Source organism: uncultured Tateyamaria sp. (genome assembly GCF_947503465.1).
GTDB lineage: Bacteria > Pseudomonadota > Alphaproteobacteria > Rhodobacterales > Rhodobacteraceae > Tateyamaria.
On sequence record NZ_CANNDN010000001.1, the window covers coordinates 1,231,234 to 1,345,280 of the forward strand.

The window sequence follows — 114,047 nt, forward strand, 5'->3', positions numbered from 1 at the left end:
CCGAAGACCACCGGAGCGACGGGACGGCCCCAGCGGGCAAAGACATAATCGCCTGTATCGCGGGTAAAGAGCGCTTCGATCTCGTCCGATTGCATCATTAACCTTTGATTAATCAAACAGATCGCCGGAGGATTTCGGCGGGGTCAGGCCCAGATGCCGCCACGCGCGCTGCGCCAGCATCCGGCCGCGCGGGGTGCGCTGGATCAGGCCCTGTTGCAGCAGGTACGGCTCGATCACCTCTTCCAGCGCGTCGCGGCTTTCGCTGAGGGCGGCACTGAGGGTTTCGACACCCACGGGACCGCCGCCATAGTGATCGGCCATCAGCTTCAAGTACCGTCGGTCCGCCCCATCAAGCCCCAGATGATCCACGCCCAGACGTGTCAGGGCGGCATCGGCCAGGTCGCGCGTGACGCGGCCATCGCCATCGACCACGGCAAAGTCCACGACGCGGCGCAAGAGCCGCCCGGCGATGCGGGGCGTGCCGCGCGCGCGGCGGGCAATCTCGCGCGCGCCGCCTTCGTCCGCGGGCGCACCGAGGGTGCGGGCGTTGCGGTCGACAATCGTGAACAATTCGTCCTCGGTATAGAATTGCAAACGCGTGGGGATGCCGAACCGGTCGCGCAGCGGCGTGGTCAGCAGGCCCATGCGGGTGGTGGCCCCCACCAGCGTGAAGGGCTGGAGTTCGATGCGGACGGTGCGGGCGGCGGGGCCTTCGCCGATCACGAGGTCCAGTTCGAAGTCTTCGAGCGCGGGGTACAGCACCTCTTCCACAGCCGGGTTGAGGCGGTGGATTTCATCGATGAAGAGGACATCGCGGGCTTCGAGATTGGTGAGGATCGCGGCAAGGTCGCCTGCCTTGGCCAGCACCGGGCCGGACGTCATGCGGAAGTTCACGCCCAGTTCGCGCGCCATGATCTGGGCCAGCGTCGTCTTGCCCAGACCGGGGGGCCCGTGAAACAGGGTGTGGTCCATCGCCTCGCCCCGCTGCTTGGCCGACTGGATGAAGACGCGCAGATTGGCGCGCGCTTCGGCCTGGCCCACGAAGTCATCCAGCACTTGCGGACGCAGGGCACGGTCAAAGCCGGCCGCATCATCGTCGGGCAAGGGCGCGCCGCGCAAGGTGGGGTCGGAAGCGTCGGTCATTGTGCTTTACTCATGAGGCAGGCGTGCCGTCTGCCCACCTCTATCCTTTCGGGGCCAGGAGTTTCAACGCGGCACGGATGAGCGCGGGCGTTTCGGCGTGCGGGTCCGCGCCTGCGGCCTGGGCCACGGCGGCGGCGGCATCGGAGGGGCCATAGCCGAGATTGCCAAGGGCCGAGAGCGCGTCGGCCTGCGCCGAGGATGGTGGCGCGCTGACGGGCATCGGTTCGATCACCTCGGCCTCTGCCGAGGTGTCGCCGGTGGCGTCAGCCACGGTGCCGCCCATGGCCATCACGCCGGGGGCCTTGTCCTTGAGATCCAGGACCACGCGTTGGGCGATCTTGGGGCCGATGCCCTTGGCCGCCTTGACCGCGTTCCAGTCGCCCAGTGCGATTGCGCGGCTGACCCCGTCCGGGCCGAGCGTGCCCTGGATCGCAAGTGCCGCCTTGGCCCCCACGCCCTGCACGGACATCAGCAGGCGGTGCCATTCCTTTTCCGCGAGGGTCTGGAAGCCGAAGAGTTGCATGAGATCCTCGCGCACCACGAGATCGGTGAACAGCGCGCAGGCTTGCCCCACGGGGGGCAGGGACGCGAGCGTGCGGTCGGAGCAATAGACGATGTAGCCGACGCCGCGCACGTCGATCAGGATGTGATCGGGGGCCTTGTAGTCGATGCGGCCGGAGAGCTTGCCAATCATGCGCGTGCCCGTGCCACGGCGGCGGCCAGCCCCTGCCCTGCGCCGTGATGGGCGTGGCAGATGGCGATGGCGAGCGCGTCAGCGGCATCCGGTCCGGCGATGTCGATGCCGGGCAATTGCACGCGGACCATATGGGCAACCTGCCGTTTGTCGGCGTGGCCCACGCCCACCACCGTCTTCTTGACCGCGTTGGGGGCGTATTCGCCGACGCTGAGGCCGGCGCGGGCCGGGGCCAGCATGGCGATGCCGCGCGCCTGACCGAGTTTCAGCGTGCCTGCCCCGTCCTTGTTCACAAAGGTCTGTTCAACGGCGGCGGTCTGGGGGCCGTGGTCGCGGATCACGGTGCTGATCTGGTCAAAGAGGCTGAGCAGTCGTTGCGCCAGATCATCGCCCGCAGAATTGCAGATGCCGTTGGCGACATGCCGCAGACGCGGGCCATCGGCATCGATGATGCCCCACCCCATGTGGCGCAGCCCCGGGTCGATCCCCAAAATTCGCATGATGTACCGCCCTCGCCCAAGTTTTTGTGGCTTTTGAGATGCAGTAGCACGAAAGGCGAACATCCGCCAAGGGTTAACGCGGATGGTGCGTTTGCGACATGCACGTTTCCGTTTTCGACACGGGACCGGGAACACGGTCTGTTTCCGCCCTTTTCAGGTCCGAAATCGACGCCGGGCATGGTCGCATTTTTCCAAGTATTCCAGCGCGTTAACCTTGGGCCGGTGCCATGCAGAATTTGCATGGCACATATGATTTTTGATGGCTTGCGGGGTGTTTTCATCGTGCCTAAATGCGCAGCACAACGCCGATGAGATCGGCATACCATATCGAAAAAAGGACTGCTGCAATGGCTGCTTTCGACACCACCCGCCCCGCATATGGCGCTGCACCTGTTGCCGGCCAATTCAAAGGCTTTGTTTCCAAGCTGGTTGCCCAAGTGGTTGCCTGGAACGATGCCCGTGTGACCCGCAACGCCCTGAACGCGCTGACCGACCGTGAACTTGACGATATCGGCCTGGTCCGTGGCGACATTGATGATGTGGCCAACGGCCACTGACCCAAGGCGCATGTCAGACAGCTGAGCCGCGCGAGAGGGCTGTTCAGCGACATACCGGAAGGCGTCCCAACTCTCCCCAGTCTTGGACGCGCTGTGACCCACAGCGAAAGCCGCGGACCTGAGCACAGGTACCGCGGCTTTTCTTTGGAGGGTGGTCTGTCTTACTTTACGAGTGGATCAAGGACGCCCGCGATGTACGAGCTGGCCGGGTCGATCTGCATCAGCTTTGCGCCCATCTGTTCCAGCTGCGCGCCCTGCTGCAGCTTGGCCACGCGTTCGTTGTAGGTGATGTCCCCCAACGACGCGAGCATCAGCGCCTTGAACACGAAGAACCCGGCCACGAGGGCGACGAGCCCCCTGAGCGGGAACCCGCGGCGTGCGCGGCGCTTGGGTTTGACGACAACCAGGCCGTCGCGTTGCATCCGCGTGACATAGCCGTTGGCCATGGCCGCGTGTTTGCGGCCAAGCGCGGTCAGTCGATTGTGAAAGTCCTGCTGGGTCTCAACCATGGGCAGCCTCATGAACTTCAAACCAGCCCCCACCGGTTACAAGAAGGCAAGATGCGCCCCAAATGTGGCAAAATCTGGGCAAATGCGTCGAAAGCCGCTAAAAAAAGCGATCAATTATGGCTTTCTGCGCAGTGTCAGCGTGGTCCATTCACCAATCTCTTCGCGGTGGGTCAGATCGTTTCCATTCCGGACATAGTGCGCTGCCACATCGTCGGCCTGTTCGTTCAGAATGCCCGACAGAATCGCGTATCCTTGCGGCGCAAGCCGCGCCGAGAGGTCCGGGGCCAGCGCAATCAGGGGCCCCTTGAGGATATTGGCAAAGATCAGGTCGAAGGGGCCTGCGAGGTCCGGGTGATCGAAGCCCGCGGCCTCGGCCAGGGACACGCGCCCTTCCATCCCGTTGGCGACCAGGTTGGCACGCGCCACATCCACCGCCTGGGCGTCGATGTCGCTGGCGATGATGTCCGCCGGCCAGAGCGCGGCCGCCCCCATCGCAAGCACCGCCGTGCCGCAGCCGATATCGGCCACCCGGTCCGCCGTCACGCCCGCATCCACCAGCCGGTCCAGCGCCTTGAGGCAGCCCAGCGTCGTGCCGTGGTGGCCGGTGCCGAAGGCCATCGCCGCCTCGATCAGCAGCGGATGCTTGCCGGGCGGCACCTTGTCCGCGTCATGGGAGCCGTAGACGAAGAAGCGCCCCGCCTCGACCGGGGCCAGTTCGCGTTTGACATGGGCGACCCAATCGGTTTCGGGCAGCTCGGACACGGTAAAGGGTTTCGCGCCCATGGCGGTGGTCAACAGCAACAGGGCGGTTTCGTCTGGCCGGTCGGTGAAATACGCGCCCACTTCCCAAAGCCCGCTTTCGTCTTCGACCTCGAACACGCCGATGCCCGTCGGCTCTGGTGTCAGGTGTTCCAGCGCGGCGCCCAAGGCATCGGCCTGGGCCTTGCCGGTGAGCGTGGTGAGGGCGGTCCATGTGGGCATCAGCGTCTCCGGTATCTGTCGGCATTGGGCCAGGGGCGGGGCGGCGCGGCCGGGATCTGTGTCTGCGGCCCCAGCCGCGCCACATAGCGCCAGCCCCAGGCTGCCGCAAGTACACCCATGATGGCCCCGGCCACCGCTTGCCCATAGATCACCCCTGCCGCCCCGAAGGGCGCCACGAGCAGCGTCGCTGCGGGCCAGGACAGTGCGCCGTCCTTGACCCAGTTGACAAGTGTCGACCAGGCAGGCCGCCCCAGGCTGTTGAACGCCGCGTTCGACACAAAGAGTGCGCCCACAAACACAAAGGCCCCCACACCCAGGGACGTGAAGGCGCGCAGCACCTCGGCCCCCTGCCCGGTCAGCCCAAACCCGGAAATGACCAGGGGGGTCAATGACCACAAGAGCGCCCAGGCCACCAGCGTGTAGATCACACAAAACACCAGGGCGTCCCGATAGGTGCTGCGCAATCGATCATAATACCCGGCCCCGAAATTCTGGCCGAAAATGCCCCCGATGGCCCCCGACAGCGCAAAGATGCCGCCAAAGGTCAGTACCGTGAGCCGCCCCACCACGGCCCAGGCCGCCACGGCATCATCCCCGAACGGGGCCATGACCGCCGTCAGGATGTAGTTGCCCGCAGGCGTGGCCATCTGGGTTGCGATACCCGGGATCGCGATGCCCATGTAGGGGCGCCAGGTGCTGCGCACCGCCTCCCATCCGGGTCGCGCGATCAGATCGTGCTGGTAGGCGGCGAAGAACAGAGCGAGCCCCATCAGGCTGAACCGGAACAGGACAAGCCCCAGCGCCGCGCCATCCAGCCCCATGCCCCAGACCACGATAAAGATCGGGTCCAGCACCATCAGCACCATGCCGGAACACAAGGTCACATACATGGCCTTGGCCCCGAACCCTTCGGCCCGCAGTGTGCCCGAGGCGGTCAGCGCCACGGCCATGGGCACGAGCGAAAAGATGGTCTGCCCCAGATACCGTGCCGACAGCCGTGCCGTTTCCCCCGTGGCCCCCGCCATGGCGACCAGATCGTGACGAAAGGCAAAGACCAGCGTGGCGATGGCCGCCTGCACCACGACCGAGATCGCAAGGGCCGCCCCCGCCTGCCGCCGGGCGGCGGCGCGGTCGCCTTCGCCGATCCGTCGGGACACAAGTGCGGTGGCCGCAATCATCAACCCGACCCCGGAGGAGACGGAAAAGAACTGGATCGCGTAGGCAAAGCCGATGGCAGCCACCAGTTGCGGCTGCCCCAGTTGCGAGATCCACAGCAGGTTCGCGGCGTCCACCAGGAAGACGAATGTGATGCCAAAGGCGCCGGTGCCCGTCATGCGGACCACGTGGCCCATGGTCGACCCTGTCAGAAAGCGCCCTTGGGCCACGTCACTCCGCCGGGGTTGGCAGGGCAGTGCCCAGCCGCGTCTCGGACCCCGGCACCGGGTGGCGCGGGATCAAAAGCGCAAGGCACAGCGACGTGGCCGCCATTCCGGCCGCCAGCAGGAACACGGCCCCCGGCGAAAAAAGCCACAACAGGCCAAGCGGCACCGGCAGGCCCACCGCAGCGATGTGGTTGATGGTGAAGGCCACGGCCGCCGTTGGCGCGATATCCTGCGGATCCGCGATTTTCTGGAAGTAGGTTTTCAGCGCGAGGGCCAGGCCGAAGAAGATGTGATCCAGCACGTAGAGCGCGGCCGCAATGACCAGCCCCCAGCCCATGAAATAGACCCCGCCATAGGCCAGAAACACAAGCACGAGCCCGGTATATTCAAACACCAGCGCCTTTTGTTCGCCAAACCGGGCGACGATGCGGCCCAGAAGCGGGGCGACGATGATGTTGACCATCAGGTTGATGAGGTAAAGCGCCGTCAGCTCGTGCACCTGAAACCCGAACTTTTCGACCATCATGAACCCGGCAAAGACCATGAAGATCTGCCGCCGCGCCCCGGACATGAATTGCAGCGCGTAATAGAGCCAATACCGCTTGCGCAGCACGAAGGTTTTCAACTGGGGTGTGGGCGCCTCGAATTGGGGGTAGGCCAGCATCGCAAAGATCGCGATGGCCGCCGTGATCCCACCGCCCACCATGTAGACGGCGTTGTAGGTCAGGCCCAGCGGCTCCCATAGCACCATGATGACAAAGTAGACGAGGAAGGTGGCCGTGGACCCCGCCGCCAGCAGCCAGCCCAGCATTTGCGGCGCGCGGTCCTTGGGCAGCCATTGCAATTGCAGCGACTGGTTGACCGTCTCGTAATAGTGAAAGCCGATGGAACTGATGAAGGTCAGTGCGAGGATGCCGCCCATCTGCGGAAACTGCGCCGTGAGCGCCGTGGCAATCCCCAGCATGACAAGCGAGATCAGGCCAAGCACCTGTTCGCGCATGACCATGATCACCACGATCACACCCACCGCGAGGAACCCCGGCACCTCGCGGATCGCATGCAGAAGGCCGATGTCGGCACCGTCGAAATTGGCCGCCTCGACCACGAAATTGTTCAACAGCGCCAGCCAGACCGAAAACCCGATGGGCATGGCAAAGGCCATCAGGAACAGGAGCGCCGTCGGGCGCCGCCAGCGCGGCAATGTGCGCGCATCATCCAATGTGATGTACTGGGCCATGCCTGCGCTTTACGCCTTTTGCCGGGCCTTGGCGAGGGGGGCGTTTGTGCGGCAGGGCGCAGGATACCTGCGCGGGGTTGCCACCGCTTGGCGCAAGGTTCGGGTTGCAGCATGGCGGTCGCGGCGCGACATTGGGCGTATGAAACGCTGTGATGTGCAGACCCGGTTTGGCGATCTGACCCTGACGGAAGAGGATGGAAGGATCGTGCGCCTGACCTGGGGTGTGTCGGGCCGTGCCGACCGGTCGGACACGCTGGATGCCGCGATGGCGCAGCTGCGCGCCTATGATGCGGGCGCGTTGGAACGGTTCGACCTGCCGCTGCGGGTGCGCGGCTCGCAATTTCAGCGCGATGTGTGTGCCGCGATGTCGGCCATCCCCTTTGGACAGACATGCACCTATGGCGATATCGCCAAGGCCTTGAACGTGCCGGCGCAGGCCGTGGGGCAGGCCTGTGGTGGCAACCCCATTCCCATCATCATTCCCTGTCACCGGGTGATGGGGGCCAAGGGGCTGACCGGGTTTTCAGGCGCCGGCGGGGTTGAGACCAAGGTGGCCCTGTTGCGCCATGAGGGCGGGTTCCTGATCTAGCGCTGCGGGATCAGTTGCTGTGCGATCCCCGCGAACACCAGATACAGCGACGTGACCACCAGCCCCCAATGCGCCCAGCTTTCGGGGTGGAAATCGACCCATGCCGCCCAACCCGCAAAGAAGGTCCACGCAAGCGCCATCGGCAGTGTCAGCCAGCGCCAGCGTTCGGTGCGCACGGGGTGCACGAATTTCAGCGGCAGGAACATGCCCACGGCCAGCACCGTGACCAGGGTCAGCGAGACCCAGAAATTCGGTTCAAGCGCGAAGATCACGAGCACCACCATGTTCCAGCATCCTGGAAAGCCGGAAAACGAGTTGTCCTTGGTCTTCATCCGCGTGTCCGCAAAATACATCGCGGACGCGAAGGTGATCAGGATGATCGCCACCCAGCCCGTCCAACCGGCCATCAGGCCAGACGAGAACAGCGCAAAGGCCGGAATGAAGACATATGTCAGGTAGTCGATGATGAGGTCCAACAGCACGCCGTCAAATGCGGGGGCGTTGGTCTTGACGTCGTATCGGCGCGCGAGGGGTCCGTCGATCCCATCGACAAAGAACGCCACAACCAGCCACAGGAACATCAGGTCCCATTTGGCATCTACCGCAGCCAGCATCGCCAGCATCGCAAAGACCGCCCCGGTGGCGGTGAGAAGGTGAACGCCCAGGGCGCGCATTTGCAGTGTCATATACCCGTCATGATCCATGATGCGGTGGGTTGCAAACGCAAAACCGCGCCGACGGGCAGCCGACGCGGTTCGGTGCAGGGGCCGGTGGCCCGTGTGCTGGCTACTGGCCCAGGCGCACCTCTTCCAGTGGGTAGCCCAGGTAATCCTGTGCCTCCCACCCGGCGTGGCAGTCATGGCAGAAGCTCTGCTTGACCTTCATCACCTTGCCGTTGGGTTGCAGCCCGGCATAAAGCCAGCCTGCTGTGTCTGGCGCTTCGTCCGCACCGACCTTGGTCATGATGAACAACGGGCCGGGCCGTGCGGCTTTCTTCTTGATCGAGACCGTGATCGATTCCTTGGCCAGGACCGATCCCACCGGCATTTCGAACCCCTCTTCCTCGAACTTCAGGTACTGGTCCGCCGCCACATCATTGGCGTAGGTGTTCAGAAGGCGGTTGCCATGCGGGCCCGCAACGGCAGGACGCGTGGCTGTTGCGGCCCAGCTGCGATAGGTGGTGCCGATCTCGTCGCCTTCCTTGGCATAGCCGGTCGCCATCTTGTCCTGCAGGCAGGTGTAAAGCACACCGATCTGTGCCTCTGTCAGGTCAAAGGCGTCCTCGACCGTGATGGCGTTGCAGTCTTCCGCGCTGGCGGCCCCTGCGGCAAGCGTCAAGACGGCTGCGTATGTGAATTTGCGTAGCATGGTCGGCGTCCCCTCCGGATTGGTTAGTATGCATTGGTATGCTGAACCAACTGCGCCCCGGCGCATAGGCTTGCCCCTGTCACGTTTGCTGCACGTTTGCGTGATGGCTGCGGCCTTACGCCTTTGGATGGGCCTTGGCGTAGACCTCCATCAGGCGCACCGTGTCCACTGCCGTATAGGCCTGTGTGGTCGACAGGGATGCGTGGCCCAGAAGTTCCTGGATGGCCCGCAGGTCACCGCCCGCATTCAACAGATGCGTGGCAAAGCTGTGGCGCATGGCATGCGGCGTGGCGCTGGCGGGCAGGCCCAGTTGCATGCGTGCATTTGCCATGACCTTCTGGATGGCGCGCGGCGCCAGCGCCCCGCCCCGGATCGCCCGAAACAATGGCCCCTCCGCAGGCAGGTTGAACGGGCACGCGGTCGTGTACGCCTGCACGGCGTCACGCGCCGCATCGATCACCGGCACGATCCGTTCCTTGCCGCCCTTGCCCGTGATGCGCAGGACCTGTGGCAGGGGCGCCTGCCCCGCCGTCAGCGACAGCGCCTCGGAAATCCGCAGACCGCAGCCCCACAGCAGGGTCAGCACCGCCGTGTCCCGCAGACCGACCCATGGCTTGTCCGATTGCAGCGGCGCGATCTCCAGCACCTCTCGGGCGGCGCTTTCGTCCAGTGGGCGTGGCAGTTTCTTGGTGAACTTGGGCGCGCGGGTGCTGAGCACGGCCGTGGGTTCGAACCCTTCGCGCGGGGCCAGCCATTTATAGAAGGATTTGACCGCCGACAGTTTCCGCGCAAGCGACCGGGCACCGACACCCCCTGCCCGCATGTTGGCCATCCATGATCGCATGTCGCGTATGTCGATGCGCGCAAGCGCACCCAATCCCTGGCTCTGGCCGGAATGCACGGTCATAAAGGCGAGGAATTCGGCGATATCGCGGCTGTAGGCCGAAATGGTATTCTCTGCGGCGCCATTTATCGCGCCCTGGTGCGCCAGAAACAGGTCCAACGCGTCGCGGGCGGCGGGGGAGATCAAAGCACTGCTGGACGTCTCTGCCATATCGCGCATCGAAAAGAACCCGGTCGCGCCGCTGACGCGGCGGGGTATTTTCGATCCCTTTCGGTCCTGACGTAGAGCGGGCTCATCCCAGCCAGCGCCGCATGGCCCGTTCGAAGACCCCGGTGAAAAAGCCCAGAAGGTCGGTGCCCTGCTGCGGGCCGAACATGTGCGGGTCTTCGGCCCCCATGACCAACAGGCCGGGCAAACGCCCGTCGCCGAAATCGAGCTTGAGGCACGCCTCGGACCGGATCCAGGTGGCATCGTCGCCATAAATCTCGGTGTCTGCGTCCTGCACCTGGCGCAGCGTGACCTGGCGCACATTGCCGCCGCGCCCGTCGGTCAGGTAGTCGTCGATAAAGCCCGGTTCTGCCACGCTGAGCACGTCGCCGAGCCGTTGCACCGCAGGGTCATTGTCGTTCTGAACCGATTCCAGCACCAGCTTGACCGCATCCACCCGCAGGATTTCCGCAACCTCTCCGCCCAGGTCCTTGAGGAACGGTTCGAATTCGAGCGGGTCCAGCATGCGCAGGATGGCGCGGTGGATCTGGTTCGTGCCGGCCAGGTTTTCATAGGCCGCCGCGATGACCGACCGGTGCGTGTCTTCGAGCCGGTCCAGCCGCGCCTCGAGCCGTTCCATCGCCAATCCGCGCAGGTCAACGATGTTGCCACCCATTGCCCGTTCGTTGGCCGCGATCAGCGCATGCATCAGGTCCTTGTCATCAAGGATGACATCCGGACGGGTGATAATCGCCTCTCGCAGGGCGTCGTCAATCTTGGGCTGGCTGCTCATACCGTACCTAAACTTTTTCTTGGCGCCGCTTATAACACGGCGATTCCGCGAAATCTGCCCCGAACTTGGAATAATTGTTCGGACTTTGCGCGCCTGTTGCGCCGGTGACGTCACGACCGGGGAAGTGCGCCTGCAACTTCCCCGTGAATCGCACCCGCCCGCCTGTCATATCCCGCGCATGACAAGACCACACGAAGCCACCACTCACGGGTCCGCGCCCCGACTTTTCCCCCTGGGGCCGGATGCGCTTCGCGTGTTGCTAAGGCGAGCCGGAAACGCCTGAGTTACAGGATTTTCTGACCCGTCTTGGCCCAGTCCTTCATGAAGGCATCAAGGCCCTTGTCCGTCAGCACGTGGTTGGCCAGTTTCTTGATCACGTCCGGGGGCGAGGTGATGACGTCCGCCCCGATCTTGGCGCAATCCTGGATGTGGTTCACCGACCGGATGGAAGCCGCCAGGATTTCCGTCTCGAACCCGTAATTGTCGTAGATCGTGCGGATGTCTTCGATCAGTTCCAGACCGTCGAGGTGAATGTCATCGAGACGCCCGATGAAGGGCGAGATGAAGGACGCCCCCGCCTTGGCCGCGAGCAGCGCCTGGTTGGCGGAGAAGCACAGCGTGACATTGACCATCTTGCCCTCGCCCGACAGCACCTTGCAGGCCTTGAGCCCGTCCCACGTCAGCGGCAGCTTGACGGTGATGTTGTCCGCGATCTCGGCCAGCTTGCGGCCTTCGGCGATCATGGCGTCGGCCTCGAGCGCCACTACTTCGGCGCTGACCGGGCCGTCGACCAGATCGCAGATTTCCTTGGTCACTTCGAGGATGTCGCGCCCCGATTTCAGGATCAGCGACGGGTTGGTGGTGACACCGTCGACCATTCCGAGGTCATTGAGTTCGGCGATGGCGTCAATCTCGGCTGTGTCTACGAAGAATTTCATGTGCGGCCCCCTTAGATGGCTTGGCGTTTGCTTGGGATGGCTTTACCTCAGGATGCGTGAAGACTGAACCCCTCATATGTTGGCGCTAACATGATCCCGTCCTTTTATGACGAGGGCGCGTTGGTGGCCGTGCTGACCACGCAACCGCTGGACCGGGCGCTGGATTACAGGGCCCCCGAGGGCGGGTGCCACCTGGGCGCGTTTGTCGAGGTGCCGCTTGGGCCGCGCAAGGTGCTGGGCGTGGTGTGGGGACCGGGCAAGGGCGACTATGATTATGCCAGGGTGCGGTCGGTTCTGCGGGTGCTGGATGCAGCCCCGATGCGGGATGAGATGCGCAGTTTTCTGGAAAAGGCGGCCGCCTATACGCTGACGCCGATGCCTGCGATGCTGCGGCTGGCCACCCGCGCGCCGGGTCTGGGCGACCCACCGTCGATGCGCAAGGTATACCGGCGTGGCGCGTCGGAGCCGGACCGGATGACCGATGCCCGCCGCCGGGTGCTGGAGTTTCTGGGCGCATACGGGGATTTGGCGTTCACCTTGAAGGAACTGGCTGACCTGTCGGGTGTGACCGCGTCGGTGATCAAGGGGCTGGTGAAACAGGGTGCCGTTGCCGAAGAGGACAGCCCCCGCGACCTGCCCTTTCCGCCGATGGATCCCGGGCGCGACGGCAAGGCGCTTACGGAAGATCAGGCGCAGGCGGCGACGCATATCGCATCCGCCGTTGCGTCGGGGACCTATGGCACCACGCTTTTGCGGGGCGTGACCGGGTCGGGCAAGACCGAAGTGTATCTGGAGGCCGTCGCCGCCTGCCTGCATGCGGGGCGGCAAGCGCTTGTCCTGTTGCCTGAAATCGCGCTGACGGCCGAATTTCTGAAGCGGGTCGAGGCGCGATTTGGCGCACGGCCCGCCGAATGGCATTCGGGCGCGACCATGACCGAGCGGCGGCGTATCTGGCGGATGGTCGGGCACGGCAATGCGCAGTTGGTGATCGGGGCCCGGTCCGCCCTGTTCCTGCCCTACCGGAACCTTGGCCTGATCGTGGTCGATGAAGAGCATGACACCTCCTACAAGCAGGAGGACGGGGTGCTCTACAATGCGCGGGACATGGCGGTGTTGCGCGCCTCGCTGTTGGGGGCGCAGGTGGTTCTGGCCTCGGCCACGCCGTCGCTGGAGTCGTGGGCCAACGCGGAAAGCGGCAAGTACACGCGGCTTGACCTGGAGGCGCGCTTCGGCCCGGCGGTCATGCCCACGATGCAGACCATCGACATGCGGGCCGAGAAGCTGCCGGGCAATCGCTGGGTGTCTGAGGACTTGAAGCGCGCGGTCGAGGCGCGGCTGGCCGCCGGCGAGCAGGCGATGCTGTTCTTGAACCGCCGGGGCTACGCGCCGATCACCCTGTGCCGTGCCTGCGGCCATCAGGTGGGCTGTGATCAATGCGACGCGCGCATGGTCGAACACCGGTTCCTGAAGCGGTTGATGTGCCACCAATGTGGCGAGACGAAGCCGTTGCCGACCGTCTGTCCGTCCTGCGGGGCCGAGGACCGGATGGCCCCCGTGGGGCCCGGTGTGGAACGGCTGGGCGAAGAGGCGGTGGAGCTGTTTCCAGACGCCCGCGTGGCGGTGCTGAGTTCGGACATGTACGGATCGGCCCGTGCGTTGAAGGCCGAAATCGAGGCCATTGCCGAGGGTGGGGCCGATGTGATCATCGGCACGCAACTGGTGGCGAAGGGGCACAACTTTCCGAACCTGACGCTGGTTGGGGTGATCGACGCCGATCTGGGCTTGCAGGGGTCCGACCTGCGCGCGGCGGAACGCACATTTCAGTTGATGCGGCAGGTGGCAGGCCGGGCGGGCCGGGCCGAGAAGCCGGGCACGGCGATGTTGCAGACCTATCAGCCGGATCATCCTGTTATCCGGGCCATTCTGGCGGGGGACGAGGACGGGTTCTGGCGGGCCGAGGCCGCACAGCGCGACGCGGCAGGGGTGCCGCCTTATGGCCGGATGGCGGGCATTATCCTGAGCGGGCCCGATGTGGCGCAGGTCTTTGACGTGGCCAATGCGCTGGCGCGCAACCCGGCCCCGTTGACCCGCGTGGGCGCACAGGTCTTTGGCCCGGCCCCTGCCCCGATCGCACGGGTGCGCGGCCGGCACCGGGTGCGGATGCTGGTCAAGGCAGGCAAAGGCGTGGCCTTGCAAGGGGCCATCGCGCAGTGGATCAGCCAGGTGCGCCTGAAGGGTGATCTGAGGCTGGCCGTCGATATCGATCCCCAGAGCTTCTACTGATCCCAAGGACGCGCTGGCGCGCGACGACATGTTTCAGGGGGCTCTGCCCCCGGCCTGCGGCCTCCCCCGTCGTATTTTCAGTCGGAAGAAGACGGAAGGCCAAGCCGGATCGGGCCTTTGGCCGTTGTCGGGTCGACACCGACGCCCCCTTGCGTGACCGTGACCTGCCCCTGTCTGGCCAGGGTCCGGGCGATGCGGCGGATGTCCGGCATCAGGGGGCGCCAGTCTTCGGACACGGCGCGGGCCACTTCGGACGGGCACATCGTCTTGCCCGTCCCGCGTGCGTGGACCGCGTCAAGGATCGCGGCCCGGATCGTGGCGTCATCCGTCATGGGCCGGTATGTAAGGCGCGGATCTCTGTTGCCTAGCCCAGCGCGTCGTTGCAGCGCCCGCAGACGCCCGGATGGGCGTGCAGGCCGACATCCGGCAGCACCTTCCAACACCGGGCGCATTTCGTGCCTTCGGCCTTTTCGAACACCACGCCCAGATGCGGGACCTCGGGTAGGCGGAATGCCTCGGCCGGGGCCGGATCGGTGGTGACGCTGATCTGCGAGGTGATGCAGATATCGGCAAAGGGCAGCTCTTGCAGCGTCGCGGCAAGCTCTGTGTCTTCGACATGCACGACCGGGGCCGCTTCGAGCGACGCGCCGATCACCTTGTCCGTCCGCTGGATTTCGAGCGCTGCGGTGACCGCCCGCCGGGCGCCGCGGATGCCCGTCCACTTGGCGGCCAGTGCATCATCGCGCCAGGTGGCGGGTGTGTCGGGGATGTCCGTCAGGTGGACCGAGCTGTCATCGCCGGGGTTCCGTTCGAGCCAGACCTCTTCCATCGTGAAGACGAGGATCGGGGCCAGCCACGTGGTGAGCCGGTGATAGAGCAGGTCCAGCACGGTGCGCGCCGCGCGCCGTTCAGCCGTGTCGCCGTCGCAATAGAGCGCGTCCTTGCGGATGTCGAAATAGAAGGCCGACAGGTCCACGGTGGCGAACGTGAACACGGCCGAGAACACGCGCTGGAAATCGAAGGCCGCGTAGCCGTCGCGCACGGTCTGGTCCAGTTCGGCCAGCCGGTGCAGCACCCAGCGTTCCAGTTCGGGCATGTCGGCCGGATCGGTCCGGTCCGTTTCGGTGAAGTCCGACAGCGAGCCGAGCATGAACCGCATCGTGTTCCGCAGCCTCCGGTAGCTGTCGGCCACGCCCTTGAGGATCTCCGGCCCGATCCGCTGGTCGGCGGTGTAGTCCGTCTGCGCCACCCAGAGCCGCAGGATGTCCGCCCCGTATTGCTTGATCACTTCCTCGGGCACGATCGTGTTGCCAATGGATTTCGACATCTTGAGGCCCTTTTCATCGAGCGTCATGCCGTGTGTGACCACGTTGCGGTAGGGCGCGTGGCCCGTGGTGCCCACCGATTGCAGCAGGGATGAGTGGAACCAGCCGCGGTGCTGGTCCGTGCCTTCCATATAGACGTCGGCGGTGCCATCCTCTGACCCGTCGGCGCGGTCGCGCAGGACAAAAGCGTGGGTCGAGCCGCTGTCAAACCATACGTCGAGGATGTCCGTCACCTGTTCGTAGTCGTCGGGGTTCACGATCCCTTCGAGGAAGCGTTGCTTGGCCCCTTCATCGTACCAGGCGTCTGCCCCTTCCGCCTCGAACGCGGACGTGATGCGGCGGTTCACCTGGGGGTTGCGCAGCAGGAAGTCGTCATCCGTGGGCAGCGCGCCCTTCTTGGTGAAGCAGGTGAGCGGCACGCCCCAGGCGCGTTGGCGCGACAGCACCCAGTCGGGGCGGCTTTCCATCATGGAATGCAGGCGGTTGCGGCCCGATTTGGGCGTCCAGTTGACGTTGTCGATTTCCGTCAGCGCGCGCTGCCGGATGGTTGTCCCATGCGTGTCCTGCCCGTCGCCGACCGGCTTGTCGATGGCGGCGAACCATTGCGGTGTGTTGCGGTAGATCACCGGCGCCTTGGACCGCCAGGAATGGGGGTAGGAGTGCTTGATCTTGCCACGGGCCAGCAGCCCGCCCACCTCGGCCAGTTTGTCGATGACGGCGGCGTTGGCGTTGCCTTCCTTCCCGTTGGGTTTCAGGATCGCCTTGCCGCCGAAGAACGGCAGGTCGTCGCGGAAGCGCCCGTCGGGGTTCACGTTGTAGGTGATCACCTGTTCGAGCATGCCAAGCTCGCGGTAAAGCTCGTATTCCTCCATCCCGTGGGACGGGGCGCAGTGGACGAACCCGGTGCCTTCGGTGTCGGTCACGAAATCGGCGGCGCGGAAATCGCGGATGTCGTCCCATGCGCCACCCGCCCCATCGGCCCCGTTCAGCGGGTGCGAGAGCGTCATCGCTTCAAGTTGCGCGGGCGTCACGTCGCGCAGGCGGCGGTACATCGTGTCATCGAGCCGTGCGCGGCCCAGCACATCGGCGGCGAGGTTGTCGGCCAGGATATAGCGGTCGCCGATGCGCGCCCAGCATTCCTCGGGCCGGCCCGTCACCTCGTAGAGGCCATAGGCGATGTCGGGGCCGAACACGACCGCCTTGTTCGACGGGATGGTCCAGGGCGTGGTGGTCCAGATCACCACATAGGCGCCCTTGAACGCGGTCGCGGCCCTGGTCTCCGCCTCGAGAATGGCGGCGGCTTCGTCGGTGCCCACTTCCTCGCCCGCGAGGACGAGGTCCGGCATCTCGAAATCCTCGACCCGGAACTTCACCCAGATGGTGAAGCTGTCCTTGTCGTGGTACTCGACCTCCGCCTCGGCCAGCGCCGTCTGTTCCACCGGCGACCACATCACGGGTTTCGAGCCCTGGTAGAGCGTGCCGTTCATCAGGAATTTCATGAATTCCTCGGCAATCACCCGTTCGGCATGGAAATCCATGGTCAGGTACGGCTGATCCCAGTTGCCGGTGATGCCCAGCCGCTTGAATTCCTCGCGCTGGATATCCACCCAACCGGCGGCGAAATCGCGGCATTCGGCGCGGAATTCGTTGATCGGCACCTCGTCCTTGTCGCGGCCCTTCTTGCGGTACTGTTCCTCGATCTTCCATTCGATGGGCAGGCCGTGGCAGTCCCAGCCGGGGATGTAACGCGCGTCACGCCCCATCATCTGGTGCGAACGCACGATCATGTCCTTGATCGTCTTGTTCAGGGCGTGGCCGATATGCAGGTGGCCGTTGGCGTAGGGCGGACCGTCATGCAAGGTAAAGGGCGTGCGGCCCTCCTTCTCGCGCAGGCGGTCATAGACCCCGATCCGTGCCCAGCGTTCCAGCCATCCGGGCTCGCGCTTGGGCAGGCCCGCGCGCATGGGAAAGTCGGTCTTGGGCAGGTTAAGGGTGTCTTTGTAGTCGGGCGTTTCGGCGCACATCGGCTGCGTCCTCAAAATTCGGTCAATCGGGGGTATAGCGGTTCGGTGCGACGGCTCAAGCACCTTTGCCCGGCGGCTCGATGGTGGATCAGAGCGCCGGGGATATAATTCGCAGAATGATGGTCCGGGTCATCATGGGCGCGTTATAGGCGCAGGGACCCGGAGCGTCCAGTGGGCCAAGATGCCTCATTTTCCGCGCAGTCCAACGGGATAGGGTGACGCGAAAACGTGACAGGACGGAGTGGCATATGAAGATCGCGATTGCCGGGGCCGGTGTTGGTGGATTGGCAGCCGCCATTCTCTTGGGCCAGCGCGGCGTGGATGTGACGGTCTTCGACCAGTTCGACACCCCTGCCCCCGTGGGGTCCGGTTTGGTCATTCAACCCGTCGGCCAGGCGGTTCTGGAGGCGTGCGGTCTGAAGGCGCAGATCTTTGAAACCGGCACTGCAATCCACCGGATGCTGGGGCACGAGGCGGAGAGCGGGCGGCGCGTGCTGGATGTGTGGTACGACCGGGCCGGCCATCAGCGTGTGGGGCTGGCCGTGCACCGCAACGCCCTGTTTTCGGCCCTTTGGGACGGAGCCGTGGCCGCCGGTACCACCCTGGAGTTGGGGGCCAAAGTTGCAGACGCGCGGCCCGGCTGTCTTGTGCTGGACAACGGCACCGAGGCGGCCGGTTTCAATCTGATCATTGACGCCTTGGGCGCCCGTTCCCCACTGACACCTATGCGGGCCAGCGCGCTGCCCTATGGGGCGCTGTGGGCCAATGTGCCCTGGGCGGATGCGACCGCGCTGCCGACGGACCAGTTGCGCCAGACCTATCGCAAGGCAAACCGCATGGTCGGCGTGCTGCCCATCGGCGTGCCACCCGGTGCACAGGGACCGATGGCCGCCATCTTCTGGTCCTTGCCGCGTGGGGGCCACGCCGCGTGGCGGGCGGCGGGACTGGAGGCATGGCAAGCCGAAGCCGCCGCGCTGTGGCCCGCCTTTGCCCCCTTTGCGGCCCAGATCACCGACCCGGACCAGTTTACCATGGCGCGCTATGCGCATGGCACGCTGGATATGCCTTTTGGTCCCGGCATCGCCCATATCGGCGATGCCGCCCACCGCGCCAGCCCGCAACTGGGTCAGGGGGCCAACATGGCGCTTCTGGATGCCTATGCCCTGGCCCAGGCCATTGCGGCCCACGGACCAGACGCCGCCCTGCCCGTCTATGCGCGGGCCCGGCGCTGGCACGTGCGCACCTACCAGTGGATGAGTTGGGCCTTTACCCCGCAATACCAATCCGACAGCCGCTGGCTGCCGGTCTTGCGTGACCGCGTGCTGTTCCCCGCGTCACTGGTGCCGCCGGTGCCCCGCATCCTGTCCGGTCTGGTCTGCGGCACACTGCTGCCCGCCTTTCCGCGCGGCGATCCGTTGCGCTAGCCCTTGGTTTGCGCCCAGCGGTTCAGCCAGGCCAGTCCGGCCAGCGACAGCCCCAGAACCACCAGCGACAAGACCCGCACCAACCCGTCCAGCCCGGAGATGTCGACCAGGAACACCTTGGCCACGGCCAGGCCGATCGCCACCAGCCCCGCCCGGCGCAGGCCCGCCGCATTGCGCGCCAGCGACTGGTAGAACAGGACCGCACCGGTCAGCAGGATCGCCACGGTGTAGCTGTAGAGTTCGGGCTGCAAATAGCCAAAGGACAGCTCCATCCGGTTTGCCCCCTGCCAAAGGTGCCGGATCGTGGCGAAGGCCCAGTAGACGGTGACGCCCACAGCCATCGTGCCAAGACCCAAGCGCAGAATGCGGTGGCGCAACCGCCAGGCCCCCACCGCCAGCACCAGCGCAGGCAGCAGGTAGGCCGGGATCAGCGTGTTCAGAACCGGCGGGCCTGCCACATCCTTGCCCCAGTCGGTGAACAGCGGCGACAGCACGGTCATGCCAAGCGCCAGCACGCCAAACCCGATCAGGCCAAAGACCAGCGCCAGCCCACCGCGCACCAGGGCCAGGATGCCGCCCAACCCTTCGATCCGCAGCAATTGCACCAGCATCAGCCCCAGCCAGATCACCGCAAACAGCCCCAGCGCCCAATGCGAATCCGTGTTGGTGCCGGGCAGCAGGTCATCAAGAAAGCGGATCAGCAGCAGCGACAGCACCATGCCCGCCGTCGACCACGCGGCTGTGTCCAGCAGCACGCGTGCGGTTCGCCGTGCGCGTCCCCGCAGCAGCACAAGGGCCCCCACGAAGGCCGCCAGCGATCCTGCATAGGCCAGCAGCATCTCCCACAGGGGGGCGTCGAGCGCCCAGAACAGGCCCGGATCACCGACAAGGCGCGCGCCCACCGCCGTCACGCCCGCGGCAATGAACACCTGCATCAGCGGCAGCTTGAACTGCCTGTCCAGCCACGCAGCCACCAGCACGGTGACGGCCAGCGCCACGGTCAGGGCCGCAAGCGACAGGATCAGGACCAGCGCGAATGTGATCGATGCCAGCGCCGACAGCACAAACACCGACGCGCGGGTGCGGTCGGGCGCATCGACCCGTGCAAAGCGCAGGGCGAAACCCACCATGACTGCCGCCAGAACGATGGCATGCAGCGCCCAGGGGTAGGCGCCGATAACCTCTGCCGGACGCCATGTCAGTTCGAGGACAATCGCCATCACCGGGGCCGTCAGCGCCGCACCGAGGCCCCAGCCCAGCCCAAGCCCCGGCTGCAAGGCACGCAGGGCCGCCACGCCGCTCAAGAGCAGGCCCACACCCCACACCAGTGAAACCGCCAGCGGAAAGTCCGCTTCGGGACTTGTCGCGTAAGCCTCTGCAAAACCGGTCAGAACCGGGCCGAACGCGGCCCCTTCCCGCGCGACAACCGCGACGATGGCAAGAACGGGCAGTACGGTCAGTTCCTGCAACGAGGGGCCCGACATCGACCAATAGGCCAGCGCGAGGGCCAGCAACCCGAGGCTGATCACGGCCATCCAGAACGGTTCGGCCCCGGCCCCGGCGCTCCAGGCTACGGATCCGGCAGCGATGGCGACCGATACCAGCGCAAGCGCGGTCGGAAAGGCGGGCCTCTCAGCTTTTGGATCGCGCAGGAATTGCCACAGCATCGGGCCTGCATGATCGGGCCGGAACGACCGGGCCGGGATCAGGATCGCCAGAACGGCCAGCACCACGACATGGGCCTGGAACCCCAGAACCAGTTCGGCACCGCCACCCAGCACCGTCAGCCACCCCATGCCGAACCCGAGCGCCACCGACAGCACCGACACCCAGGCCCAGCGCCGGATCGTGTCGATGCCAAGGCCCACAGCCGCAATCACGCCGAAGTAGACAAACAGCCAGGACGTGGCGGGCACTGTGCTGCCAACCAGCAGCGGTGCGGTAAAGGCACCGATCACCCCCACGGCGGCCAGCAGCGGGCCATAGAGCCAGCCCAGCGCAACGCCCAGCAGGCCCACCGCCGCCATGCCGGCAAACGCCGCCTCGACACCGATCAGATCGTACAGCAGCCGCGCCGCCGCGATCCCGCCAAACAGAGACACAAGACCCGCGCCGGAAAAGACGGACGGGATGTAGGCCGTTGCACTGTCCGGATCATCGCCAAAGCGGCGGCGGATCACCTCGCCACCCGCGATCAGCGCGCCGCCAAAGCCGAGGGCCGCCAACACCCGCGCGGTGGGCGGGAAAAGGTCATTCTCGATCCCGTATTGCACCAGAAAAAGACCGGCCAGCGCCAGCGACAGTGCCGACACCGCATAGAACCAGTTGGCCACAACCCACGCAGCGAAACCCGACAGCATGGCATAACCGGCGGCGGGCGGCACGTCGGCCGGACGGGCCTCATGCCGGGCGGCCGCGACCCGGGCCGCGGCCGGTTCCGCCCGATCAAGCGGGGGTGGGCCGTCCGGATCGGCAGGCGTGTCCCATGGTGACGTGGCAGGCCCATCCGGCACCCGTGGTGCCACGGCGGCGATGTCCGGTGTCGGGGGGGCGGGCCGGTCTGCGCCCGGCGCGGACGGCACGGCGGATGCAGCGCGTTCCAGTTCGGCCACGCGGCGGCGCAGGCCCGACACGGCAGCCATCAGGTAAATCACGGCCACCGGTATCCCAAGGACCACCAGGCCGCCCAGTATCAAAAACCCGTCCATATCTGTCCCCTTCACGCCACCGTGATCCTAGATAGGTCACGTTGGCATGGGACAAAAGGCAAGGTTTTCCGGACCTTTGCGGCGCAAAACCAATGCGCCAGGCGCACAGGGCCTTCAGGTATCGGCGATATGCGCCCACACGGCAGACATCACCACGGACCCTTCGCCAACCGCGCTTGCGACCCGTTTGACCGATCCGGCCCGCACGTCGCCAACGGCAAAGATGCCCGGGCGTGACGTCTCGTACCCGCTGGCAGCACCCACATCTGCCCCGGTCTTGACAAAGCCCCTGTCGTCCAGTTCCACCAGATCCGACAGCCACTTTGTGTTGGGCGCGGCCCCCACCATGACAAACAGGGCCTTGGTGTTCAGGTTCCAGTCCTGACCGGCACGCCTGTCGCGAATGGTGATCGCCTCCAGCCGGTCCTGCCCGTGCAGTTCCTTGACCTGCGTGCAGATGTGGATCGTGATCTTCGGATGGCTTTCCAGACGCTGCAACAGATAATCCGACATGGACGACGCAAGGCTTTCACCCCGCACCAGCACATGCACGTGCCGCGCAGAGCGGGCGAGGAACATGGCGGCCTGTCCGGCCGAGTTGCCGCCACCGATCACGGCGACCTCGGTGTCCTTGCAATAGCGCGCCTCGACATCAGTGGCCGCATAATAGACGCCGCTGCCCTCAAAATCTTCCAACCGTTCAAGGGGCAAGCGGCGGTACTGAACCCCCGTCGCCACGATCAGCGCCTTGGCTGACACCCACTCGTCATTGTCCAGCTTGACATGGAACAGGTGCTTTTCGCATTGCATCAATTCCGTGGCGCGCACCGGCATCGCAAAGCGGGTGCCGAATTTCATTGCCTGCACTTCACCCCGGCCCACAAGGTCGCCGCCGGAAATGCCGGTGGGAAAGCCCATGTAGTTTTCGATCCGGGATGACGTGCCCGCCTGCCCGCCGATCGCCAGATCTTCGAGCACAACAGCGCAAAGCCCTTCGGCCCCGGCATAGACCCCCGCCGCCACACCGGCGGGGCCGCCGCCCACGATCGCCACGTCATAGACGTCTTCCTTGCGCAGCGCCATGTCGAGGCCCAGCGCCAGTGCCACGCCGCGGGGTGTGGGCGGGTCGATCACCTGGTGCTTGGCAAAGACCACGGCCGGATGCGCGCGGTCGATGCGGCACTGGTTGGCCAGTTCCGTGCCCTCCGCGCTTTCAATCTCGACCTCGACAAACGGAATGCGATTGCGCGCGGCAAAGCTGGCGATGCGGCGCACATCGCGGTCAACCTCGCCGCCGATCAGGGTCAGCCCGCCTTCGGAATTGTCCAGCATCCGGCGACGCCGGGCGGCAAAGACCGTGATGATGATATCGGACATTTCGGGATTGTCGGACATCAGCTTGAGCATTTCGTCGCGTGGCACGCACAACAACTGAGTGTCCTGCACTGCCCGCCCGCCCAGAAAGGCGTGCGCTCCGGTCAGAAAGGCCAATTCGCCAAAGAACTGCCCCGGTCCTAGCGTCGCCTGGCCATAGCGCGTGCCGGTGGCAGAATTGATCGCCTCTGTTTCGCCCGACAGCAGGTAGTGGAACGTCTCGATCCGCTCTCCGGCCCGCTGAAAGCTGTCGCCGGCCTTGAGGTCGATGATCGTGCCGACCCGGTGCATTGCAGCCACATGTGCGTTCGTCAGGGGCGTGCGCACCATGGTTTGCAGATCAGGGGCGAAGGTTTCCATGCGCTGGGTCCTATTTGCGGTCGCTTTGAGATGTAAATAGGCCGCCCAGCGCTTGTTTCACCAAGCGCCGCGCCTTGGGCCGTTCCCCATTTGCATATACAAGCGGGCGGCAGACTTCCATCGCTGCCACGCCAACCCGCGCGGTGAGCGCGCCGTTGACCAACCCCTCGCCAAAGCGGCGCGACAGCTTGCCCAGGATCGAACCGCCCAGCACGGGTTCAAGCATGTCATCGCCCACCGCCACGGCACCGGTTGCCACAAGATGCGCCATCACCGCGCGTGTCAGCCGCCAACTGCCCAACAGCCCGCCCCGTCCGCCATAGATTTCCGCGATGCGCCGGATCATGCGCAGGTTCGCGGTCAGCGCCGCGACCACGTCCGCCAGCGCGATGGGAACCAGCGCCGTGACCGTTGCGACCTGCCGCGCGGCGGCCTCGACCTCGCGTTCGGCGGCGCGGTCCAGCGGGGCAACCAGGGTGTCCTCGGCCAGTTTCAGCAGGCCCGCCGCATCCATCTGATCACCGCGCAGCTCGGCCAGCCACGACCGTCCCCAGTCCGTATCGGGACGCCCGCGGTACAGCACGTCCAACCGGTCCACCACGGCCCGGGACGCTGCCAGGTCGTTCTGTTCGACGGCCTGTGCTGCGTCATGGCGCAACCCGTCAAGCCGCGTGAGGCGGCGCAGGGCCGCCAGCTCGCGCAGTGCGATGATCAGCAGGGTCAGAACAAAGGCGCCCAATAGCCCGGTAAAGGCCCAGCCGACCAACGGCGCCCGCGCAATCCATTCCGTGACAAAATCCCAGGCCGCCGCACCCAGCACCGCCGCCAGAAGCGCCCCGCCCAGTCCCCAGAAAAAGCGGCCCAGGCGCGACGGCTTGCGCGTGGCCACACGCGCGGCCATCTGCATCGCGTCGCCGCGCGGCAGGGCCACGGGTGTGCTGTCGGGCACCGGTGGTGCTTCGGCGACCTTGGGGGCGGGATCATCCTCGATCTCGATCAATACGGGGCCTTTGGCCATCAGTTCGGATCCTTGTGCCAGTCGTAGCGGATGTCGGGCAGGCCTTCGTCATTGGTGGACCCGTCGGAGCGCTCCACCTCGGCAAAGCCGTGGCGCAGATAGAAACGCTGCGCGCCGGTGTTGGCCTCGAACGTCCAGAGGGTCAGATGGTCAGACGCGGCTTTCATGCGGGCCAGAAGGGCGGCACCAATGCCCTGCCCCCGCGCCCCACCTGCCACGTAAAGCGAATGCACCTCTGCGCCTTTGAGGGCGCAGAAGGCGCGGACCTGCCCGTCCTGTTCGGCAACGGTCACCCACCCCTGTTCAATCATGTAGCCGGCAAAGGCCAGGTCTTCGGCCCGGGTATGGATACGGGGCATCCAGTCGGTGCCGTCAATGAAACCGGACAGGATCGCGCCCACCGCACCGGCGTCCGTGGGTTGTGCCGCGCGCAGATGGGTCACAGCTTGTCCCCGAAAAGGAACTGCGCCGCCCGGTCAAGCCGGATATGCGGCGGCCCGTCGCCCGGGCGCAAGGTCAGGGGCGCGGGGGCAAAGCGCATGACCTGGTAATCCCCGTCCAGCCACGCCTGCGCGCCGTTGGCGGCGGGCGACAGGATATGTGAGGGGTCATCGGGCAATGCGCCGGGGTAGAACGCGGCCTGTTTGCCTGTCTCAAGCAAGGTGCCCCGGACCACATCGAGCGGCTTTCCGTCGTTTTGCACCGTGTCTTCTGTCGTGGCGCGCAGGGCCGCGAGTGCGATGGCTTGGGTGTCCGCCCCGGCAAAGCGCGCCCGGTCGCGGGCATCGCGTGTCAGCGCCTCCATGATGGCTGTCAGCTTGGCATGTTGCTGGTGGTGCAGGTGGTCGGCCTTGGTCGTGGCAAAGAGGATTTTCTCGACCCGCTTGCCCCGAAAAAGCTGGCTGAGGAACGCGTTGCGCCCGGGACGGAAGGCCGACAGGATTTCGGACATGGCGGCGCGCATGTCCTCGACCGCGGCGGGGCCGTTATGGATGGCCCCAAGCGCATCCACCAGCACCACCTGCCGGTCGATGCGGGCGAAGTGATCGCGAAAGAACGGGCGCACGACTTGCGCCTTATAGGCCTCGTATCGGCGCGCCATTTCACGGCGCAGCGACCGGCGGGGCGCATCGCCCGGGGGCAGCGGGGCAAAGGTCAGAACCGGCGAACCCGCAAGGTCGCCGGGCAACAGGAAGCGCCCGGGCGTGCAATCCGAAAACCCGGCCGCGCGCGCGGCGTGCAGATAGTCGGTAAAGGCGGATGCAAGCGTTTTGGCCTGCACCTCGTCCAACCTGGCCGTCCCGTCGGTGCCATCCAATGCCGCGCGGAACGCGTCCGCGCTTTTGCGCGGTTCCAGTCGCGCAAGGGTGGCAGCGGACCAGTCGTCATAGCCTTGATCCAGCAGGCCCAGGTCCAGCAGCCATTCGCCGGGGTAGTCGATGATGTCCAGATGCACCGTGCGCGGGCCCTGCAACCCGGCCAGCAACCCGTTGGGCTTGACGCGCAGGGACACGCGCAATTCGCTGACCGCGCGGGTGCTGTCGGGCCAGCGCGGCGGCTGCCCCGTAAGCGCGCTGATATGCCCCTCGTAATCGAAACGCGGCACCGTATCGTCGGGTTGGGGTTGCAGATAGGCGGCCGCAATGCGCCCCTCGCTTGCCGCCAGGAGATGCGGCATCCGCCCCTGATCCAGCAAGTTCGCCACAAGCGAGGTGATGAACACCGTCTTGCCCGACCGTGCCAGCCCGGTCACCCCCAGCCGGATGGTCGTATCCCCAAACAGGTCCGCCCCGGTGTCGTAAATGCCCTGGGCCACATCCAGCACCCCATCGGCAAGTGTCGTCAGAACCACGCCCGGCCCCCTTTGATCTTTGCAGGGTATGTAGGCTCTTGCGCAGGCGCGTACCAGTTCGGTGTTGCGCGGGGTGAGGGTGCGGGAGCCTCCGGCGGGCATTTTTTTGGAACAATGAAGGTGCGGGCGTGGCGTTGCCGTCGGTGCCGTTTGGCGATAGGGGGGCGCGCATGCCGCGTTACGCTTTGAAAGTCGAATATCACGGGGGGCCGTTTGCCGGATGGCAGCGGCAGGCGGATCAGCCGTCAGTGCAAGGTTCCATCGAGGCCGCGCTGGCAAGGCTGGAGCCGCGCGACCACACCATTGCCGCGGCAGGGCGCACCGATGCGGGCGTGCACGGGTTGGCGCAGGTCGCCCATTGCGACATGGACAGGGACTGGGACCCGTTCCGCCTGTCCGAGGCGTTGAACCACCATCTGAAGCCGCATCCCGTCGCCATCGTGGACTGCGCGCGCGTCGCTCAGGACTGGCACGCCCGGTTTTCGGCCCGCGAACGACGGTATCTGTTCCGCATCCTGATGCGCCGTGCGCCTGCCACGCACCTGCGCGGACTTGTGTGGCGGGTGAATACCGCGCTGGATGTGGCGGCGATGCAGGCGGGCGCGGATCATCTGGTTGGTCGGCACGACTTTACCACCTTTCGGTCGTCGATCTGTCAGGCCGACAGCCCGGTGAAGACGCTGGACCGCCTGGACGTCCGCCGCGTCGATGGCGTGCACGGGCCGGAGGTGCATTTTGACGTGCGTGCCCGGTCCTTCCTGCACAACCAGGTCCGCAGCTTTGTTGGCACGCTGGAACGTGTAGGCGCTGGCGCCTGGGCACCCGGGGACGTCAAAACGGCGCTGGAGGCGCGTGAGCGCGCGGCATGCGGCCCGGTCTGTCCACCGGATGGGCTGTACCTGGCTGGCGTCGGCTATCCCGAGGATCCGTTCGCCTAGTCCAGTTCCATCAACCCTGCCCCTGCCCCGCCTCTGCGCGAGGCGTCGCTGTCAGGTACATAGGTTTTGGCCGCCAGATCGTTCATTTGCTGCAAAAGAGACGGGTCAACCTGCAGCCGTTCCGGGCGACCCTGCGCGCTGGGATCGGTCAGCGACAAGCGCACACTGATCCGCGTACCCGCAACATCGAGGTCGGACTTGCACGGCAGGCCCGACAACCAGCTGACCAGCATGGCGCGGGTGCCCGCATCCTCTTCGGTTGCATCGACCCGCGCGGCCGACACCGACGCCGCCTCGACAATGGTTTCGACGCGGCGGGCCAGATCCACGATCCGCCGCGGTTCGGCCAGGGCCAGGCCGATGGCCCCCTGCGGCCCGCCATCCGCCACGTGCCGCGCCAGCATCGCGCCAAAGGCCAGCGCCTGGGCGGGCGGCACCCCGGCGCCGCTGGCGGCCTTCACCCCCAGCGCCTGCACTTCGGTCCATGACATGTTCATTGCTCCATCACCGGAAGCCACCAATCATCCATTTCGGGACGCAGTTCATGCCCGAGCGGTGCACCCTGCGCCAGCGTGATGCGGGTCCACAGGTCAGACTTGGGATCGAACTTTGTCGCTCCAAAGAAGCTGAGCTTGCAGCGCAGCATATCAATGGGACGACAGGTCGCAGCAATGAGGTTGTCGCGGATTTCCGCATAGGGATAGCGCGCCAGCAGCGCAACGCGCTGAATCGCATAGGCGTGTTCGGGATGGCGGGCGGTGAAGTCAGACACCGGTTCCGGGACATCCGGCAGGTCGGCCCACAGCGCCGCAACCCTGCGCGCGATGTCAAGCGGGGCTTCAAGGTCGGCCCCCGGTTCGGCAAAGCGGTCGCCCAGCCTCGGTTCAAGCTTGGCCGCGCTTACATACCAGAACCGGCGGCATTGGTGCGCGTCGTCATAGTCGCAATCCGTGGCCCAGCGCCATTGGTCCCGAACGGCACGGGCCAACGCCGCCGTGTCCGCAAACGGGGCCACAAGCGGGCCAAACGGATCGCCCATGTCAGCGGCAAGGTCGTCCACATCCTCGGGACACACTTCGATTATCAGGGAAGTCAGAAGTTCCTGCAACGTGGCGCTTTTGGTCTGTGCCGCCTGCCACAGCGCGCCAAATGTGGGGGCCGCTTCGATCTGTGGGACAAATGCCGTCCAATCGGCCTCGAGCGTGCGCAGGATCGTGTCGTGGTCTTTTGCGGGCACGTGCCAATCGGCCAGATGGGCTCTGGCCCGGTGGGCCAGCGTTACCATGCGCGCCTTTTCCACTGCCTTGATCACCGGGCGGTCCAGCACGCGCGCAAGGGCAGTTTCGCGGGCCACCATCCAGTTGTGCAACAGCACCGGATGGGTCACCAGAAACGGCGCCATGCCAAGGCCGGTGGCATTGCCGATGCCGATGTGCCTTGCAAGGGCCGGGTCCAGCGCCCCGCCGCCGACATGCTGCACAAGGTCCAGCGTAAAGTGGCGGATCAGGTAAACCGTCAGCATCTCGGCCGCAAAGGGGCCGTCAAGCCCCGGCCGGTCTGCAATCAGGTGACGGTCGGCGATGCCGAACTTGCCGTTTCCGTAGACGGCGGTCGTGCGCATCAGATACCCGATGTCGCGGATCATCTGCGGGTCGGGCTGCGCGCCCGCCCGCAGTGCGGCGACGGTGGCATCCCACATGCGCACGGATTTGTTGGCCCGGCTCAGAACCAGATCACGTGGTTCGAACCGCCCTGCCTCTTGCTTGGGGGCCTGCCCGGCGATGCGGGCAATGTCGGCGGGTGTGGCCGTACCGTCAAACAGGACAAAGGCCGCATCCCACGCCGTGGCGATCACCCGGTCACTGCGCTGGTCCGGCGGCAGGTTGGTCGAGATGGCAACCAGCGAATAGGTGTGCCCGCCAAGATCGATGGCATAGGCCGCCTGTCCATAGCCCTGATCGCAGATGTCCCAATGGATGCGCCGCACCTGCGCCCGTTCGGCACAAAGCCTGCGCACCAGAACCCGCAGAAAGCTGAGCCGCGTGGGCATCATCTGGCCCATTTGCGCAAGGCGCAGAACCGTATCGGGCCGGCGCAGTCCCAGCGTCGTATGTTCATGCCTATCAAGCACTGTGTGTCCCCGTGCACGGTCCCTGTGCGTGTTCGGAACCTATAGCTGCACGGCACAGGCGCCAAGAAAAAACCCGCGATCGGGTCAATCGCGGGTCCAGTGAGATGCGGCAGCATCTTCATGTATCGATGAGTCCATCGGTCATGCCTCTTATTGGTTTCGCTGGGCGAGGGCATGTGGATTGAGGGCCCAAATCCTCCGACTGCGCCTTAGGTGGTGGAGTCGGGGGCGGTGGTGTAGGCGGACCGCTATCCGCAGATGCGAATTGCACCGCTTTCAGAACTGCCAGCAAGATCGCTACGACTAGTCCACCTTTTATGTTGTCCCACAAAGCCTCATGTCGCGCCGGGCGAACGTTGGCATAGACAGCCTCGACCACGTCCGGGTCGGCGGCGTCCAGCAGTGGGTCAGGTTTCTGTGTTTGTTTGTTCTCCATTCAGTTTCTCCTTTTGGATGATTTGACAGCATATCGGCATGTCCGACTGCGCCACCCTCGCAAGGCTTGGGTGTGCGGGAGTGGGCCATTTCGTATCCGAGCCGGTCGCCTGTCTGCTCTCAGGGCGTGGGCCAAAGCGGTTTTGGGCGCACTGGTCGATGAAGGCGCTGAGCGTGTCCCAGGGTCGGCGCAAGGCCAACGTGAGGACCGCCAGGTCTTCGTAGATGGTGCGTCCGGTCGTTGCCGCGGTCCCGATCAAGTCAGGTGCGTAGGCGGCGATCACAGCTGGCCCTGTGTTCGGACAGATGCCGAAGCGTGTTGCAAAGAGTATCCGTTTCATTTTCGCGTCTCCTTAAGTTTGCGAATGTTTCAAAAATCATGCTGCACGTGCAACATAATGCCGATAGTACTTCGTATTGAGCGAAATGCGCAACGCCAATGATAGACAAGTGGCGACATTTGTAACACGTTAGCGATAACGTTGCGTTGCGACATGATTTGGCGTGAAAATGTCGCTTTTGACGCAAAATTGCGCCTTGACCGCGCCTTTTCGCCGTGCGACACCAAAGTTGCGCCTTATGCGACGCTGAGTCCAGATTCAAAGAATCGATAAGGCCAGCGGTGACATTGGGCATCGGTCAGACCCGGCACAGAATCAGGCTGACCCAAGGGACACGAGAGGGCGATGCCATGGAACCGGAAGAGATCAAGGATCGCGTGACGATCCGTGTGAACGCCCAGATGGGCAAAGTTTTTCGAGAGATTATGGAGCTTACGCCGTCAAAATCGCCGACCGAAGTCGTGCGACGTGCGCTCGTCAACTATCACACCCTAGTCATGCAACAGGCCAAGGGAAGCGAGCTGCAGATCGTGACCGAGGACCCGGACGGCACGCGTCACAAGAAACCGATCTTTCTGTAATCGCAGCGGCCCTCAGATGGGCTGCTGCGTGTACTTCTTCAACTCGGCGCGGGCGACCTGACGGCGGTGCACCGCGTCGGGACCATCAGCCAGCCGCAGCGTGCGCTGGTGGGTCCACGCGTGGGCCAGCGGTGTGTCCTGGCTGATGCCCTGCCCGCCATGCATCTGCACCGCCTCATCGATGACTTTCAATGACACGCGCGGGGCCACGACCTTGATCTGGCTGATCCAGGGGGCGGCGGCACGCGGGTCGCCCTGGTCCATCATCCATGCGGCTTTCAGGCACAAAAGCCGCGCCATCTCGATCTCCATCCGGCATTCGGCGATAATGTCATAGTTGGCGCCAAGCTGGGCCAGTGGCTTGCCAAACGCTTCCTTTGACAGCGACCGTTTGCACATCAGCTCAAGCGCGGCTTCGGCCTGCCCGATGGCGCGCATGCAGTGGTGGATGCGGCCGGGCCCAAGGCGGCCCTGCGCGATCTCGAAGCCCCGCCCTTCGCCCAGCAGGATGTTTTCGGCGGGCACGCGGACATCCGTGAACCGGATGTGCATGTGGCCGTGCGGCGCATCGTCGTGGCCATAGACCAGCATGGGGCGCAGCACCTCGATCCCGTCTGTCCCCGCGGGGACAACGATCATGGATTGGCGCTTGTGCTTGGGCTGGTCGTCGCCTGCCGTCTTCACCATGACGATATAGACCTTGCAGCGCGGATCGCCTGCGCCGCTGGCCCAGTACTTCTCGCCATTCAGGACATAATCGTCACCATCGCGCACGCAGGACATGGAGATGTTGGTGGCATCGGACGAGGCCACGTCGGGCTCCGTCATCAGGTAGGCGGAGCGGATCTTGCCCTCGAGCAGCGGGGCCAACCAGTCGGATTTCATCTGGTCGGTGCCGTAGCGTTCGAACACTTCCATATTGCCGGTATCGGGGGCGGAACAGTTGAACACCTCTGCCCCCAGCGGCGTCTTGCCCATCTCTTCGGCGAAATGCGCGTATTCCACGGTCGTCAGGCCAAAGCCCTTGTCGCTGTCCGTCAGCCAGAAGTTCCACAACCCCGCCGCCTTGGCCTTGGCCTTGAGCCCTTCCAGGATCTCGGTCTGGCGGTCGGTGTACTGCCACCGATCGCCCTTGGCGACTTCGGCCGAGTATTCGTCCTCAAGCGGCATGATCTCGTCCCGGATCATGGCGGCCACGCGGTCCAGCAGATCGCGATTTTCGGGGCGTAGCGTAAATGACATGTCCATGGGTGATCTCCTCCTGCTTTGCGGGCAAGGTGGCGGATCAGCGGGGCGGTGTCTACCACAGCGTGCGGTGACGCCGGGGCAAAGGGTCAGGCCGCGCGCAGGCCCAGGATTTCGCGGGCCTGGGCGGCTGTGGCGACGGGGCGGTCATGCTTTGCGCAAATCCCGGCCAACCGTTCGACAAGGGCCGCGTTGGAAGGTGCGAGGGTTTGCCTGTCCCAGCGAATGTTGTCTTCAAGTCCCGTGCGGGCGTGGCCGCCGGCGGCGACCGCCCATTCGTTCAAAACGATCTGGTTGGCGCCGATGCCTGCGGCACACCACGGCGCATCGGGGAACAGGCGCTGCACGGTTTGCACATAGAAATCAAAGACATGCCGATCTGCAGGCATCGCGTTCTTCACGCCCATGACAAACTGCACATAGGGCGTGTCCTTGATCTGCCCCCTGGCGTGCATCTGCGCTGCATGCAGGATGTGGCTCAGGTCAAAGGCCTCGATCTCGGGCTTTACATCGTGCGCGATCATTTCCGACGCCAGCCAGTCGACCAGGTCCGGCGGATTTTCATAGACGCGGGTGGGGAAGTTGTTCGAACCGACTGACAGCGACGCCATGTCAGGGCGCAGGGGCAACATGCCGCCGCGCATCTTGCCAGCCCCAGACCGGCCCCCCGTCGACAGTTGCACGATCATGCCCGGGCAATGCGCCTCGATCCCCTCTTTCAACAAGGCGAACTTGTCGGGATCGGACGTGGGCGATCCGTCATCATTGCGAACATGGGCGTGGCAAATGCTGGCGCCGGCCTCGAACGCCGCGTGCGTGCTTTCGATCTGTTCCGGCACCGTGATCGGCACGGCCGGATTGTCCGACTTTTGCGGGACAGAACCGGTGATGGCCACACAGATGATGCAAGGGGCGGACATGCGAGACCTCGTGCGCAGTTTTGGGTGCCCTATCGTTCCTGAAAGAGGCCACCAGGTCCAGTGCGTGCGCGCACCGATCTTGTGTGATCACGCAGCGCCGGCACCGGGTCACGCCCCCTGCAGACGGCTACGCACTGGCCTCAAGTGCATGATTTTTGGGCAGTAAATCAGGAACTTTCCGACCTGCGAGGTGTTTGGTTGCGGCAAGGGGCAGAATGTGCAGGCTAATAGGATGTCGAAGAAACCCGCCTATTTTGACGAGATGTTCGGCCATGGCACCGACCCGCGTGCCCCCTATGCCGACTACTGCGACTGGTTCCAGCACGAAGACACGGGCCGTCTGCTTGCCAAGTCCGAGGAAGCCGAAGCGCTGTTTCGCCTGATCGGCGTCACCTTCAACGTCTACGGCGATCCGGACGCCACCGAACGGCTGATCCCCTTCGATCTGGTGCCCCGCATCATTGCGGCCCGCGAATGGGCCAAGGTCGCCAAGGGGATCGAACAGCGGGTGCGCGCGCTGAACGCGTTCCTGCATGACATCTACCACCGTCAGGAAATCGTGCGCGCAGGTCGCCTGCCCGCCGAGATGATCGCCCGCAACGATGCGTTCCTGCCCGAGATGATTGGGGTCGCGCCACCGGGCGACATCTATACCCATATCGTCGGCACCGACCTGGTGCGCACGGGTGACGATGAATTCTTTGTGCTTGAGGACAACGCGCGGACGCCATCGGGCGTAAGCTACATGCTCGAGAACCGCGAAACCATGCTGCACATGTTCCCCGAACTCTTCAGCAAGATCAAAGTGCAATCGGTCAGCCAATATCCCAGGTCCCTGCGCAAATCGCTGTCCGCCTGCGCGCCAAACGCCTGCAACGGGCGGCCCACACTGGCCGTGCTGACGCCGGGCATCCACAATTCGGCCTACTACGAACACGCCTTTCTGGCCGATCAGATGAGCGCGGAACTGGTCGAAGGCCACGACCTGCGCGTCGTGAACGGCCGCGTGGCGATGCGGACGACGCGGGGCTACAAGCCCATCGATGTGCTGTACCGCCGGGTCGACGATGAATACCTGGACCCGCTCAATTTCAATGCCGACAGCATGCTGGGCGTGCCGGGGATCATGGATGTGTACCGTGCAGGCGGGATCACCATCGCCAATGCGCCCGGCACCGGCATCGCCGACGACAAGGCAATCTACAGCTACATGCCCGATATCGTCGAATTCTACACGGGCGAGAAGGCGATCCTGAAAAACGTGCCGACGCATCGATGTTCGGAACCGGACGCGCTGAAATACGTGCTGGATAACCTTGCCGATCTGGTGGTCAAGGAAGTGCACGGATCCGGTGGCTACGGCATGCTGGTCGGACCTGCGGCCTCGAAAAAAGAGATCGAGGCATTCCGAGTCAAGCTGGAAGCGGCCCCCGGCAACTATATCGCGCAGCCCACGCTCGCCCTGTCGACCGTTCCGATCCTGACGGATGCGGGGCTGGCCCCGCGCCATGTGGACCTGCGCCCTTTCGTGCTGGTGTCGCCCGACCGGATCGACATCACACCGGGCGGTCTGACCCGCGTGGCCCTGACCGACGGGTCGCTGGTGGTGAATTCGTCCCAGGGCGGCGGCACCAAAGACACCTGGGTCCTGGAGGAGTAGCGCGATGCTGGGCAAAACCGCCGGCGGCCTCTTTTGGATGTTCCGCTATCTTGAACGGGCCGAGAACACGGCCCGGATGATTGATGCGGGCCTGCGCATTTCACTGACGCGGTCCAGTGCGGCGGAAAGCGAATGGACCTCGATCCTGTCATCCACGGGCCTCAGCGCCTCTTACGCGGCGACCCATGGTGCGCCGGATGGCCCCAAGGTGATCGATTTCCTGCTGCGCGATCCCAACAACGCAGGCTCCATCATGGCCGGGATCGAAGCTGCACGGATGAACGCGCGTGTCGTGCGCACCGCGCTCACCCGCGAAGTGTGGGAGGCCGTGAACGAATGCTACATGGTGCTCAAGCGGCTGTTGTCGCATCCCGTTCAGGACCGCGACCTGCCCCGCGTTCTGCAAGTGATCCGGCAGCGCAGTGCCATTGTGCGCGGCGCGCTGCATGGCACCATGGTGCGCAACGACATCTACAATTTCGCCCGGATCGGGACGTTTTACGAACGCGCGGACAACACGGCGCGGATACTGGACCAGAAATACTATATCCTTCTGCCCTCGGTCCGGCTGGTCGGCAGCCCGTCGGACAATGTGCAATGGGAAACCATCCTGCGCGCCACGTCGACCACGCGCGCCTACCAGACCCTGCACGAGGGTGACATCGACCCAAAGGAAATTGCCGAGTTCCTGATCCTCGATGGCCGTCTGCCCCGCAGCCTGGCCTTTTGCTATGGCAAGATCGGGGACAACCTGGGCTATCTGGAGCAGGAATACGGCACGCGCCATACCTGTCAGGCCCTGGCGGATGCGCTCTGTGCCAGGTTCCGGTCGCATGACATGAACGCCATTTTCGACTACGGTCTGCATGAGTTCATCACCGATTTCCTGCGCGACAGTGCATCGCTGGGCCGTCAGATCGAAATTGACTACCGGTTCATCGAGTAAGCCATGCGCCTGAAAATCCATCACAAGACCCACTATACCTACGACGCGCCTGTGCCCTACGGTTTGCAGCAGGTGCGCCTGCGCCCCAAATCGCGGCCCGGCCAGTTGATCGAAGACTGGACCATCGAGGTGACGGGCGGACAGGTCGAGGTGTCGTTCGAGGACGAACATGCCAACGCCGTTGACCTGGTCAGCTTTGCACCCGGGCAGTCCGACATTGAAATCACCTGTTCGGGGACGGTCGATGTGGAAGACACGTCCGGCGTCGTCGGCCCGCAAGGCGGGTTTGTGCCCCTGTGGCTGTTTCGGCGCAGCACCGCGCTGACCGGGGCGGGCGCGCGCGTTCGGGCGCTGGCCGAGGCGGCACCGAAGGATGGCAGCGACCTGGACCGGCTGCATGCGCTGTCGGCCCATGTGCTGGAGCTGGTCCCCTATTCCACGGACCAGGCCGCATCCGACCTGACGGCCGAAGATGTGATGGAGGCCGGTCACGGCGTCTGTCAGGACCACGCGCATGTGTTTATCACCGCCGCGCGCGCATTGGGATATCCGGCACGCTATGTTTCTGGATATCTGATGATGGATGACCGCGTGGATCAGGATGCCAGCCATGCCTGGGCCGAGGCGCATGTGGAGGGTCTGGGCTGGGTCGGTTTTGACATCTCGAACGGGATTTCGCCCGACGCCCGCTATGTGAGGGTGGCCACGGGTCTGGATTATCGCGGCGCGGCCCCGATCTCGGGTTTACGGTATGGTAACGCAGGGGAAGCTATGTCCGTGACCTTGCAGGTGCAGCAGCAATAGCGCAGATTTACCCCGAGTCGGGGTTGGGACACACAAGATATGACATATTGCGTAGGGATGCGGCTGGATGCCGGGCTGATCTTCATGTCCGACACCCGGACCAATGCCGGCGTCGACAACATCTCGACCGTGAAGAAGATGCACACCTGGGAGGTCCCGGGAGAGCGCGTGATCGTCATCATGACGGCCGGCAATCTGGCAACAACGCAATCGGTCATCTCGCTTCTGGATGAGCGCACCAAGGCCCCAGAAGAGCGCAAGCCCTCGATCCTCGAGGCGCCGTCCATGTTCCAGGTCGCACGCGAAGTGGGCCGGACCCTGAAAGAGGTGATCGCGGCAAATGCAACGAGCGGCATGGAGGCCGATGGCGCCTTTGGCGCAACGATGATCATCGGCGGCCAGATCAACGGATCGGAGCCGCGCCTGTTCCTGGTCTATCCAGAGGGAAATTTCATTGAGGCCTCGGATGACACACCGTTCTTCCAGATCGGCGAAGCGAAATACGGAAAGCCCATCATCGTGCGCGCCCAGGACCCTGCCATGCGGTTCGAGGATGCGGTCAAGTTGCTGATGGTCAGCTTTGATTCCACCATCAAGTCGAACCTGTCGGTGGGCCTGCCGCTGGATTACGTGACCTATGCCGCCGACAGCCTTGCCATCACCCGGGCCGAACGGATCGAGGCGGATGATCCCTATTTCCGCACGGTTTCGAACGGATGGGGCGAGGCGCTGAAGGTCGCCTTTGATCAGTTGCCCGAGTTTACCTTCGACTGATCCCAAGGACGCGCATGCGCGCGACACCATGTTTCAGGGGGCTCTGCCCCCGGCCTTGCGGCCTCCCCCGTCGTATTTTTGGTCGGAAGAAACCTAGTGCATGTCGGGGGGCAGGTGGTCGCGGATCGAACTGATCTTGCGGCTGTGGTCGGCGTCGATCTCGCGCAGGTCCAGCGACAGCATGAAGGGATGCGTGGCCATGTGGTCCGCCGTGAACGCCCTGGCCGCGTCGAACACCGCGTCCGTCGCCTGCGTCTTTTGCGCGTCACTGCGCCCGGCGGCCAGACGGATCGTGATGTCGATGAAGCTGTGCTTCGGATCGCCGTCCGCCACCACGAAATGGTTGGCCGCATGCGCGCGCACCCGGATCCCTGCGGGTGGAAAGACACCGGTCGCCGCCGCCGCGTCCTTGAGCGCGACACAGAGCCCGTGCATGTCCATCACGGTCTCCAGATTGGCGGAATAGTCGAGGATGATATGCGGCATGGCGCAACCTTGGGTCCCTGCCCTAGCGGGCGCAAGCCAAAAGCGCGTCCACGTCCAGATGCGCCTCGAGGTGATCGGCCAGCGCATCCAGTGTCGCGCCGACCGTTGTGGCATAAGACGCATTGCCGCCACTGACCCCGAACCCGGCCAGCCAGGCCCGCCGGAACCCGTCATCGCGGAACATCCCATGCAGGTAACTGCCTGCAACGCGCCCATCCGCACGGATCGCCCCCTCGTCAGCGCCCGCAACCCGTGCAAAGGGCCGCGCGCGGTCCGGCCCGTCACTGAGCCCGATGTGGATTTCATACCCCTGAAACCCTTGCCCGCTGGGCATGTGCACAGCGTCAACCGTAGTCAGCCGCTTGTCATCGGACATGGTCGTGCGCACGTCCAGAAGGCCCAGACCCGAGGTCGCCCCCGCTGGTCCTTCGATCCCGCCCGGATCATCGACCACGGTGCCAAGCATCTGGTACCCCCCGCAAATGCCCAGCACATGGCCACCCCGCCGCACATGCGCGCGCACGTCCTCGTCCCAGCCCTGATCCTTGACAAACGCCAAGTCACCCCGCGTGGATTTGCTGCCGGGAATGATGACCACATCCGTATCTGCCGGCAGCGGTTGACCTGCGTGCAGCATGGTGAGCCGCACGCCCGGTTCCTGCGCCAGCGGGTCCAGATCATCGAAATTGGCGATGCGCGACAGCTTGAGACAGACGATATGCAGCCCATCGGCGCGTGACGGCGTGGCAATGTCCAGTGCATCCTCTGCGGGCAGTTTCCACGCGTCGTTGAACCAGGGCACCACGCCAAATCCGCGCCAGCCCGTATGCTGTTCGATCATGGCATAGCCATCATCGAAGAGGCGCGGATCGCCGCGAAACCGGTTGATCAGGAACCCTTCGATCAGGGCCGCGTCGCGGGGGTCAATCACGGCCTGCGTGCCGACCACTTGGGCAATCACACCGCCCCGGTCAATGTCACCGGCCAGGATCACGGGGCAATCCGCCGCCCGTGCAAAGCCCATGTTCGCAATGTCACCGGGGCGCAGGTTCACCTCGGCCGGGCTGCCCGCCCCTTCGACCAGTACCAGATCACTGCGTGATTTCAGCCGGTGGAAGCTGTCCAGAACGGCATCCAGCAACGCTGGTTTCAGCTTGGCGTATTCACGCGCCTTCACGGTCGTGAGCCGCTTGCCCTGCACCACGACCTGAGAGCCGACATCCGTTTCGGGTTTAAGCAACACCGGGTTCATGTCCGTATGCGGGTCCAGCCCACAGGCCATCGCCTGCAAGGCCTGGGCGCGTCCAATCTCGCCCCCGTCCGCAGTGACAGCGGCGTTGTTGGACATGTTCTGCGGCTTGAATGGGGCGACGGACAGCCCACGCTTGACCGCCGCGCGGCACAGGCCTGCGACCAGCATGGATTTGCCCACGTTGGAGCCTGTGCCTTGGATCATGAGGGCGGTCAAAGCAGCGCCTCGCGATACGAGTTTATAGCTGGCTCGATAACAACTCGATTTTCGTCTAGCCACTCAATCACACGGTCACGCGCCAACCGATCGCGGTTACCAAAGGTCAACTCAAGGTCATGATAGGTCGGTGAAATACCATCAGCCAAATCGCCGAGGCCGCAAGCAAGAAGGTACAAGATCCCGTCGTCAAATTCGAAGTCAGAGAAAAAGTGTAGCGCATTCAAAAGCGCAGTGTCTGACTGCCAAGCCGCCGCAAGGTGGGAAAATGCGACAAGTCGATTGGACCTTCGTTCATCACCATACCATACCAGATTCAGGTGCTTGAACGTCATTTTCAAATCATCATACACCTCACTCGACGACAGACTGGAGGCCTCGTTGGCGATACGCGCAGAAAGAGAGACTGCGATATCACGCTCAATCAGCTGCCAGCCCCAAGCACTTGCGACGCTCAGATCAGGAGTCCCTCTGCCCAACTGCCCGGCCAGATTGGCCGTCATACAAATTAGGTCTGGCTGATTTTCAAGAAGCAACTAAAACTCAACCCCCTTCTGCGCCTTCACGCCCAGATCCTTGAACGGGTGCTTCACCAGCGTCATTTCTGTCACCAGATCCGCCGCCTCGATCAACTCGGCCTTAGCATTCCGCCCCGTCAGCACCACATGCGTCATTTGCGGTTTCTTCGTCAGAAGAAACTCAACCACCTCGTCGATGTCCAGATAGTCATAGCGCAGCGCGATGTTGATCTCGTCCAGCAACACAAACTGCACCTCCGGGTCCAGAATCTGTTCCTTTGCAATCCGCCAGCCGTTTTCGGCCGCCGCAATATCGCGCTCGCGGTCCTGCGTTTCCCATGTAAACCCCTCACCAGACACAAAAAACCGGCACTCATCCGCAAAGCGGTCGCGCAGGAACGTCTTTTCGCCAGTATCCCAGTTGCCCTTGATGAACTGCACCACCGCACAGGGCATCCCATGCGCGATGCACCGCATGATCATCCCGAACCCGGACGATGATTTGCCCTTGCCCGGCCCGGTATGCACCATGATCAGACCTTTTTCCTCGGTCTTCGTCTCCATCATCTTGTCGCGGGCCGCCTTGATCTTTTTCATCTTGGCGTTGTGGCGTTCGGTGATGTCGTCCATGACGTCCTCCTTGGGTCTGGTCCGTTTGGTGCCATGGAAATGCACAAGGTGCCAGCGCCGATCACGCTTGACTCTGTTTCGAGGCCCGCGCACTACGGTTCTGCTGGTGCCCGGGGCTCGTCTCGGGTGAAAAGGGAATGCTACGGGCCCGCAAGGCCCAAACGCAGCCGCCCCCGCGACCGTGACCGGAGAGGTCCCCCCACGCCACTGGCATCCGTGCCGGGAAGGCAGGGTGGCCGCAGAGCATCCGCTCGAAATCCGCAAGCCGGGAGACCTGCCAGCAAGAGAAGACGAAACCGGACGGGGTGTGCCGGGTGTCGGGACCAGACGCCGAAGGGCTGCCCGTCATCTGCCATGCCGTCCCCCGATTGGGAAATGACATGGCTGATTTGCCCCCCGTAGAGCTTCTGGTCTGCGTGAAATGCCGCCGCGAGCTGGACGTGCCCGACGGCGGCACGCGCCCGGGCGAGGCGCTGCATGCCGAACTGGCGAACCGCACCATGCCCGAGGGCGTGACGCTTCGGGCCGTCGAATGCCTGTCGAACTGCTCGTCCGGCTGCTCCGTCGCCGTGCGTGGTGGGGCCGGGCGCTGGACCTATGTCTACGGCAACCTGATGGAAGACCGCGACGCCGACATGGTGATCGAGGGCATCGGCAAATACGCCGCCACATCCGATGGCCTCGTGCCCTGGCGCGAACGCCCCGAACATTTCCGCAAGAACTGCATCGCCCGCATCCCTCCACAGGAGTTCTGAGATGGCCAACCTGAGCAAAGTCCCCGTCACCGTCATCACCGGCTTCCTCGGCTCCGGCAAGACGACCCTTGTCCGCCACCTGATGCAGAACCCGCAGGGCAAGCGCCTTGCCGTGGTGGTCAACGAGTTTGGCGATGTGGGTGTGGACGGCGATATCCTCAAATCCTGCGCCATCCCCGATTGCCCTGCCGAAAACATCATGGAACTGGCCAATGGCTGCATCTGCTGCACCGTGGCCGATGACTTCATCCCGACGATCGAGGCGCTGATGGCGCTCGACCCGCAGCCCGAACACATCCTGATCGAAACCTCCGGTCTTGCCCTGCCGAAACCGCTGCTCAAGGCTTTCGACTGGCCCGATATCCGCAGCCGCATCACCGTGGACGGCGTGATCGCGCTGGCCGATGCCGAGGCCGTCGCCGCGGGCCGCTTTGCCCCGGATGTCGCCGCCGTGGATGCCCAGCGCGAAGCCGACGACAGCCTCGACCACGAAACACCCCTGTCCGAAGTGTTCGAGGACCAGATCAGCTGCGCCGACATCATCCTTCTGACCAAACCCGATCTTGCCGGCCCCGACGGTATCGCCAAGGCCAAAGCGATCATCGCAACTGAGGCCCCCCGCCCCCTGCCCATCGTGGAAGTGGCCGAAGGCGCCGTGGACCCCCGCGTGATCCTGGGGCTTGAGGCTGCGGCCGAAGACGACATGGACGCAAGGCCCTCCCACCACGACGGCCATGACGACCACGAACATGACGATTTCGAGAGTGTCATCATCGACCTCCCCGAAGTGGCCGATCCCGCCGACCTCGTCGCCCGCATCGAAGCCATGGCCAAGGCGCAGAACATCCTGCGCGTCAAAGGCTACGCCGCCGTCACCGGCAAGCCCATGCGCCTGCTGGTGCAGGCCGTTGGCGCGCGGGTCCGCCACCAATACGACCGCCCTTGGGCCGCCAACGAGGCGCGGCAGGGCCGTTTGGTCGTGATTGCCGAACATGACGACGTGAATGCAGCAGCCATTCGCGCAGCCCTCGTGCACGTCACAGAAGCTGCCGAATAACCAGACAGGACGCCCATGCACGTCGTCTTCCGCGAAAGCCACGGGCTCGAAGAGACCGAGACACCCACCGATCTGGGGCAGACGCCCGCGGATCTGGTGGTGCTGTCCTTCTCCGACAGCGACCTTGGGGCCTTTGCGGCGGCGTATCACAGGGCGGTGGGCAAATTGCCCACCATACGGCTTGCCAACCTCGTGGGCCTGAAACACCCGCTGTCGGTCGACACCTATATCGAACAGACGCTGGACGGGGCCAAGGGCATCCTGATCCGCCTCATCGGCGGCGTCCCCTACTGGGCCTACGGCCTCCAGCAGGTCGAAGCCCTTTGCCGCCAAAAGGGCATCGCTCTCGCCGTCCTGCCCGCCGATGGCAGGCCAGACCCTCGGCTCGACGCCATCTCGACATTGCCCGTCTCCACCCTCCGCCGCCTTGCACATCTCTGCGACACCGGCGGGGCTGTCGCGGCGCAAGCGGCGCTGGCCCAAATGGCGCTCGCCTCCGGCCTCTACGCCGGGCCCGTCAAAGGCTCCAAGGCCCTGCCGACAGTCGGCGCATGGACGCCCGAAGACGGCGTCGCCTGCCCGCTGATCATCGCCGCAGATGACAAACCGCTGATCCTTGTCACCTTCTACCGCGCCTACCTCGCCGCCGCTGACCTGTCCCCGATTGAGGCCATGTTCGACGCCCTGCGCGCACGCGGCTTCCGGGTCCTCGGCCTGTTCGCACCGTCGCTCAAGGCCCCCGAACCCGCCGCATGGATGGCCCGCCAGATCGCGCAGCTAAAGCCTGCGGCAATCGTCAATGCCACCGCCTTTTCCGGCATCGGAAGCACCGGCACCTCCCCGCTGGACGCGGGCAACGTGCCCGTCTTCCAGATCGCGCTGGCCACCTCCACCCGCGACGCATGGGCCGAAGCGGAACGCGGCCTGTCGCCTACCGACCTTGCCATGCACGTGGTGCTGCCCGAAGTGGACGGGCGCCTGTTTGCCGGAGTGGCCTCGTTCAAGGAACCCCAGCCGCGCGACAAAGCCCTGCAATTCGCCCGCTACGCGCACAAAGCCGACACGCAGCGCATCGACATGGTCGCGGACCGGGTCAAGGCGTGGACCAACCTTGCCGCCACACCCGCACAGGACCGCTCCCTCGCCCTGATCCTCAGCACCTATCCGGGCAAGGACTGGAACATGGCCCACGCCGTGGGCCTCGATGCGCTTGCCTCGTCCGACGCGATCCTCGCGGACCTGCAAGAGGCGGGCCACGACACTGACCTGACGCCCGTCACAGGTGCATTGGAAACCGAAACCATCCCGTGGCCGCTTGCCGACTACAAAACGGCACTCGCCACCCTGCCGCAGTCTCTTCAAGACGACTTGCAAACAGCCTGGGGCGATCCAGAGCAGGACACTGACACAGGCCATTTCCACTTCCCCGCCACGCGCCGGGGCAACATCCTCGTCGCCCTGCAACCCGAACGCGGCGCGCCCAAAACGCGCGACGACGACTACCACGACCTGTCGCGCACCCCGCGCCACGCCTATGTCGCCTTCTATCTCTGGCTCCAGACCCAGACGCAGGCCCTGATCCATATCGGCGCGCATGGCACGCTTGAATGGCTGCCCGGCAAGTCCGTTGCGCTGTCTCGCGAATGCTGGCCCGAGGCCCTCACCGGCACATTGCCCGTCATCTACCCCTTCATCGTCAACGACCCGGGCGAGGCCGCGCAGGCCAAACGCCGCATCGGGGCCGTGACCCTCGGCCACCTGCCCCCGCCCATGAAGGACAGCGCCACGCCCGACCGTTTTGTTCGGTTGGAGTCGCTGCTTGACGAGTTTTCGAACGCCGACGGCCTCGATCCGAAACGCCGCGACCGGCTGCAAGACAGCATCCGCGCCGAAGCGCAGGCCATCGGCGTCGAAAACGACCTTGGCCTCGACCGCGCCACCTGTTCCGCCGAAGCGATCACCCGCATCGACCGCTTTGTCTGCGATATCAAGGAAAGCCAGTTCGGCGACGGGCTGCACATCTGGGGCCGTGGTGCGCCTGAAGGCACACCCTACGGCGATGGCATTTCAGCCGGCGGGGAACGCATTGCCCTGATCGACGCGCTAAACGGCAAACGCATTCCGGGCGGCCCGTCCGGCTCCCCCTATCGCGGACGGCGCGACGTGCTGCCCACAGGCCGCAACCTCTACACCACCGATCCGCGTTCTGTGCCAACCCGCGCCGCCCATGCCCAGGGCGTGAAACTGGCCGAAGAACTCGTGCGCCGCCACCTGCAAGAGGAAGGCGATTGGCCGCGTGGCCTGATCGTGGACCTGTGGGGCTCTGCCACCATGCGCACCGCGGGCGAGGAGTTCGCAATGGCGCTGCACCTTCTGGGTGTGAAACCCGTCTGGGACACAGGCTCCGAACGCGTCTCCGGCATCGAGGTCCTGCCGATCACCGACCTCGACCGCCCGCGCATCGACGTGACCTTGCGGGTCTCGGGCCTCTTCCGCGACGTGTTCCCGACGCTGTCCGCCCTCTTTTCCCAAGCCGTCCGCGCGCTGGCTGCGCGCGACGAAGCGCCCGACTGGAACCCCTATGCAGGGCAGACACCGGCGGCCCGCGTCTACGGCCCCGCGCCGGGCAGCTTCGGCCTTGGCATGGGGGCGGACATCGAAACCTACACCGACGAAAGCCGCGCTGCCGCCGGTCAGGCATGGATCGCCGCATCCGCCTACGCCCTCGACGGCACAATGACGACAAAAGACGAGGCAGGTATCCGCGCCCGCGTCGCCGCCGCCGACAGCTTCGTCCACCTGCAAGACCTGCCCGAAACCGACGTCCTGCTCGCCTCTGACTACGCCGCGCACGAGGCCGGTTTCGCCGCCGCCCAAGCCGTCACCGGCGGCAAGGCGGCGCTCTATCACCTCGACACGACCCAACCCGACCGCCCCCGCGCCCGCACCCTGCCCGAAGAGGTCGCCCGCGTCGTCCAGGCCCGCGCGACCCAGCCCGATTGGCTGCGCGGCATGATGCGCCACGGCTTTCGCGGCGGGGCCGAGATTGCCGCCACGCTCGACCACATGGCCGCCTTCGCCCATCTTGCCGGTGTCGTCGGCCCGCACCTCTTCGACGCCTACCATGACGCCACCTTGGGCGACCCGGAGGTCAGCGCCTTCCTGCAAGACGCCAACCCCAGCGCATACCAGGCCATGCAGGACCAGTTCGCCGCGCTGGATGCCGCAGGCCTCTGGCACACGCGCCGCAATTCCATCCGCGCCAGCCTGGAAGCCGCCCAATGACCGTCAAGGGCTGGTGCCCCGGCGCATGGCGCCCCATGATGTCCGGTGACGGGCTGATCGTACGCATACGCCCCCGTCTTGCGCGGCTCACCGCGGGCCAGACCCTCGGCCTCTGCGCCCTCAGCCGGTCCCACGGCAACGGCATCATCGACCTCACCAGCCGCGCCAACCTGCAACTGCGCGGGGTGTCCGAGGACAGGCACGAAGACCTGCTCCAAGCGCTCTTTGACCTCGACCTGATCGACGCCACCGCAGACGGCGAAGCCCGCCGCAACATCGTGACAACACCCCTCTGGGCCAAAAGCGACCTCACCACGCGCCTGCACGCCGCCATCCTTCAGGCGCTGCCGGACATGCCCAGGCTGCCCGCCAAGATGGGCATCGCCATCGACACCGGAATTGGCCCGGTCCTCTCCGACACCCCCGCCGACTTCCGCTTCGAACGCAGTAAAAACGGCCTCATCCTCCGGGCCGACGGCGCGCCCATGGGCAAGCCCGTCACCGAAGCGGACGCACCGGCCGCCCTGACCGACCTCACCAACTGGTTCGTCGCCACAGGCGGCCCAACCGCGGGGCGCATGGCCAAACATCTGGAAACCAACGAGCTGCCCGCGACATGGCGGGACACACCACCAGCAGCGCCGGGCGACCGCCTCCAACCCGGCGACAACACCTACGGCGCGGCCTTCGGCAGCATCGACGCCAGCGCCCTCGCCGCTCTGATCAGGGACAGCCAAGCCTCTGCCCTCCGCGTCACCCCATGGCGGCTGTTCCTGCTCGAAAACGCGCAACCCTGCGCCCCGCACGGGTTCATCACCGACCCAACCGACCCGCTCCTGCACATCCACGCCTGCCCCGGTGCACCCGCCTGCGCCTCGGCCACGGTCGATACCCGGCAGCTCGCCCGTCAACTTGCAAAACCCGGCCTCCACGTCTCGGGCTGCGCCAAGGGCTGCGCACACCCGCGCCCCGCGCCCACAACCCTCGTCGGCAACAACGGCGCGTATGACCTTGTGGAAAACGGCCATCCATGGGATGCCCCCCGCCAGCGCGGGCTCAAGCCCGACGACCTCCTGACACCAGCGAGCTAAAATGCCCTACGAATACGAAACCGATGGCGCGGCCATCTACCTGCAATCCTTCGCCACGATCCGGGCCGAAGCGGACCTGAAACACTTCGATGCGGACGAGGAACAGGTCGCCGTACGGATGATCCACGCGGCAGGCATGGTGGGCCTTGAACAGCACTGCCGCTTTTCCCCCGGTTTCGTCCCCGCCGCTCGCACCGCTCTCGAATCCGGCGCGCCCATCCTCTGCGACGCCCGCATGGTCAGCGAGGGCATAACGCGCTCCCGCCTGCCCGCGCATAACGAGGTGATCTGCACCCTCCATAACGACGGCGTCCGCGAACTGGCGGCAGAGATGCAAAACACCCGCTCCGCCGCCGCCCTCGAGCTTTGGCGGCCCCACCTCGCAGGGGCCATCGTCGCCATCGGCAACGCCCCCACCGCGCTCTTTCACCTGCTGAACATGCTCGAAGACCCCGATTGCCCCCGCCCCGCCGCCATCATCGGCTGCCCCGTGGGCTTCGTCGGCGCGGTCGAATCCAAGGACGCGCTCTGGGCCGCGCAACCCGTCCCCTGCTGCATCGTGCAGGGGCGTCTGGGCGGCAGCGCGATCACCGTCGCCGCCGTCAACGCCATCGCGAGCCGCAAGGAATGACCAAAACCGCCGGGACAGTGCACGGCGTCGGCCTCGGCCCCGGCGCGCAGGACCTGCTCAGTGTCCGCGCCGACCGGCTGGTGCGCAACGCGCGCCATGTGGCCTTCTTCCGCAAGGCAGGCCGCCCGGGTCAGGCCCGCACCATCGTCAACGGGATGCTGGCGGACCATGCCGTTGAATTTCCCATGGAATACCCGGTCACGACCGAAATCCCGCTCAGCGATCCGCGCTATAACGAGATTCTGAGCACGTTCTACGCCGAATGCACGGACCACCTGCACGCCCTTGCCAAACAGGGCGAAGACGTCGTGGTGCTCTGCGAAGGCGATCCGTTCTTCTACGGCTCGTTCATGCACCTCTATACCCGCCTCAAACCCCATGTCCCGGTCGAGGTTGTGCCCGCCATCACCGGCATGTCCGGCGCCTGGACGGCCACAGGCGCCCCGATCACCTGGGGCGACGACATCCTGACCGTGCTGATGGGCACGCTGGACGAAGACACGCTAGTGCGCGGCATGGAAGCCGCCGACGCGCTGGTGGTGATGAAGATCGGGCGCAACATCGACAAGGTGCGCCGCGCCCTGCGCCGGGCGGGCAAGTTCGAGGACGCCTACCTGATCGAATATGCCGCCATGCCGAAACAGACCGTGCAAAAGCTGTGCGAGGCGATGGGCAAGATCACGCCCTACTTCTCGATCATCGTGGTGCATGGACAGGGCCGCCGCCCATGACCGGCTGGGTGCGCATCGCGGGCCTTGGCCCCGGCGACGACGCCCTGATCACGCCCGAAGTGTCGGATGTGCTGGCGCAGGCGACGGATATCGTCGGCTACATCCCGTATGTCGAACGCATCGCAGACCGCCCCGGCCTGACGCTGCACGCCTCCGACAACCGGGTCGAGATTGACCGCTCCCGCCATGCGTTGGAGATGGCCTCGGACGGCAAAAAAGTCGTCGTCGTCTCCTCCGGCGATCCCGGAGTTTTCGCCATGGCCGCCGCCGTGTTCGAGGCTGTGGAAAATGGCCCAGACCACTGGCGCAACCTCGACATCACCGTCCTGCCCGGCATCACTGCCATGCTGGCCGCCTCTGCCCGCTGCGGCGCACCGCTGGGCCATGACTTCTGCGCCATCAATCTGTCGGACAACCTCAAACCCTGGGCCCTGATCGAAAAGCGCCTGCGCCTCGCGGCTGAGGCCGACTTTGCCATGGCCTTCTACAACCCGCGCAGTAAATCCCGGCCAGAAGGATTTGTGCGCACGCTTGAGGTATTGAAAGACGCCTGCGGCGATGACCGTCCCGTCATCTTCGCCCGCAACGTCACGCGCCCCGACGAAGAAATCCGCATCGTCCCCCTGCCCGACACAACCCCCGACATGGCCGATATGCGCACCATGGTCATCGTCGGCTCGTCCCGCACACGGATCATAACACGCTGCGGGTCCCCGCTGGTTTACACACCAAGGTCCACGCCGGAATGACGCAGCCAGTCCATCACTTGGGCGACGCTGTGCGCCTCATGCCGCTGCGGCACCGACGGTCTGTCGATCATCACAACCGGCAGGCCAAGGGCACGCGCGGCGGCGATCTTGGCATAGGCCCCGCTGCCGCCCGCGTTCTTGGACACAACCAGATCAATCCGGTGTTCCTGCATCAGCGCCCGGTCGTCGCTTTCCGTAAACGGACCACGCGACACCAGCACGTGATGATTGGGAAAGGGCGGCACGTCCTTGGGCGGATCGACCAGGCGCAACAGATAGAAATGCTGCGGGTTCGGTGCGAATTCCGCCAGATGCATGCGCCCAACGGCCAGCATGACACGCTTGGCGGGTTGGTTGAGTGCCGCAACGGCTCCCGCAATATCCGGCACATGGGTCCAGTTGTCTCCGCTTTGCGCAGCCCACGGCGCGCGGGTCAGCGCGATCAGCGGCACATGGGCCGCAGCGCAGGCGGCGACGGCGTTTGTGCTCATCTGCGCGGCAAAGGGATGTGTGGCGTCAATCACATGGGTGATCCGCTCTGCCCGCAGGTAGTCGACCAGCCCCGCAACCCCGCCAAACCCGCCAATGCGCTGCGGCAAGGGCTGGCGTTTTGGCCGATCCACGCGGCCTGCAAAACTGACGATGCCCTGCACACCCGCCTCTGCCGCTGCATTGGCAAACGCCGTGGCTTCCGTTGTCCCGGCAAGGATCAAGAGGTTCGCGCGCATGTCTGACCCTTGGCTGACAATCATCGGGATGGGCGAGGACGGGGTTGCAGGCCTCAGCGCCGCAAGTCAAGCCGCTCTGGGCCGGGCCGAGGTTATCATGGCCCCCCAGCGCCACCTCGATCTTGTGGTTAACGCGCCATTAACCACAAGTGTCCCCGCGGGGACAGATCTCATCCCCTGGCCGGTTCCCTACGCGGATGGCATCGCAATCCTCGCGTCCCTGCGGGGACAAAAGGTCGTGGTCCTCGCATCAGGCGATCCGTTCTGGTTCGGGGCCGGGTCCGTCATCGCACGCAGCTTCGGCGCGCACGAATGGACCTCCCTCCCCGGCGTGTCCTGCTTCTCCCTCGCCGCGGCGCGCCTTGGCTGGCCACTGGAAACCACAGCCTGCCTCGGCCTGCACGCCGCGCCCATGGAACGGCTGCGCCGCCACCTTGCCCCCGGTGCGCGCCTGATCGTCACCTTGCGCGACGGCGACGCGGTGTACGCGCTTGCCAGCTACCTCGGCGCCAGCGGTTTCGCGGACAGCACCCTGCATGTGATGGAGCATTTGGGCGGCCCACAGGACCGCCTTACGTCCGCGCGCGCCGCTGACATCGCAGGCCCCTTCGATCACCCGGTCTGCGCCGCCATTGAAGTCGCGGGCAACGGCGCGGTCCTGACCGCCGCGACCGGCCAGACCGACGACACGTTCCTGAACGACGGCCAAATCACCAAGCGGCCCATCCGCGCCATCACCCTGTCCACCCTTGCACCGAAACCGGGCGAGCATCTGTGGGACATCGGCGGAGGCTCAGGGTCCATCGCATTGGAGTGGCTGCTGGCCCATCCGACGACCACCGCGACCACGGTCGAGCCGCGCCAAGACCGTGCCGCGCGCATTGCCGAGAATGCCGCAAGCCTTGGGGTCGAGCACAGGCTGACCATCGTCCAGGGCGCTGCCCCCGACGTGCTGGACGGGTTGAAAGCGCCTGCCGCGATCTTCGTGGGCGGCGGGTTGTCCGCGCAGGTGCTTGACGCTGTCACCGCCGTACCGGCCCGTATTGTCGTCAACGCCGTCACGCTCGAGGGCGAGGCCCTCCTGGCCGCCGCACAGGCCGCGCATGGCGGGGCATTGACCCGCATCGCCATCAGCCACGCCGCACCTTTGGGCCCGAAACGCGGATGGAACGCATCCTACCCCGTCGTGCAATGGAGCCTGGACCGATGATTGTTGCAGGGTTCGGCTTTACCTCGCGCGCGACGGTCGACAGCTTGTCACAGGCGCTTGCGGCCACCGGCTATGACGGTCCGATCGGCAAGATCGCGACAGCCCATGACAAGGTCGCGCATCCCGCGATCCTTGACCTTGCACGAACACATGGTTGGCGCATCGAAGCCGTCCCGCCAAGCGCTCTGGAGGCCGCGATGACCGAAACGCAGTCCCTCACCAGCCGTCTGACGCGGCGCACAGGGTCAGTGGCCGAAGCGTCCGCCCTTGCCGGCGCCGGCAAGGACCCGACCCTGATTGTCACGCGCCAGATTTCACACGACCGCATGGCCACCTGCGCCATTGCCGAAGGACCAGACACATGACCGTTCACTTCATTGGCGCAGGCCCCGGCGCGCCCGATCTTTTGACCCTGCGGGGACGCGACCTGATCGCCGCCTGCCCCGTCTGCCTCTATGCCGGGTCGCTCGTCCCCGAGGCGATCCTGGGTCACTGCCCGGACGATGCAAGGATCGTGAACACCGCGTCCATGGACCTGGACCAGATCATGGCCGAGATCGAGGCAGCCCATGCAGACGGCCACGACATCGCGCGCCTGCATTCGGGAGACGTGTCCGTATGGTCCGCGATGGGCGAACAACTCCGGCGGATCAAGGCGGCGGGCATTCCCTTTACCGTGACACCCGGCGTGCCGTCCTTTTCCGCAGCCGCCGCCGCCTTGGGCGCGGAACTGACCCTGCCCGGCGTGGCGCAATCCGTGGTGCTGACCCGGACGCCGGGGCGGGCCTCAAGTATGCCGGAGGGCGAGACGCTGACCAACTTCGCCGCCACGGGCGCGACACTGGCGATCCACCTGAGCATCGGGAACCTGGATCAGGTGATTGCAGACTTGACGCCTGCGTATGGTGCGGACTGTCCCGTGGCGGTTGTCTACCGCGCCAGCTGGCCGGACGAGCAGATCATCCATGCGACCCTGTCCACCCTCAAGGACGCGATGCATGACGGGATCAGCCGCACGGCGCTGATCCTTGTGGGCCACGCCATCGGGGCAGAGAGGTTCGACGAAAGCTGTCTTTATTCAACCGATTATGACCGGCGGTACCGCCCGCAAAGCGCGGACAGCCCCTGGGCAAGCTGGAGCCATCGCGATGATTAAGGGCCTGATGATTTCCGCACCGGCCTCGGGCACGGGCAAGACCACGGTGATGCTGGGCCTGTTGCGGGCGCTGCGCGACGACGGGCTGGTGGTGCAACCCTACAAGTCCGGGCCGGACTATATCGACCCGGCCTTTCACCTTGCCGCCGCCGGGCGCGCGTCTTTCAACTTTGACACCTGGGCCATGGACGGCGCGCTGCTGGGCGGTGTCGCGGCCCAGATGGATGGGGCCGATATCTGCGTGGCCGAAGGGTCCATGGGCCTGTTCGACGGCGTGGCGACACGGGGGCAATCGGGATTTGGTTCAAGCGCGGAGACGGCCTTGGCCATGGGCTGGCCCGTGATCCTTGTCATCGACGTCGGCGGCCAGGCGCAATCGGCGGCAGCCACGGCGCTGGGGTTCAAGACCTACAATCCCAATCTGCCCTTTGCGGGCGTGATCCTGAACCGGGTCGCCAGCCCGCGACACGAGCGGTTGACGCGGGCCGGCATGGAGCGTGCAGGCGTCACGGTGCTGGGCAGCCTGCCCCGGCGCGGCGACCTGAAGCTGCCCGAACGGCATCTGGGCCTGATCCAGGCCGTCGAACATCCCGACCTTGAAACCGCGATTGCGGGCTATGCCGATTTCCTGCGCGCCAATGTCGATCTGGACGCGATCAAGGCGGCGGCGTCTGCGGGGCCCGTGCCCGATGCGCATCCGCTGCCAAAGCCCCCCGCCCAAAAGATCGCGCTGGCGCGGGATGCGGCGTTTTCCTTTACTTACCCGCATCTTCTGGAAGGGTGGCGGGCCGCAGGGGCCGAAATCCTGCCGTTTTCGCCATTGGCCGATGAGGCCCCGGCGACAGATGCCGACCTGGTGTGGTTGCCGGGCGGATACCCGGAACTGCATGGCGGAACGCTTGCGGCGGCATCGACCTTTATGGGCGGATTGCGCAAACACGCAAAGACGCGGCCCGTGCACGGCGAATGCGGCGGCTACATGGTGCTGGGCGCGGGCCTGACTGACAAGGACGGGACGCGGCACGCAATGGCGGGTCTGTTCGGGTTGGAAACCAGTTTCGAGAAGCGGAAGTTTCACCTGGGCTATCGCCGCGCGGTGCTGGATGCGCCGATGCCCGGATTTGCGACCGGCGCGGCGCTGCGCGGACACGAATTTCACTACACCACCATTCTGGACGAACCCGACGCGCCGCTGGCGCAGGTGGCGAATGCCGATGGCAACCCGGTGCCCGAAACCGGGTCGCGCAAGGGCCATGTCACCGGCACCTTCTTTCACCTGATCACGGGCGAGGCCCCATGACCGGTTTTGTGAGTTTCGTGGGTTCCGGCCCGGGTGATCCCGAGTTGCTGACGCTGAAGGCCGTGGACCGGCTGAAACGGGCCGATGCCGTCCTGTTCGATGACCTGAGTTCCGGGCCGATCCTGACCCATGCGCGCAGCGGCGCCGACCTTGTCGGTGTGGGCAAGCGTGCGGGCCGCCCGTCGCCCAAGCAGCATCATGTCAGCCAGTTGCTGGTGGAGTATGCGCAGGACAACAACCGTGTCGTGCGCCTGAAATCCGGGGATGGCGGCACCTTTGGCCGGTTGGAGGAGGAAACGGAGGCGTTGAAGGCCGCCGGTATTCCGTTCGAGATCGTGCCCGGCGTGCCGTCGGCCTGTGCGGCGGCGGCGGCGGCGGGCATTCCCCTGACCCGGCGTCTGACCGCGCGGCGCGTGCAGTTCATCACCGGCCATGATGTGCGCGGGGCCTTGCCCGAGGATCTGAACATGGCGGCCCTGGCCGATCCGCAGGCCACCACGGTGGTGTTCATGGGCCAGCGGACCTTTCCCGCGCTGGCGCAGATGCTGATGGCGGGCGGATTGCCTGCCGACACGCCCGCCCTGCTGGCCGAAGGGGTGTCGACCGAGGCGCAGGCCCTGCACCGGATGAGCGTTGCGGATCTGGCGGCCCGTTTGGCGGACGCTGTGAGCGATGCGCCCGCCCTGATCCTGTACGGCGCCCTGGCCGAGGCGTGACGTGGTGCAGCTGTTCCTCATAGGCATCGGCACCGGCAACCCCGAGCATCTGACCGGCGAGGCCCGCCGCGTGATGGCGGAGGCCGATCTGTTCCTTGTGCCGCACAAGGGGGCGGGCAAGTCCGATCTGGCCGACCTGCGCACGCAGATCATTGCAGAGGTGCGCGGCGATGCGCCCGTCGCGCTGTTCGACATGCCCGTACGGGATGAGAGCCTGCCCTATATCGCGCGGGTCGACGCCTGGCATGACGAGATTGCGCGCCGCTGGATCGATGCCATCGCGCAGCATCCCGCAGCGCGAACGGTGGCGTTGCTGGTGTGGGGCGATCCGTCGCTCTATGACAGCACCTTGCGCATCGCGGCGCGGCTGGACCCGCAGCCAAGGGTGCGTGTCGTGGCTGGCATCACGTCCGTGCAGGCCCTGACGGCGGCCCATGCCATTCCGCTGAATACGCTGAACGCGCCTGTCACCCTCTCGACCGGGCGGCGGCTGCGCGATCAGGGCTGGCCCGAGGGATGCGAGACGCTGGTGGTGATGCTGGATGGCGATTGCACCTTTCGGTCCCTGGACGGCGATGCGTTCGACATCTGGTGGGGCGCCTATCTGGGCATGCCCGAGCAGATCCTGGACCATGGGCGGCTGTCGGAGGTGGCGGACCGCATCGTTCAGACCCGTGCGCGCGCCCGTGCGGCCCATGGCTGGATCATGGACACCTATTTGCTGCGCCGTTTGCCTGAAAATTAGGCAGCTGGCGGACGAATTCCGGGGCAAGGTCCGAAGGGGCTGGTCGGACGTGCGGGAGAGTGGTCTTATCACCACAGCCCAAGCTGCCCAGGCCCTCAATGAATGCCCAAAGCCCACTGAAGACACCGACAGCCGCACGGACCCAACCGCGCGCGATCGGGTCCGTGCGGGTGTCGACCAAGACGGTCGGCGGACACACCGCCATTGATGGTCTGTATCAGCAGGGCGCGGCGAAGGCCGTGTTTCCCCGTGCGGCCCGTGGTCTGACAGCGGTATTGCTGAACACCTCCGGTGGGGTGACGGGCGGCGACCGGTTCGACTACGGTGCGACGGCGGGGCCGGGCACCCACCTGACCCTGACCACGCAAGCCTGCGAACGGGCCTACCGCGCGCAGCCGGGCGAGGTCGGGCGGGTCGACACCCGCCTTGCGGTTCAGGACCACGCGACCCTGTGGTGGCTGCCGCAGGAAACCCTGATCTTTGATGGCTGCGCGATGACACGCCATCTGTCCTGCGACCTGGCCCCGACCGCCCGCGCGCTGATTGTCGAGCCGATGTGCCTGGGCCGCATCGCCATGGGCGAGGATCATGTGCAGGGGCACTTTGCGGACCGGATCAGCATCACGCGGGCGGGTGCGCCCCTGGTCATGGATGCCTGGACCCTGAGCGGCGGCATGACCGCCCGGATGGCTGGCGCGGCCGTTGGCGGCGGGGCCACCGCCATGGTCAGCCTGACCTATGTCGCGCCGGATGCCGCGGCCCATCTGAAGACGATCCGCGCCCTTCTGCCCGACACCGGCGGCGCCAGCCTTCTGACCGAAAACACCCTTGTTCTGCGCAGCCTCGCCCCGTCGGGCTACCATCTGCGCACGGCGCTGTTGCCCATTCTGGACCACCTGACCGGTGGTCACCTGCCCCTCTGCTGGAGACTGTGACCCATGCAACTTACCCCCCGTGAAAAGGACAAGCTGCTGATTTCCATGGCCGCCGAAGTGGCGCGCAAGCGGCTGGCGCGCGGCGTCAAGCTGAACCATCCCGAAGCCATCGCGCTGATCACCGATGCGGTGGTCGAAGGCGCGCGGGACGGCCGCAGCGTGGCCGACATGATGGAGGCGGGCGCACAGGTCATCACCCGCGACCAGTGCATGGAGGGCGTGCCCGAGATGATCCATGACGTGCAGGTCGAGGCGACCTTTCCCGATGGCACCAAGCTGGTGACGGTGCACAATCCGATCCGGTGAGCCATGCATATTTTTGGAACAATGAAGAGGAGTGTCGCGCAATGATCCCTGGTGAAGTGATCCCCGCGGCGGGCGATATCGAACTCAACACGGGCGCGCGCGCCATCACGCTGCATGTGGCCAATACCGGCGACAGGCCCGTGCAGGTGGGCAGCCATTATCATTTCGGCGAGGCCAACGGCGCGCTGGACTTTGACCGGGACGCCGCGCGCGGCATGCGACTGGACATCGCCGCAGGCACCGCCGTGCGGTTCGAGCCCGGCCAGTCGCGGGATGTTCAGTTGATCCCCATCGGCGGCGCGCGCAAGGTGTACGGGTTCAACAGCCAGGTGATGGGCGACCTTTGAGCAGGGCAACCCCAATGGAAGGATAGACCGATGTGTGATGTTTGCGTGATGAATACGGTGAAGGAGCGGATGCTGTCGCGGCGCGCGTTCTTCAAGACAGGCGCAGCGGCGGGTGCGGCCGCAACCCTGGGCGTGACGGCGGCCCCCCCTGCGATGGCGGCGGGCCACGGTGGCGTTGTCGACATGACCCATGTCTATGACGAGGCGTTCCCCACATATTTCGGGGCCCCCGGCATCAGCACCGAACAGCCGTTCAACTTTGCCGAACACGGGTTCAACCTGTTCAACCTGTCGGTGAATGAACACACCGGCACGCATATCGACGCGCCGCTGCACTTTTCCGCCGACGGGGCGTCGGTGGACGAGATCCCGGTCAGCAGCCTTGTTGTGCCCCTGTGCGTCGTGGACATCGCCGCGCGCGCGGAAGGGGACGCCGACGCCCAGGTGACGCCGGACGACCTGACGGCATGGATGGCCGATCACGGCGACATCCCCGACGGGGCCTGTGTTGCCATGCATTCGGGCTGGGCGGGCAAGACCGGCGGCGACGGCTATCGCAATGTCGGCTCTGACGGCAAGATGCATTTCCCGGGCTTCCATATCGAAGCCACGCGCATGCTGCTGGAGGAAACCGGCGCAGGTGCCATGGCCGTCGACACGTTGTCTCTGGATCATGGCCCGTCCGAGACCTTTGACACCCATTATGCCTGGTTGCCTGCGGGCCGCTACGGGATCGAGAACCTGGCCGGTCTGGGTCAGGTGCCCGCCGCCGGCGCCACGCTGGTTGTGGGCGCGCCCACCCATCGCGGCGGCACGGGTGGTCCCGCCCGCATCTTTGCGATGGTGTGATGGCGACCCTGCCGCTCATATCGGATCAGGAGGCCAGCGCCGAGGTGCTGGCCGTCTTCGACGACATCCGCGCCGTGCGGGGGACGGATGACATCAACAACTTCTGGCGGGCTTTGGCGCATGATCCGGCACTGCTGGCGGCGACATGGGGGCGGTTGAAGGATGTGATGGGTCCGGGCCATCTGGATCCGCTGGTCAAGGAGATGCTCTATATCGCCGTGTCCGTGGCGAACGGATGCGAATATTGCATCCATTCCCACACCGCGGCGGCACGGGCCAAGGGGATGAGCGCGGCGCAATACGGTGAAGTGCTGAGCGTCATCGGCATGGCGATGCAGACAAACGGCCTGGTGACCGCGATGCAGGTGGAGGTGGATGATGCGTTTTTGGTATAGTGCCGCGCTGGTTCTTCTCGGAGGCGCGGCTCAGGCCGCCTGCCCGGGACAGTCCCAGCTGGAAATGAACGAATGTGCCGCGGCCCGATACGCGCAGGCGGATGCACAGCTGAATGCGGTGTGGCCGGGGATCAAGGGCTATATGGACGGTCTGGGTGCCGGCGCGGCCCTGCTGGATGCACAGCGCAAGTGGCTGGCCTATCGCGACGCGACCTGCACGTCCGAGATCGCGCCCTTTGGCGGCGGCAGCATTCAGCCCTTGGTCTGGTACACGTGTCTTGAGCGTATGACACGGGTGCGGATGGCCGAATTGCAGGCCTTGACCACCCCCTAGTTCCTTCTGACCTCTCATACTTGGAGTCTTGTAATGCCAAACCGCCGCAAACCATCTGCCCTGGACCCGTTCGGCATGGGCGCGAATGCCTGGAACCTGGCCTATCTGATGGCGGAAGCACAGGCCGTTATCGGGATGCGTCTGCTTGGAATGGCCGGCGTGTTTCCCGTCGGCCCCACCGAAAACAAGCGCATGGTGTCCGAGAAAGTGTCGGCCCTGACGGAAAGCCAGATCGCCATGTGGCGCGAGACCTTGACCCTGCAGCCCGTGAACACCGTGCTGGCGGCGGGCATTGCCCCTTTGCGTCGCAAGACCCGCGCCAATGCGCGCCGGTTGACCAAGCGCGCATTGACAACACGGATCTGACCCATGCCCACATCCATCTCCCGCCGCGACTATGCCGCCATGTTCGGCCCCACTGTGGGCGACAAGGTGCGCCTTGCCGACACCGACCTGATCATCGAGGTCGAGCGTGACCTGACCGCCGAAGGTGCGGGCCAGGCTTCGACCGGGGGCAGTGGCGACACCGCCCTGCTTTATGGTGAAGAGGTCAAGTTCGGTGGCGGCAAGGTCATCCGCGACGGGATGGGGCAATCGCAGGTCACGCGGGCCGACGGGGCCGTCGACACCGTCATCACCAACGCGCTGATCGTGGACTGGACGGGCATCTACAAGGCCGATGTGGGCCTGAAGGACGGGCGCATCGCCGCCGTGGGCAAGGCGGGCAACCCCGACACGCAACCGGGCGTGAACATCATCATCGGGCCGGGGACCGAGGCGATTGCGGGTGAGGGCAAGATCCTGACCGCGGGGGGCTTTGACAGCCACATCCACTTCATCTGCCCACAGCAGATCGAGGATGCGCTGCATTCCGGCCTCACCACGATGCTGGGCGGCGGCACGGGGCCTGCGCACGGGACGCTGGCCACGACCGTAACGCCGGGGCCGTGGCATTTGGGCCGGATGCTGCAGGCCGCCGATGCCTTCCCGATGAACCTCGCCTTTGCGGGCAAGGGCAACGCGTCGCTGCCTGCGGCGCTCGAAGAACAGGTCAGGGCGGGCGCCTGCGCCATGAAACTGCACGAGGATTGGGGGACGACGCCCGCCGCCATCGACTGCTGCCTGTCCGTCGCCGACGACATGGATGTGCAGGTGATGATCCACACCGACACGCTGAACGAGAGCGGGTTTGTCGAGAACACCGTGGCCGCCATGAAAGGCCGCACCATCCACGCCTTCCACACCGAAGGAGCAGGCGGCGGGCACGCGCCGGACATCATCAAGATCTGCGGGGAAGAGCATGTGCTCCCCTCCTCGACCAACCCCACGCGCCCCTTCACCGTGAATACGCTCGAAGAGCATCTGGACATGCTCATGGTGTGTCACCACCTCGACAAGTCGATCCCCGAGGACGTCGCCTTTGCCGAAAGCCGCATCCGGCGCGAGACCATCGCGGCCGAGGATATCCTGCACGACATGGGCGCGTTTTCCATCATCGCGTCGGACAGCCAGGCCATGGGCCGCGTGGGCGAGGTGCTGATCCGCACCTGGCAGACGGCGGACAAGATGAAGAAACAGCGCGGGCCGCTGCCCGAGGAAACAGGCGACAACGACAACATGCGCGTGCGCCGCTACATCGCGAAATACACGATCAATCCGGCGATTGCGCACGGGATCAGCCACGAAATCGGGTCCATCGAAGTGGGCAAGCGCGCCGATCTGTGCCTGTGGAACACCGCCTTTTTCGGAGTAAAGCCGGAAATGGTGCTGCTGGGCGGCACCATTGCCTGCGCCCAGATGGGGGACCCGAACGCGTCGATCCCGACGCCGCAACCGGTCTATACACGGCCCATGTTCGGGGCCTATGGGCGGTCCGTCGAACGCTCTGCCGTGACCTTCGTGTCTGCGGCGGCACAGGCTGAGGGGATCGGAGCATCGCTGGGTCTGCACAAGGACACGGTGGCGGTGCAGAACACGCGGCAGATCGGCAAGAAGGACCTCAAGCTGAACGACGCCACACCGCATGTGGAGGTGCACCCAGAGACATATGAGGTGCGCGCGGATGGCGAGTTGCTGACCTGCCAGCCCGCAGAGGTGCTGCCGATGGCGCAGCGGTATTTCCTGTTTTGAGGATGCGAAACATCCCCCTTTCTGCCGTCGCTTTGTGCGCCACCACCGCCGCAGCCCTTGCCTGCCCCACTGCCAGCGATCTTGCCACTGGCGTGCGCGTCTCAAATGCAGCGGGCGAAAGCGAAACCTTCACCCGCCTTGCTGACGGCAACACGGCCTCCCGCTTCCGCGATCCGGACGGGTTCGAGAGCGAGGCGGTGCTGATCAACGGTCTTTTCATGGTCACCGCCTACGATATTCAGAACGGACGCCCCGACCTCGATACGCTCATCCAGTACGTCTATGACCCCACTGCGGTGCCACTGCCCGAACCCAAGGCAAATTTCACCTGGTCGGACACGGTGGTCTACGTCGAAAACAACCGTGGGCAGCGCGAACAGCACACCTACGACTTCGGCGCCCGGACAACCATCCGCTACGGTTCTTGCCAATATGCCATGATTCCCGTGACCGGGCGGTTCGGCACCGCGCCAAGCGACCAAGAGACATATCACTACCTGTCCGATCTCGGCCTGTCATACCTGGTCGAATCCGGCACCGGCGCCGACAAGCTAAGCTATGCCTACACGCGGATCGAAGCCATCACGGACTGAGCGTTCACATGCAGACCACACCACACACTCACCCCCGCACCGCCATGCACCACCCGAAACCCGGCTATGCGCGGCGGCCCCTAGCAGGCCCCGCACCGCACGCCCACCTGTTCAAAGGAGCAACAAAACAGGTGTCCCATGACCCTTTCGCAGCGGCTCGCCGCTTTCCTCACCGCGATCAGCGCACCCCACGGTGCGATGGCACAGACCCAGGCCATCTACGCCCTGACGGACGCAGAACTGAAAGCGCGGGGCCTCAAGCACCGCGACGCCGCGTGGCACCTGATTGCCAACGGGGACTGGTCCTAGGCGCGGGGGTCGCCCCATGCTGACCGCCCAAAACTACCACAGTCACACTCACGGTCAGGTCAGCGATCATGTATCGCTGACCTACGAGGACCGGTTCCTGCGCCGCAAGGTGCTGACGCTCGCCTCCGGCGCGCAACTGCTCGTGGACCTGCCGCAGACAACATCGCTCGATCAAGGCGGTGCCCTGATCACCACGGACAAGACCGAAATCCGCATCGACGCCGCGCCCGAGCCATTGCTCGAAGTCACCGGCGACGCGCTGCACCGCATCGCCTGGCATATCGGCAACCGCCACACGCCCTGCCAGATCGAGGCCAACCGCCTGCTGATCCAGCGCGATCACGTGATGGCCGACATGCTGGCCAGGATCGGGGCAACGACGCGCGAGGTGGTGGAGCCTTTCACCCCCGAAGGCGGTGCTTACGGCCATGGCCGCACCCACGGCCACGACCACTCTCGCAGCCACACATGACCGCCTCGCTGACCCTCATGCAATGGCTCTCCCCCGCCTTTCCGGTTGGGGCCTTCGCCTATTCGCACGGGTTGGAACAGGTGATCGCCGACGGCACGGTGCAGGATGCGCGCAGCCTGCAAGACTACCTTGAAGCCCTTGTGACACAGGGGTCAGGCCGCGCCGACGCGATCCTGCTGGCCGCGGCATATGCGACCGACGATTTGGGCCATGTCGATGCCACCGCCCGCGCCTTTGCCGCCAGCGCAGAGCGGCTCAGGGAAACCGACCTGCAAGGGGCGGCCTTCTGCAACACGGCCCGTGCCGTCTGGGGGCTGGACCTGCACGGCCTCACCTATCCCGTTGCCGTCGGGGCGGCGGCCCGCGCCATGGACATCCCGCTTGGCAACACGCTCCCGCTCTACCTGCATGCCTTTGCATCCAACCTCGTCTCGGTCGCGCAACGCGCCCTGCCGCTTGGTCAAACGGACGGTCAGACGGTCCTCGCCGCGCTCGCCCCCGCCATTGCAGACACCGCAGGCGCGGCACAAACCACCCCGCTCGACGCGCTCACCTCTACCAGCTTTGCCGCCGACATCGCGGCCATGCGCCACGAAACCCTGCAACCAAGGATCTTTCGCACATGACCCAACTCAACGGCCCCCTCCGCATCGGCATCGGCGGTCCCGTGGGGGCAGGCAAGACCACGCTTACCGCCGCCCTCGCAACCGCCTTGAAAGACCAGCATTCCATCGGCGTGATCACCAATGACATCTACACGCAAGAGGATGCCGAGGAATTGATGCGCCGCCAGATCCTGCCGCAAAACCGGATCATCGGGGTCGAAACCGGCGGCTGCCCGCATACCGCCATCCGCGAGGATGCGTCGATCAACCTGGCCGCCGTGGCCGAGATGCGGGCGCGCCACCCCGAGGTCGAGGCGATCCTGATTGAATCGGGGGGCGACAACCTGTCAGCCACCTTCTCGCCGGAACTGGCCGACATCACCCTGTACGTGATCGACACCGCTGCGGGCGAGGAAATTCCCCGCAAGGGCGGGCCGGCCATCACCAAATCCGATCTGCTGATCATCAACAAGACCGACCTCGCCCCCCATGTGGGCGCGTCATTGGACGTGATGGAACGGGATGCGAAAAAGATGCGCGGGATGCGCCCCTTTGTCTTTGCCGCGCTGCGCCATGGCACCGGCGTCGACGACATCATCGGGCACATCCGCGCCCTGTCCGGGCTGGGCCTGACACCCGCCTGAGCGCGCGCCAGGGGGTGTCGGCGCACAGTGTGCGTTTCGGCGGGTTAAAATTTCCGGAACCCAGCGGTCGCTGGCAAAGCCCTTGATCCCGCGCCTGTTTCGCACACCCCTTGAGATTGCGTAAACGCGCCGAACACCTTGTCCCCGCGGGGACAAACCCGCCTGTCCCCGCGGGGACAGCCGAAAAACGTCGCTCGCAGGCCAATCCCTTCGCCTTTTGACCCACCTTGCCGTCGCCCGAGACGTTCACTCGGGGCAGGTTTCAAGGGAGGTCCAGATGCCCGCACTCCGCACCCGGTCCGGCGGCCGCGCCAGCCGCCGCGCCCTGCGCGCGGCCCCCAATGTCGCGATGCTGCCGGGGCTGAAAAACACCCTGCCCTGGTGCGAGATCATGGATGGCAGCCAGGTCGAACGGATCGACGCGGCGTCGATGGACATCCTCGAAAACGTCGGTGTCGTGTTTCGCGACGACATCGCATTGGCGGACTGGAACGCCGCCGGGGCCAAGGTCGACGACGACACCGTGTATCTGGACCGGGGGCTGGTGCGCGAGTTGATTGCGACGATCCCGTCGGACTTCACCTACCACGCCCGCGACCCGCGCAAGAACGTCCGCTTGGGCGGGCGGCACAGCATCTTCGTGCCCATGACCGGCGCGCCCTATCTGCGTGACCTTGACGATGTGCGCCGCAATCCGACGCTCGATGATCTGGCGATGTTTCACAAGCTGAGCCACATGATGCCCAGCCTGCATTCGTCCGCCCACCACATCGTCGAACCCTATGATCACCCGATCAGCCAGCGGCATCTGCGGATCACCTACTCGTCCATGAAGCACTCGGACAAGACGTTCATGGGCATGACTACCAGCCCCAGGAATGCCGAGGATGTGCTGGACATGTGCGCGATCCTGTTCGGCGCTGACTTCATGGAGGACCATCCGGTCACCACCGGCAATTGCAACGGCAACTCGCCCCTTGTATGGGACGAAACGATGCTGGGCGCGATGCGTGCCTTTTCCAAGCGCAATCAACCGGTTCTGTGCTCGCCCTTCGTGCTGGGCGGGGCCAACACCCCCGCATCCGTCGCGGCATCGGTCGCGCAATTGAATGCCGAGGCGCTATCGGCGCTGGCCTATACGCAAGTGATCCGGCGCGGGTGCCCGGCCATCTACGGCCACTACCTGTCCACCGTGTCGATGAAGTCGGGCGCGCCCATGGCGGGGACGCCCGAGATTTCGATGATGAACTTCATGATCGGCCAGATGGCGCGGTTCTATGGCGTGCCCTGGCGCACGTCGAACACGCTGGGCGGGGCCAAGACCTTTGATGCCCAAGCCGGGTACGAAAGCGCCACCACGCTGTCGGCCGTGATGCACGCGGGCGCGAATTACATCTGGCATTCGGCGGGCTGGAACGAGGCGGGCATGCACTGTTCGACCGCCAAGTTCATTGTCGATGCCGAGCAATGCGCGATGGCGTACCGCATGGCCGAAGGGGTGAATTGGGACGACTTTGACACTGCTCTGGCGGCCGTGCCCGATGTGGGGCCCGGCGGGCACTATCTGGGTCACCCTCACACGCAGGAGAATTTTCAGACCGCGTTCTTCATGCCGGAACTGTTCGACAACAATTCGATCGAGCAATGGCAGGCCGAGGGCGGCAAGGAGATTACCGAACGGGCGCTGACCCATGCACGGTCCCTTTTGGCAAGCTATGAGGAACCGACACTGGAGGCAGGTGTGAACGAGGCCCTTCTGGAGTACATCGCGCGGCGCGAGCGCGAAATCCCGGCCGCAGATGCGTTGAACCAGACCTATTGAGGTGCCGTCTGGGGATAAGTAAAGAGCTCCGCTGCTAGGGTTAAAGCGACAGCGCTACACCTGTGCACAACCTGAGCAATCAGGTGGAAGAAAGACTACTCCTTGCCCGCGCGCCACTCTTTCCAGCGCAGATACGCATTTGCGCCGACGCTGGCAAATGGTTGCGGTGGCAGGCGTTTGGGTGTGGCCTCTGCCTCGAAATAGTCTGTGATTCCAGACGGTTGGCCACAGCATCTGTCTGCGGCGGCAATCCCTGTCAATGTCCCGCGCGCTGTGCCCAGGCCGTTCTGGACACAGGCGCTGAACACGCCCTGCTCGATCTCGCGCGCGTGGGCCACGCCGTTCAGGGTCAGGCACAGATGACCGCCCCAGACATAGTCCTGTCGCGCGCGGGCCAGGTGCGGAAACCGCAGGGCGAAGGCGCGTGCATGCGCGCGTGCCGCGCGCGCCATGTCCCGTTCGGTTGGCCGCATTCCGGGCCGCACAACCGCGCAATTGCGGGTCACGATCCGGTGCCCGCCCTGCGCCGTATCGATGCGACGCACGGTCGTGCCCATGGGATCGGACGGGGTCACGCCCCAGCGCGATGCGCCGCCGATGGCGCTCGGGTCCAGCGCCTGGGTCATCGAGGCAAACAGGAACAGCTGTACCAACCGCCCCCTTGCGACCCCAAAGCTTTCCAGATGCCCGTTCACGGCCAGAATGACATTGCCGGTGCTCACGGCGCCTTTCGGGGTTTTCAGCACCCAATCCGTCCCCGAGCGCGAGAAGCTGAGCACCGGGCTGCGGTCATGGATATTTGCAGTCCTGGCAAGCCCCGTCGCCAAACCGCGCACATAGCCCGCAGGCTGCAACATCACGGTGCCCGGGGTATACAGACCCGACCGGTAGTGCGCCGACCCCGTCAGCTGCTGCATCGCGGTGGCATCCAGCCATTCACAGGCTTCGCCCATATCCTGCAAGTGCTTGGCGTAGCTTCGATTATGGGCCTCTCCCCCGTCCGTAGCGGCCCCGTTGACCTTGCCAGCCGGATCGAAGTAGTCGGGCGAAATCCCGTAGTCCTGCACCGCTGCGCGCGCAAATGCGATCGCCTGGCGATTGAGGCCCGTCAGCACGTGATCATCACCGCCGCCCGCGTAATCCTCGGATGCGAGATCATGCGGCAAATCGATCATGAAACCCGAATTGCGCCCAGCCGCACCGTCGGCCACCCGCCACGCATCCAGCACCACGACACGGGCCTGCGGCCAATGCTGCATCACGCGGCGTGCCGCAGACAGGCCCGCAAACCCGGCCCCGACAACGGTCACATCCGCAGTCACGTGATCCTCCAGCCGAGAGAAATCCGGGCCAGGCCCGATAATCTCTGCCCAGGCAGCAGGGCCCCGGTGCCGTGGCAGGCGCCGAGCGAAATAGGTCACTCGACGGCCTCGTCCGCGTCATCGGCAAGATCAAGCCAGATGGTTTTCAGCTGCGTGTATTGATCGTGCGCCTGCAGCCCGTTGTCGCGCCCGCCAAAGCCCGACATCTTCATCCCGCCAAAGGGCGTCGCGATGTCGCCTTCGCCATAGCTGTTGACCGTAACCGTGCCCGCCCGCAGCGTCCGCGCGCCCCGCATGGCGCGCTTGGCATTTGCGGTGAACAGTGACGCGCACAGCCCATAGGCCGTGTCATTGGCAACCGACATCGCCTCGTCAAACGAGCGGATGGTGATGACGGACAATACCGGGCCAAAAATCTCGTCCTTGGCCAATATGTTGTCAGGCGATGTTGCCACGACGGTTGGAGAAACAAACGGTTTGTCCACAGTTCCGCCCACAAGGATGTCCCCAGCGTTGTCCACATACCCACACACTTTGTCAAAATGCGCACCACTGACCAGCGCGCCCTGCCGGGTTTCAGGATCAAGCGGGTCGCCCACAGGCAGATGGCGCATATGCGCTTCGATCCGTTTCAGCAGGTCCTCTCGCACATCCTCGTGCACGATCAGACGCGAGATGGCGGAACAGTTTTCGCCCATGTTCCAGAATGCGCCATTCACGACATGCTGGGCCACACGGTCCAGGTTTTCGGCATCCTCCATGACGATGCACGGGTTCTTGCCCCCCATCTCAAGCACGACCTCTTTGGCATTGGAGTCAGCGGCATAGTGCAGAAATTTCATCCCCGTTTCGGTCGAGCCCGTGAAGCTGACCATGTCGATATCCATATGCCGCCCGATGGGTTCACCCACATCGGGGCCATGGCCGGGCACCACGTTCAGCACGCCGCGCGGCACCCCGGCTTCCATCGCCAGTTCCGCCATGCGCAACGCGGTCAGCGCGGTTTCCTCTGCAGGTTTCAGAACCACCGAACAGCCAGAGGCCAGCGCGGGCCCGATCTTCCACGCCATCATCAACAGCGGGAAGTTCCACGGCAGCACCAGCCCCACGACGCCGACGGGTTCCCGCAGGATCATCGCGATGTGGTCATCCGAGGCGGGCGCGACGGAATCGTAAATCTTGTCAATCGCCTCGGCGTGCCATTTGATGCAATGGATCGCTTCGGGGATGTCCACGGTTTCGCAATCATGGATGGTCTTGCCGCTGTCGATGCTTTCCAACACAGCCAGTTCACGGGCGTTGCGGGTCATCAGCTTGCACAGGCGGATCAACACATCCTTGCGGTCGGACGGATGCCGGCGGGACCAGCGGCCATCGTCGAAGGCCGCGCGCGCCTTAGTGACGGCAAGGTCCACGTCCTGTGCGGCGCAGGCGGCCACCTGCGCGATCACGTCGCCGGTGGCCGGATTGATCGTATCAAAAGTCTTGCCCGATGCGGCAGGCCGGAACGCACCATCGATAAACGCGTTGGTCGCCGGTGTCAGAGAGGCGGCAATGGCTTTGTACTCTTCGGTCGTCAGCATCGCTCAACCCTCCTGTTCGATCTGCGCAATTGTGGTTTTCAGCACCCGGATCACCTGTTCCAGGCCGCGTTTGTCATCCTTGTTCAACGCCTTGAGCGGCGGCCTGATCGCGCCGGTATCAATGCCCTGATGGGTCACACCGTACTTGATGCATTGTACGAACTTGCCCCCCTGTTCGAGGACACGCATCAGCGGCATCATGGCGGACATGATGCGGCGGCCCTTGTCGAAGTCCCCTTCGACCCGGCAGGCGCGCCAGAGGGCGATATGTTCGTCGGGCAGGAAGTTCGACCCGCCGCAGACCCAACTGCGGGCACCCCAGGCAAAGAATTCAAGCGCCTGGTCGTCCATGCCGCAGGACATCTGGATATGGGGGTAGTCGCGGGCCAGAAGGTGGACGCGGTTGATGTCGCCCGAGCTTTCCTTGATCGCGCAGAAGTTGCGGGACCGGCCCACGCGGTCGAGGAATTCGCAACCCATGTTCACGCCCATGCGGCCAGGGTAGTTGTACAGCATGATGGGCAGGTCGGCGGCGGCATCGAGGCTGAGCGCATTGAGGGCATTCTCGCGCTCGGTCGGGACGGCGTATGGCGGCGTGGCGACCAGAAGGGCATCGGCGCCCATGGCCTTGCCGCCCATGGCAAGCGCCATCATGTCGGCGGGCAGCATCGCACCGGTCCCCATGATGACCGGGACCCGTCCGTTTACGATGTCAATCGTCTCTTGGGCGACGGCCAGCCGTTCCTTGACCGTCATGGCATAGTTTTCGCCGGTCGATCCGCCCGAGATCACGCCATGCACACCGGCGCCGATCAGCCGGTCCAGCACGTCGCGCAAGGCCCCGAAATCGGGGGAATAGTCCGCGCTGAACGGGGTCACCACAGGGGTATAGATCCCGTCGAAAACCATGCGTGGTGCCATGTATGGACCTCCCTGTCCGCGTGCTTTGGGCACTTTAGCGGCAGGACCGGTCCGGAATCAGCACAGAAACGGCATGGTCGGGTCGTGTGGGGGCAAGTGCGCCCTGCCCCCGGTTCCGCGACGCGTCAGACGAAATCGATATGGCGCATCATCGGCATCTCGCGCACCCGCTGTCCCGTGGCCGCAAAGATCGCATTGGACAGGGCCGCGGCGGCAGGCGGCACCATGGGTTCCCCCATCCCGCGCACGGTGTCGCCGTTCTCGAGGCCGCGCACGATGATCTCCGGTGCCTGGCTGAGCCGCATGCCTTCGAAATCGTAGAAATTGCGCTGTTGGGCCATGCCGTCGGAGATGGTGATTTCCGAGTTCATCGCGTGGCCCAGCGCCCAGACGATGCCGCCCTGCACCATGTTTTCAAAATTGATCGGGTCAATCACGCGGCCCACTTCAGCGGCGACCCAGACCTTGTCGATCCTGATCGCGCCGTCCACGCGGGTGACCTCGACAACCTCGGCCGTGGGCACGCCGAATGACATGCAGAACGCAACGCCACGGCCCTTGTTCGGTCCGGGGGCATTGCCCCAACCCGACATTTCGGCCACCGCCTCCAGCGTTTTGCGCGATGGGTCGTGCCAGCACAGGCGCAACCGTTCTTCCATGGGATCGGCCCCTGCGGCGTGGATCAGTTCGTCGAGGAAGACGTCGTGGAAGAACCCGTTGGTCGATGCCCCGACCGACCGCCAGCTGGACACGGGCGCAAGTTCGGGCGCGCGGTACCCTGTCACGCGGTAATTCGGGATTTGCATGGGCTGTTCCCACGCCCCCGCAACGATCTGCAAGTCGGGCCCCGGCGTCGGCAAGCCCTGCCGGCCCATTTGACTTGCGATCACCGACGGCATGGCAATGCCCAGATCAAAGGCTTCAACCTGGCCGTCCCTGACCGCGCCGCGCCCGCGCGCCATCGCGATCTGGCGGGTGTCGTTCTGGATCGTGTCTTCCTCGCGGCTATAGGTCAGCTTGACCGGCGTGCCTTTGATTTGCATCGCGATTTCAGTGGCTTCACGCACAACGCGGTCTTCGAGCCGGTGCCCGAAGCTGCCGCCCATCATCAGCACGTGCACAAAGACCTGATCGGCATCCAGCCCAGTCAGCTTGGCGACATTTGTCTGCACAAAGCGCGGGATCTGGGTGCCCGTCCACACGTCGGCCCGGTCAGTCGTGACCTGCACAACGGCCGAAATCGGCTCGAGCGGTGCGTGGGCCAGATAGGGGGCGCGGTATTCGGCCTCGATGATGTCGGCCCCGTCGAGGGCGGCGTCCACATCGCCGTCATCGCGAAAGCGGCTGTCCTGCTGGTCGCTGTTGAAGCTGTCGGACAGGGCCTGCCAATGGTCCTCCTGCTCGGCCGGGTAAGTGGCCGGTCCCCAGTCGACATCGATGGCGTTCACGGCCTGAATGGCGCGCCATGTATTGTCGGCGACGGCGGCGACGCCATCCTTGACCTGTACGATGTCGATCACGCCGCGCATGCCACGCGCGGCGGCATCGTCAAAGCCGTTCATCATGCCGCGACGCGGGCTGGTGCGCACCGAGGCATGCACCATGCCCTCCATCTCGAAGTCGATCCCGTAGGCTTGGGTGCCCGTTGACTTTGCAACGATATCAACGCGCTCCATCTCTTTTCCGACAAGGCGCCAGGTCGATGGATCGCGGAGCGTGACATCGTTGACCGGATCGAGTGTCGCAGCCGTTGCAGCCAGTTCGGTGTAGGCCAGCGCGCCGCCCCCCGGCAGGATCACCGCGCCTTTTTCGGTGCGCAGGTCCGCGATATCGGCCCCTGTTTGCTGTGCGGCGGCGGCTTTCAGCGTCTCGCGCGCGACCGCCCCGGCCAGGCGTAGCTTTTCGAAGCTGTCGGGCACGGTGGTCGAGCCGCCGGTGATCTGCATACCCATGAACTTCATCATGGCATCCATGATCCCGCGCGTCGAATTCGCGGCAAAACCGTCATCGGTCGAACGGAAGGGGGCGGCTTCGGCGCTGAGCGCGGTATTGTAATAGGCGGGGTCCGGCATGCCGGGATCAATGCGCACCTGATCCAGTTCGACATCCAGTTCCTCGGCGATCAGGGCCGCCTGCACATGATAGGCCCCCTGCCCGCTGTCCGCGCGCGGCGTGATCAGGGTGATGCCGGCGCTGTCGATCTTGACGTAGGGTGTCAGCGCCGCCTCCCCCTCTGACAGATCGTCCAGCAGCGGGTTCGACACGGGGCGTTGATAGGCGTAGTAGCCAAAGGCCACCCCACCCAGCACGGCGGCGGAACCGACAAGAAACGTGCGGCGCGCGATTTTTCCGATGCGGCTCATGCTCAGGCCTCCTGCAACTTGGTTGCGGCCGTCTTGACGGCGGCGCGGATGCGGCTGTAGGTGCCGCAGCGGCACAGGTTGCCATTCATGGCATCATCAATGTCGGCGTCCGTGGGCGACGGGTTATAGGCAAGAAGTGCGGCGGCCTGCATCATCTGCCCGGACTGGCAATAGCCGCATTGCGCCACCTGATGTTCCACCCAGGCCGCTTGCACCGCGTGCATGGCGTCCGGCGTACCCAGACCTTCGATCGTCGTGACATCGCCCCAGACATCGGCCGCCGCCGTTTGGCAGGACCGAACGGCTTCGCCGTCGATATGCACGGTGCAGGCCCCGCATTGGGCCACGCCGCAGCCATATTTGACACCTTTGATGTTCAATTCGTCTCGCAGAACCCAAAGCAGCGGCATGTCGTCTTCGACATCCACCTCGTGTTCTGTTCCGTTGACCGTGAGTTTCATGGCGCGCTCCTGAAAAGGTCCCGTTACCACTTAAGATAGGCCCAGAGGCGCGCGCGGGAAACCTGCAGATCGCGCCAATGGGCTGGAAATCCGCGCCACGGCAAACGGAAACAGCGATCCCTGAAGGATCGCCGCGTGACCGTTTGTCAGGGACAGGCGTGTCTCAGAATTCGACGACCGCCCGGATCGACTTGCCCTCGTGCATCAGGTCAAAGCCGTGGTTGATCTCGTCCAGGGTCAGCTTGTGGGTGATCATGGGGTCGATCTCGATCTTGCCGTCCATGTACCAATCCACGATCTTGGGCACATCCGTCCGCCCCTTGGCTCCACCGAAGGCGGTGCCGCGCCAGACGCGGCCGGTGACCAGCTGGAAGGGCCGGGTCGATATTTCGGCGCCCGCCGGGGCCACCCCGATGATGATGGACTCGCCCCATCCCTTGTGCGCGGCCTCGAGCGCGGTCCGCATCACGTCCACGTTGCCGGTGGCGTCAAAGGTGTAGTCGGCCCCGCCATTGGTCAATTCGACCAGGTGAGCCACCATGTCGCCGTCAACCTTGGAGGGGTTGACGAAGTCGGTCATCCCGAAATGTTCGGCCATCTCGACCTTGCTGTCATTGAGGTCGACGCCGACGATCTGGTCGCAACCGGCCAGCTTGAGCCCCTGGATCACGTTCAGACCGATGCCGCCCAGACCGAAGACGATGGCGCGGCTGCCGATCTCGACCTTGGCGGTGTTGATGACGGCACCAATGCCCGTGGTGACGCCGCAGCCGATGTAGCAGATCTTGTCAAACGGGGCGTCCTTGCGGACCTTGGCCAGTGCAATCTCGGGCACGACGGTGTGGTTGGCGAAGGTGGAACAGCCCATGTAGTGGTGGATCGGCGTGCCATCGAGCATGGAAAAGCGGGTCGAGCCGTCGGGCAGCAGGCCTTGGCCTTGGGTCGCGCGCACCTTCTGGCACAGGTTCGTTTTGGGGTTCAGGCAGTATTCGCATTCGCGGCATTCGGGCGTGTAAAGCGGGATGACGTGGTCGCCCACGTCGAGCGTGGTGACCCCTTCGCCCACTTCGATCACCACGCCTGCGCCCTCGTGGCCGAGGATGGCAGGGAAGATCCCTTCGGGGTCGGCGCCGGAGCGGGTGAATTCATCTGTATGGCACAGGCCGGTGGCCTTGATCTCGACCAGCACTTCGCCGGCGCGCGGGCCATCGAGGTTTACCTCCATGATTTCAAGGGGCTTGCCAGCTTCCAAAGCGACAGCGGCGCGGGTTCTCATCATGGTTTGTCCTCCCGGAATGTGTTTGGCCGCATGTGAGACCGGGCGAGACGGGTCTGTCAAATGGAAAGGGGCGGCGCTGGCAGCAGATCGTCCCCGTCCGGGAGGATTTTGGGGGGGTACGGAAGACCAGCGCACCAGCTGGAATGTCTCTGGGATCAGAAACATCCTCGGGGGGTGGGCCAACAGGCCTGGGGGGCGCAGGCCGCCCCCTTTGACGGCGGCGATATCAGGCGCGGGCCAGAACGAAGTCGTGGGTGACTTCATAATAGGGGCCGTCCATCCCCGCCTCGGCTATTTTGGCCGCATCCTCGATCAGATCGAATTTGGCCATCAGGCTTTCCTTGACGCCAAAAACGGCGTCCGAATGGATGTAGGGATCGTCGGGGTCGAAGATGTGGGTGGTGAGGGTTTCGAACCCGTCCGCCTCGATGATGTAGTGCAGGTGCGCCGGGCGGTACGGGTGCCGGCCCAGCGCGCCCATCAGCTTGCCCACGGGGCCATCGTCGGGGATGGGATAGTATTTCGGTTTAACACCCTTGAAGTGATAGTGCCCGTCCGCGCCCGTACGGAACACGCCGCGCAGGTTGAAATCGGGCTGTATCCCCTTTTGCTGCACGTCGTAGAACCCTTCGTCATTGGCCTGCCAGACATCGATCTTGGTCTGGTCGATGGGGGTGCCGTCCGTATCCAGGATGCGCCCCTTGACCAACATCGGGTCGCCCTTGCCATCGCGGCAGATGTTGTCGCCCATCGCCATTTCGGGCGCGTCGGGCAGGTGGAAGGGACCCAGGACGGTGGATTCTGACGCGCCGGACGGTTTGCGGTTGTTGATGGCGTCGACCAGCATCGACACACCCAGCGTATCGCTGAGCAGGATGAACTCCTGCCGCCAGTCGGTGCACATGTGGCCGGTTTCGGTCAGGAACATGATCGCCTTGAACCACTCCTCGTCCGTCGGTTCGATCTCCTTCACGCAGGCGTGCATGTGACGCACGATCGCCTCCATCACCTGGGCCAGCCGTGCGTTGTCGGTCGTGGTGCGGGCGTTGACCACCTCGGCCGAGTTGTCTTCGGTGAAGTATCCGTCATGGGCGGTCATGCGATAGCCTCCTGTTGGGTGTTCCGGGCCAGGATCGCGCGCAGCACGCGGTCAAGGTCGGCCCTGGGATCGTCTGACAGGCCTTCGGCGCGCCAGGCGACATGGTGGTCGGGGCGCACAAGGACACAGCCCGCTTCGCCCACTTCGCGGGCACGGGCCCAATCGCCCGTGTGATCGATCAGCGGCTGGCGTGGCCCGATGACATGGGTCGAAAGCCGGATGCCCATGTCCGCGGCAACCTGTGTCGCCGCCTCTGCCCAGGCGCGACCGTTCAGGCCGGTGAGCAGCGCAAAGCCGCCCCCGGTCAAGTCGAGCGTCGAATGCCTGGCCCCCTGCGCATCATAGAGCCAGACATGCGGCAGCCGCGCCCCCGGCCACGTGGTGGGCTGGTAGTGCAGTTCGTGATCCAGATCGAAGGCCGGTTCCATCTGCCCGTCCGTCACCACCGCATCCGAGCGATAGCGCTGGTTCATCTCGACCCCGTGCGCGTCAAATTCGTATTTCTTGAACGCAATGGACTCGCGCAGGGCGGCCCGCTGGGCCTCGGCCTCGGGCGTGCTGTCGCAGCGCTTGTCCATGTTGGCCTGCATCACGTCCGGGTCGGTGTGGCCGATCAGGCCAAGGGCCTCGAAGATGGGGCCGAATTCGCCGATGGACTGATTGGCGCGGGTCACGATCTGTTTCGCCACGGGCGCGCGTTCGGTGTTGTAGCTGTCCAAAAGCCCCGTGCCCGCCTGCCCCTTGAGCACGGCGGCGAGTTTCCAGGACAGGTTGAAGGCGTCCTGGATCGAGGTGTTGGAGCCCAACCCATTCGACGGCGGATGCCGGTGGGCCGCGTCGCCCATGATGAACACCCGGCCCTTGCTGAGTTGCGTGGCATAGGCGTCGTTCACCGTCCAGTAGCTGATGCCCTGCATTTCGATGTCGAGGTCCGGATCACCCACGAGGTCACGAATGATTTTCTTGGCCTCGTCCTCATTCAGCTCGGGCCGTTCACCATCGATATCGTAGCCCCAGATGGCAAGCCATTCGGTCCAGGGGCGCACCATCCGCACAACCCCCATGCCGATGCCGCCAACATTCGAACCCGGCTGCATGACCCAATAGAGAACGGATGGGCGATGGGCGACATGTTGGCTGAGGTCCGCCTTGAACAGCAGGTTGATGGACCCCGCGACGCCCATCTTGCCTTCGATGGGCAGACCGGTGTTTTCGGTGACTTGCGAATTGCCGCCGTCGGCGCCGACCAGATACCTGGACCGCACGGTAAACGTCTTGTTCGTGAGCCGATCAAGCAGCGTGGTTGTGACGCCTTCGCCGTCTGCCTCGTGGCTTTGGTATTCGCAGGACATGCGCGCCTGCGTCCCGCGCGAACAGGCGGTCTTGAACAGCAGCGGTTCCATGAAGGTCTGCGGCAGATCGTTCATCTTGCTGGGCGAAGACAGGTCGTGTTCGGCGCGGGACAGCGGGTGCGTGCCCCAGGTCTGGATGCGGCCCAGTTCCTCGCCCGTGAGGCTTTCGCAGAACACGTTCGACCCCATCAGGTCCTGTTCGGTGGCGTGCATGTAAGCCTCGTCCTCGACCTCGCGGCCCAGATCGCGCAGCACCTCCATCGTGCGCTGGTTGGTGATGTGCGCACGGGGGCTGTTGGCCAGCCAGCGATAGCGGTTCACCACCATGTTTTCGATGCCGTAGGTCGACAGAAGCGCCGCCGTGGCGGATCCGGCGGGGCCTGTTCCGATGATCAGGACGTCTGTTGTGATGTCGGCCATGTGTTCCTCCCAAAACTGGCGTTAGCGCTGTGGCGGCGTGCCTTCCCAGGCGGCCTGCAGCAATGTGCGTATTCCGTCCCGCGTCACTGGGGCGGGGTTCGGGTATGGTTTTTGCGTGGCAAGGTCTGCTGCGCGGTCAAGATCGGCTGCGCGCACGCCCAGATCGCGCAGCGCAAGAGGGGCGTTCATGCGCGTCGCGAAGGCATGCAGCGCGGGACCGGGTGCGGGTGCGCCGAAAATGTCGGTGACAGGGGCCAGCAACCCGGGAACGGCTTGCGCATTGTAGTGGATCGCATGCGGCAGGATGATCGCATGTGTGTCCGCGTGCGGCAGGTCAAGACTGCCGCCCAGCGTGTGACACAGCTTGTGATGCAGCGCCATCCCGACCTGTCCCAGAACGGCGCCGCAGGCATAGGCCCCGCGCAACGTCCTTTCCCGGGCCACAGTGTCGGCGGGGTTGTCCAGGACCATCGGCAGGCCTTCGGCGAAGTGTCGCATGCCCTCGACCGCCAATGCGTCGCTGCGGTCCGTACGGTTCTGTGCATAAAGCGCTTCGGCGGCGTGGGCGATGGCATTCAGCGCCGAGGTCACGGTCATAGCGGCCGGCAGGGATGTGACCAGTTCGGGGTCATAGAGGATGACTTCGGGCTGTACCCGCGCATCGGTGAACGTGGTTTTGATCCCGTTTTCCGTTTGCCCGAGGATCGCCGTCGCTTCGGACCCGGCATAGGTGGTCGGGATCACGATCTGTGGCACATCGGTGCGGTATGCGATGGCTTTGCCCAACCCGGTGGTCGACCCGCCGCCGATGGCGATCACGCAGTCGGCCTGCACATCCGTGAGGTGCCCGACCGCATCTTCGGTAACATTGACGGGGGTGTGCATGGTGGCACGTGCAAAGATGCCCGCGGCCTTGTCGCCCAGCGCTTCGGCCACCTGCATGGCGCTGTCGCATTGCTGTGGCGTGGACAGGACCAACGCCTTGTGACAGCCCAGCCGGGCCACTTCATCGGCCACGGTGTGGCGCAGACCGGCACCAAACAGGACGCGGGTGGGTTGGAGGGTGGCGGTGCTGTGCATATCCGAAGGCTACCCGCCCTTCACGATCATGTTGATACGAATTGAGAGGCAGAATATAACATGATGCTATGCAACTGGACCCCAATCACCTTGTGATGCTGGCCGCTGTCGTGGATGAGGGCGGTCTGACCCCCGGCGCACATGCCCTGGGCAAGTCGCAACCGTCCCTGTCGCGGACGCTTGCCGCCCTTGAGGCGCGGTTGGGCCAGCCGCTGTTCGAAAAGGGCCGCCGCCCGCTTGTTCCGACCGAGCTTGGGGCTGCGTTGGCGATGCAGGGCCGCATCATCCGGCAGGCCAGTGGCGAAGCGGCGACACAGGCCGATCTGTATATCGGCGGCAAGACGGGCGCGGTGCGCGTCGCGGGCACACCGGTGTTCATGGACGCGGTCATTGCCACCATGATCGCCGGGTTCCAGCAGGCGCATCCGAATGTGCGGATCGACCAAAGCTATGGCTATGCCGAGACGTTGATACGGGATGTGGAAAGCGGTGCCCTTGATCTGGCCATCTGCCCCCTGCCCCCGGGCGACTTGCCCGATCCGATCCAGTTCGAAGAGATCCTGCAGGGCCGCAATGTCATTGCCTGCCGCATGGGTCATCCGCTTGCCCGCAAACGCGCGCTGCGGCTCGAAGACATTGCGACCTATCCCTGGATCGCGCCACCCACCAACAGCCCGCTGTACCAGGACCTGCGCGCCATCCTGCACGAGATCGAGGTCGAAGACGTCAAGGTCAGCTTTTCCGGCGGCTCGATCAGCGCGGTGCGCACTGTGCTGGAAGGGTCGGACAGCCTGACGATCCTGCCCTATTCCGTGTTGTTCATGATGCGGCAACAAAAGGCGCTGACTGCGCTGGACATCCGCATTCACCATGCGCCGCGCAACCTTGGGATCATCAGCCCGCGCGACCGGCCGGTGCGCCCTGCGGTCCGCCGGTTTCACCGTCACATCGCGTCAGAATTCAAGGCGCTGGCGCGGTCCATCTCCCACGCGCAGCAGAACTCTCTGTGGCGCGTCTGATCCGAGGTCATGCCTTTGCGGGAGCTCGCGACACGCGCGCCGCAATAGTCCGACTTTGCGCGATGCCGATGCGGTCGGGCCAGGTCGGCGAAACTGGTTTTCCCTGCACTCGGCGCGTCCGTTGTTTCAAATGGCGCGCCCGCGCCAAGCCTTGCGGCCAACGTCGAAGGGGCCCAGCTTGACAGAGGCGGCAGCATCGCGGCCGACGGGGGGGTGAAGACATCTTCGGGCACCGATAGGTGTTTTCCGATGGCTCAACGGCGACCGGGGCCGACATGCTCCATGACTTTGCCGACCCGGGCGCAGCGTGTGTGACCCGCGTCACCGGGTTGGCAGGGGCTGGCCCTGCGTCTGCACTCCCTCGAACCGCGCAAGCCTGTGATCGTGGACGCGGCCCCGGTCGCAGGTTGGACGGTGACGGATCAGATGTGTTCCGCCGCCCCCACGGGACTGGAGCGACAGCCCGGACCCGGATGTCCCGCACGAGGTGTCGCTGCTGACGCTGGTCCGTCGGGACTTGCCGGATGTGGTGTCGCTGCAATTGGCGGTGGCAGGATCGGACCTGCCGATCACGATCACCGATCAGGCAGGCAGGACGGCCCACACCATGACAAGATAGGTCCATTGGTGCAGCGCCTGATCCAGACCGAATGCGCGCCAGAACCCGGCCTGGGCCGGGCCGTGACCGGTATGTTCGGACCACCGCCCCTTGCCCCAGTCAATGTGAAAGTGAACCACCCATTCCGCAATCGCGACGCCAAAGGCCAGCGGCACCGGCACCCCCACAAGCACCATCGCAACAAGCGAACCCACGGCGTGCAGGCCGGCATGCTGCAAGCGCCCGACATGCAGATACTGGCCGCGATTGGCCAGCATGCGCTGCGTTTGCAGATAGAAATCGGCAAACAGATGCTTTGCCTGCAGCAAAAACAACAGAACCAAGACAAAGGTAACCGGGTCAGTCAAAAGGTGCCTTTCACATAGCCGCTGACCGCACCCTAGGATGCGGCGGACGCCGTCGCAATCCGTCACGTGGCGCAGGGCGACGACCCATTGATTTCCCGTAACCGCCCTTGATAGGTTAACGCAGGGTGCATCGGCTGCCCGACTTCAGACGTGGACCGGCACCATAGAACGCTCCCTTTTTGGATTTATCTGGAAGTATTCAAAGCGTGATCAGCTGATCTTGCTGGTCGTCACCCTGACGCTGTTTCCGCTTCTGTATCTGACGCTGGAATTGCCAAAACAGATCATCAACGATGCCATCGGCTCCGGCTCTCCGACGATTTCGGCCTATGGGTATGAGTTTGATCAGGTCACCTACCTGATGATGCTGTGCGGGGCCTTTCTGGTGGCGGTGCTGTGTCACGGCCTTCTCAAGATGCGGATCAACACAATGAAGGGTGTGCTGGCAGAACGGCTGCTGCGCCGCTTCCGTTACACCCTGATCGCGCGCATCCTGCGCTTTCCGCAACCCTATTTCGAACGCACCAGCCAGGGCGAGCTGGTCAGCATGGTCACCGCCGAAAGCGAACCGATGGGCGGGCTGATGGGCGACGCGGTGGCGCAGCCCGTGCTGCAGGCAGGCCAGATGCTGACCATTCTGGGCTTTCTGTTCTTTCAGTCGGTGGCCTTCGGCTTTGCCGCCATTGCCCTGATCCCGTTGCAGGCGTGGCTGATCCCCAAGCTGCAACGCCAGATCAACCAGCTGAACAAGAAACGCGTGGTCCAGGTGCGTGCCCTGGCGGCGGAGATCGGCGAAGGCGCGGCCGGGGCCGGCACCTTGCGCGTAAATGGGGGCTGGCGATTTCGCATGGCCATGATCGGAAACCGGCTGGGCAACCTTTTTGCCATCCGTTTCCAGATCTACCAGAAAAAGTTCTTCATGAAGTTCCTCAACAACTTCATCACGCAACTGACCCCGTTCTTCTTCTTTTCCATCGGTGGCTACCTTGTCATTCAGGGCGATGTGACCATCGGTGCGCTTGTGGCGGCCCTTGCCGCCTACAAGGATCTGTCGAGCCCGTGGAAAGAGCTGCTGGCCTATTACAACCAGACCGCGGACATGTCGTTGCGCTGGGAAACCATCACGGAACGCTTTGCCCCGTCCGGCATGATCGATGACGACCTGTTCTATGCGCCAGCCCCCGCCGCGCCCCGGTTGAACGGCGACATCGTGCTGGACCAGGTGACGGTCCGCGACGGCGACGGCAATGCCGTGCTTGAGGACATCACCCTGTCTGTCCCCGCGGGGACAACCCTGGGCATCACTGCCCCTAATGACGAAGACCGCCGGGCCCTGGCCGAGGTGCTGACGCGCGAAACGCTGCCGACAAGCGGAACGGTCACGCTGGCCGGGCACGACATCAAGTCGCTGCACCAGGCCACGATTGCCCAACGGATCGGCCACGCCAATTCCAGGCCCATCATGTTTCAGGGCAGTTATGGCCAGAACGTCATGATGCCGATGCGACTGGCCCCGCTGGCGGCCGCCGCGGAAACCGATTTCAGCCGCGAAGCGGTCCGCGCAGGCAACACCGCCGACATGCTGGACGCCCAGTGGCTGGACCCGTCCATCGCAGGTGTCAAAGCCAAGGAAGACCTGCGGGCATGGTGGTACGCCCTGATCGAAGGCAGTGGCAGCGGTGCCGCGTTGACGCGCCGGACCATGGACCAGACCTTTGACGCCGACGCGCATCCCGAATTGGCGCAGGCCCTGATCGACCTGCGCCCCGAGGTGGCGGCTGCTGTGCAGGCCGCTGGGCTGGACCGGTTCGTGCACCGTTTCGACCCCGAGACCTACAACCCGGCGCTGCCCATTGCCGAGAACCTGTTGTTTGCCACGCCCCGCATCGCCCTGACGCCGGACGTGATCGAGGCCCGGCTCGACTTCCTGCGCCTGTTGCATGACCTGTCGCTGGCCTCGAACCTGGAGAACCTGGCGCGCAATATCCTGGAAATGCTGCGCCAGATCTTTGGACCCAACGGAACCGATCACCCCCTGTTCCGCCGCGTCGGGCTGGAGACCGAGATTTACAACAGCGCGCTTGAATTGGTGGACCGCAAACCCGCCGGGTCCGAGATCACGGATACGGAACTGTCCCTGTTGCTGAGCGTGCCCACGAATGTGACAGCCGAACAGGTGGCCGCCGCATTCCCGGACGACGTGCGGAACCGTGTGCTGAGCATGCGCACCGAACATGGCGCGACCCTGCGTGCGCAGATGGAGGACGTGTTTGTGCCCATCGCCCCCGACGCCCATGTGCATGGGGTGTCGGTGCTTGAAAACGCGCTGTACGGAAAGGTGTCGGACGGTGCAGGTGCACGGGCGGATGATCTGCGCCGCATCGTCGTGGAGGTGCTGACGGATGCGGGCGTGAACCAGCTGGTGCTGGAACTGGTGTTTGACGTGCCCATCGCCCTGGGCGGCGCCAATCTGCCTGCATTGTTTGCCGAACCCCTGTCGATCAGCCGGGCCACAATCAAACGGCCCGATATCCTGATCCTGGACGAACCGATGTTCAGCTACGGCGACGACACCCGCGCCGGGTTGATCAAGAACCTGCGTGCCCTGCTGCCCGAGGCGACATTGATTGTCCTGAGCACGGCGTTTGAAGAGGAAGACGCCTTTGACGCTCATGTCGAGGTTGTCCAGGGCCGTCTGCAAGGTGCCGAGGGCGCGCGGAGCGAGGCGGGCAGCGATGCAAGCGCCGACCTGGCGCGCAAGGTCGAAGCACTGCGGCAGGCGCCGATGTTCTCCGGGCTGAAACGCAAGCAACTGCGCCTTCTGGCCTTTGGCGCGCGCTGGTACACGGCCGATCCCGGCGAATATGTCTTTCACAAGAACGATGACCCGACCGATGGTGCCTACATAGTCACCGACGGAGAGGCCGATCTGCTGTTGCCCAGTGACGGTGCCGAAGACACCGTGATCGCCACTGTGGGGGCCGGCGCCCTGGTGGGTGAGCTGGGGCTGATCCGCAGCGAACCCCGCGCGCTTGATATGCGCGCCAAGACGGCCCTGACCTGCCTGCGGATCGGGGAAGAGGAGTTCATGGCCGTGGTCGAAAACGATGCGGCAACCGCGTTCCGCCTTTTGCAGGTTGTGGCGGGGTACGTGAAAACCTGATCACGTTTCCGCCCATCGCGACATATCCGGTGGAACCTGTGCCGCATGTTTGGCATTGACGTCAGGAAGGCCGCGCGTTGCGCGTGGTGGGGTGCCACGATGTATCAGAAAGTCTGCCGCGTATGGGCAGTATGTGCTGCCATGCTTGGCATATCCGGGGGGGCGTGGGCCCTGACGGTGGACGTGCGCGCGCCCGACGCGATAACCGAGGATATCCGCACCGCATCACTCAGCGCCGCATTGCTGAACGAGGACGGCCCCGTCCGGCCCATTGATGTGATCAGCGCCGCGCAGGCCGACTATGCCCGTCTGATCGCGCTGCTTTATGATCAGGGGTATTTCGGCCCCACCATTTCGATCACCGTCGACGGACGCGAAGCGGCAAGCCTGTCGCCCGTGTCCGCGCCCGCCGCCGTGAACACGGTGGTCGTCACGGTCGATCCCGGCAAGGTGTTCACCTTTGGCACCGTAGCCGTGCGGCCCACGGCCCCCGGCACAGACCCCACACCCGAGGCCCAGCCGGGTGAAACCGCCAATGTCACGGCTTTGCGCACCGCCACCGCGAACGGGATCGAGGGATGGCGCCAGCAAGGTCACGCCAAGGCGGCCGTGGACAGCCAGCAGATCACCGCGAACCACCCTGCGGGGACGTTGAGCGCCGATATCCGCCTGGCGCCCGGTCCGCGCCTGCGTCTGGGCAGGATGAGCATCGAAGGCGACAGTGCCGTGCGCGAAAAGCGCATCCGCGAGATCGCAGGCTGGCCCAGCGGCGAGGTGTTCGACCCCGACACGCTCGACAAGGTCGAAAAACGTCTGCGCCGCACCGGCACCTTTGCCAGCGCCAGCCTGTCCGAGGCGGAAACCGCCAATCCGGACGGCACGCTTGACGTGGATTTGCAGATCACCGACCAGTTGCCGCGCCGCTACAGCTTTGGCGCCGAATACGGCACCACCGACGGGTTCAGCGTCAGCGCGCTTTGGCTGCATCGCAACATCTTCGGCGGGGCCGAACGGCTTCAGATCGAGGGCGAGATCAAAGGCGTGGGCGGCGATACCGAAGGCGTGGACTTTCGCCTGGGTGCCCAGATTTCCCGCCCGGCCACGTGGCGCACGGACCTTGAGGCGGTCCTTTTGGCCGAGATCGAGCAACGCGATGACCCGAACCTGTTTGCCCGCACCGGACGGCTTGAGTTCAGCACCATCTATTTTGCCAGCGAAGACCGTGAATACAGTTATGGCGTCGGGCTGCAACGTGCCAAGACACGCGATGATCTGGGGGAACGGGACTACACAATCCTGACCTTCCCCTTCACGGCCAAGTTCGACCGCCGGGATAACTCCCTGAACGCGACCTCCGGCTATTTTGCCCAAGCCGGTATACGGCCCTTCGTCAATCTCGAAGGGACGAGCGACGGTGTCGTGACCACGCTTGATCTGCGCACCTATCGGAAACTGGGCGACCGCATCGTGTTGGCCGCGCGTGGCCTGTTCGGGTCCGTGGCAGGGCCGTCCATCGAAGAGGCACCGGCCGATTTCCTGTTCTTTTCCGGCGGCAGCGGCACGGTGCGCGGGCAGGATTACCAATCGCTCGGCGTCGAACTCAGCCCCGGTGTGACCATCGGCGGGCGGTCCTTTGTGGGGCTTTCGGGGGAAATGCGCGTCAAAACCGGTGAACGGCTGTCGGTCGTGGGCTTCTACGACGCGGGCTATGTCGGATCCGAAAGTTTCTTTGACGGGTCGGGCGAATGGCACACGGGCTTTGGTGCGGGTGTCCGCTACGACACCGGCATTGGCCCCATCCGGTTTGACGTAGGTCTGCCCGGGTCCGGCCCCGGCGACAGTTCGGGCGTGGAAATCTACATCGGAATAGGACAGGCCTTTTGATGCGGCACCTGATTTACATGCTCCTTGTCCTTCTGTGGCCCCTGGCGGCGCTGGCCCAGGACGAAGAGGATCGCGGGTTTATCGTGGGTCTGCTGGAAAGCAGCCTGGGTGGCGAAGGGCGCACCGTGCGCATCGACGGCTTTGCCGGGGCGCTCAGCAGCCGCGCCACGATCGAACGGATCACCATTGCCGACAGCGAAGGCATCTGGCTGACGCTGGAAGATGTGGCGATGCAATGGAACCGCAGCGCGCTGTTCCGCGCGACAATCGATATCGAGGAACTGCGCGCCGCGCGTATCGACCTGCCCCGCCTGCCCGTTGCGCGACCCAATGACCTGCCCGCGCCCGAGGCCGCACCCTTTGCCCTGCCGGACCTGCCCGCCGCGATCCGCATCGCGCAGTTGAACCTGTCCGAAGTGGTACTGGGCGCGCCGGTCCTGGGCGAAGCGGCGGTGCTGACCGTTTCGGGTGCCGCCGAACTGGCCGGCGGAGCCGGCAGCGCGCAGCTGGCCGCGCGGCGCACGGATGGGCCGCGTGCAGCGTTCGACCTCAATGCGGCATATGCCAACGACACGCGCGACCTGACGCTGGACCTCGGGCTCAGCGAAGGGGCCGAGGGCCTTGTGTCCGGCCTGCTCAACATCCCCGACCGGCCCAGCCTTGATCTGTCCGTCGCAGGGGCAGGCGCGCTCAGCGATTTCAACGCCACGCTGGATCTGCGCACGGACGACACGCCGCGGCTGGCCGGAACCCTTGCGCTGCAAAGTACGGAAGACGGGCCGATGGCCTTTGACGCGGCCCTGGATGGGGATGTCACCGCGTTGATCCTTCCGGAATACCGGTCCTTCTTTGGACCCGACGTCGGGTTGACGGCGCGCGGCAGCACGGATGCGGACGGGGCGCTGACGCTTGAGGATTTCGCACTGGACACGCGGGCCCTGCAATTGGCGGGCGAGGCGGCGCTGAACGGCGATGGCTGGCCGAGCTTTCTCGATATCTCGGGCACGCTGGCTGATCCCTCCGGGGATCCGGTCGCCGTGCCCGGCGCGGATGGCACCACGTTGTCCGGTGCAGAACTGGTCATTGATTTTGATGCCAGCCAAAGCGATGCGCTGGTTGCGCGGATCACGGCAACCGATCTGGATGCGGCGGGCAACGGGGTGCAAGAGGTTGCGCTGACCTTTGACGGAACGCTGAGCGGGGCGGTGGGCACCATCGGCGCATTGGCGGGGCGGGTTGACTTTGACGCAACCGGGGTCGCGCTTGCCGACCCCGCGCTGTCCGATGCGGTGGGCACGGCGCTGTCAGGTGGACTGGACGTACGATATGCAGAGAACGCGCCGCTTGATCTGGCGGCGATGTCCATCGCATCCGCGGCGTGGGTGATGACGGGTGCCGCGCAGATCGATGGGTTTAGCGATGGGTTGGAGACCGAATTCGACACGGCGCTGGTAACACAGGACCTGTCCGCCTTTGCAGGTCTTGCGGGGCTGGACCTGTCGGGGGCCGGGCAGGTGTCGCTTGGCGGCTCTGCGGCGCTTGGGGGCTTTTTTGATATCGAGATCGCGGGGCAGACCCGCGATCTGGCCGTGGGCATCGCACAGGCCGACACGCTGCTGTCCGGGCAGACCGACCTGACGGTCGCCGCGCGCCGCGACACAACGGGCACCTTCGTGGACCGGTTGACGCTGGAAAACGCGGCGCTGGAGCTGACGGCCAGTGCCGATCTGCGCACCGGCGGCTCGGTCGCCCGCTTCAATGCGGCGCTGGCGGATGTGGGACAGGTGACCGAAGCGGTGTCAGGCCCCATCACGCTGGACGGGACAGCCACGCAAACCGGCGACATCTGGGACATCAGCACGGGCTTGTCCGGTCCGTTGGAGACCACAGCGACCGGGACGGCACGGCTGTCGCCTGACGGCACCGGTGTCACGCTGAACGCGACCGTGGGCGATATCGCGGCACTGGTGCCACAGGTCGACGGGGACATCGCCCTGACCGCCACGGCCAACCAGACCGATGGGGCCTGGCAGTTCGACACGCAGATTGACGGCCCCGCCGACGCCCGCGCCGCGATCACGGGCCTGTTGGATGATGGCCGCCTGACGGCGCGCTATGACGTGGCGGCACCGGATCTCGCCGCCTTTGCGCCGGGCGTGCCTGGGGGGGCCACGCTGGTGGGCGATGTCCGGCAGACGGCCACGGGCTGGGCCTTTGACACCGATGTGACAGGCCCCTACGCCAGCAGCGGCCGCGTTTCGGGCACATTTGACCAGGTCCTGGTAACGGATTTTGACCTTGCCCTGCCCAATGTGGCGGCGGTGGCACCGGGGATAAACGGCACCCTGGCCCTCGACGGGACGCTCACGCAGACGGCCCGGGGATGGGACGTTGTGACCGACCTTGCCGGACCTTACAGCAGCAGCGGGCGGGTCAGCGGGGCGCTTGCGGATGGCGTTGCCTCTGCGCGCTACGCCCTCAGCGTGCCCAATATCGCGCCGCTTGTGCCCGGCCTGAACGGTGGCGCATCCATTGAGGGCACGGTCCAGCAGGTGGGGACGGATTACGACATCGACGCCCGGATTGCGGGGCCGTCGGGCACAACGGCCACGGCATCCGGGCGGGTTGCGTCAGATGGCAATCTGAACCTGAACACCCAGGGTCAGGTGCAGTTGGGTCTTGCCAATCCCTTCATCGCGCCCCGGACGATCATCGGCTCCGCCGGCTTTGACCTGGCCGTGAACGGGCCGCCTGCGCTATCTTCGGTGTCCGGCCAGATCACGACGCGGGGTGCACGGCTCGCGACCCCGAACCTGCCGGCCTCCATCTCGGATCTCAGCGGGTCGGTGCGCCTTGCGGCGGGTCAGGCCGCACTTGATTTCACGGCGGCCATCGCCGAAGGCGGCAGCGTCGGCATCGCGGGTCCAATCACGCTGAACGGCAGCTATCCGGCCCAGTTGGGGGTGACCCTGAACAGTGTCGTGCTGCGCGATCCGGCCCTCTATACCACCACCGTCGATGGCAACATCGCGTTGAGTGGACCACTGACAGGCGGGGCTGCGATTTCGGGGCAGATCAATCTGGGGGAAACCAACGTGCAGGTGCCATCGACGGGCATTTCCACATTTGGCGCCATCCCGGACATCCGGCATATCGGGGCCACCCGCCCCGTCATGCGCACCCGCGCCCGCGCGGGCCTTGGCCCGAAGGACGAACAGGCAGGTGGCGGCGCCGCCTTCCCGCTTGATCTGACAATCAACGCGCCCAACCGCATCTTTATCCGTGGTCGCGGCCTTGATGCCGAACTGGGCGGGCAGTTGCGTCTGTCCGGGACAACCGCCGACATCATTTCGACCGGACAGTTCGACCTGATCCGGGGACGGCTGAGCATCCTCGCCCAGCGTTTCACCCTTGATGAAGGCCGCGTGACGCTGCAGGGGCGGTTCGAGCCGATCCTGCTGTTTGTCGTGGAAACCGACACCGCGACCGGGACGGCGCGCATCATCGTGGACGGGCCTGCCGACGATCCCGAGGTCCGGTTCGAGTCCACGCCCGAAGCGCCCGAGGACCAGGTGCTGGCACAGATCATCTTTGGCCGTGACATCAGCCAGCTGTCGGCTTTTCAGGCGCTGCAACTTGCCAGCGCCGTGGCCAGCCTTGCCGGGGCCCGTGGCGAAGGGGTGGTGTCGCGATTGCGCGGGTCATTTGGTCTGGACGACCTTGATGTGACGTCGGACGGCGAAGGCAACACCGCCGTGCGGGCGGGCCGCTACCTGTCCGAAAACATCTATACCGATGTGACGGTTGGCGGGGCCGACGGGCCCGAAGTGTCCCTGAACATCGACCTGACGCCCAACATCACGGCGCGCGGCACGGTCGGGGCGGATGCCAATACCGGCATCGGTATCTTCATCGAAAAGGACTACTGAACCGGGCCTGTTCATTGCGACCGGATTATTGTATCCACTTGGATACAGTATCGAGGATGGCGCATGACAGATCGCGACATGTCCCAGGGCGAAACGGCCTATGCCCAGCTTTTGGCAGCCATCCGGCGCGGAGAGTTCGGTCCGGGCGACAGGCTGCGCGAAACGGATGTGGCAGAGCGCCTGACCCTGTCCCGGACCCCCGTACGCGAAGCGCTGCGCCGGCTTGAGGCGGACGGGATCGTCGAACATCGCCCCCGACTGGGCGCCGTGATCCGGCAGCTCAGCCATACCGAACTGGTCGAGCTGTACGAGATGCGCACCTTGCTGGAGCGCACCGCCGCCGAAATGGCCGCGAAACACGCGGCCCCGGCGGAAATCGAGGCGCTGCGCGACATCAACGCAAGCTTCGCGCTCAGCGCTCCGGCAGAGGCTGCCGCGCTGAACCAGGATTTTCACCGCGGTATCTACCACGCCACGCGCAACCGTTTTCTGCTGGATGCCGCACGCGCGCTGAACAATGCGCTGATGTTGATGGGGTCGACCACCCTGGCCGACAGCGACCGGATCAAGGTGGTGACGGCGCAGCACGACGCCATCCTGGACGCAGTCGCGGCAGGCGACATCGCGGCGGCGGGCATGGCGGCAGAGGCGCATTTGCAAACCTCGCTGCGCTACCGGTTGCGGACCCTGGCGCGGTGATGCGGGTCGCGCTTACCTTTGCGATTGCCGGCCTCGGCGTGGGATTGTTCCACGTCTTGGGGTTGCCGCTGCCATGGCTGCTGGGACCCATCTTTGCCTGCCTGATCAGCGCGCTGCTGGGGGTGCGCATGGGGGCGATCAAACTGGTGAACGAAGGGATGCGCACCGTGCTTGGTGTCGCTGTCGGGGCCACATTCACACCGGTGCTGTTGATGTCCATGCTGGGCATGTGGCCCACGCTGCTGCTGATCCCGGTCATGACCATTGTCATCGGGTTGATCGGCGTGCCCTATTTCCGCAGGCTCTGGGGCTTTGACTTTGCCACCAGCTACTATTCCGCCATGCCCGGCGGGCTTCAGGACATGCTGGTGTTCGGCGAGGAAGCGGGCGGCAACCCCCGCAGCCTGTCACTGATCCATGCAACGCGGGTGATGGTCATCGTCGTGGCCCTGCCCTTTATCCTGCAGGGGCTCTGGGACGCCGACCTGAGCAACCCGCCGGGGGTACCTGCGGCGACCCTCGGGCCGGATCAGCTTGGGCTGATGATCCTGGCGGCACTGATCGGATGGCGCGGGGCCAAGGCCATCGGCATGTTCGGCGCCTCGATCCTCGGCCCCCTCATCGTGGCCGCCGCACTGGCGCTTGCGGGCCTGTTGCAGCACCGACCCCCGGCAGAGGCGATCTGGGCCGCGCAGTTCTTTATCGGCATGGGGGTGGGCGTAAAATACACCGGCATCACCATGGTCGAAATTCGGCGCGACCTGGCGGCAGGCCTGGGCTTTTGCGGCATCCTGATCGTGCTGACGGTGATCTTTGTCGAAGGGATCTATGCCGCGGGCCTCGCCCCGGGGATGGAGACATTGCTGGCCTTCGCCCCGGGCGGACAGGCGGAACTGACCGTGCTTGCCCTGATCGTGGGGGCGGACGTGGCCTTTGTCATCGCACACCATGTCCTGCGCATCTTCGTGGTCATCCTTGGCGCGCCGCTTTTTGCGCGGCTGTTCACCTAGTCCCGGATGATCCGGCGCGCGATATCGGCCATCAAGCCCGCTTCCTGCGCCTGCGTCAGAACCACGTCATGCTTGCCGTCGATCTCGAGAAACGCGTGCCCGTGCACAAACATGTGCAGCATCAGGCTGCGGCGTTCAATTTCGGCCTCAGGGGTGCCGCCTGGCATCACCGCCCGCACCTCGCGCTTGACCACGTCAAAGCACGCCTCGCCATGTTCCTGCAATTCGGGATCATCGTCATGGCCCTTGGTCAGACCGAACATCAGGCGGAACACGCCCGGTTCGGCGCGGGCAAAGTTGGCATAGCACAGGCCCAGTGCCGTGATGGACGCCAACGCATCGCCCGTGGCACCGGTGGCCGCGTCATCCATCTGGTCGCGCATGCGGTCAATCCCGGCCAGCGCAACCTCGCGCACAATCTCGGCCCGGTCGTGAAAATGCTTGTAGGGCGCGGCAGAGCTCACACCAGCGCGGCGCGCGGCCTCGGAAATCGAAAACCCGTCGGCACCCTTCTCTTCGACCAGAATACGCACAGTTTCAATAAGATGCGCACGCAGATCACCATGGTGGTACTGCGATCTTGGGGCCTTGTCGGTCGCCTGCTCCAACTTTTTTCGCCTCGCTCCCTTGCCAAAGTAAGTGGCTATTACATATGTCGTCTGATATAAGTAAGCACCCCTTACTTCCTGTCAAGGAGGGACACCATGCCGAACCGTCGCGCCAACGATACACCGAAACCGCCGCTTTGGAAGCGCACCCTGCGCGGGATCGTCACGCTGACCGGGACCGCGTCGGTCATCGCAGTGGCCGCCGGAGCCGTCTGGCTGGGCAGTGCCACCCTTGCCACCCGCGCCGCCGCCGTGGACGCGCCGCCCCCCGCACCGGTCAGCACTGTCGCCGCGATGCGCGTGGCCCCAGCAGACAGCATGACAATCACCCGCGCCTTCCACGGACAGGTCGAGGCCGCGCAAACCGTGAACATGAGTTTCGAGCAGAGCGGTCGCCTGAACGTCCTGAACGTGGACGAAGGCGACCGCGTCAAGGCGGGGCAGGTCCTGGCGCGGCTCGACACCCGTATCCTGATGGCCGACCGCAGCCGCCTGATGGCGTCCCGCGACGCCCTTGAGGCGCAGGCCGAACTGTCGCAACGCACCACGGACCGGCAAAAGGAACTGCGCAATCGCGGCTTTGCCTCTGACCAGGCGGTGGACAATACCGCGTTGAACCTGGCCGCATTGCAGGCCCAGATTGCCGAGGTGGACGCCGCCATCATGCAAGTCGACGTGCGGCTTAGCCAGACCGAATTGCTGGCCCCGTTCGATGGCATTGTCGGGGCGCGTCACGTGGATCCTGGCGCCATCATGGCCGTGGGCACACCGGTGCTGGACATCCGCAAGGACAGCGCGCCGATCTTCCGCGTCGGCATTGATCCCAAGCTGGCGGGCCGCGTTGCGCAGACACAGGCCACCGTCACGCTGGACGGCGCGGCGTACGACGCCCGCTTTGTCGGCTTCCGCCCCGATCTTGATGCACAGACCCGCACGCGCACCGCCCTGTTCGAGGTGCGGACCGACGATCCCGTCTACCTTGCCTCGGGCACGCTGACGCTGAGCAGCGAACTGGACCAGTCCGGCTATGCGGTGCCGCTGCGCGCGTTGCGTGACGGGGTGCGCGGCCTTTGGACTGTCATGGTGCTGACCCCCGGCAAAGATGACCTGCACACCGCCGCCGCCGCCGCCGTCGAAGTGTTGCACGTCGAAGGCGACACCGCCTTTGTCCGGGGCACATTGCAGGGCGACGCGATGATCGTGCCCGATGGCACGCACCGCCTTGTGCCCGGCGATCAGGTCCGCATCCAAGAGGCGCAGTGATGGAAACCCTCACCTTCCGCCAACCGCGCCTTGTGGCCCTCGCCCTGCTGGTCATCATCGCTGCCGGCCTGTCGTCGCTACTGGCCATCGGTCGGCAGGAAGATCCCACAATCACAAACCTGTTCGGCACCGTAACCACGGTCGTACCGGGTGCGGACCCCGCGCGGGTCGAGGCGCTGGTGACCCAACCCATCGAAGACATCCTGCGCGAAGTTTCCGAAGTCGATGTGATCGAAAGCACCTCGTCCACCGGCATCTCCATCGTCACGGTCGAACTGGGCGTGACCGTACCCAACGACCGGATCGAAACCGTCTGGGCCGAGATCCGCGACGATCTGGCCGACCTGTCCCCCACCCTGCCCGCTGACGCGTTCGAACCCGAATTCGACACGGATCGCAGCAGCGCCTACGCCGCCATCGCGGCCCTGTCGGCAGAGCGCGGCATTCCCACAACGATCCTGGGCCGCTATGCCCGCGACCTGGCCCAGGATCTGCGCAACATCCCCGGTACCGAACTGGTCGAGTTGTTCGGTGCGCCCGAGGATGAGGTGCTGGTCACGTTGGACCCCGTGACCACCGCCGCGCTCGGCCTGACGGCAAATGACGTCTCCCGCGCCATCGCCCAGGCCGATGCAAAAGGCCCCGCCGGACGTGTGCGCCCGGCGGGGTCCGACCTGCTGATATCCGTGGCCGGCGAGGTCGAAGCGCTGGACCGCCTGGGCGAGATCGTGGGGCGCCGGTCCGACACGGGCGCCGTCACCTACCTGTCCCAAGTGGCCGACATCACGCGTGGCCCCCGCACACCGCAGGCCGAAATGGCGATCTACAATGGCAAGCCCGCGATCCTTGTCGGCGCCAAGCTGGAAAGCGGCTTGCAGGTGGACAAATGGGCCGCCTTCGTCCGGGACGAGATTGCCGACTACCAGTCCAACATCCCGCAGGGCGTCACGCTGGACCTCAGCTTTGATCAGTCGGGCTATACCGCTGACCGGCTCAAGGAGGTCGGCCTCAACATGGCCATCGGCGTCAGCCTTGTCGTTGGCGTTCTGCTGATCACCCTCGGCCTGCGCTCTGCCATGATCGTGGCGCTGATCCTGCCGGTGGTGACCCTAGCCACCCTGTTCACGATGAATTTCATCGGCCTCGCCATCCACCAGATGAGCGTCACGGGCCTGATCGTGGCCCTTGGCCTGCTGGTCGATGCCGGCATCGTCATGACGGACGAGGTGGGCCAACGGCTTGAAAAAGGCATAAGCCGCGTCAAGGCCGCCGGTCAGTCGGTCAAGCGCCTCTTCGCACCGCTTCTCGCCTCGACCGTGACAACGGCGCTGTCCTTCACGCCCCTGATCCTGTTGCCCGGCCCTGCGGGCGATTTCGTGGGCTCCATCGCCATCGCCGTGGTGATCATGCTGGGCTGGTCCTTTGTCGTCGCGATCACGCTGACCCCGGCCATCGCCGGGCACCTGCTGCCCGCGAACGGCACGCGCGGCGGCATGAAGGGCGGCGCATTGGGCCGCGCCTTTGCTGCCTCGCTCCGCTGGTCCGTCACCAACCCTGTCCGATCCATCGCCCTGGCGCTGGTTCTGCCCGTCACCGGTTTCCTGTCCATGCCAACACTCACGGCACAATTCTTTCCCGGCGTGGACCGCGACCAGTTTTATATCGAGGTGGACCTGGCCCCCGGTGCAGGCATCGCGGACACCCAAGGCGTGGTGGCCCGGCTGGACGCGCGGCTGACAGCCGACGACCGGATCGAACAGGTCATGTGGGTCATGGGCCGCTCTGCCCCGCCCTTCTATTACAACATCGTCGGCGCGCGCGAAAACGCGCCCGGCCATGCCCACGCGCTGCTGACGACCCGATCTGCGCAAGCGACCGAGGCCGTGCTGCACGACCTGCAGGGTGATCTGGCCCTCACGGCACCCGAAGCGACAATCCTTGTGCGCGGCCTGGTCCAGGGGCCACCCGTGAACGCCCCCGTCGAAATCCGTCTGGTCGGCAATGACCTCGGCGCCTTGCGCGAAACCGGTGACGAAGTCCGGCGCATCATGTCCGGCGTGGACAGCGTCCTTGTCACCCGCGGCACCATCGGCGGCGGCGCGCCCAAGGCCGTGGTGACGGTGAACGAGGCGCAGGCGCAACTCCTGGGCCTCGACCTGCGCCAGATTGCCGGTCAGATGCAGGCCGGGCTCGAAGGGGTCACCGGCGGCTCCATGGTGGAAGGGGACGAGGAACTGCCCATTCGCGTCCGTCTGGGCGATGCCACACGCGAATCGTTGCAAGCCATCCGCGACCTGCCGATCCTACGGCCAGACGCGGCACAACTCTCGGCCCAGGGCCGCTGGCCTGCCCTGCCGCTGTCGGCCGTGTCCACGATCGAATTGCAACCCGCTGCCAGCAGCATCACGCGCCGCAACGGCGAACGGGTCAACACGGTGCAGGCGTTTATCCTGCGCGATGTCCTGCCCGAGGAAGCGCTGGTCGACGTCCAGGCCGCTCTCGAGGCCAATGGCTTCGCAGTGCCCGACACCATGCGGCTCGAACTTGGCGGCGACAGCGACGCGCGGGCCGACACGCTCAGCGACCTGCTCGCGTCGCTTGGCCTGATCGTCACGCTCTCCATCGCGGCCATCGCGCTGACATTCAACAGCTTCCGGCTGACGGCTGTGGTGCTGGTCGTGTCGGGCCTGTCCGCTGGCCTGTCCCTGCTGGCGCTTGCAATCTTTCAATACCCGTTCGGGATCAACGCCATCATCGGGGTCATCGGCTCGATCGGGGTGTCGATCAACGCGGCCATCATCATCCTGACAGGTCTGCAAGACGACGACGCGGCAGCCTCCGGCGACAAGGACGCCATGGTCGATGTGGTCATGGGCTCCAGCCGCCATATCGTCTCGACGACAATCACCACCTTCGGCGGCTTCCTCCCGCTGATCCTCGCCGGCGGCGGCTTCTGGCCCCCGTTTGCCATGTCCGTCGCGGGCGGCGTGCTGTTGTCCACCGTGGTCAGCTTCTACTTCACACCGCCGGTCTTTGCCCTGATCCACCGCGTGCGGCGCGCCCCCGCAGCGCCCGCGCAACAGGACGACACCAAAGACACCCCATTCGTGCTGCACCCGCCCTTCAGCCAGGCTGCGGAATAGGCACACAGACGAAAACACAAACCCAACCGCACCGTGCGGGGCGGTTCCCTCCCCTACCTGCTTGCCAAACCCGCCGGAGTAACGAACACTCACAGGCAGAACACAAAAAGGGGAGACTTCCATGAAACTCACATCCTTCCTGTCCGCCGCCCTCCTGCTGTCGTCGACAGCGCTGGTCAGCGCCGAGACACTGAAATGGGCACGTGCGGGCGATGCGCTGACGCTTGACCCGCATTCCCAGAACGAAGGGCCGTCGCACACGATGCGGCACCAGATGTACGAACCGCTGATCATCCGCGACACAACCGGCGCGTTTGAACCGGCGCTTGCCACCGAATGGGCGCCCAAGACCGATGATCCCAACGTCTGGGTCTTCAAGCTGCGCGAAGGGGTCACCTTTCACGACGGGTCAGATTTCACCGCCGAAGACGTCGTGTTCAGCTATGACCGCGCCAAGCAGCCCAATTCGGACATGAAAGAGCTGATCGGCTCGATCACCGAGGTGCGTGCGACAGACGACTTCACCGTCGAAATCGTCACGGATGGCCCGAACCCGATCCTGCCCTCGAACCTCACCAACCTGTTCATCATGGACAAGGGCTGGACCGAGGCGAACAACACCGTGAATGTGCAGGACTTTGAGGGCGGCGAGATCACATACGCCACCACCAATGCCAATGGCACCGGGCCTTATGTGCTGCAAAGCCGCGAACCGGACGTGAAGACCGTCATGACCCGCAACGAAAATTACTGGGGCATCGACCAGTTCCCGATGGAGGTGACGGAAATCGTCTACACCCCCATCCAGAACGCCGCGACCCGAGTGGCGGCCATGCTGTCGGGTGAGATCAACTTCCTTCAGGACATGCCTGTCCAGGACCTTGAGCGCGTGAACGCCGCCGATGGTCTGGTGGTCAAGCAGGCACCGCAGAACCGTGTCATCTTCTTCGGTATGAACCAGGGCGCGGACGACATCGAAGCGGACAACATCGACGGCAAGAACCCACTGGCCGATGTGCGCGTGCGCAAGGCGATGTCGATGGCGATGAACCGCGATGCGATCCGCCAGATCGTGATGCGCGGCCAGTCGCAGCCCGCGGGCATGATTGCACCGCCTTTCGTCAACGGCTGGACGGCGGAAATGGACGCCGAATCCTCAACCGACATCGACGGGGCCAAGGCGCTGCTGGCCGAGGCGGGTTATGCCGACGGGTTCTCGATCCGTCTTGACTGCCCGAATGACCGCTACATCAACGACGAGGCGATCTGTCAGGCCGCCGTGGGCATGCTGGGCCAGATCGGCATCACCGTGAACCTCGACGCCAAGCCCAAGGCCCAGCACTTCCCGCTGATCACCGACGGCAAGACCGACTTCTACATGCTGGGCTGGGGTGTTCCGACCTACGACTCGGAATACATCTTCAACTTCCTCGTCCACGGGCGGGAATCGGACATCGGCACGTGGAACGGCACCGGCTTTGACAACGACGACCTGGACGCCAAGATCAAGTCGCTGGCCTCCAACACCGATCTTGAGGCGCGCAACGCCGACATCGCCGACATCTGGCGCGTCGTGCAGGACGAAGCGCTGTATATCCCGCTGCACCACCAGGTCCTGAACTGGGGCATGGCCGAGGGCATGGGGATCGAGGTTGATCCCGAAGACCAGCCCAAGGTGAAATACTTTACCGTGAACTAAGCCTCGGAAACGATGGAGAAAGGCGGCGCTGACAGTTCCGCCTTTTTTGTGTCCGGTCGGCGGGCAAAACCGACCCTCGCAACACGCAGCCCAAGCGATTCCGTGCAGAAAACCGAGCGATGCGTCGCAAGGTCAAACGCGCGTGGCATCGATCGGCGCTCGCCACCAAAGCACCGCCATCGTTGGGTGCGTCCGCTAGAGACCTTCGTTTTCAATGTGATCGATCAATTTGTTGATCGAAACACCCGGAACGTCCCGGTCATAGATGGCGACATAGCTTGCCTCAGGTTCGATTGCCGCGCGGAACAGGGACACCAGGGCACCCTGTCGGGCAAATTGCCACGCCAATTCAGTCGGCAGCAGCGCAACAGCGTTTCCCGCCAACACAGCGGACAGCACAAGGTTGGCATCCCCGACCCCACGAAACGATATGCCGGACGGAACATCCAAACCCGCCAAGGCGAATTCCTGCGGCCAGAAGTTGTATATTGCCTCATGCAGCAACGTCGCGTCCTCGAGGTCCGCCACGGATGTCGGGCGGCCCAGCGCCTCGTAGGTATCTGGGCGGCAAAACGCACTCCAACCGGACCGACCGATCGCGCGGCCCGGCACCGGGGTGTCGCAAAACCGGATGGCCACATCGACATCGTGCAGATCAACGGGGGCGTCATAGCTGGCGGCCACACGCACATCGACCTCGATCCCGGGATGTGCGTCCCAAAAGGACCCGAGATGCGGGATCAACCGATGCGACAGAAAAGCGGCCGGTGCGCTGACAACAAGCGAGGTGTCGCGCGCCGCGCGGCGCATGGCCCGGCAATAGGCAGAGATCCGGGTCAGTGGCGGCTCTACCGTTTGGAACAGGGTACGGCCTGTCGGCGTCAGAACAGGGGTTCTCACGTTGCGGTCAAACAGGGCCGTGCCGAACCAGTCTTCCAAAATCCGAATCTGCTGGCTCACCGCAGACGTGGTCACACCAAGGGACTTTGCCGCGTCCTTGTGTCGGTCCGACGCAGCAAGCACGGCAAATACGCTCAGGGCGCGCAAGGGCGGCATATCAGGCACAGAGTTTCCCCGTAGAATACCTACGTGCAAGAACAGCCCACCTTTATTCTTATTTGAAATCACGTTGATGTGAGCGCCCTTGGGCAAGATTTCCTTCGCAGGATGGGCGTCAGGCTGCACCCCTGACGTCATCAGCCGAAGGAGCTTTCCGATGATCCACCTCACAAGACGCAGCACCCTGGCCGGACTTTGCCTCGCCCCGTTCGCGGTCCGGGCACAATCCGCAGACCAGATTGCATTTCACTTCTACGGGGCGCAGAACTGTCCACCGTGCATCGCCTTCAAACGGGCGGGCCTGCCGATCGTTCAGGCCGCGGGCGACGCGTCCGGGTTTTCCGTGATCGAGAACATGATCGCGCGCACGCAGGATATCGGCGACGTGGGCATCTATGGCCCGGCGGATCCGCTGCTGCGTCAGGCAGGCGGGCAGCTGAACAGGATCTACCCGCCGCTCTTCATCGTGACGCGGGGCGACGACATCCTGTCAGCGCGCGAAGGCGACTGGCGCAGCGCGCTTGCAGATGCCGAAGCCGCATCCAAGGCGAAGACGTAGGCATGAATACCGTTCAGCATCCCGGGCGGCGCAGTGTTGTGGGCATGACGTTGGCCTTTGCATGTGCTGGCCCGTCTTTTGCACATGGCGGGGCACGCAATGCCTTTGCGCCTGTCCTTGCTGATCCTCTCATGTCCAGCGATCAAAAGCTGGACGCGGTGCTGACGTTGCTGGTCAGGCACCTGCGGACCGATCGCGCCTTCATCTACATGCGGGACCCCGACCGGCGCATGACGGCCTACACGCATCTTGCGACCACACGGCCCGGCTGGGGGCGCTTCGCCCTGAACGCGTGGTCTCCAGAGCCGAACCCCGACACCCTGACCGAACCGATGCTGAAAAGCGCGTTTCACAGCGATCAGGTGCATTACATCGATGACATCGAGACCGCCCCTGCAGGCATGATCAACCGTGCCCTGGAACGCTCCTATTTCGGGCACCGCGCCCTGATCCACGCCCCCCTTCACCAACAGGCCAGGTTCTACGGCATCCTGGAAACCGCCATGAAGGACACCCCGCGCATCTGGTCGCCTCAAACCCGCGACCTGATCCACTGGCTGCAACCACAGGTCGCCCGTCTTTGCAGCCTTTATCTTTCTGCCAACCCAACCTGAAAGGACACTCTCCCATGAAATCCCTGTTTCGCCATGTTGCGACATCCTTTGTCGTCGCCTGCTTCGGCCTGTCGGCCTACGCAGCGGAAACCTTCACCTTCGATCCGGGCCATTCGCAGGTGGTGTTTTCCTGGAACCATCTGGGCCTGTCAGAGCAATCCGGCAAGTTCGCGGGCTTTGGCGGCGAGGTCACCCTGGACGAAGCCGCGATCGAAAACAGCACGGTCCGCGTCGAAATCGTTGCCGAGAGCCTGCAAACCGGGAACCCGGAATTCGACGGCCACCTCCGCTCGGACGAGTTTTTCGATGTCACGGTGCATCCTGACATTTCCTTTGTTTCCACATCCGTCAGACGCACCGGGCCAAACACAGCCGAAATTGCCGGGGATTTGACAATCCGTGGCGTCACCAGACCGGTCACGTTGGATGCGCAGTTGAACTTCATCGGAGAGCATCCAACCAAGGGTCACCGGGCCGCCGGGTTCAAGGCCACGACCCGCGTGTTGCGCAGCGACTTTGGCCTTGGGGCCTTTGCGCCGCTGGTGTCGGATGAAATCGACATCGTCATCGCCACAGAACTGGCCGCGACGTCGTGAAGCCATGCAGAATTCTGGTGTGTGCGGTCCTTTGGGCCGCGCACACCGCCATTGCCGTATCGGCGTGTTCGGAAACGTCGGACTGCGCCGTGGCGGGCGGCACATATCGCATCCTTGAGGCCGAAAAGCCGTCCGGCACGCTGATCTTTGCCCACGGCTACAAGGGGTCCGCCGGGCAGGTCATGCGCGGGCGACTAAAGACCTTCGCGTCAAAGAACGCCCTCAATCTGGTGGCCTTGCAATCCGCAGGCGACGATTGGGCCATCCCCAATGCGCCGACGGACGGCAACTTTGTTCCCCGGGACGAGGTCGCCTATGTCAAAGCGGTGTTCGATGATCTGGAGATGCGATTTGATCTGGATCGGTCATCATTTGTCCTTGCCGGGTTTTCCGCAGGCGCGATGCTGGTGTCCACTGTCGCCTGCCGGTCCGAGTTGACCCCGCACGCCTTTGTCGCAATTGCCGGCACGGCCTGGGCACCGATGCCGGGCGCTTGTGTGAAAAACGACACCCGGTTCCTTCATATCCACGGCCTGAATGACACGGTCGTCCCGATGGCAGGTCGGCCGGTTGCCGACGCCCACCAAGGGGACGTGCGGCTGTTTCTGAAGACGCTGGCTGCGTCCCGACCGCGTCACGCGGAAACAGCTTTCTCCCAACCCGTCGCATGCGACAGCTTTGAAACGATTGCAGGAACCGAAACCTACCTGTGCCTGACGCGGGATGGGCACGGGTTTCGGCCTGACTATCTGACGGTCGCCCTGCCCGGTTGACGCACGCTGTCTGCGTCAGGGCACCTTGCCCGCTGGCGCATGGCCTGGTCGCGCAGGCGCAACATCTGTCCAATCCCGACGGATTGGGTCACGCAGCGGTTTGCTCATGACATATCTGTTCCGCTTCCTCCGGCCAAAGCGGCAGCGACAGCAGCGCACACTGCAGGCCGCGTTCCGTGACGCGATGATGGGCACAGGTCTTGCAAAGGCCAAAGGGACGGCCGCCGTTTTCACGCAGCTGACGTGCAAGGAGCGCTGAAAGGCTGTCACCAAGCCGGGTCTGCTCGATGTCCGGCATTGTGTTAATCGCCGCTTCCAGTGCCCTGCTGCGGCCTGCCAGGGCGCGGCCCGCCTCGGTCAGTTCATAGGAAATCGACCGCTTATCTGTCTCTGACCGCCGCTCGCGGACATAGCCCTTGCGGGCCAGGGCCTTCAGCGTCTGTGACGTCGTTCCCCGCGTCGTGCCCAGATAATCGGCCACATGGGACGGCGCGCGAGAGAAGCGGTTGGCGCGCGACAGGTAATCCAGCGCGGCAACTTGCGCGGGGTTCAATGCGTCGTCCCAGGTTTCAGAGGCGTCCAGACGCGCAAGGCGGGTGATGAGCGCGCGAATTTGGTCAGGGTGCGTCATGGTCACCTGATAGCGACTCAATACTACTATTGCAACAACTCCGCCTCACTGGTATCGAGTCGCTATTATATATTCCAAAGGAGCCCCACATGACCCGAACCCTTCTCACCTCTGCCTGCGCGGTCCTGCTTGCAGGCGCAGCTTTCGCCGACGGAAACCACGCGATTCACCAGGATGGTGCAATCGTGTCGCAGCCGGACAGCACGCAAGTGGCCGCCTTCGACATCCTCGCCGCCCATGCCCATCGCGATGGCCGTCTCGTGACCTTCCACATGACGACGAACGGTGTCGCCGGGGCAGAGCAACCAGAGCCCACCGGTGCCCTCGGCGGCGCGCCGGTGTCGTCCTACGTCTGGCCCACATCGCTTGACCCCGCGACAGTCGGGTTCGAAGGCGGCACCGGCATCCTCGCCTTGGCCGCCACCAGCCACCCCGATTTCGACGACACGCCGCTTTTTGACGAAAACAACGACGGCGACCCGGGCAATGACGGCCTGCTGTGGCACAGTCACTGGGTTGTCCTGACACCCACCGAAGGCTGTGGCGCGGGTGCGCTCGGCGTCCGCGATATCCCCGAGGGCACCAGCCCCGCCATGCCCGCGACGTGGCCGGGCCTGCCGATCTTTATCGACAGCCCCGGATACACGCCGGTGTTCGACGGTCCCGAAATCGCCATCACAGTGCCCTTCGCCGATCCGAACGTGGTGAATGGGGCAAGCTATGACGGCGTCACCTCGGCCTTGCGGGTGAATGCGAGCATCCATGCGCCATTGCTTTGCGTCACCGACATCTTCGATATCGCCTCCGGCGACCTGAGCCTGCCGGGCAGCTTGAACTGATGGGTTTGGGCCGCGCGCGAGGGTGCGGCCCGCCCACTCACAGCAGTGGCACTGCGCCGGGCGTGATGGGCATTTCCCGGTCGCTGATGGCCTTGGTCAACACTCAACCCAAGGCGTCAATCAGCTGCAAGGCCTGCGCGCCAAGTGCATCACCGTGGATGATGGACCCGTGACAGGGAATGATGCGCGTCGGCGCTGCCGTGGCAACCTGCCCCGCAAGCCACGCGCGATACGCGGACCTGTCGCCAATACCAAAACGGGGGAACGTCCCAAGAAGCCGTGGCGCATCGCTGACCGTGTCAGACGCCGCCTGTTCGCCACAGAACGCGTCGGTGACAATCCAGATCATGTCCGATCCTGTGCGCAACGCGATCCAGATCTCGCCGGTCTTCAACCCATTTGGAACGACGACGCGGGCCAAGGGCGGCAGGCCCAGGTCCGCATCCTCGCACGCGGCAAAGGACAAGGACGTCTGTGTCTCCAGCCTCGGCCTGGCGGCGGTGGAACAGATCAACTGTGCGTCCGGGAATGCCGCACAATATTCGGCCAATCCCTTGTGGTGATAATGGTTGGGTGCCAACAGATATGCCACCGGCCCCAGCGCCTCCAGACTGTCGCGCGCAGCCATGCCAAGCCCGGCAACCGGACTGTAAAGGCAAAGACCACCGTCCCGCAGCCGGATCGCCGTGCACCGCAAATTGCCCTTCCGCGCCGAATGGACCAGCCCGTCCGCGCCATCGACCGGCCGAAACGCTGACAGTGTCTTGCTCATCCTCGGTCCACGTCGCTGCGAAAGCAGAACCACCAGACGATCAGTGCGGCAACGACCATCTCCAGCCAGGCCAATGGCAGTGCTGCCAGCAGAATGCCGATGGTGGCAAGGTACATGTTGAACAGCCCCAGCCAGAGGATGCCAAAGATCGTGACCCAGACGCCCGTGCCCGCAATCAGGGCGGTGCGGGTGGTGCCGCCGAACTGGCGAAGGGCAAGCCAGGGTATGAATGTCGCCGCCAGAACCAGGATCGTGTCCCACAGCCCCCAGATCAGGAACACGGGCAGGTTCATCGGCGCGATATCCGGCACCTCCGGAAAGGCATCGCGCATCATCGGCATCACGAACACGAAGTAACGAAAGACTTCGGAGATGTTGATCCAGATGAAGTTGGCGGCCAGCGCATGGAAGAACGGCGCACGCGCAAAGGATGGCGCATCTGGTTGGGTGGTGAATGTCATGACATCGTGCCCTTCAAAACGGTCAGAAAGGTTTCGACAGCCCGGCGCAGGTCCCCTGCGTCGCCGGTTGTGCGGGACATCGACCAAAGGCCATTGGCGAACACCACACAGACATCGGCCAGATGGGCCGGGTCAGCTGTTGTCGATCCGCGCGCGGTCATCTCGTTGCGCAAAGCGGCCTCGAACCCGCTGCGCAGGCGGGCGGTGTGGCGCGCCACCTGTGCGCCTACCTCCGGGTCGTGGGGCGCGACCTCGGTCGCTGAATTGGCGACGAAACAGCCCGGTCCGGGCAGGCCTGCCGCTTCGCCCGCGCTGATCTGGATTTCGAAATAGGCGGCGATGCTGGACAGATCGGCAGTGTCGGCCTCGACAACGGAGAATGCCGGAGTGACGACCGACGCCTGATAGGCGTCGAAACAGGCGATGAACAGGTCCCGCTTGCCGCCGAAGGTCTTGTAGATGCCATGGCGGCTGACAGCAGTCGCCTTGACCAGATCGTCCATCGACGTCGCGTGGTACCCGTGCCGCCAGAACTGCGCGAGCGCCCGTTCAGTCAGTGCGTTTTGCGTGAATGAGGCGGATCTGGGCATGGCTTAAGCCATAGCAGAACAATCGTTCTGCATCAACGTGTTTTCTCCGCGCCTCCCCCTGATGTTACCTCCGCTCAGGCAGGGGGCAGTCCGAATTGCGTGCGAAAGGCGCGGTCGAACACAGTCGCTGGCAGCCAGGTGCTGAGACGGCGCAGCCTGCGTGCCTCCTTTCCTGCGTCCGTGATCGCGGGCGGGTGTCGCATGGTGGCAAGACGCAATACGCAACGGGCAACGACAGCCGGGTCGTCGGCCATGGACAGGCTTCGTTCCACCGCCTGTTGAACCGCGCCTGCAGCACTACCGGGTGCCGTCGCCGCAAAGACCGTGTTGGACCCGATCGATGTCCGCATGAAGCCGGGCCGAACCGCCAGCGACCGCAGGCCCGTGCCGCGCACTTCATGATCGAGAGAGGTGGAAAACCCCTGAAGCGCATGTTTCGTGGCGGCATAGACCCCCATATAAGGCGCAGGCAAAAAGCTCGTGACCGAGCAGATATTGACGATCCTGCCCCGGCCCGCGTTGCGCATCGGCGGCAGGACAGTGCGGGCCATGCGCATCGCACCAAAAAGATTGGTCTCGAACGCGGCGCGGTTTTCATCCTCCGAAAAGGCGTCGAAGGCACCGATCTGGGCAAAGCCCGCATTGTTCACCAGCAAGTCGACGCGACCATGCCGGTCCACCACCTCGGCCACAAGGGCGGTGCAGGACGCGGCGTCGGTGACATCAAGGCGGGCAAAGCCCTCTTGCTTCCGGCTTGTGCCGATGACAGTCGCACCGGCCGCGCTGAGCGTTTTTGCGATGGCGGCACCAATGCCGCTGGACGCTCCGGTGACGATGGCGATGTGATCTTTCATGATGGCCCCTCAGCTTTGCAGAAGCCGCGCCTTGCGGGCAGCAAGATAAGTGCGTGCGGCGGAATCGTCGGACAGGCCAATGGCCCGGTCAAAGGCATCGCGCGCCGGTTCGATGTCACCAAGGCGCACCAACACATGCGCGCGCGTCGCCCACCAGGGCTGATAGGATTTGCGCGCACCTTCCGGAATGGCATCAAGCGCAGCCAGTGCCGCCTTCGGCCCTTCGGTCTCGGCCAGAACGGCGGCCTGCCCGGTCCGCGCGCCGATGGTGGGCGCCACATGCACCAACCCGGCATAAAGCAGCGCAAGCTCGGACCAGTCGGTGGTGCCCGTGCGACGGCGCGCGGCATGAACCGCCTGTATCGACGCCTCCAACTGATAGCGTCCCAGGCTGGCATGGCGTGCCGCGTTGCGCAGCGCCTTCTCGGCGTCGGCCAGCAGGGCGGCGTCCCAAAGGGCGGTATCCTGCTCCTCCAGCGGGATCAGCGCGCCGGTCATCGCATCGGTTCGCGCGGGGCGGCGCGCCTCGGCAAACAGCATAAGCGCAAAGAGGCCATCCGCCTCGCCGGTGTCCGGAAACCCGGCGGCAACAAGGCTGGCAAGCCAGATCGCCTCCTGTGCGAGGCCCGCCGCCTTGGGATCGCCCGCCGGAATGCCGTTGTATCCGACCGCATAGGCGCCGTAGATCGCGTTCAGCACATCGCCCATCCGCTCCTCGAAATCGCGTCCCTCCGGCAGATCGAAGGTGATCGCGGCGGCCTCAATCTTGGCCTTCACCCGGGTCAGGCGCTGGCCCAACGTGCCCGGCGGCATCAGGAACACCGACGCCATGCGCCGCGCGTCAAGGCCCAGCACCGCTTGCAGCATCAGGGGCGCGCGCAGGCCCGGGTCGATCGCGGGATGGGCGCAGATGAACATCAGCGGGATGCGCGGATCGGTGGTGGGGGCGGATATGGCGGCGCGTTCTTCGGCCATGCGGGTCAGTTCCTGTTCATAGATACCGGGCAAGGCACCGGTCCGCGCCCGGTCAATGGCGCGGTTACGGGCGGTGCGGGTCAGCCACGCTTCGGGATTGTCGGGCACGCCGGTGGCGGGCCAGGTCTCCAAGGCCCGGGTCAGGGCATCCGACAGCGCATCCTCGGCATCGGCCAGCGATCCCGTGCGCGCCACAAGCCGGGCGACCAGCCTGCCATAGGACAGGCGGGCCACCCGTTCGACCGCACGGGCCGCCTCGGTCATGCGTCGCGCATGATGACGGGGCGCACCTCGACTGCGCCGCTGGACGCCGCCGGGTTGCGCGCCGCCCAATCAAGCGCGGTGTCAAGGTCGGGCACGTCGATGACATAGAAACCACCCAGCTGTTCCTTGGTGGCGGCATAGGGCCCGTCCTGCACCTCGCGCCCGCCGTCGGTCATGCGAATGGTCGTGGCCGTGTCGGACGGATGCAGCGCCTCGCCCCCGACCATGATCCCGGCGTCCATCAGCGCGCGCGTGTAAGCGCCCCAAAGTTCGCCATCGGCCGCGGCGCGCACGGCGTCGGCGTCGGGATGATCGGCGGGCGGGGTGTAGTTCATGATGATGTATTGCATGGGTGTCTCTCCTTGGATTGCAATGTCAAAAGCGGGCGACGACCGGCAACAGCGCCGTCGGCGTCTTGTCGGCGCTGCACATGTCGTTGTCGGCGGGGCGGACACCGAAATAGACACCCGTCGCATCCATGGCGAAAAGGTCATGATCCTCGCCACAGTCCGCAACGGGCCGCCACGCCGCGCAGCCGGTCTCCGATATGTCGGTCTCAAGATTGTAGGTCAGGCCACACTCCGCCATGCCCATCGCCGCCACGATCTCCGGATTGTCGATCAGCAGCGTCACATGCTTCCAGTCTTCATGGAAGACACCGTGAAACGCGCCCGCGACCGCTTCGGACGGCTGTCCGATCTCGAACGGGCCACCGGTGCGGAACTGGAAGGTGCGCATCGTCATGGCCGGATCCAGCGCGTGGGTAAAGATCAGGTGCCACTGGCCGTTGGCAAAGGTGAATTCGCGGGTGCCAAAGCCGCCATACCATGCCTCGGGTGCCGCACTGCGATAGGTGCCTGTGACGGCCTCCACATCCGCGCGCGGCAGGAAATCCTGCGCTGACACGGCGGTGCCGCACACAAGCGCGGCGGTGGCAAACAAGGTGGTCTTGAAGAACATGAGTCGTCTCCTCTGTCTGGACAAAGCCTTGGGCGGCTTCAAAAGGAAGACGGATGAGAAGGGGCGGATTTCTACACGTGCGCCAGAATTCTTTGACCAGTCTTGTCGCCGCAGGGATCGCGGCCAACGCGTGGCCAAATCGATGTCACGGCAACGCCGCGATGGCCGCCGCTTGGCGGGATATGACGGAACCTGCCCTTCAGCGCCCATGAATGCCCTGCCTTGCCAGACCGCAGGGGGGCGATCCCACCCCTGTTCACAGCACCGTAGGACAGGAACGCACATCTTGCCCCAGACGGACGTGTTTGCACCAGCCGGATCGGCGGCCCGGTCGAGCGGTCTGGCGACAGGAGCGATCCAAGCACCATCGGTCCAAGCGACACGGGCGGCGCGGCGTCGGCGCGACCGGGTGCAGGGGCGCGGAACTGGCGTCTGCCGGGGATTTGAACCGCACCTCGATGGAACAACCCCGCCCTTCCCTTTTGAACCCCGCTGGGGTCTAGTATCCGACAAAAGTCTGTCTCGCGCCCACGAAAGGATGCCCATGTTCCGCCACAGCCTCACCATTGCCCTTGCGCTCGCCGCTGCCCCTGCCCTCGCTGAAGAGTTCAGATGGGCCGAAACCACCGACCCGCAGACGATGGACCCGCATGCCGTCAATTCGGCCGCCGTACTGGGCTTTCTCAACAACGTCTACGAAGGGCTCGTGCGCCGCGACAAGGACATGAGCATTCAGCCCGCCCTTGCCACCGCATGGGAACCCATCGGTGACGGTGAAGGGTGGCGGTTCACCCTGCGCCAGGGCGTGACCTTCCACGACGGCGCCGCCTTCAACGCCGACGACGTGATCTTTTCCTACCAGCGCGCCAGCGATGAAGCGTCCGACACGCGCAGCTGGTTCGCGCCTGTGTCCGAGGTCATCAAGGTCGACGACTACACCGTTGACATCATGACCACGGCCCCCAACCCGATCTTTCCCGACAGCATCGCCAACTGGATGATGATGGACAGCGGCTGGGCCGAGGCCAACAACACCACCCTGCCCGACAAGGAAAGCGGCAACTACGCCACGCTCAACACCAACGGCACGGGCGCGTTCATGGTGACCGCACGCGAGCCGGGCCTGCGCACCGTGCTGGAACCCTATGGCGACTGGTGGGATACGGCGGAACACAACATCACCCGCGCCGAACTGACGCCCATCCAGAACCCGGCGACAGCGGTGGCCGCTCTCCTGTCCGGTGACGTCGACATGATCAACCCGGTGCCGATCCAGGACGCCCAGCGTCTCGCCGCGGCGGGCAACGTGCAGGTGATCCAGGGGATCGAAGCGCGCGTGATCATGCTTGGCTTCCCGCACGAAGCGGATGCGCTGAAATACTCGTCCGAAACCAGCAACGCCAACCCCTTTGCAGACGCCCGCGTCCGCCAAGCGGTGGCCCACGCGATCAACGTGCCCGCGATCCTGCAAACCATCATGCGCGGCAATGCAGAGGCCGCCAGCCAACTGGTCAGCCCCGCCATGCGCGGCTTTTCCGAAAGCCTCGCAAACCGCCCGGCCTATGACCCGGATCAAGCCAGGGCGCTGCTGGCCGAGGCCGGGTACGAAAACGGGTTCTCCTTCGGCCTCAAATGCCCCAACGACCGCTACCTGAATGACGAAGCCGTCTGTCAGGCGGTCACCGGCATGCTGGCACAGGTCGGCATCACCGCCACGCTGGACGCAATGCCGGTCCAGAACTACTGGCCCGAACTGCGCGCCGACAATTACGACATGTACCTTCTGGGCTGGTCCCCCGGCACGTTCGATGCCGAACACCCCATCCGCTTCCTCGCCGCGACACCCAACGAGGAAAAGAAGCTGGGCAGCTGGAACTTCGGCGGCTTCTCGAACGCGCGGGTGGATGAACTCCTGCCCCTGATCCAGTCCGAGATTGACGATACCAAGCGCCAGGCCATGCTGGATGAGACAACCAAGATCCTGCAGGACGAGGTGGCGTATGTGCCCATGTACGTCCAGCCGCTGGTCTGGGGGGCAAAGGCCAATGTCGACCTGACACAGCGCCCGGACAACTTCTTCATCCTGCGCTGGGTGACGGTGAACTAAAGGGAAAACGGGCGGGGATGTGACCCCGCCCGTCCATCTGACTTACTGACCGCGCAACAGCGGCGTGATCTTCCGCACCGCCACGCGCCGGTTCAGACGCTCTGCCGCGTTGGTGCGCACCTTTAGGTTCGACTCGCCATACCCCTGAACCACCAGGTTTTCCGGCGGAATTGCGAAATACTCGGTCAGCGCGAGCGCGGTCGACTCTGCCCGACGATCAGACAGGGCCAGGTTCATGGCCGCACCGCCCACGGCGTCCGTATGACCCTCGATCAGGAACACCGCACCCGGATCAACCGCAATCTCATCCGCAATCAGACTGCCGATCTCGGCCAAATCACGCGCTTCCTCGGGCGCAATCACAGCCGACCCACTGGCAAAGTTCACAGCCTCCACGTCGATCTCGGGCACAAGGTTCCGCACCGCCCGGATTTGCCGGATCTGTTGCAGCGCAAATGTGCGGTTCGTCGGGTTCTCAAGCGCCGCGAGCGCCGCGCGCAACTCGTCGTCGTCCCCGGCGCGTATCGCCGGTCGCACAGACACATCCGCGAGGGTCGCCACATCAACCGGCTGCACCTGCTGCGTGTCGTCAAACAGCATGATCTCCCGACCATCGGGCAAGATGCGTGTCCGCATCAGGGTCTGACCACTGGCCGAGCGGATGGTGACGACGCGCGATCCATCCTCGCGGTTCACGATGGTCCGGGTCGACCCATCGGCAAACTCCTCGGTCGATACGCGCACGCCGGGACGGCGCAGCAATTCGTCATCGTTCTTGAGCACGCGGTAGCGACCCTGCCCGTCCTGCACGACCACCCGATCGTCCGCAGCCACAACCACATCGTCATCCTGGTTCAAGATGGTCACGGCAGCCGCCACGCCCAACGCGCCCAGTGCGAATTTCTCGAACTTGGACAGGCCGTCATCGTCATCGGTGACGGCTTCGGCACTCGAAAACTCCTCGCTCGACGACCGTGTGCTGTCTTCGGTCACGGTTTCCACGTCCGCCTCGGTGCCGGCGTCATCCGAAACAGGGGCCGCAGCAGCCTCGGTCTCGACCTGCGTATTCGCCGCTTCGGTGGTCTCTACCGTGTCTTCCTGCACAACCTCCGGCTCGGCCTCTGCTTCTGCTGCCTCGGTGGTGGCCGCGTCAGTGTCCCCGGCGGTCGCGTCGGCACCCTCATCCGTAGGGGTCTCTTCTGCCGGGGTCTGCGCCACCTCATCGGCGGGCGCGTCCTCTGCCGGGCGCTCGGCAACGTCGTCGGTTGACGCATCCTCGCCCACCGTTCCGGCCACGGTCCCGGTCGCGCCGTCCTCGGCAGGCGTCTCGACAACCGCCTCCGGTGACGCATCCTCTGTCGGTGTCTCGACCACGTCCTGGGCCGGGGCGTCCTCAACCGGCGTTTCCGCAACGTTTCCGGTCTGCGCCTCCTCCGTGGGCGTCTCAGCCACCGCCTCGGCGGGCGCGTCCTCCGCAGCGGTCTCGGCGGTGTCCTCAGCGGGCACGTCTTGCACGGCGGTCGCGGCGGTGTCCTCAGCGGGCACGTCTTGCACAGCGGTCTCGGCGGCGTCCTCAGCGGGCGCGTCTTCTACACCCGTCTCGGCTGTGGCCTCGGCGGGAGCCTCCTCGGCACCCGTGTCCGCGACCTCGTCCGACGGAGCCTGCTCAGCAGGCGTTTCCGCACTCTCTCCGGTGGCAGCCGCCTCCGGCTCAACCGCCGCCTCGGCCCCGGCGTCAACTTCCGCCTCAACCTCGGCCTCGGATTCAACTTCCGCCTCAACCTCGGTCTCGGCGACGCAAGACGCCACACCCTCAGTCACAACCTGCGCTTCGCCTTCGGCACATGCCGCCGCGTCCTGCGCAAAAACCGGGGGGCTCCCAAGCGTAAGCGCGGTGATGGATACTGTCTGCATCAAACGGGAAAACATCTCAGACCTCCTCTGCTGTCCTGACGACCAACCCGTCAGCACCAGCCAAGGTTCCCGCCGCCATCTGCTTGACCCCACCCGACCGTGGCCCGATAAACGAACGATAGCCCCAACTCAGGACGCCCGATGCTCTCCTTCATCCTCCAACGCGTCGCGCAATCCGCCCTTGTCCTTCTGGTCGTCGGGCTTGTCGCCTTCGCCATGTTCCGCTTTGTCGGCGATCCCATCGACAACATGCTGGGCCAGGAACGCACGATCGAGGACGTGGAACGCCTGCGCGCGCAGCTTGGCCTCGACCAACCCTTCGTCGTGCAATACGTGCGCTACCTGCAAGAGGCGATACAGGGCAATTTCGGGGTCAGCTTCCGACAAGGCCGCCCCGTCGCCGACATCCTGCTGGAACGCGCGCCCGCCACGCTGGAACTGGCCGCCGTCAGCGGCTTCCTCGCGATCAGTGTCGGCATCGGCCTCGGGGTCTTTACCGCGATCCGACGAAACGGCTTTGCGGCCAACGCCATCATGACCGTGTCCCTGATCGGGGTGTCGCTGCCCACCTTCCTCATCGGGATCCTGCTGATATACCTGTTCTCGGTGGAACTAGGCTGGCTCCCCAGCTTCGGCAGGGGCGAAACGGTGCGCATCGGCAACTGGACCACCGGCTTTCTCACCACCAGCGGCCTACAGGCGCTGATCCTGCCCTCGATCACCCTCGGCCTTTACCAGATGACGCTGATCATGCGGCTGGTCAGGTCGGAGATGCTTGAGGTTCTGCGACAGGACTACATCCGCTTCGCCCGCGCCCGCGGGCTCAAGGAACGGGCCGTCAACTTCCGCCACGCCCTGAAAAACACGCTTGTGCCGGTGATCACGGTCACGGGCCTGCAACTGGGCAGCATCATCGCCTTCGCCATCATCACCGAAACGGTGTTCCAGTGGCCCGGCGTGGGTCTCTTGTTCATCAACGCCATCCAGTTCGTCGATATCCCCGTCATGGCCGCCTACCTCATGCTGATCTCGGTCATGTTCGTGGGCATCAACCTGATCGTCGACCTGCTCTATTTCGCCATCGACCCGCGCCTGCGCGTGGACCGGGCGGGGGGACATTAAGATGACTGACGCGACACAGCCCAAACCCAAGGCCCCCACCCGCCTGCACCGCTGGGCCGACAGCGATTTCATCTACCAGTTCAAACGCTCCCCCGTCGCGATCTTCAGCTTCACGGTGGCACTTCTGCTGGTGCTCAGCGCGATTTTTGCCCCCCTCATCGCGCCCTACAACCCGTTCGATCCCGCCTCGCTCAACCTCATGAACGGCTTTTCGCGCCCCATGACGCCCAACGCCTTCACCGGCGACAGCTTCTGGCTGGGCACAGATGATCAGGGCCGCGACGTGTTCTCCACCATCCTCTACGGCATGCGCATCTCGCTCTTCGTGGGCGTGGCGGCGGTCCTCTTTGCCCTGATCCTCGGCATCACACTCGGCCTGCTGGCAGGCTATGTCGGCGGCTGGACAGAAACGATCATCATGCGCATCGCCGACGTGCAATTGACGTTCCCCAGCATCCTCGTCGCCATGCTGATCTTCGGCATCGCCAAGGGTGTCACCCCGGTCGAGTACCGCGACCAGATGGCCATCTGGGTCCTGATCATCGCCATCGGCCTGTCGGACTGGGTCCAATTCGCCCGCGTCGTGCGCGGCGCGACCTTGGTGGAAAAGAGCAAGGAATATGTCCAGGCCGCCCGCCTGATCGGGCGCTCAGGCCCGGCCATCATGGTCAAACACATCCTGCCCAACGTCCTCTCGCCGGTCCTCGTGATCGCCACCATCTCGCTGGCCCTCGCCATCATCGCCGAAGCCACGCTCTCCTTCCTCGGCGTCGGCGCACCGCCCACACAACCGTCCCTCGGCACCCTCATCCGCATCGGCCAGGGCTTCCTGTTCTCGGGTGAATGGTGGATCCTCTTCTTCCCCGCCTGCACGCTTCTGATGCTCGCGCTCAGCGTCAATCTGCTGGGAGACTGGCTGCGCGACGCGCTGAACCCGAGGTTGCGGTGATGGTAGAGGACTCTTTGATAAATCTCCGAGAAACGATTTTCGTCAACATGGAGACTTTCGCTGACGGCTCATACGTCCAAACACTGGGAACCGACAACCTCACATTGATATGGGAAGACTGGACCGATTTCGATTGCGCATGGATGTCCGCGCCTGTGTTCACAGATCAAGAGGTTTCCGCATGCCTAGCTTACACCAAAGCACTGTCTGACTTCGATGAACTGGACATTGAAGATACCACCTATGTCCAAGGCCTCAGATCAATTCCTCAGTACAAAAGCGTCGAAGCGTTCGCCAAGATCGCTTTTGAAGTCATGAACAAACGTGGGCCAAGACCTGCCTTGGAAGGAACGCAGTGACCCACCTCCTCAACATCTCCGACCTCTCGGTCCACTACCCCACCCGCAAGGGCACCTTCGTTGCCGTCAACGGCGCCGACCTCACCGTCGCCCCCGGCGAAATCCACGGCCTCGTCGGCGAATCCGGCGCGGGCAAATCCACCATCGGCGCTGCCGTCATGGGCCTCATCGACCCACCCGGGCACATCGCCGACGGCACCGTCAGCTTCCGCGACGAACAGATCAGTGGCCGCGACGCCGCCGGTATGCGCGCGCTGCGCGGGGCCAAGATCTCCATGATCTTCCAGGACCCGCTCACCTCGCTCAACCCGCTCCTCACGGTCGAAGATCAGCTGACCGAAACGATTGAGGCACACCTCAAACTCGGCGACAAGGCCGCCAAGCAACGCGCCGTCGACCTGCTCGACCGCGTCGGCATCCCCGACCCCGCCGAACGGGTCAAACAATACCCGCACCAGTTCTCCGGCGGCATGCGCCAGCGCGTGGTGATCGCCCTCGCCCTCTGCTCGGAACCCGATGTCATCATCGCCGACGAACCGACCACCGCCCTCGACGTCTCCATCCAGGCGCAAATCCTCGACCTGATCAAGGAACTGGCCCGCGAACGGCAGGTGGGTGTGATCCTGATCACCCACGACATGGGCGTCATCGCCGACACCACCGACCGGGTGACAGTCATGTACCAGGGGTCAGTGGTTGAAACCGGAACCACAGCCCAGGTCATGGGCGCGCCGACGCACGACTACACCAAATCCCTCATCGCCGCCGTCCCCCGCGCCACGCTCAAGGTCCACCGCTTCCCGCAACTCTCCTATGGCGGTCGCGACACCCGCTTCGCCATCGAAGACCTCGCGCGCAACTGGCCCACGCCCCCGAAATCCAAGACGGGCACGCTGGTGCAGGTGGAGGGCATCACCAAAACCTTCGTCCAGCGCGGCTCGATCATCCCCGCCTGGCGCAAGATGTTCACCGCCGTGGATCGCGTCAGCTTCGACATCCGCGAAGGCGAGGTGTTCGGCCTCGTGGGCGAAAGCGGCTCCGGCAAATCCACCGTCGCCCGCATGATCGCCACGCTCTATGAAACAAATGGCGGCCACATCCATTTCGACGGCACCGACATCACACAGCTTGGCAGCCGCGAAGAACGCGACGCCTACCGCCGCCAGATCCAGATGATCTTCCAGGACCCGTTTTCCAGCCTCAACCCACGCATGCGCGTGGACGCCATCGTCGCCGAACCGGTCCTGCACCACAAACTCCTGAGCGGATCAGCCGTGCAAACCCGCGTCGATGAACTGCTGGACCGTGTCGGCCTCGGCGCAGACGCAGGGCGCAAGTACCCGCACGAATTCTCGGGCGGGCAACGCCAGCGCATCTCCATCGCCCGCGCGCTCGCCACCCAACCACGGTTCCTCATCTGCGATGAACCCACCTCCGCGCTCGACGTCTCGATCCAGGCGCAGGTCCTGAACATCCTCAAGGACCTGCAGGAACATCTCGGGCTTACCATGCTCTTCATCAGCCACGACCTGCCCGTGGTCCGGCAAATGTGCGACCGCGTGGGCGTGATGCGACAGGGGCAAATGGTCGAAGTCGCGGACACAGAACAGCTGTTCGCCGCACCACAGGCACCCTACACCCAGGAACTGCTCAGCCTCATGCCCAAACTCGAAGGGCTCTCCACCGAAGGGCTCGAAAACGCCTGACCCCTTCTTTCGGCCAAAAATATCCTCGGGGGAGCGCGAGGGGGCAGACAGCCCCCTCGTCCACCAAAATCGTGTCGCCGCAAGGCGGCCTCAGGATCACCGCCCCATCTTCAGGGACAAGGCCCAGGCCAGCAGGGTCAGCACCACAAGCACCAGAACGGACACCGCCCACCCCTGTGCCTCGAACACGCGCCCGATGACAAAGGCGCCGGTCATCCCACCCAGGTAGTAACTCGCCAGATACAGCCCGTTGGCCGCCGCATGATCATGCTGTACCGTGCGGCCCACATACCCGGTGGCTACGGACTGGGCAAAGAACAACCCCGCCCCCACCAACGCCAACCCGATCAGGAACAGCACCAGCACCGGGGTCAGCAGCAACAACAGACCCACCGCAGACAATGCGATGCCGATGTCAAAACTCACCCGCGCGCCCCACCGCATGACCGATGCCGCCGCCAAAGGGGTGGTCAGGATCGCAGGTGCAAACACGAAATACACTAAACCGATCATGGTCTGCGGCAGATCAAACGGCGCCTGCGCCAGAATGAAATTGGCATAGGTAAACGTGGCCACGAACACGAACAGCAGGATGAACCCGATGCCCACCATGGCCACGAGGCGCGGATTTCTCAAATGATCCAGCCACGCTTCGATGACAGAGGTGCCATCAGCCACGCCATGCCCATGGCTGTCCCGCGCCCCGATATATAGATAGGCAATCAACGCACCCGCCAGGTTCAGCGCCGCAAATCCGTAAAAGCTTTCGGCCAACCCGATATTGCCCGCAATCTCCGA

Annotated in this window: 107 protein-coding genes and 1 riboswitch (2 of these 108 only partly in view); of the genes, 56 read left to right on the plus strand and 51 right to left on the minus strand. The window is 64.8% G+C overall.

Features of this window, described 5'->3' with window-relative positions:
- The 4 genes in view from Q0844_RS06330 to ruvC are tightly spaced (at most 40 nt apart) and all read right to left on the minus strand, a layout consistent with a single transcriptional unit that may run on beyond the window.
- On the minus strand, positions 1–95 hold the start of the coding sequence (locus Q0844_RS06330; protein ID WP_299045224.1) for a hypothetical protein. 529 nt of this gene lie to the left of the window's left edge; only the first 95 of its 624 coding nucleotides appear in the window; it begins with the start codon at positions 93–95; its stop codon lies off the left edge, out of view.
- Positions 96–108: 13 nt separating this feature from the next.
- Positions 109–1,143 carry a Holliday junction branch migration DNA helicase RuvB gene (gene ruvB / locus Q0844_RS06335; RefSeq protein WP_299043143.1) on the minus strand — a complete coding sequence of 345 codons (1,035 nt, stop codon included), beginning with the start codon at positions 1,141–1,143 and terminating at the stop codon, positions 109–111.
- Between the two features lie 40 nt (positions 1,144–1,183).
- On the minus strand, positions 1,184–1,837 hold the full coding sequence (gene ruvA, locus Q0844_RS06340; protein ID WP_299043144.1) for a Holliday junction branch migration protein RuvA: 654 nt from the start codon (positions 1,835–1,837) through the stop codon (positions 1,184–1,186).
- Positions 1,834–2,337 carry a crossover junction endodeoxyribonuclease RuvC gene (gene ruvC, locus Q0844_RS06345; protein ID WP_299043145.1) on the minus strand — a complete coding sequence of 168 codons (504 nt, stop codon included), beginning with the start codon at positions 2,335–2,337 and terminating at the stop codon, positions 1,834–1,836. The genes ruvA and ruvC overlap by 4 nt, the downstream gene beginning before the upstream one ends.
- Positions 2,338–2,684: 347 nt before the next feature.
- On the opposite strand from ruvC, the gene Q0844_RS06350 reads away from it, so the two are divergent.
- Positions 2,685–2,894, plus strand: a complete 210-nt coding sequence (locus Q0844_RS06350) for a DUF1127 domain-containing protein (RefSeq protein ID WP_299043147.1) — start codon at positions 2,685–2,687, stop codon at positions 2,892–2,894.
- Between the two features lie 161 nt (positions 2,895–3,055).
- Here Q0844_RS06350 and Q0844_RS06355 read toward each other — a convergent pair whose 3' ends face one another.
- From Q0844_RS06355 to Q0844_RS06370, 4 genes are all read right to left on the minus strand, one after another.
- Positions 3,056–3,403 (minus strand): hypothetical protein, encoded by a 348-nt coding sequence (locus Q0844_RS06355; protein ID WP_299043149.1) that lies wholly within the window; start codon positions 3,401–3,403, stop codon positions 3,056–3,058.
- A gap of 114 nt (positions 3,404–3,517) precedes the next feature.
- Positions 3,518–4,384 (minus strand): 50S ribosomal protein L11 methyltransferase, encoded by an 867-nt coding sequence (locus Q0844_RS06360; RefSeq protein ID WP_299043151.1) that lies wholly within the window; start codon positions 4,382–4,384, stop codon positions 3,518–3,520.
- Entirely contained in the window at positions 4,384–5,769 is a 1,386-nt protein-coding gene (locus Q0844_RS06365; RefSeq protein ID WP_299043152.1) for an MATE family efflux transporter, read from the minus strand. Before Q0844_RS06365 ends, Q0844_RS06360 begins: the two co-directional genes overlap by 1 nt.
- A gap of 1 nt (position 5,770) precedes the next feature.
- Positions 5,771–7,003 carry an MFS transporter gene (locus Q0844_RS06370; protein ID WP_299043153.1) on the minus strand — a complete coding sequence of 411 codons (1,233 nt, stop codon included), beginning with the start codon at positions 7,001–7,003 and terminating at the stop codon, positions 5,771–5,773.
- A 139-nt stretch (positions 7,004–7,142) separates the two neighbouring features.
- Between Q0844_RS06370 and Q0844_RS06375 the strand changes: the two genes are divergently transcribed.
- Positions 7,143–7,592, plus strand: coding sequence for a methylated-DNA--[protein]-cysteine S-methyltransferase (locus tag Q0844_RS06375; RefSeq protein WP_299043154.1), 450 nt, complete (start codon positions 7,143–7,145; stop codon positions 7,590–7,592).
- Here the strand turns inward: Q0844_RS06375 and Q0844_RS06380 are convergent.
- From Q0844_RS06380 to fsa, 5 genes are all read right to left on the minus strand, one after another.
- The gene (locus Q0844_RS06380) at positions 7,589–8,278 is read right to left on the minus strand and encodes a CDP-alcohol phosphatidyltransferase family protein (protein WP_299043155.1); all 690 of its coding nucleotides are present in this window, start codon (positions 8,276–8,278) and stop codon (positions 7,589–7,591) included. The two genes, Q0844_RS06375 and Q0844_RS06380, sit on opposite strands and share 4 nt — an antisense overlap.
- 100 nt (positions 8,279–8,378) lie before the next feature.
- Positions 8,379–8,960 (minus strand): cytochrome P460 family protein, encoded by a 582-nt coding sequence (locus Q0844_RS06385; RefSeq protein ID WP_299043156.1) that lies wholly within the window; start codon positions 8,958–8,960, stop codon positions 8,379–8,381.
- A 115-nt stretch (positions 8,961–9,075) separates the two neighbouring features.
- Positions 9,076–10,014, minus strand: a complete 939-nt coding sequence (locus Q0844_RS06390) for a tyrosine recombinase XerC (protein WP_299045225.1) — start codon at positions 10,012–10,014, stop codon at positions 9,076–9,078.
- 82 nt (positions 10,015–10,096) lie between these two features.
- Complete coding sequence (locus Q0844_RS06395) at positions 10,097–10,804, minus strand: DUF484 family protein (protein WP_299043157.1); 708 nt, start codon at positions 10,802–10,804, stop codon at positions 10,097–10,099.
- Positions 10,805–11,088: 284 nt separating this feature from the next.
- On the minus strand, positions 11,089–11,742 hold the full coding sequence (gene fsa, locus Q0844_RS06400) for a fructose-6-phosphate aldolase (protein ID WP_299043158.1): 654 nt from the start codon (positions 11,740–11,742) through the stop codon (positions 11,089–11,091).
- Between the two features lie 90 nt (positions 11,743–11,832).
- On the opposite strand from fsa, the gene Q0844_RS06405 reads away from it, so the two are divergent.
- On the plus strand, positions 11,833–14,025 hold the full coding sequence (locus tag Q0844_RS06405; RefSeq protein ID WP_299043160.1) for a primosomal protein N': 2,193 nt from the start codon (positions 11,833–11,835) through the stop codon (positions 14,023–14,025).
- A 77-nt stretch (positions 14,026–14,102) separates the two neighbouring features.
- Here the strand turns inward: Q0844_RS06405 and Q0844_RS06410 are convergent, their stop codons facing one another.
- Positions 14,103–14,357 (minus strand): DUF3253 domain-containing protein, encoded by a 255-nt coding sequence (locus Q0844_RS06410; RefSeq protein ID WP_299043162.1) that lies wholly within the window; start codon positions 14,355–14,357, stop codon positions 14,103–14,105.
- 32 nt (positions 14,358–14,389) lie between these two features.
- Positions 14,390–17,374: an isoleucine--tRNA ligase gene (gene ileS, locus Q0844_RS06415; protein WP_299043164.1), complete on the minus strand. Its 2,985-nt coding sequence runs from the start codon at positions 17,372–17,374 to the stop codon at positions 14,390–14,392.
- A gap of 248 nt (positions 17,375–17,622) precedes the next feature.
- On the opposite strand from ileS, the gene Q0844_RS06420 reads away from it, so the two are divergent.
- On the plus strand, positions 17,623–18,798 hold the full coding sequence (locus tag Q0844_RS06420; RefSeq protein ID WP_299043165.1) for an NAD(P)/FAD-dependent oxidoreductase: 1,176 nt from the start codon (positions 17,623–17,625) through the stop codon (positions 18,796–18,798).
- Here the strand turns inward: Q0844_RS06420 and Q0844_RS06425 are convergent.
- From Q0844_RS06425 to Q0844_RS06445, 5 genes are all read right to left on the minus strand, one after another.
- Entirely contained in the window at positions 18,795–21,506 is a 2,712-nt protein-coding gene (locus Q0844_RS06425) for a DUF2339 domain-containing protein (RefSeq protein ID WP_299043166.1), read from the minus strand. The genes Q0844_RS06420 and Q0844_RS06425 overlap by 4 nt on opposite strands.
- A 114-nt stretch (positions 21,507–21,620) precedes the next feature.
- Positions 21,621–23,240, minus strand: a complete 1,620-nt coding sequence (locus Q0844_RS06430; RefSeq protein ID WP_299043167.1) for an FAD-dependent oxidoreductase — start codon at positions 23,238–23,240, stop codon at positions 21,621–21,623.
- Between the two features lie 10 nt (positions 23,241–23,250).
- Positions 23,251–24,258, minus strand: coding sequence for a TIGR01620 family protein (locus tag Q0844_RS06435; RefSeq protein WP_299043168.1), 1,008 nt, complete (start codon positions 24,256–24,258; stop codon positions 23,251–23,253).
- Entirely contained in the window at positions 24,258–24,701 is a 444-nt protein-coding gene (locus Q0844_RS06440; protein WP_299043169.1) for a GNAT family N-acetyltransferase, read from the minus strand. Before Q0844_RS06440 ends, Q0844_RS06435 begins: the two co-directional genes overlap by 1 nt.
- Positions 24,698–26,110 carry a YcjX family protein gene (locus Q0844_RS06445; protein WP_299043170.1) on the minus strand — a complete coding sequence of 471 codons (1,413 nt, stop codon included), beginning with the start codon at positions 26,108–26,110 and terminating at the stop codon, positions 24,698–24,700. Before Q0844_RS06445 ends, Q0844_RS06440 begins: the two co-directional genes overlap by 4 nt.
- A 170-nt stretch (positions 26,111–26,280) precedes the next feature.
- Here Q0844_RS06445 and truA point away from each other — a divergent pair, with 170 nt between their 5' ends.
- Entirely contained in the window at positions 26,281–27,048 is a 768-nt protein-coding gene (gene truA / locus Q0844_RS06450) for a tRNA pseudouridine(38-40) synthase TruA (protein ID WP_299043172.1), read from the plus strand.
- Here truA and Q0844_RS06455 read toward each other — a convergent pair.
- The gene (locus tag Q0844_RS06455; RefSeq protein WP_299043174.1) at positions 27,045–27,539 is read right to left on the minus strand and encodes a hypothetical protein; all 495 of its coding nucleotides are present in this window, start codon (positions 27,537–27,539) and stop codon (positions 27,045–27,047) included. The two genes, truA and Q0844_RS06455, sit on opposite strands and share 4 nt — an antisense overlap.
- A 2-nt stretch (positions 27,540–27,541) precedes the next feature.
- Complete coding sequence (locus Q0844_RS06460; protein ID WP_366522979.1) at positions 27,542–29,179, minus strand: hypothetical protein; 1,638 nt, start codon at positions 29,177–29,179, stop codon at positions 27,542–27,544.
- Between the two features lie 1,126 nt (positions 29,180–30,305).
- Between Q0844_RS06460 and Q0844_RS06465 the strand changes: the two genes are divergently transcribed.
- On the plus strand, positions 30,306–30,536 hold the full coding sequence (locus tag Q0844_RS06465) for a hypothetical protein (RefSeq protein ID WP_299043176.1): 231 nt from the start codon (positions 30,306–30,308) through the stop codon (positions 30,534–30,536).
- Between the two features lie 12 nt (positions 30,537–30,548).
- On the opposite strand, the gene Q0844_RS06470 is transcribed toward Q0844_RS06465, so the two are convergent.
- Together Q0844_RS06470 and Q0844_RS06475 are read right to left on the minus strand one after the other, a co-directional pair.
- Positions 30,549–31,784 (minus strand): acyl-CoA dehydrogenase family protein, encoded by a 1,236-nt coding sequence (locus Q0844_RS06470; RefSeq protein WP_299043177.1) that lies wholly within the window; start codon positions 31,782–31,784, stop codon positions 30,549–30,551.
- Positions 31,785–31,870: 86 nt separating this feature from the next.
- Positions 31,871–32,701 carry a 3-keto-5-aminohexanoate cleavage protein gene (locus Q0844_RS06475; RefSeq protein WP_299043178.1) on the minus strand — a complete coding sequence of 277 codons (831 nt, stop codon included), beginning with the start codon at positions 32,699–32,701 and terminating at the stop codon, positions 31,871–31,873.
- Between the two features lie 232 nt (positions 32,702–32,933).
- On the opposite strand from Q0844_RS06475, the gene Q0844_RS06480 reads away from it, so the two are divergent.
- Genes Q0844_RS06480 through Q0844_RS06495 form a run of 4 tightly spaced genes read left to right on the plus strand, consistent with a single transcriptional unit; the run spans position 32,934 to position 36,885 of the window.
- Positions 32,934–34,361, plus strand: a complete 1,428-nt coding sequence (locus Q0844_RS06480; RefSeq protein WP_299043179.1) for a circularly permuted type 2 ATP-grasp protein — start codon at positions 32,934–32,936, stop codon at positions 34,359–34,361.
- Positions 34,362–34,365: 4 nt separating this feature from the next.
- Positions 34,366–35,307, plus strand: coding sequence for an alpha-E domain-containing protein (locus Q0844_RS06485; RefSeq protein WP_299043180.1), 942 nt, complete (start codon positions 34,366–34,368; stop codon positions 35,305–35,307).
- Positions 35,308–35,310: 3 nt separating this feature from the next.
- Entirely contained in the window at positions 35,311–36,111 is an 801-nt protein-coding gene (locus Q0844_RS06490) for a transglutaminase family protein (RefSeq protein WP_299043181.1), read from the plus strand.
- Between the two features lie 39 nt (positions 36,112–36,150).
- Positions 36,151–36,885 (plus strand): proteasome-type protease, encoded by a 735-nt coding sequence (locus tag Q0844_RS06495; RefSeq protein WP_299043182.1) that lies wholly within the window; start codon positions 36,151–36,153, stop codon positions 36,883–36,885.
- A 93-nt stretch (positions 36,886–36,978) separates the two neighbouring features.
- Here Q0844_RS06495 and Q0844_RS06500 read toward each other — a convergent pair whose 3' ends face one another.
- Genes Q0844_RS06500 through cobO form a run of 4 tightly spaced genes read right to left on the minus strand, consistent with a single transcriptional unit; the run spans position 36,979 to position 39,987 of the window.
- Complete coding sequence (locus tag Q0844_RS06500; RefSeq protein ID WP_299043183.1) at positions 36,979–37,371, minus strand: 5-carboxymethyl-2-hydroxymuconate isomerase; 393 nt, start codon at positions 37,369–37,371, stop codon at positions 36,979–36,981.
- A 22-nt stretch (positions 37,372–37,393) separates the two neighbouring features.
- Positions 37,394–38,827, minus strand: coding sequence for a cobyric acid synthase (locus Q0844_RS06505; RefSeq protein WP_299043185.1), 1,434 nt, complete (start codon positions 38,825–38,827; stop codon positions 37,394–37,396).
- An 8-nt stretch (positions 38,828–38,835) separates the two neighbouring features.
- The gene (locus Q0844_RS06510) at positions 38,836–39,342 is read right to left on the minus strand and encodes a hypothetical protein (protein WP_299043187.1); all 507 of its coding nucleotides are present in this window, start codon (positions 39,340–39,342) and stop codon (positions 38,836–38,838) included.
- A gap of 33 nt (positions 39,343–39,375) precedes the next feature.
- Positions 39,376–39,987 (minus strand): cob(I)yrinic acid a,c-diamide adenosyltransferase, encoded by a 612-nt coding sequence (gene cobO / locus Q0844_RS06515; RefSeq protein WP_299043189.1) that lies wholly within the window; start codon positions 39,985–39,987, stop codon positions 39,376–39,378.
- 87 nt (positions 39,988–40,074) lie between these two features.
- Positions 40,075–40,284: riboswitch (cobalamin riboswitch) on the plus strand.
- Positions 40,285–40,367: 83 nt separating this feature from the next.
- On the opposite strand from cobO, the gene Q0844_RS06520 reads away from it, so the two are divergent.
- Genes Q0844_RS06520 through cobJ form a run of 7 tightly spaced genes read left to right on the plus strand, consistent with a single transcriptional unit; the run spans position 40,368 to position 48,286 of the window.
- Positions 40,368–40,742, plus strand: coding sequence for a DUF1636 domain-containing protein (locus Q0844_RS06520; protein ID WP_299043191.1), 375 nt, complete (start codon positions 40,368–40,370; stop codon positions 40,740–40,742).
- Position 40,743: 1 nt separating this feature from the next.
- Positions 40,744–41,799 (plus strand): cobalamin biosynthesis protein CobW, encoded by a 1,056-nt coding sequence (cobW, locus tag Q0844_RS06525; protein WP_299043193.1) that lies wholly within the window; start codon positions 40,744–40,746, stop codon positions 41,797–41,799.
- A gap of 15 nt (positions 41,800–41,814) precedes the next feature.
- Entirely contained in the window at positions 41,815–45,084 is a 3,270-nt protein-coding gene (gene cobN, locus Q0844_RS06530) for a cobaltochelatase subunit CobN (protein WP_299043195.1), read from the plus strand.
- A complete protein-coding gene (locus Q0844_RS06535) occupies positions 45,081–46,175 on the plus strand; it encodes a cobalamin biosynthesis protein CobG (protein ID WP_299043196.1) in 1,095 nt (364 codons plus the stop codon). Before cobN ends, Q0844_RS06535 begins: the two co-directional genes overlap by 4 nt.
- A 1-nt stretch (position 46,176) precedes the next feature.
- Positions 46,177–46,806, plus strand: a complete 630-nt coding sequence (locus Q0844_RS06540) for a precorrin-8X methylmutase (RefSeq protein ID WP_299043197.1) — start codon at positions 46,177–46,179, stop codon at positions 46,804–46,806.
- Positions 46,803–47,537 (plus strand): precorrin-2 C(20)-methyltransferase, encoded by a 735-nt coding sequence (gene cobI / locus Q0844_RS06545; protein WP_299043199.1) that lies wholly within the window; start codon positions 46,803–46,805, stop codon positions 47,535–47,537. The genes Q0844_RS06540 and cobI overlap by 4 nt, the downstream gene beginning before the upstream one ends.
- A complete protein-coding gene (cobJ, locus tag Q0844_RS06550; RefSeq protein ID WP_299043200.1) occupies positions 47,534–48,286 on the plus strand; it encodes a precorrin-3B C(17)-methyltransferase in 753 nt (250 codons plus the stop codon). The genes cobI and cobJ overlap by 4 nt, the downstream gene beginning before the upstream one ends.
- Here the strand turns inward: cobJ and Q0844_RS06555 are convergent.
- Positions 48,259–49,014: a cobalt-precorrin-6A reductase gene (locus Q0844_RS06555; protein WP_299043202.1), complete on the minus strand. Its 756-nt coding sequence runs from the start codon at positions 49,012–49,014 to the stop codon at positions 48,259–48,261. The genes cobJ and Q0844_RS06555 overlap by 28 nt on opposite strands.
- Between Q0844_RS06555 and cbiE the strand changes: the two genes are divergently transcribed.
- The 20 genes from cbiE to Q0844_RS06655 all read left to right on the plus strand — a co-directional run bounded on the left by cbiE (position 49,013) and on the right by Q0844_RS06655 (position 63,882).
- On the plus strand, positions 49,013–50,224 hold the full coding sequence (cbiE, locus tag Q0844_RS06560) for a precorrin-6y C5,15-methyltransferase (decarboxylating) subunit CbiE (RefSeq protein ID WP_299043204.1): 1,212 nt from the start codon (positions 49,013–49,015) through the stop codon (positions 50,222–50,224). The two genes, Q0844_RS06555 and cbiE, sit on opposite strands and share 2 nt — an antisense overlap.
- Positions 50,221–50,589 (plus strand): cobalamin biosynthesis protein, encoded by a 369-nt coding sequence (locus Q0844_RS06565; protein ID WP_299043205.1) that lies wholly within the window; start codon positions 50,221–50,223, stop codon positions 50,587–50,589. Before cbiE ends, Q0844_RS06565 begins: the two co-directional genes overlap by 4 nt.
- Positions 50,586–51,380 (plus strand): precorrin-4 C(11)-methyltransferase, encoded by a 795-nt coding sequence (gene cobM, locus Q0844_RS06570; protein WP_299043206.1) that lies wholly within the window; start codon positions 50,586–50,588, stop codon positions 51,378–51,380. The genes Q0844_RS06565 and cobM overlap by 4 nt, the downstream gene beginning before the upstream one ends.
- On the plus strand, positions 51,373–52,680 hold the full coding sequence (locus Q0844_RS06575) for a cobyrinate a,c-diamide synthase (RefSeq protein WP_299043207.1): 1,308 nt from the start codon (positions 51,373–51,375) through the stop codon (positions 52,678–52,680). Before cobM ends, Q0844_RS06575 begins: the two co-directional genes overlap by 8 nt.
- Entirely contained in the window at positions 52,677–53,396 is a 720-nt protein-coding gene (cobA, locus tag Q0844_RS06580) for a uroporphyrinogen-III C-methyltransferase (RefSeq protein ID WP_299043208.1), read from the plus strand. Before Q0844_RS06575 ends, cobA begins: the two co-directional genes overlap by 4 nt.
- A gap of 1 nt (position 53,397) precedes the next feature.
- Positions 53,398–54,141: a precorrin-6A synthase (deacetylating) gene (gene cobF, locus Q0844_RS06585; RefSeq protein ID WP_299043209.1), complete on the plus strand. Its 744-nt coding sequence runs from the start codon at positions 53,398–53,400 to the stop codon at positions 54,139–54,141.
- 98 nt (positions 54,142–54,239) lie between these two features.
- Positions 54,240–55,076 carry an urease accessory protein UreD gene (locus tag Q0844_RS06590; RefSeq protein WP_299043210.1) on the plus strand — a complete coding sequence of 279 codons (837 nt, stop codon included), beginning with the start codon at positions 54,240–54,242 and terminating at the stop codon, positions 55,074–55,076.
- 3 nt (positions 55,077–55,079) lie between these two features.
- Positions 55,080–55,382, plus strand: coding sequence for an urease subunit gamma (locus Q0844_RS06595; protein WP_011569872.1), 303 nt, complete (start codon positions 55,080–55,082; stop codon positions 55,380–55,382).
- A 41-nt stretch (positions 55,383–55,423) separates the two neighbouring features.
- Positions 55,424–55,729, plus strand: coding sequence for an urease subunit beta (locus Q0844_RS06600; RefSeq protein ID WP_299043216.1), 306 nt, complete (start codon positions 55,424–55,426; stop codon positions 55,727–55,729).
- Positions 55,730–55,759: 30 nt separating this feature from the next.
- On the plus strand, positions 55,760–56,578 hold the full coding sequence (locus Q0844_RS06605; protein WP_299043218.1) for a cyclase family protein: 819 nt from the start codon (positions 55,760–55,762) through the stop codon (positions 56,576–56,578).
- A complete protein-coding gene (locus tag Q0844_RS06610; RefSeq protein WP_299043219.1) occupies positions 56,578–56,973 on the plus strand; it encodes a carboxymuconolactone decarboxylase family protein in 396 nt (131 codons plus the stop codon). Before Q0844_RS06605 ends, Q0844_RS06610 begins: the two co-directional genes overlap by 1 nt.
- Complete coding sequence (locus Q0844_RS06615; protein WP_299043220.1) at positions 56,954–57,307, plus strand: lysozyme inhibitor LprI family protein; 354 nt, start codon at positions 56,954–56,956, stop codon at positions 57,305–57,307. Before Q0844_RS06610 ends, Q0844_RS06615 begins: the two co-directional genes overlap by 20 nt.
- A gap of 33 nt (positions 57,308–57,340) precedes the next feature.
- A complete protein-coding gene (locus Q0844_RS06620) occupies positions 57,341–57,673 on the plus strand; it encodes an antifreeze protein (RefSeq protein WP_299043221.1) in 333 nt (110 codons plus the stop codon).
- Positions 57,674–57,676: 3 nt separating this feature from the next.
- On the plus strand, positions 57,677–59,437 hold the full coding sequence (ureC, locus tag Q0844_RS06625; RefSeq protein WP_299043222.1) for an urease subunit alpha: 1,761 nt from the start codon (positions 57,677–57,679) through the stop codon (positions 59,435–59,437).
- Between the two features lie 2 nt (positions 59,438–59,439).
- Entirely contained in the window at positions 59,440–60,030 is a 591-nt protein-coding gene (locus Q0844_RS06630; protein ID WP_299043224.1) for a hypothetical protein, read from the plus strand.
- Between the two features lie 138 nt (positions 60,031–60,168).
- Positions 60,169–60,339 carry a hypothetical protein gene (locus tag Q0844_RS06635; protein ID WP_299043226.1) on the plus strand — a complete coding sequence of 57 codons (171 nt, stop codon included), beginning with the start codon at positions 60,169–60,171 and terminating at the stop codon, positions 60,337–60,339.
- A 16-nt stretch (positions 60,340–60,355) separates the two neighbouring features.
- Positions 60,356–60,811 (plus strand): urease accessory protein UreE, encoded by a 456-nt coding sequence (locus Q0844_RS06640; RefSeq protein WP_299043229.1) that lies wholly within the window; start codon positions 60,356–60,358, stop codon positions 60,809–60,811.
- Positions 60,808–61,437, plus strand: coding sequence for an urease accessory UreF family protein (locus Q0844_RS06645; protein WP_299043231.1), 630 nt, complete (start codon positions 60,808–60,810; stop codon positions 61,435–61,437). Before Q0844_RS06640 ends, Q0844_RS06645 begins: the two co-directional genes overlap by 4 nt.
- Positions 61,434–62,060 (plus strand): urease accessory protein UreG, encoded by a 627-nt coding sequence (ureG, locus tag Q0844_RS06650; protein ID WP_299043233.1) that lies wholly within the window; start codon positions 61,434–61,436, stop codon positions 62,058–62,060. The genes Q0844_RS06645 and ureG overlap by 4 nt, the downstream gene beginning before the upstream one ends.
- A 277-nt stretch (positions 62,061–62,337) precedes the next feature.
- On the plus strand, positions 62,338–63,882 hold the full coding sequence (locus Q0844_RS06655; RefSeq protein ID WP_299043234.1) for a trimethylamine methyltransferase family protein: 1,545 nt from the start codon (positions 62,338–62,340) through the stop codon (positions 63,880–63,882).
- A 95-nt stretch (positions 63,883–63,977) separates the two neighbouring features.
- Here the strand turns inward: Q0844_RS06655 and Q0844_RS06660 are convergent, their stop codons facing one another.
- The 9 genes from Q0844_RS06660 to Q0844_RS06700 all read right to left on the minus strand — a co-directional run bounded on the left by Q0844_RS06660 (position 63,978) and on the right by Q0844_RS06700 (position 75,762).
- A complete protein-coding gene (locus Q0844_RS06660; protein ID WP_299043236.1) occupies positions 63,978–65,303 on the minus strand; it encodes an FAD-binding oxidoreductase in 1,326 nt (441 codons plus the stop codon).
- Positions 65,300–66,787 carry an aldehyde dehydrogenase gene (locus Q0844_RS06665; protein WP_299043237.1) on the minus strand — a complete coding sequence of 496 codons (1,488 nt, stop codon included), beginning with the start codon at positions 66,785–66,787 and terminating at the stop codon, positions 65,300–65,302. The genes Q0844_RS06660 and Q0844_RS06665 overlap by 4 nt, the downstream gene beginning before the upstream one ends.
- 3 nt (positions 66,788–66,790) lie before the next feature.
- Complete coding sequence (locus Q0844_RS06670; RefSeq protein WP_299045227.1) at positions 66,791–67,696, minus strand: dihydrodipicolinate synthase family protein; 906 nt, start codon at positions 67,694–67,696, stop codon at positions 66,791–66,793.
- 137 nt (positions 67,697–67,833) lie between these two features.
- Entirely contained in the window at positions 67,834–70,071 is a 2,238-nt protein-coding gene (locus tag Q0844_RS06675; RefSeq protein WP_299043238.1) for a molybdopterin cofactor-binding domain-containing protein, read from the minus strand.
- Positions 70,072–70,073: 2 nt separating this feature from the next.
- Complete coding sequence (locus tag Q0844_RS06680) at positions 70,074–70,532, minus strand: (2Fe-2S)-binding protein (RefSeq protein ID WP_299043239.1); 459 nt, start codon at positions 70,530–70,532, stop codon at positions 70,074–70,076.
- 163 nt (positions 70,533–70,695) lie between these two features.
- The gene (locus Q0844_RS06685) at positions 70,696–71,808 is read right to left on the minus strand and encodes an S-(hydroxymethyl)glutathione dehydrogenase/class III alcohol dehydrogenase (RefSeq protein ID WP_299045228.1); all 1,113 of its coding nucleotides are present in this window, start codon (positions 71,806–71,808) and stop codon (positions 70,696–70,698) included.
- A 229-nt stretch (positions 71,809–72,037) separates the two neighbouring features.
- Positions 72,038–72,910, minus strand: a complete 873-nt coding sequence (locus tag Q0844_RS06690; protein WP_299043240.1) for an intradiol ring-cleavage dioxygenase — start codon at positions 72,908–72,910, stop codon at positions 72,038–72,040.
- Positions 72,907–74,682: an FAD-dependent monooxygenase gene (locus tag Q0844_RS06695; protein WP_299043241.1), complete on the minus strand. Its 1,776-nt coding sequence runs from the start codon at positions 74,680–74,682 to the stop codon at positions 72,907–72,909. The genes Q0844_RS06690 and Q0844_RS06695 overlap by 4 nt, the downstream gene beginning before the upstream one ends.
- Before the next feature lie 21 nt (positions 74,683–74,703).
- Complete coding sequence (locus Q0844_RS06700) at positions 74,704–75,762, minus strand: maleylacetate reductase (RefSeq protein ID WP_299043242.1); 1,059 nt, start codon at positions 75,760–75,762, stop codon at positions 74,704–74,706.
- Between the two features lie 68 nt (positions 75,763–75,830).
- On the opposite strand from Q0844_RS06700, the gene Q0844_RS06705 reads away from it, so the two are divergent.
- Positions 75,831–76,781 carry a LysR family transcriptional regulator gene (locus Q0844_RS06705; RefSeq protein WP_299043243.1) on the plus strand — a complete coding sequence of 317 codons (951 nt, stop codon included), beginning with the start codon at positions 75,831–75,833 and terminating at the stop codon, positions 76,779–76,781.
- A gap of 582 nt (positions 76,782–77,363) precedes the next feature.
- On the opposite strand, the gene Q0844_RS06710 is transcribed toward Q0844_RS06705, so the two are convergent.
- On the minus strand, positions 77,364–77,714 hold the full coding sequence (locus Q0844_RS06710; protein WP_366522980.1) for a DUF3307 domain-containing protein: 351 nt from the start codon (positions 77,712–77,714) through the stop codon (positions 77,364–77,366).
- Between the two features lie 250 nt (positions 77,715–77,964).
- Here Q0844_RS06710 and Q0844_RS06715 point away from each other — a divergent pair, with 250 nt between their 5' ends.
- The 5 genes from Q0844_RS06715 (at position 77,965) to Q0844_RS06735 (ending at position 88,432) form a co-directional block, all read left to right on the plus strand.
- Positions 77,965–80,910, plus strand: a complete 2,946-nt coding sequence (locus Q0844_RS06715; RefSeq protein ID WP_299045232.1) for an ABC transporter transmembrane domain-containing protein — start codon at positions 77,965–77,967, stop codon at positions 80,908–80,910.
- A gap of 141 nt (positions 80,911–81,051) precedes the next feature.
- On the plus strand, positions 81,052–82,794 hold the full coding sequence (locus Q0844_RS06720) for a BamA/TamA family outer membrane protein (protein WP_299043244.1): 1,743 nt from the start codon (positions 81,052–81,054) through the stop codon (positions 82,792–82,794).
- Between the two features lie 17 nt (positions 82,795–82,811).
- Positions 82,812–86,723, plus strand: coding sequence for a translocation/assembly module TamB domain-containing protein (locus tag Q0844_RS06725; RefSeq protein WP_299043245.1), 3,912 nt, complete (start codon positions 82,812–82,814; stop codon positions 86,721–86,723).
- A 63-nt stretch (positions 86,724–86,786) separates the two neighbouring features.
- A complete protein-coding gene (locus Q0844_RS06730; RefSeq protein ID WP_299043246.1) occupies positions 86,787–87,422 on the plus strand; it encodes a GntR family transcriptional regulator in 636 nt (211 codons plus the stop codon).
- The gene (locus Q0844_RS06735; RefSeq protein ID WP_299043247.1) at positions 87,422–88,432 is read left to right on the plus strand and encodes an AbrB family transcriptional regulator; all 1,011 of its coding nucleotides are present in this window, start codon (positions 87,422–87,424) and stop codon (positions 88,430–88,432) included. Before Q0844_RS06730 ends, Q0844_RS06735 begins: the two co-directional genes overlap by 1 nt.
- Here Q0844_RS06735 and Q0844_RS06740 read toward each other — a convergent pair.
- Positions 88,429–89,040: a TetR/AcrR family transcriptional regulator gene (locus Q0844_RS06740; protein WP_299043248.1), complete on the minus strand. Its 612-nt coding sequence runs from the start codon at positions 89,038–89,040 to the stop codon at positions 88,429–88,431. The genes Q0844_RS06735 and Q0844_RS06740 overlap by 4 nt on opposite strands.
- 96 nt (positions 89,041–89,136) lie before the next feature.
- On the opposite strand from Q0844_RS06740, the gene Q0844_RS06745 reads away from it, so the two are divergent.
- The 3 genes from Q0844_RS06745 to Q0844_RS06755 all read left to right on the plus strand — a co-directional run bounded on the left by Q0844_RS06745 (position 89,137) and on the right by Q0844_RS06755 (position 95,145).
- Positions 89,137–90,303: an efflux RND transporter periplasmic adaptor subunit gene (locus Q0844_RS06745; protein WP_299043250.1), complete on the plus strand. Its 1,167-nt coding sequence runs from the start codon at positions 89,137–89,139 to the stop codon at positions 90,301–90,303.
- Positions 90,303–93,446 (plus strand): efflux RND transporter permease subunit, encoded by a 3,144-nt coding sequence (locus Q0844_RS06750; RefSeq protein WP_299043252.1) that lies wholly within the window; start codon positions 90,303–90,305, stop codon positions 93,444–93,446. The genes Q0844_RS06745 and Q0844_RS06750 overlap by 1 nt, the downstream gene beginning before the upstream one ends.
- Before the next feature lie 121 nt (positions 93,447–93,567).
- Positions 93,568–95,145: an ABC transporter substrate-binding protein gene (locus Q0844_RS06755; RefSeq protein ID WP_299043254.1), complete on the plus strand. Its 1,578-nt coding sequence runs from the start codon at positions 93,568–93,570 to the stop codon at positions 95,143–95,145.
- A gap of 195 nt (positions 95,146–95,340) precedes the next feature.
- Here the strand turns inward: Q0844_RS06755 and Q0844_RS06760 are convergent, their stop codons facing one another.
- A complete protein-coding gene (locus Q0844_RS06760; protein WP_299045234.1) occupies positions 95,341–96,201 on the minus strand; it encodes a LysR substrate-binding domain-containing protein in 861 nt (286 codons plus the stop codon).
- A 160-nt stretch (positions 96,202–96,361) separates the two neighbouring features.
- Between Q0844_RS06760 and Q0844_RS06765 the strand changes: the two genes are divergently transcribed.
- From Q0844_RS06765 to Q0844_RS06780, 4 genes are read left to right on the plus strand one after another with little or no spacing between them, the layout of a single operon-like run.
- Positions 96,362–96,763: a hypothetical protein gene (locus Q0844_RS06765; protein WP_299043255.1), complete on the plus strand. Its 402-nt coding sequence runs from the start codon at positions 96,362–96,364 to the stop codon at positions 96,761–96,763.
- Between the two features lie 2 nt (positions 96,764–96,765).
- A complete protein-coding gene (locus Q0844_RS06770) occupies positions 96,766–97,377 on the plus strand; it encodes a GAF domain-containing protein (protein WP_299043257.1) in 612 nt (203 codons plus the stop codon).
- A gap of 14 nt (positions 97,378–97,391) precedes the next feature.
- Positions 97,392–97,973: a YceI family protein gene (locus Q0844_RS06775; protein ID WP_299043259.1), complete on the plus strand. Its 582-nt coding sequence runs from the start codon at positions 97,392–97,394 to the stop codon at positions 97,971–97,973.
- Entirely contained in the window at positions 97,970–98,746 is a 777-nt protein-coding gene (locus Q0844_RS06780) for a hypothetical protein (RefSeq protein ID WP_299043260.1), read from the plus strand. Before Q0844_RS06775 ends, Q0844_RS06780 begins: the two co-directional genes overlap by 4 nt.
- Positions 98,747–98,834: 88 nt before the next feature.
- Here the strand turns inward: Q0844_RS06780 and Q0844_RS06785 are convergent, their stop codons facing one another.
- The gene (locus Q0844_RS06785) at positions 98,835–99,377 is read right to left on the minus strand and encodes a MarR family transcriptional regulator (RefSeq protein ID WP_299043261.1); all 543 of its coding nucleotides are present in this window, start codon (positions 99,375–99,377) and stop codon (positions 98,835–98,837) included.
- Between the two features lie 89 nt (positions 99,378–99,466).
- On the opposite strand from Q0844_RS06785, the gene Q0844_RS06790 reads away from it, so the two are divergent.
- Positions 99,467–100,216, plus strand: coding sequence for a hypothetical protein (locus tag Q0844_RS06790; RefSeq protein WP_299043262.1), 750 nt, complete (start codon positions 99,467–99,469; stop codon positions 100,214–100,216).
- Positions 100,217–100,319: 103 nt separating this feature from the next.
- On the opposite strand, the gene Q0844_RS06795 is transcribed toward Q0844_RS06790, so the two are convergent.
- From Q0844_RS06795 to Q0844_RS06825, 7 genes are all read right to left on the minus strand, one after another.
- Positions 100,320–100,988, minus strand: coding sequence for a hypothetical protein (locus tag Q0844_RS06795; RefSeq protein ID WP_299043264.1), 669 nt, complete (start codon positions 100,986–100,988; stop codon positions 100,320–100,322).
- Complete coding sequence (locus tag Q0844_RS06800) at positions 100,985–101,449, minus strand: hypothetical protein (RefSeq protein WP_299043265.1); 465 nt, start codon at positions 101,447–101,449, stop codon at positions 100,985–100,987. The genes Q0844_RS06795 and Q0844_RS06800 overlap by 4 nt, the downstream gene beginning before the upstream one ends.
- Positions 101,446–102,039, minus strand: coding sequence for a TetR/AcrR family transcriptional regulator (locus Q0844_RS06805; RefSeq protein WP_299043268.1), 594 nt, complete (start codon positions 102,037–102,039; stop codon positions 101,446–101,448). Before Q0844_RS06805 ends, Q0844_RS06800 begins: the two co-directional genes overlap by 4 nt.
- 74 nt (positions 102,040–102,113) lie before the next feature.
- On the minus strand, positions 102,114–102,893 hold the full coding sequence (locus Q0844_RS06810) for an SDR family NAD(P)-dependent oxidoreductase (RefSeq protein ID WP_299043270.1): 780 nt from the start codon (positions 102,891–102,893) through the stop codon (positions 102,114–102,116).
- A gap of 9 nt (positions 102,894–102,902) precedes the next feature.
- Entirely contained in the window at positions 102,903–104,132 is a 1,230-nt protein-coding gene (locus Q0844_RS06815; RefSeq protein ID WP_299043271.1) for a DUF6596 domain-containing protein, read from the minus strand.
- The gene (locus Q0844_RS06820; protein WP_299043272.1) at positions 104,129–104,482 is read right to left on the minus strand and encodes a YciI family protein; all 354 of its coding nucleotides are present in this window, start codon (positions 104,480–104,482) and stop codon (positions 104,129–104,131) included. The genes Q0844_RS06815 and Q0844_RS06820 overlap by 4 nt, the downstream gene beginning before the upstream one ends.
- Before the next feature lie 25 nt (positions 104,483–104,507).
- Positions 104,508–105,092, minus strand: coding sequence for a hypothetical protein (locus Q0844_RS06825; protein ID WP_299043273.1), 585 nt, complete (start codon positions 105,090–105,092; stop codon positions 104,508–104,510).
- Positions 105,093–105,636: 544 nt separating this feature from the next.
- On the opposite strand from Q0844_RS06825, the gene Q0844_RS06830 reads away from it, so the two are divergent.
- Positions 105,637–107,199: an ABC transporter substrate-binding protein gene (locus tag Q0844_RS06830; protein WP_299043275.1), complete on the plus strand. Its 1,563-nt coding sequence runs from the start codon at positions 105,637–105,639 to the stop codon at positions 107,197–107,199.
- Between the two features lie 42 nt (positions 107,200–107,241).
- On the opposite strand, the gene Q0844_RS06835 is transcribed toward Q0844_RS06830, so the two are convergent.
- On the minus strand, positions 107,242–109,128 hold the full coding sequence (locus tag Q0844_RS06835; RefSeq protein ID WP_299043277.1) for an OmpA family protein: 1,887 nt from the start codon (positions 109,126–109,128) through the stop codon (positions 107,242–107,244).
- A gap of 126 nt (positions 109,129–109,254) precedes the next feature.
- Between Q0844_RS06835 and Q0844_RS06840 the strand changes: the two genes are divergently transcribed.
- The 4 genes from Q0844_RS06840 to Q0844_RS06855 are packed head-to-tail and all read left to right on the plus strand — an operon-like array spanning position 109,255 to position 113,249.
- Positions 109,255–110,235, plus strand: coding sequence for an ABC transporter permease (locus tag Q0844_RS06840; RefSeq protein ID WP_299043279.1), 981 nt, complete (start codon positions 109,255–109,257; stop codon positions 110,233–110,235).
- A 1-nt stretch (position 110,236) separates the two neighbouring features.
- Positions 110,237–111,184, plus strand: coding sequence for an ABC transporter permease (locus Q0844_RS06845; protein ID WP_299043280.1), 948 nt, complete (start codon positions 110,237–110,239; stop codon positions 111,182–111,184).
- A gap of 47 nt (positions 111,185–111,231) precedes the next feature.
- Complete coding sequence (locus tag Q0844_RS06850; RefSeq protein ID WP_299043282.1) at positions 111,232–111,543, plus strand: hypothetical protein; 312 nt, start codon at positions 111,232–111,234, stop codon at positions 111,541–111,543.
- Positions 111,540–113,249 carry an ABC transporter ATP-binding protein gene (locus Q0844_RS06855; protein ID WP_299043283.1) on the plus strand — a complete coding sequence of 570 codons (1,710 nt, stop codon included), beginning with the start codon at positions 111,540–111,542 and terminating at the stop codon, positions 113,247–113,249. The genes Q0844_RS06850 and Q0844_RS06855 overlap by 4 nt, the downstream gene beginning before the upstream one ends.
- Positions 113,250–113,345: 96 nt before the next feature.
- On the opposite strand, the gene Q0844_RS06860 is transcribed toward Q0844_RS06855, so the two are convergent.
- Positions 113,346–114,047, minus strand: partial view of an MFS transporter gene (locus Q0844_RS06860; protein WP_299043284.1) — the 3' portion only. The gene runs 513 nt beyond the window's last position; 702 of the gene's 1,215 nt are visible here — the last part of the coding sequence; its start codon lies off the right edge, out of view — the gene reads right to left on this strand; the stop codon is at positions 113,346–113,348.

Excerpts from the sequence above, each read along its gene's own strand:
- Q0844_RS06510 (WP_299043187.1), bottom strand. The coding sequence starts at position 39,342 with ATGACGGCCAATCTGGCCGGGCAGTTGGGCAGAGGGACTCCTGATCTG.
- Q0844_RS06540 (WP_299043197.1), top strand. The coding sequence starts at position 46,177 with ATGCCCTACGAATACGAAACCGATGGCGCGGCCATCTACCTGCAATCC.
- Q0844_RS06475 (WP_299043178.1), bottom strand. The coding sequence starts at position 32,701 with ATGTCCGCCCCTTGCATCATCTGTGTGGCCATCACCGGTTCTGTCCCG.
- Q0844_RS06380 (WP_299043155.1), bottom strand. The coding sequence starts at position 8,278 with ATGACACTGCAAATGCGCGCCCTGGGCGTTCACCTTCTCACCGCCACC.
- Q0844_RS06700 (WP_299043242.1), bottom strand. The coding sequence starts at position 75,762 with ATGCACAGCACCGCCACCCTCCAACCCACCCGCGTCCTGTTTGGTGCC.
- ruvA (WP_299043144.1), bottom strand. The coding sequence starts at position 1,837 with ATGATTGGCAAGCTCTCCGGCCGCATCGACTACAAGGCCCCCGATCAC.
- ruvB (WP_299043143.1), bottom strand. The coding sequence starts at position 1,143 with ATGACCGACGCTTCCGACCCCACCTTGCGCGGCGCGCCCTTGCCCGAC.
- Q0844_RS06735 (WP_299043247.1), top strand. The coding sequence starts at position 87,422 with ATGCGGGTCGCGCTTACCTTTGCGATTGCCGGCCTCGGCGTGGGATTG.
- Q0844_RS06645 (WP_299043231.1), top strand. The coding sequence starts at position 60,808 with ATGACCGCCTCGCTGACCCTCATGCAATGGCTCTCCCCCGCCTTTCCG.
- Q0844_RS06770 (WP_299043257.1), top strand. The coding sequence starts at position 96,766 with ATGAATACCGTTCAGCATCCCGGGCGGCGCAGTGTTGTGGGCATGACG.
- Q0844_RS06500 (WP_299043183.1), bottom strand. The coding sequence starts at position 37,371 with ATGCCGCATATCATCCTCGACTATTCCGCCAATCTGGAGACCGTGATG.
- cbiE (WP_299043204.1), top strand. The coding sequence starts at position 49,013 with ATGTCTGACCCTTGGCTGACAATCATCGGGATGGGCGAGGACGGGGTT.
- Q0844_RS06845 (WP_299043280.1), top strand. The coding sequence starts at position 110,237 with ATGACTGACGCGACACAGCCCAAACCCAAGGCCCCCACCCGCCTGCAC.
- Q0844_RS06485 (WP_299043180.1), top strand. The coding sequence starts at position 34,366 with ATGCTGGGCAAAACCGCCGGCGGCCTCTTTTGGATGTTCCGCTATCTT.
- Q0844_RS06680 (WP_299043239.1), bottom strand. The coding sequence starts at position 70,532 with ATGAAACTCACGGTCAACGGAACAGAACACGAGGTGGATGTCGAAGAC.
- Q0844_RS06505 (WP_299043185.1), bottom strand. The coding sequence starts at position 38,827 with ATGATCCAAGGCACAGGCTCCAACGTGGGCAAATCCATGCTGGTCGCA.
- Q0844_RS06670 (WP_299045227.1), bottom strand. The coding sequence starts at position 67,696 with ATGGTTTTCGACGGGATCTATACCCCTGTGGTGACCCCGTTCAGCGCG.
- Q0844_RS06635 (WP_299043226.1), top strand. The coding sequence starts at position 60,169 with ATGACCCTTTCGCAGCGGCTCGCCGCTTTCCTCACCGCGATCAGCGCA.
- Q0844_RS06590 (WP_299043210.1), top strand. The coding sequence starts at position 54,240 with ATGAATGCCCAAAGCCCACTGAAGACACCGACAGCCGCACGGACCCAA.
- Q0844_RS06800 (WP_299043265.1), bottom strand. The coding sequence starts at position 101,449 with ATGACATTCACCACCCAACCAGATGCGCCATCCTTTGCGCGTGCGCCG.
- Q0844_RS06630 (WP_299043224.1), top strand. The coding sequence starts at position 59,440 with ATGCGAAACATCCCCCTTTCTGCCGTCGCTTTGTGCGCCACCACCGCC.
- Q0844_RS06785 (WP_299043261.1), bottom strand. The coding sequence starts at position 99,377 with ATGACGCACCCTGACCAAATTCGCGCGCTCATCACCCGCCTTGCGCGT.
- Q0844_RS06490 (WP_299043181.1), top strand. The coding sequence starts at position 35,311 with ATGCGCCTGAAAATCCATCACAAGACCCACTATACCTACGACGCGCCT.
- Q0844_RS06815 (WP_299043271.1), bottom strand. The coding sequence starts at position 104,132 with ATGACCGAGGCGGCCCGTGCGGTCGAACGGGTGGCCCGCCTGTCCTAT.
- Q0844_RS06790 (WP_299043262.1), top strand. The coding sequence starts at position 99,467 with ATGACCCGAACCCTTCTCACCTCTGCCTGCGCGGTCCTGCTTGCAGGC.
- Q0844_RS06830 (WP_299043275.1), top strand. The coding sequence starts at position 105,637 with ATGTTCCGCCACAGCCTCACCATTGCCCTTGCGCTCGCCGCTGCCCCT.
- Q0844_RS06695 (WP_299043241.1), bottom strand. The coding sequence starts at position 74,682 with ATGGCCGACATCACAACAGACGTCCTGATCATCGGAACAGGCCCCGCC.
- Q0844_RS06665 (WP_299043237.1), bottom strand. The coding sequence starts at position 66,787 with ATGCTGACGACCGAAGAGTACAAAGCCATTGCCGCCTCTCTGACACCG.
- Q0844_RS06465 (WP_299043176.1), top strand. The coding sequence starts at position 30,306 with ATGGAACCGGAAGAGATCAAGGATCGCGTGACGATCCGTGTGAACGCC.
- Q0844_RS06820 (WP_299043272.1), bottom strand. The coding sequence starts at position 104,482 with ATGCAATACATCATCATGAACTACACCCCGCCCGCCGATCATCCCGAC.
- Q0844_RS06745 (WP_299043250.1), top strand. The coding sequence starts at position 89,137 with ATGCCGAACCGTCGCGCCAACGATACACCGAAACCGCCGCTTTGGAAG.
- Q0844_RS06405 (WP_299043160.1), top strand. The coding sequence starts at position 11,833 with ATGATCCCGTCCTTTTATGACGAGGGCGCGTTGGTGGCCGTGCTGACC.
- Q0844_RS06520 (WP_299043191.1), top strand. The coding sequence starts at position 40,368 with ATGGCTGATTTGCCCCCCGTAGAGCTTCTGGTCTGCGTGAAATGCCGC.
- Q0844_RS06750 (WP_299043252.1), top strand. The coding sequence starts at position 90,303 with ATGGAAACCCTCACCTTCCGCCAACCGCGCCTTGTGGCCCTCGCCCTG.
- Q0844_RS06610 (WP_299043219.1), top strand. The coding sequence starts at position 56,578 with ATGGCGACCCTGCCGCTCATATCGGATCAGGAGGCCAGCGCCGAGGTG.
- Q0844_RS06795 (WP_299043264.1), bottom strand. The coding sequence starts at position 100,988 with ATGAGCAAGACACTGTCAGCGTTTCGGCCGGTCGATGGCGCGGACGGG.
- Q0844_RS06840 (WP_299043279.1), top strand. The coding sequence starts at position 109,255 with ATGCTCTCCTTCATCCTCCAACGCGTCGCGCAATCCGCCCTTGTCCTT.
- Q0844_RS06775 (WP_299043259.1), top strand. The coding sequence starts at position 97,392 with ATGAAATCCCTGTTTCGCCATGTTGCGACATCCTTTGTCGTCGCCTGC.
- Q0844_RS06605 (WP_299043218.1), top strand. The coding sequence starts at position 55,760 with ATGTGTGATGTTTGCGTGATGAATACGGTGAAGGAGCGGATGCTGTCG.
- Q0844_RS06410 (WP_299043162.1), bottom strand. The coding sequence starts at position 14,357 with ATGACGGATGACGCCACGATCCGGGCCGCGATCCTTGACGCGGTCCAC.
- Q0844_RS06760 (WP_299045234.1), bottom strand. The coding sequence starts at position 96,201 with ATGCCGCCCTTGCGCGCCCTGAGCGTATTTGCCGTGCTTGCTGCGTCG.
- Q0844_RS06565 (WP_299043205.1), top strand. The coding sequence starts at position 50,221 with ATGATTGTTGCAGGGTTCGGCTTTACCTCGCGCGCGACGGTCGACAGC.
- ureC (WP_299043222.1), top strand. The coding sequence starts at position 57,677 with ATGCCCACATCCATCTCCCGCCGCGACTATGCCGCCATGTTCGGCCCC.
- Q0844_RS06755 (WP_299043254.1), top strand. The coding sequence starts at position 93,568 with ATGAAACTCACATCCTTCCTGTCCGCCGCCCTCCTGCTGTCGTCGACA.
- cobN (WP_299043195.1), top strand. The coding sequence starts at position 41,815 with ATGCACGTCGTCTTCCGCGAAAGCCACGGGCTCGAAGAGACCGAGACA.
- Q0844_RS06480 (WP_299043179.1), top strand. The coding sequence starts at position 32,934 with ATGTCGAAGAAACCCGCCTATTTTGACGAGATGTTCGGCCATGGCACC.
- cobW (WP_299043193.1), top strand. The coding sequence starts at position 40,744 with ATGGCCAACCTGAGCAAAGTCCCCGTCACCGTCATCACCGGCTTCCTC.
- Q0844_RS06495 (WP_299043182.1), top strand. The coding sequence starts at position 36,151 with ATGACATATTGCGTAGGGATGCGGCTGGATGCCGGGCTGATCTTCATG.
- Q0844_RS06595 (WP_011569872.1), top strand. The coding sequence starts at position 55,080 with ATGCAACTTACCCCCCGTGAAAAGGACAAGCTGCTGATTTCCATGGCC.
- Q0844_RS06535 (WP_299043196.1), top strand. The coding sequence starts at position 45,081 with ATGACCGTCAAGGGCTGGTGCCCCGGCGCATGGCGCCCCATGATGTCC.
- Q0844_RS06720 (WP_299043244.1), top strand. The coding sequence starts at position 81,052 with ATGCTTGGCATATCCGGGGGGGCGTGGGCCCTGACGGTGGACGTGCGC.
- Q0844_RS06730 (WP_299043246.1), top strand. The coding sequence starts at position 86,787 with ATGACAGATCGCGACATGTCCCAGGGCGAAACGGCCTATGCCCAGCTT.
- ureG (WP_299043233.1), top strand. The coding sequence starts at position 61,434 with ATGACCCAACTCAACGGCCCCCTCCGCATCGGCATCGGCGGTCCCGTG.
- Q0844_RS06805 (WP_299043268.1), bottom strand. The coding sequence starts at position 102,039 with ATGCCCAGATCCGCCTCATTCACGCAAAACGCACTGACTGAACGGGCG.
- Q0844_RS06455 (WP_299043174.1), bottom strand. The coding sequence starts at position 27,539 with ATGTCATGGACCGAAGTGCAGGCGCTGGGGGTGAAGGCCGCCAGCGGC.
- Q0844_RS06390 (WP_299045225.1), bottom strand. The coding sequence starts at position 10,014 with ATGGCAGAGACGTCCAGCAGTGCTTTGATCTCCCCCGCCGCCCGCGAC.
- Q0844_RS06725 (WP_299043245.1), top strand. The coding sequence starts at position 82,812 with ATGCTCCTTGTCCTTCTGTGGCCCCTGGCGGCGCTGGCCCAGGACGAA.
- Q0844_RS06705 (WP_299043243.1), top strand. The coding sequence starts at position 75,831 with ATGCAACTGGACCCCAATCACCTTGTGATGCTGGCCGCTGTCGTGGAT.
- Q0844_RS06395 (WP_299043157.1), bottom strand. The coding sequence starts at position 10,804 with ATGAGCAGCCAGCCCAAGATTGACGACGCCCTGCGAGAGGCGATTATC.
- Q0844_RS06555 (WP_299043202.1), bottom strand. The coding sequence starts at position 49,014 with ATGCGCGCGAACCTCTTGATCCTTGCCGGGACAACGGAAGCCACGGCG.
- Q0844_RS06675 (WP_299043238.1), bottom strand. The coding sequence starts at position 70,071 with ATGAGCCGCATCGGAAAAATCGCGCGCCGCACGTTTCTTGTCGGTTCC.
- Q0844_RS06825 (WP_299043273.1), bottom strand. The coding sequence starts at position 105,092 with ATGTTCTTCAAGACCACCTTGTTTGCCACCGCCGCGCTTGTGTGCGGC.
- Q0844_RS06575 (WP_299043207.1), top strand. The coding sequence starts at position 51,373 with ATGATTAAGGGCCTGATGATTTCCGCACCGGCCTCGGGCACGGGCAAG.
- Q0844_RS06655 (WP_299043234.1), top strand. The coding sequence starts at position 62,338 with ATGCCCGCACTCCGCACCCGGTCCGGCGGCCGCGCCAGCCGCCGCGCC.
- ruvC (WP_299043145.1), bottom strand. The coding sequence starts at position 2,337 with ATGCGAATTTTGGGGATCGACCCGGGGCTGCGCCACATGGGGTGGGGC.
- truA (WP_299043172.1), top strand. The coding sequence starts at position 26,281 with ATGCCGCGTTACGCTTTGAAAGTCGAATATCACGGGGGGCCGTTTGCC.
- ileS (WP_299043164.1), bottom strand. The coding sequence starts at position 17,374 with ATGTGCGCCGAAACGCCCGACTACAAAGACACCCTTAACCTGCCCAAG.
- Q0844_RS06600 (WP_299043216.1), top strand. The coding sequence starts at position 55,424 with ATGATCCCTGGTGAAGTGATCCCCGCGGCGGGCGATATCGAACTCAAC.
- Q0844_RS06470 (WP_299043177.1), bottom strand. The coding sequence starts at position 31,784 with ATGGACATGTCATTTACGCTACGCCCCGAAAATCGCGATCTGCTGGAC.
- Q0844_RS06425 (WP_299043166.1), bottom strand. The coding sequence starts at position 21,506 with ATGGACGGGTTTTTGATACTGGGCGGCCTGGTGGTCCTTGGGATACCG.
- Q0844_RS06435 (WP_299043168.1), bottom strand. The coding sequence starts at position 24,258 with ATGGCCAAAGGCCCCGTATTGATCGAGATCGAGGATGATCCCGCCCCC.
- Q0844_RS06370 (WP_299043153.1), bottom strand. The coding sequence starts at position 7,003 with ATGGCCCAGTACATCACATTGGATGATGCGCGCACATTGCCGCGCTGG.
- cobJ (WP_299043200.1), top strand. The coding sequence starts at position 47,534 with ATGACCGGCTGGGTGCGCATCGCGGGCCTTGGCCCCGGCGACGACGCC.
- Q0844_RS06690 (WP_299043240.1), bottom strand. The coding sequence starts at position 72,910 with ATGACCGCCCATGACGGATACTTCACCGAAGACAACTCGGCCGAGGTG.
- Q0844_RS06360 (WP_299043151.1), bottom strand. The coding sequence starts at position 4,384 with ATGCCCACATGGACCGCCCTCACCACGCTCACCGGCAAGGCCCAGGCC.
- cobI (WP_299043199.1), top strand. The coding sequence starts at position 46,803 with ATGACCAAAACCGCCGGGACAGTGCACGGCGTCGGCCTCGGCCCCGGC.
- cobO (WP_299043189.1), bottom strand. The coding sequence starts at position 39,987 with ATGGACGACATCACCGAACGCCACAACGCCAAGATGAAAAAGATCAAG.
- Q0844_RS06375 (WP_299043154.1), top strand. The coding sequence starts at position 7,143 with ATGAAACGCTGTGATGTGCAGACCCGGTTTGGCGATCTGACCCTGACG.
- Q0844_RS06420 (WP_299043165.1), top strand. The coding sequence starts at position 17,623 with ATGAAGATCGCGATTGCCGGGGCCGGTGTTGGTGGATTGGCAGCCGCC.
- Q0844_RS06385 (WP_299043156.1), bottom strand. The coding sequence starts at position 8,960 with ATGCTACGCAAATTCACATACGCAGCCGTCTTGACGCTTGCCGCAGGG.
- fsa (WP_299043158.1), bottom strand. The coding sequence starts at position 11,742 with ATGAAATTCTTCGTAGACACAGCCGAGATTGACGCCATCGCCGAACTC.
- Q0844_RS06350 (WP_299043147.1), top strand. The coding sequence starts at position 2,685 with ATGGCTGCTTTCGACACCACCCGCCCCGCATATGGCGCTGCACCTGTT.
- Q0844_RS06850 (WP_299043282.1), top strand. The coding sequence starts at position 111,232 with ATGGAGACTTTCGCTGACGGCTCATACGTCCAAACACTGGGAACCGAC.
- Q0844_RS06620 (WP_299043221.1), top strand. The coding sequence starts at position 57,341 with ATGCCAAACCGCCGCAAACCATCTGCCCTGGACCCGTTCGGCATGGGC.
- Q0844_RS06640 (WP_299043229.1), top strand. The coding sequence starts at position 60,356 with ATGCTGACCGCCCAAAACTACCACAGTCACACTCACGGTCAGGTCAGC.
- Q0844_RS06685 (WP_299045228.1), bottom strand. The coding sequence starts at position 71,808 with ATGAGAACCCGCGCCGCTGTCGCTTTGGAAGCTGGCAAGCCCCTTGAA.
- Q0844_RS06810 (WP_299043270.1), bottom strand. The coding sequence starts at position 102,893 with ATGAAAGATCACATCGCCATCGTCACCGGAGCGTCCAGCGGCATTGGT.
- Q0844_RS06615 (WP_299043220.1), top strand. The coding sequence starts at position 56,954 with ATGATGCGTTTTTGGTATAGTGCCGCGCTGGTTCTTCTCGGAGGCGCG.
- Q0844_RS06430 (WP_299043167.1), bottom strand. The coding sequence starts at position 23,240 with ATGGAAACCTTCGCCCCTGATCTGCAAACCATGGTGCGCACGCCCCTG.
- cobA (WP_299043208.1), top strand. The coding sequence starts at position 52,677 with ATGACCGGTTTTGTGAGTTTCGTGGGTTCCGGCCCGGGTGATCCCGAG.
- Q0844_RS06765 (WP_299043255.1), top strand. The coding sequence starts at position 96,362 with ATGATCCACCTCACAAGACGCAGCACCCTGGCCGGACTTTGCCTCGCC.
- Q0844_RS06355 (WP_299043149.1), bottom strand. The coding sequence starts at position 3,403 with ATGGTTGAGACCCAGCAGGACTTTCACAATCGACTGACCGCGCTTGGC.
- Q0844_RS06835 (WP_299043277.1), bottom strand. The coding sequence starts at position 109,128 with ATGTTTTCCCGTTTGATGCAGACAGTATCCATCACCGCGCTTACGCTT.
- cobM (WP_299043206.1), top strand. The coding sequence starts at position 50,586 with ATGACCGTTCACTTCATTGGCGCAGGCCCCGGCGCGCCCGATCTTTTG.